Source organism: Pseudomonas sp. TMW 2.1634 (assembly GCF_001703595.1).
Classification (GTDB): Bacteria; Pseudomonadota; Gammaproteobacteria; order Pseudomonadales; family Pseudomonadaceae; genus Aquipseudomonas; species Aquipseudomonas fragi.
In genome coordinates this window covers 3,782,501-3,897,843 of record NZ_CP016849.1, presented here as the reverse complement: position 1 = coordinate 3,897,843, position 115,343 = coordinate 3,782,501, and the positions used below count along the sequence as shown (strand labels likewise).

97 protein-coding genes, 3 rRNA genes and 1 pseudogene (2 of these 101 running past the window's edge) are annotated in these 115,343 nt (G+C 57.6%); 61 read left to right on the top strand and 40 right to left on the bottom strand.

The features are described from left to right. The 6 genes from BFC21_RS18365 to dnaA all read right to left on the bottom strand — a co-directional run. On the bottom strand, positions 1 to 830 hold the 5' portion of the coding sequence (locus BFC21_RS18365; protein WP_011953078.1) for a DDE-type integrase/transposase/recombinase. The gene continues 1,129 nt to the left of window position 1, outside the view; 830 of the gene's 1,959 nt are visible here — the first part of the coding sequence; the start codon lies at positions 828 to 830; the stop codon falls past the left edge of the window. Continuing rightward, the gene (locus BFC21_RS18360; protein ID WP_011953077.1) at positions 811 to 1,449 is read right to left on the bottom strand and encodes a TnsA endonuclease N-terminal domain-containing protein; all 639 of its coding nucleotides are present in this window, start codon (positions 1,447 to 1,449) and stop codon (positions 811 to 813) included. Before BFC21_RS18360 ends, BFC21_RS18365 begins: the two co-directional genes overlap by 20 nt. Positions 1,450 to 2,285: 836 nt before the next feature. Further along, positions 2,286 to 4,703, bottom strand: coding sequence for a DNA topoisomerase (ATP-hydrolyzing) subunit B (gene gyrB / locus BFC21_RS18355; RefSeq protein ID WP_016782862.1), 2,418 nt, complete (start codon positions 4,701 to 4,703; stop codon positions 2,286 to 2,288). 5 nt (positions 4,704 to 4,708) lie between these two features. Then, on the bottom strand, positions 4,709 to 5,812 hold the full coding sequence (gene recF, locus BFC21_RS18350; protein WP_016782863.1) for a DNA replication/repair protein RecF: 1,104 nt from the start codon (positions 5,810 to 5,812) through the stop codon (positions 4,709 to 4,711). Between the two features lie 21 nt (positions 5,813 to 5,833). Further along, positions 5,834 to 6,937, bottom strand: coding sequence for a DNA polymerase III subunit beta (gene dnaN, locus BFC21_RS18345; protein WP_016782864.1), 1,104 nt, complete (start codon positions 6,935 to 6,937; stop codon positions 5,834 to 5,836). A gap of 38 nt (positions 6,938 to 6,975) precedes the next feature. Next, positions 6,976 to 8,484 carry a chromosomal replication initiator protein DnaA gene (dnaA, locus tag BFC21_RS18340; RefSeq protein ID WP_083369697.1) on the bottom strand — a complete coding sequence of 503 codons (1,509 nt, stop codon included), beginning with the start codon at positions 8,482 to 8,484 and terminating at the stop codon, positions 6,976 to 6,978. A 563-nt stretch (positions 8,485 to 9,047) separates the two neighbouring features. On the opposite strand from dnaA, the gene rpmH reads away from it, so the two are divergent. The 22 genes from rpmH to glmS all read left to right on the top strand — a co-directional run bounded on the left by rpmH (position 9,048) and on the right by glmS (position 31,175). Then, positions 9,048 to 9,182, top strand: a complete 135-nt coding sequence (gene rpmH, locus BFC21_RS18335) for a 50S ribosomal protein L34 (protein WP_003213577.1) — start codon at positions 9,048 to 9,050, stop codon at positions 9,180 to 9,182. 16 nt (positions 9,183 to 9,198) lie between these two features. Beyond that, positions 9,199 to 9,600: a ribonuclease P protein component gene (gene rnpA, locus BFC21_RS18330; RefSeq protein ID WP_019828646.1), complete on the top strand. Its 402-nt coding sequence runs from the start codon at positions 9,199 to 9,201 to the stop codon at positions 9,598 to 9,600. Continuing rightward, positions 9,593 to 9,826: a membrane protein insertion efficiency factor YidD gene (gene yidD / locus BFC21_RS18325; protein WP_019828647.1), complete on the top strand. Its 234-nt coding sequence runs from the start codon at positions 9,593 to 9,595 to the stop codon at positions 9,824 to 9,826. Before rnpA ends, yidD begins: the two co-directional genes overlap by 8 nt. A gap of 13 nt (positions 9,827 to 9,839) precedes the next feature. Beyond that, entirely contained in the window at positions 9,840 to 11,522 is a 1,683-nt protein-coding gene (gene yidC / locus BFC21_RS18320) for a membrane protein insertase YidC (protein ID WP_016782866.1), read from the top strand. Between the two features lie 79 nt (positions 11,523 to 11,601). Further along, the gene (gene mnmE, locus BFC21_RS18315; protein WP_086799506.1) at positions 11,602 to 12,969 is read left to right on the top strand and encodes a tRNA uridine-5-carboxymethylaminomethyl(34) synthesis GTPase MnmE; all 1,368 of its coding nucleotides are present in this window, start codon (positions 11,602 to 11,604) and stop codon (positions 12,967 to 12,969) included. A gap of 235 nt (positions 12,970 to 13,204) precedes the next feature. Then, on the top strand, positions 13,205 to 14,821 hold the full coding sequence (locus BFC21_RS18310) for an ATP-binding cassette domain-containing protein (RefSeq protein WP_088378588.1): 1,617 nt from the start codon (positions 13,205 to 13,207) through the stop codon (positions 14,819 to 14,821). 504 nt (positions 14,822 to 15,325) lie between these two features. Beyond that, complete coding sequence (mnmG, locus tag BFC21_RS18305) at positions 15,326 to 17,218, top strand: tRNA uridine-5-carboxymethylaminomethyl(34) synthesis enzyme MnmG (RefSeq protein ID WP_016782869.1); 1,893 nt, start codon at positions 15,326 to 15,328, stop codon at positions 17,216 to 17,218. Then, positions 17,215 to 17,859, top strand: coding sequence for a 16S rRNA (guanine(527)-N(7))-methyltransferase RsmG (gene rsmG, locus BFC21_RS18300; RefSeq protein WP_086799502.1), 645 nt, complete (start codon positions 17,215 to 17,217; stop codon positions 17,857 to 17,859). Before mnmG ends, rsmG begins: the two co-directional genes overlap by 4 nt. A gap of 18 nt (positions 17,860 to 17,877) precedes the next feature. Beyond that, positions 17,878 to 18,669, top strand: a complete 792-nt coding sequence (locus tag BFC21_RS18295) for a ParA family protein (RefSeq protein ID WP_016782871.1) — start codon at positions 17,878 to 17,880, stop codon at positions 18,667 to 18,669. Between the two features lie 9 nt (positions 18,670 to 18,678). After that, entirely contained in the window at positions 18,679 to 19,551 is an 873-nt protein-coding gene (locus tag BFC21_RS18290) for a ParB/RepB/Spo0J family partition protein (protein WP_088378587.1), read from the top strand. A gap of 148 nt (positions 19,552 to 19,699) precedes the next feature. Beyond that, the gene (locus BFC21_RS18285; RefSeq protein ID WP_003437994.1) at positions 19,700 to 20,107 is read left to right on the top strand and encodes a F0F1 ATP synthase subunit I; all 408 of its coding nucleotides are present in this window, start codon (positions 19,700 to 19,702) and stop codon (positions 20,105 to 20,107) included. Between the two features lie 16 nt (positions 20,108 to 20,123). Then, positions 20,124 to 20,993: a F0F1 ATP synthase subunit A gene (gene atpB, locus BFC21_RS18280; protein ID WP_016782873.1), complete on the top strand. Its 870-nt coding sequence runs from the start codon at positions 20,124 to 20,126 to the stop codon at positions 20,991 to 20,993. Positions 20,994 to 21,115: 122 nt separating this feature from the next. Continuing rightward, positions 21,116 to 21,373: a F0F1 ATP synthase subunit C gene (gene atpE / locus BFC21_RS18275; protein WP_002555987.1), complete on the top strand. Its 258-nt coding sequence runs from the start codon at positions 21,116 to 21,118 to the stop codon at positions 21,371 to 21,373. Positions 21,374 to 21,430: 57 nt separating this feature from the next. Further along, positions 21,431 to 21,901 (top strand): F0F1 ATP synthase subunit B, encoded by a 471-nt coding sequence (locus BFC21_RS18270; RefSeq protein ID WP_016782874.1) that lies wholly within the window; start codon positions 21,431 to 21,433, stop codon positions 21,899 to 21,901. A gap of 12 nt (positions 21,902 to 21,913) precedes the next feature. After that, entirely contained in the window at positions 21,914 to 22,450 is a 537-nt protein-coding gene (locus tag BFC21_RS18265; protein ID WP_016782875.1) for a F0F1 ATP synthase subunit delta, read from the top strand. Positions 22,451 to 22,471: 21 nt separating this feature from the next. Next, positions 22,472 to 24,016 (top strand): F0F1 ATP synthase subunit alpha, encoded by a 1,545-nt coding sequence (gene atpA / locus BFC21_RS18260; RefSeq protein ID WP_086799496.1) that lies wholly within the window; start codon positions 22,472 to 22,474, stop codon positions 24,014 to 24,016. A gap of 50 nt (positions 24,017 to 24,066) precedes the next feature. After that, the gene (atpG, locus tag BFC21_RS18255) at positions 24,067 to 24,927 is read left to right on the top strand and encodes a F0F1 ATP synthase subunit gamma (RefSeq protein WP_003438003.1); all 861 of its coding nucleotides are present in this window, start codon (positions 24,067 to 24,069) and stop codon (positions 24,925 to 24,927) included. A gap of 27 nt (positions 24,928 to 24,954) precedes the next feature. Further along, positions 24,955 to 26,334 (top strand): F0F1 ATP synthase subunit beta, encoded by a 1,380-nt coding sequence (gene atpD, locus BFC21_RS18250; RefSeq protein ID WP_019828667.1) that lies wholly within the window; start codon positions 24,955 to 24,957, stop codon positions 26,332 to 26,334. Positions 26,335 to 26,390: 56 nt separating this feature from the next. Continuing rightward, positions 26,391 to 26,810, top strand: coding sequence for a F0F1 ATP synthase subunit epsilon (locus BFC21_RS18245; RefSeq protein WP_029611653.1), 420 nt, complete (start codon positions 26,391 to 26,393; stop codon positions 26,808 to 26,810). A 115-nt stretch (positions 26,811 to 26,925) separates the two neighbouring features. Next, complete coding sequence (gene glmU / locus BFC21_RS18240; RefSeq protein WP_120266421.1) at positions 26,926 to 28,293, top strand: bifunctional UDP-N-acetylglucosamine diphosphorylase/glucosamine-1-phosphate N-acetyltransferase GlmU; 1,368 nt, start codon at positions 26,926 to 26,928, stop codon at positions 28,291 to 28,293. A gap of 269 nt (positions 28,294 to 28,562) precedes the next feature. After that, the gene (locus BFC21_RS18235) at positions 28,563 to 29,330 is read left to right on the top strand and encodes a DeoR/GlpR family DNA-binding transcription regulator (RefSeq protein WP_088378585.1); all 768 of its coding nucleotides are present in this window, start codon (positions 28,563 to 28,565) and stop codon (positions 29,328 to 29,330) included. Positions 29,331 to 29,339: 9 nt separating this feature from the next. Beyond that, the gene (glmS, locus tag BFC21_RS18230; RefSeq protein WP_088378584.1) at positions 29,340 to 31,175 is read left to right on the top strand and encodes a glutamine--fructose-6-phosphate transaminase (isomerizing); all 1,836 of its coding nucleotides are present in this window, start codon (positions 29,340 to 29,342) and stop codon (positions 31,173 to 31,175) included. Positions 31,176 to 31,310: 135 nt separating this feature from the next. On the opposite strand, the gene BFC21_RS18225 is transcribed toward glmS, so the two are convergent. Further along, complete coding sequence (locus BFC21_RS18225) at positions 31,311 to 32,273, bottom strand: bifunctional GNAT family N-acetyltransferase/nucleoside diphosphate kinase regulator (RefSeq protein WP_177342596.1); 963 nt, start codon at positions 32,271 to 32,273, stop codon at positions 31,311 to 31,313. A gap of 247 nt (positions 32,274 to 32,520) precedes the next feature. On the opposite strand from BFC21_RS18225, the gene BFC21_RS18220 reads away from it, so the two are divergent. The 7 genes from BFC21_RS18220 to cfaB all read left to right on the top strand — a co-directional run bounded on the left by BFC21_RS18220 (position 32,521) and on the right by cfaB (position 43,196). Continuing rightward, the gene (locus BFC21_RS18220) at positions 32,521 to 33,435 is read left to right on the top strand and encodes a LysR family transcriptional regulator (protein WP_088378583.1); all 915 of its coding nucleotides are present in this window, start codon (positions 32,521 to 32,523) and stop codon (positions 33,433 to 33,435) included. Positions 33,436 to 33,538: 103 nt separating this feature from the next. Further along, on the top strand, positions 33,539 to 34,873 hold the full coding sequence (locus BFC21_RS18215) for a serine hydrolase (protein ID WP_120266420.1): 1,335 nt from the start codon (positions 33,539 to 33,541) through the stop codon (positions 34,871 to 34,873). A 1,097-nt stretch (positions 34,874 to 35,970) separates the two neighbouring features. Continuing rightward, a complete protein-coding gene (gene hflK / locus BFC21_RS18205; RefSeq protein ID WP_120266418.1) occupies positions 35,971 to 37,905 on the top strand; it encodes a protease modulator HflK in 1,935 nt (644 codons plus the stop codon). A gap of 11 nt (positions 37,906 to 37,916) precedes the next feature. After that, a complete protein-coding gene (hflC, locus tag BFC21_RS18200; RefSeq protein ID WP_088378580.1) occupies positions 37,917 to 38,930 on the top strand; it encodes a protease modulator HflC in 1,014 nt (337 codons plus the stop codon). Continuing rightward, complete coding sequence (gene hflK / locus BFC21_RS18195) at positions 38,927 to 39,985, top strand: protease modulator HflK (protein WP_088378579.1); 1,059 nt, start codon at positions 38,927 to 38,929, stop codon at positions 39,983 to 39,985. The genes hflC and hflK (BFC21_RS18195) overlap by 4 nt, the downstream gene beginning before the upstream one ends. Then, complete coding sequence (locus tag BFC21_RS18190; protein ID WP_086799484.1) at positions 39,982 to 41,892, top strand: cation-translocating P-type ATPase; 1,911 nt, start codon at positions 39,982 to 39,984, stop codon at positions 41,890 to 41,892. Before hflK (BFC21_RS18195) ends, BFC21_RS18190 begins: the two co-directional genes overlap by 4 nt. 119 nt (positions 41,893 to 42,011) lie before the next feature. Continuing rightward, a complete protein-coding gene (gene cfaB, locus BFC21_RS18185) occupies positions 42,012 to 43,196 on the top strand; it encodes a C17 cyclopropane fatty acid synthase CfaB (RefSeq protein WP_088378578.1) in 1,185 nt (394 codons plus the stop codon). Here the strand turns inward: cfaB and BFC21_RS18180 are convergent. Together BFC21_RS18180 and cls are read right to left on the bottom strand one after the other, a co-directional pair. Further along, positions 43,187 to 43,672: a hypothetical protein gene (locus tag BFC21_RS18180; RefSeq protein WP_088378577.1), complete on the bottom strand. Its 486-nt coding sequence runs from the start codon at positions 43,670 to 43,672 to the stop codon at positions 43,187 to 43,189. The two genes, cfaB and BFC21_RS18180, sit on opposite strands and share 10 nt — an antisense overlap. 110 nt (positions 43,673 to 43,782) lie before the next feature. After that, positions 43,783 to 45,222, bottom strand: coding sequence for a cardiolipin synthase (gene cls / locus BFC21_RS18175; protein WP_095005400.1), 1,440 nt, complete (start codon positions 45,220 to 45,222; stop codon positions 43,783 to 43,785). 134 nt (positions 45,223 to 45,356) lie between these two features. On the opposite strand from cls, the gene BFC21_RS18170 reads away from it, so the two are divergent. Further along, positions 45,357 to 45,875, top strand: coding sequence for a DUF3617 domain-containing protein (locus BFC21_RS18170; protein WP_016782904.1), 519 nt, complete (start codon positions 45,357 to 45,359; stop codon positions 45,873 to 45,875). On the opposite strand, the gene BFC21_RS18165 is transcribed toward BFC21_RS18170, so the two are convergent. From BFC21_RS18165 to folE2, 5 genes are read right to left on the bottom strand one after another with little or no spacing between them, the layout of a single operon-like run. Next, positions 45,876 to 46,436: a DapH/DapD/GlmU-related protein gene (locus tag BFC21_RS18165; RefSeq protein WP_016782905.1), complete on the bottom strand. Its 561-nt coding sequence runs from the start codon at positions 46,434 to 46,436 to the stop codon at positions 45,876 to 45,878. It lies immediately after the preceding gene. After that, positions 46,433 to 47,323 carry a metal ABC transporter substrate-binding protein gene (locus tag BFC21_RS18160; RefSeq protein WP_088378575.1) on the bottom strand — a complete coding sequence of 297 codons (891 nt, stop codon included), beginning with the start codon at positions 47,321 to 47,323 and terminating at the stop codon, positions 46,433 to 46,435. The genes BFC21_RS18165 and BFC21_RS18160 overlap by 4 nt, the downstream gene beginning before the upstream one ends. 11 nt (positions 47,324 to 47,334) lie before the next feature. Further along, the gene (locus BFC21_RS18155) at positions 47,335 to 48,201 is read right to left on the bottom strand and encodes a metal ABC transporter permease (RefSeq protein WP_088378574.1); all 867 of its coding nucleotides are present in this window, start codon (positions 48,199 to 48,201) and stop codon (positions 47,335 to 47,337) included. Continuing rightward, complete coding sequence (locus BFC21_RS18150) at positions 48,201 to 48,860, bottom strand: metal ABC transporter ATP-binding protein (RefSeq protein WP_088378573.1); 660 nt, start codon at positions 48,858 to 48,860, stop codon at positions 48,201 to 48,203. Before BFC21_RS18150 ends, BFC21_RS18155 begins: the two co-directional genes overlap by 1 nt. After that, on the bottom strand, positions 48,857 to 49,753 hold the full coding sequence (gene folE2, locus BFC21_RS18145; protein ID WP_088378572.1) for a GTP cyclohydrolase FolE2: 897 nt from the start codon (positions 49,751 to 49,753) through the stop codon (positions 48,857 to 48,859). The genes BFC21_RS18150 and folE2 overlap by 4 nt, the downstream gene beginning before the upstream one ends. Before the next feature lie 127 nt (positions 49,754 to 49,880). Between folE2 and BFC21_RS18140 the strand changes: the two genes are divergently transcribed. The 4 genes from BFC21_RS18140 to BFC21_RS18125 all read left to right on the top strand — a co-directional run bounded on the left by BFC21_RS18140 (position 49,881) and on the right by BFC21_RS18125 (position 54,058). Then, entirely contained in the window at positions 49,881 to 51,092 is a 1,212-nt protein-coding gene (locus tag BFC21_RS18140; RefSeq protein WP_088378571.1) for an N-acetylmuramoyl-L-alanine amidase, read from the top strand. 93 nt (positions 51,093 to 51,185) lie between these two features. Further along, positions 51,186 to 52,394, top strand: coding sequence for a zinc metallochaperone GTPase ZigA (gene zigA, locus BFC21_RS18135; protein WP_088378570.1), 1,209 nt, complete (start codon positions 51,186 to 51,188; stop codon positions 52,392 to 52,394). Then, on the top strand, positions 52,391 to 53,044 hold the full coding sequence (locus BFC21_RS18130; protein ID WP_088378569.1) for a DUF1826 domain-containing protein: 654 nt from the start codon (positions 52,391 to 52,393) through the stop codon (positions 53,042 to 53,044). Before zigA ends, BFC21_RS18130 begins: the two co-directional genes overlap by 4 nt. Before the next feature lie 39 nt (positions 53,045 to 53,083). Then, on the top strand, positions 53,084 to 54,058 hold the full coding sequence (locus BFC21_RS18125) for a GTP-binding protein (RefSeq protein ID WP_088379552.1): 975 nt from the start codon (positions 53,084 to 53,086) through the stop codon (positions 54,056 to 54,058). Positions 54,059 to 54,361: 303 nt separating this feature from the next. Here the strand turns inward: BFC21_RS18125 and BFC21_RS18120 are convergent, their stop codons facing one another. Then, positions 54,362 to 54,763 carry a DUF3301 domain-containing protein gene (locus BFC21_RS18120; protein WP_088378568.1) on the bottom strand — a complete coding sequence of 134 codons (402 nt, stop codon included), beginning with the start codon at positions 54,761 to 54,763 and terminating at the stop codon, positions 54,362 to 54,364. Between the two features lie 113 nt (positions 54,764 to 54,876). Between BFC21_RS18120 and pdxY the strand changes: the two genes are divergently transcribed. After that, positions 54,877 to 55,749, top strand: a complete 873-nt coding sequence (gene pdxY / locus BFC21_RS18115) for a pyridoxal kinase PdxY (RefSeq protein WP_088378567.1) — start codon at positions 54,877 to 54,879, stop codon at positions 55,747 to 55,749. Between the two features lie 110 nt (positions 55,750 to 55,859). Here pdxY and BFC21_RS18110 read toward each other — a convergent pair whose 3' ends face one another. Further along, positions 55,860 to 56,345 carry an acyl-CoA thioesterase gene (locus tag BFC21_RS18110; RefSeq protein WP_029611658.1) on the bottom strand — a complete coding sequence of 162 codons (486 nt, stop codon included), beginning with the start codon at positions 56,343 to 56,345 and terminating at the stop codon, positions 55,860 to 55,862. Positions 56,346 to 56,632: 287 nt separating this feature from the next. Between BFC21_RS18110 and BFC21_RS18105 the strand changes: the two genes are divergently transcribed. Then, on the top strand, positions 56,633 to 58,393 hold the full coding sequence (locus BFC21_RS18105) for a cation:proton antiporter (protein ID WP_016782917.1): 1,761 nt from the start codon (positions 56,633 to 56,635) through the stop codon (positions 58,391 to 58,393). A 49-nt stretch (positions 58,394 to 58,442) separates the two neighbouring features. Here the strand turns inward: BFC21_RS18105 and BFC21_RS18100 are convergent, their stop codons facing one another. The 3 genes from BFC21_RS18100 to uvrD form a co-directional block, all read right to left on the bottom strand. Further along, positions 58,443 to 58,850: an SMI1/KNR4 family protein gene (locus BFC21_RS18100; protein ID WP_088378566.1), complete on the bottom strand. Its 408-nt coding sequence runs from the start codon at positions 58,848 to 58,850 to the stop codon at positions 58,443 to 58,445. Positions 58,851 to 58,983: 133 nt separating this feature from the next. Continuing rightward, positions 58,984 to 59,829: a Tim44 domain-containing protein gene (locus BFC21_RS18095; RefSeq protein WP_088378565.1), complete on the bottom strand. Its 846-nt coding sequence runs from the start codon at positions 59,827 to 59,829 to the stop codon at positions 58,984 to 58,986. 266 nt (positions 59,830 to 60,095) lie between these two features. Further along, the gene (gene uvrD / locus BFC21_RS18090) at positions 60,096 to 62,279 is read right to left on the bottom strand and encodes a DNA helicase II (protein ID WP_088378564.1); all 2,184 of its coding nucleotides are present in this window, start codon (positions 62,277 to 62,279) and stop codon (positions 60,096 to 60,098) included. A 404-nt stretch (positions 62,280 to 62,683) separates the two neighbouring features. Between uvrD and BFC21_RS18085 the strand changes: the two are divergent. From BFC21_RS18085 to BFC21_RS18075, 3 genes and pseudogenes are all read left to right on the top strand, one after another. After that, positions 62,684 to 64,009: pseudogene (locus BFC21_RS18085) on the top strand (putative bifunctional diguanylate cyclase/phosphodiesterase); the annotation flags it as partial. A 157-nt stretch (positions 64,010 to 64,166) separates the two neighbouring features. After that, positions 64,167 to 65,033 (top strand): transcriptional regulator HexR, encoded by an 867-nt coding sequence (gene hexR, locus BFC21_RS18080; RefSeq protein WP_016782922.1) that lies wholly within the window; start codon positions 64,167 to 64,169, stop codon positions 65,031 to 65,033. Positions 65,034 to 65,242: 209 nt separating this feature from the next. After that, the gene (locus BFC21_RS18075; protein WP_029611660.1) at positions 65,243 to 65,455 is read left to right on the top strand and encodes a PA3496 family putative envelope integrity protein; all 213 of its coding nucleotides are present in this window, start codon (positions 65,243 to 65,245) and stop codon (positions 65,453 to 65,455) included. On the opposite strand, the gene BFC21_RS18070 is transcribed toward BFC21_RS18075, so the two are convergent. Next, positions 65,397 to 66,359: a LysR family transcriptional regulator gene (locus BFC21_RS18070; protein ID WP_088378562.1), complete on the bottom strand. Its 963-nt coding sequence runs from the start codon at positions 66,357 to 66,359 to the stop codon at positions 65,397 to 65,399. The two genes, BFC21_RS18075 and BFC21_RS18070, sit on opposite strands and share 59 nt — an antisense overlap. Positions 66,360 to 66,549: 190 nt before the next feature. Here BFC21_RS18070 and BFC21_RS18065 point away from each other — a divergent pair, with 190 nt between their 5' ends. The 4 genes from BFC21_RS18065 (at position 66,550) to BFC21_RS18050 (ending at position 71,592) form a co-directional block, all read left to right on the top strand. Next, complete coding sequence (locus BFC21_RS18065) at positions 66,550 to 67,965, top strand: acetyl-CoA carboxylase biotin carboxylase subunit (protein ID WP_016782925.1); 1,416 nt, start codon at positions 66,550 to 66,552, stop codon at positions 67,963 to 67,965. 11 nt (positions 67,966 to 67,976) lie between these two features. Then, on the top strand, positions 67,977 to 69,785 hold the full coding sequence (oadA, locus tag BFC21_RS18060) for a sodium-extruding oxaloacetate decarboxylase subunit alpha (protein ID WP_088378561.1): 1,809 nt from the start codon (positions 67,977 to 67,979) through the stop codon (positions 69,783 to 69,785). Positions 69,786 to 69,994: 209 nt separating this feature from the next. Continuing rightward, positions 69,995 to 71,320, top strand: a complete 1,326-nt coding sequence (locus BFC21_RS18055; protein ID WP_120266417.1) for a HipA domain-containing protein — start codon at positions 69,995 to 69,997, stop codon at positions 71,318 to 71,320. Next, positions 71,317 to 71,592: a helix-turn-helix domain-containing protein gene (locus BFC21_RS18050; RefSeq protein ID WP_120266416.1), complete on the top strand. Its 276-nt coding sequence runs from the start codon at positions 71,317 to 71,319 to the stop codon at positions 71,590 to 71,592. Before BFC21_RS18055 ends, BFC21_RS18050 begins: the two co-directional genes overlap by 4 nt. A gap of 54 nt (positions 71,593 to 71,646) precedes the next feature. Here BFC21_RS18050 and BFC21_RS18045 read toward each other — a convergent pair whose 3' ends face one another. The 3 genes from BFC21_RS18045 to BFC21_RS18035 are packed head-to-tail and all read right to left on the bottom strand — an operon-like array spanning position 71,647 to position 73,427. Next, positions 71,647 to 72,327, bottom strand: a complete 681-nt coding sequence (locus BFC21_RS18045) for a GNAT family N-acetyltransferase (protein WP_120266415.1) — start codon at positions 72,325 to 72,327, stop codon at positions 71,647 to 71,649. 14 nt (positions 72,328 to 72,341) lie between these two features. Beyond that, positions 72,342 to 72,791, bottom strand: a complete 450-nt coding sequence (locus tag BFC21_RS18040; RefSeq protein WP_016782928.1) for a GNAT family N-acetyltransferase — start codon at positions 72,789 to 72,791, stop codon at positions 72,342 to 72,344. Positions 72,792 to 72,797: 6 nt separating this feature from the next. Further along, the gene (locus BFC21_RS18035) at positions 72,798 to 73,427 is read right to left on the bottom strand and encodes an FMN-binding negative transcriptional regulator (protein ID WP_088378559.1); all 630 of its coding nucleotides are present in this window, start codon (positions 73,425 to 73,427) and stop codon (positions 72,798 to 72,800) included. 89 nt (positions 73,428 to 73,516) lie between these two features. Here BFC21_RS18035 and BFC21_RS18030 point away from each other — a divergent pair, with 89 nt between their 5' ends. Beyond that, positions 73,517 to 75,073, top strand: a complete 1,557-nt coding sequence (locus BFC21_RS18030; protein WP_120266414.1) for a PLP-dependent aminotransferase family protein — start codon at positions 73,517 to 73,519, stop codon at positions 75,071 to 75,073. 102 nt (positions 75,074 to 75,175) lie between these two features. On the opposite strand, the gene BFC21_RS18025 is transcribed toward BFC21_RS18030, so the two are convergent. The 5 genes from BFC21_RS18025 to aspA form a co-directional block, all read right to left on the bottom strand. Continuing rightward, positions 75,176 to 76,207 (bottom strand): histone deacetylase family protein, encoded by a 1,032-nt coding sequence (locus tag BFC21_RS18025; protein WP_095005386.1) that lies wholly within the window; start codon positions 76,205 to 76,207, stop codon positions 75,176 to 75,178. A gap of 236 nt (positions 76,208 to 76,443) precedes the next feature. Then, positions 76,444 to 77,436 (bottom strand): AraC family transcriptional regulator, encoded by a 993-nt coding sequence (locus tag BFC21_RS18020; RefSeq protein WP_120266413.1) that lies wholly within the window; start codon positions 77,434 to 77,436, stop codon positions 76,444 to 76,446. 141 nt (positions 77,437 to 77,577) lie between these two features. Next, positions 77,578 to 78,582, bottom strand: coding sequence for an asparaginase (locus tag BFC21_RS18015; protein ID WP_088378556.1), 1,005 nt, complete (start codon positions 78,580 to 78,582; stop codon positions 77,578 to 77,580). 56 nt (positions 78,583 to 78,638) lie between these two features. After that, positions 78,639 to 80,060 (bottom strand): sodium:alanine symporter family protein, encoded by a 1,422-nt coding sequence (locus BFC21_RS18010; RefSeq protein WP_088378555.1) that lies wholly within the window; start codon positions 80,058 to 80,060, stop codon positions 78,639 to 78,641. Positions 80,061 to 80,471: 411 nt separating this feature from the next. Beyond that, positions 80,472 to 81,896 carry an aspartate ammonia-lyase gene (gene aspA / locus BFC21_RS18005; RefSeq protein ID WP_016782935.1) on the bottom strand — a complete coding sequence of 475 codons (1,425 nt, stop codon included), beginning with the start codon at positions 81,894 to 81,896 and terminating at the stop codon, positions 80,472 to 80,474. 180 nt (positions 81,897 to 82,076) lie between these two features. Here aspA and BFC21_RS18000 point away from each other — a divergent pair, with 180 nt between their 5' ends. The 5 genes from BFC21_RS18000 (at position 82,077) to BFC21_RS17980 (ending at position 85,785) form a co-directional block, all read left to right on the top strand. Next, entirely contained in the window at positions 82,077 to 82,994 is a 918-nt protein-coding gene (locus BFC21_RS18000; RefSeq protein WP_016782936.1) for a LysR substrate-binding domain-containing protein, read from the top strand. A 231-nt stretch (positions 82,995 to 83,225) separates the two neighbouring features. Further along, positions 83,226 to 83,717 carry a 5-(carboxyamino)imidazole ribonucleotide mutase gene (gene purE / locus BFC21_RS17995; protein WP_016782937.1) on the top strand — a complete coding sequence of 164 codons (492 nt, stop codon included), beginning with the start codon at positions 83,226 to 83,228 and terminating at the stop codon, positions 83,715 to 83,717. Between the two features lie 11 nt (positions 83,718 to 83,728). Beyond that, positions 83,729 to 84,814: a 5-(carboxyamino)imidazole ribonucleotide synthase gene (locus BFC21_RS17990; protein WP_120266412.1), complete on the top strand. Its 1,086-nt coding sequence runs from the start codon at positions 83,729 to 83,731 to the stop codon at positions 84,812 to 84,814. Between the two features lie 104 nt (positions 84,815 to 84,918). Further along, positions 84,919 to 85,167, top strand: a complete 249-nt coding sequence (locus BFC21_RS17985; protein ID WP_088378553.1) for a GlsB/YeaQ/YmgE family stress response membrane protein — start codon at positions 84,919 to 84,921, stop codon at positions 85,165 to 85,167. 81 nt (positions 85,168 to 85,248) lie between these two features. Beyond that, positions 85,249 to 85,785: a DUF3299 domain-containing protein gene (locus BFC21_RS17980; RefSeq protein WP_095005380.1), complete on the top strand. Its 537-nt coding sequence runs from the start codon at positions 85,249 to 85,251 to the stop codon at positions 85,783 to 85,785. A 342-nt stretch (positions 85,786 to 86,127) separates the two neighbouring features. Here BFC21_RS17980 and BFC21_RS17975 read toward each other — a convergent pair whose 3' ends face one another. Both BFC21_RS17975 and BFC21_RS17970 read right to left on the bottom strand, forming a co-directional pair. Next, a complete protein-coding gene (locus BFC21_RS17975; RefSeq protein WP_088378551.1) occupies positions 86,128 to 87,027 on the bottom strand; it encodes a D-hexose-6-phosphate mutarotase in 900 nt (299 codons plus the stop codon). 22 nt (positions 87,028 to 87,049) lie between these two features. Next, complete coding sequence (locus BFC21_RS17970; RefSeq protein WP_003438129.1) at positions 87,050 to 87,451, bottom strand: acyl-CoA thioesterase; 402 nt, start codon at positions 87,449 to 87,451, stop codon at positions 87,050 to 87,052. Positions 87,452 to 87,824: 373 nt separating this feature from the next. On the opposite strand from BFC21_RS17970, the gene BFC21_RS17965 reads away from it, so the two are divergent. The 7 genes from BFC21_RS17965 to BFC21_RS17935 all read left to right on the top strand — a co-directional run bounded on the left by BFC21_RS17965 (position 87,825) and on the right by BFC21_RS17935 (position 97,261). Further along, complete coding sequence (locus BFC21_RS17965; protein WP_016782942.1) at positions 87,825 to 89,114, top strand: MFS transporter; 1,290 nt, start codon at positions 87,825 to 87,827, stop codon at positions 89,112 to 89,114. A gap of 167 nt (positions 89,115 to 89,281) precedes the next feature. Further along, positions 89,282 to 90,268, top strand: a complete 987-nt coding sequence (locus BFC21_RS17960; RefSeq protein WP_016782943.1) for a phosphate ABC transporter substrate-binding protein PstS — start codon at positions 89,282 to 89,284, stop codon at positions 90,266 to 90,268. A gap of 217 nt (positions 90,269 to 90,485) precedes the next feature. Continuing rightward, on the top strand, positions 90,486 to 92,771 hold the full coding sequence (locus tag BFC21_RS17955) for an ABC transporter permease subunit (RefSeq protein WP_120266411.1): 2,286 nt from the start codon (positions 90,486 to 90,488) through the stop codon (positions 92,769 to 92,771). Positions 92,772 to 92,786: 15 nt separating this feature from the next. Then, a complete protein-coding gene (gene pstA, locus BFC21_RS17950) occupies positions 92,787 to 94,457 on the top strand; it encodes a phosphate ABC transporter permease PstA (RefSeq protein ID WP_088378549.1) in 1,671 nt (556 codons plus the stop codon). 155 nt (positions 94,458 to 94,612) lie between these two features. After that, on the top strand, positions 94,613 to 95,446 hold the full coding sequence (gene pstB, locus BFC21_RS17945; protein ID WP_088378548.1) for a phosphate ABC transporter ATP-binding protein PstB: 834 nt from the start codon (positions 94,613 to 94,615) through the stop codon (positions 95,444 to 95,446). Between the two features lie 85 nt (positions 95,447 to 95,531). Then, positions 95,532 to 96,293 carry a phosphate signaling complex protein PhoU gene (gene phoU / locus BFC21_RS17940; RefSeq protein WP_088378547.1) on the top strand — a complete coding sequence of 254 codons (762 nt, stop codon included), beginning with the start codon at positions 95,532 to 95,534 and terminating at the stop codon, positions 96,291 to 96,293. A 77-nt stretch (positions 96,294 to 96,370) separates the two neighbouring features. Beyond that, positions 96,371 to 97,261, top strand: a complete 891-nt coding sequence (locus tag BFC21_RS17935) for a response regulator (RefSeq protein WP_088378546.1) — start codon at positions 96,371 to 96,373, stop codon at positions 97,259 to 97,261. A 108-nt stretch (positions 97,262 to 97,369) separates the two neighbouring features. On the opposite strand, the gene BFC21_RS17930 is transcribed toward BFC21_RS17935, so the two are convergent. The 10 genes from BFC21_RS17930 to BFC21_RS17885 form a co-directional block, all read right to left on the bottom strand. Then, the gene (locus tag BFC21_RS17930; RefSeq protein ID WP_120266410.1) at positions 97,370 to 99,331 is read right to left on the bottom strand and encodes a DUF4105 domain-containing protein; all 1,962 of its coding nucleotides are present in this window, start codon (positions 99,329 to 99,331) and stop codon (positions 97,370 to 97,372) included. Then, the gene (locus BFC21_RS17925; RefSeq protein WP_016782951.1) at positions 99,328 to 99,648 is read right to left on the bottom strand and encodes a DUF2388 domain-containing protein; all 321 of its coding nucleotides are present in this window, start codon (positions 99,646 to 99,648) and stop codon (positions 99,328 to 99,330) included. Before BFC21_RS17925 ends, BFC21_RS17930 begins: the two co-directional genes overlap by 4 nt. 26 nt (positions 99,649 to 99,674) lie before the next feature. Next, positions 99,675 to 99,968: a DUF2388 domain-containing protein gene (locus BFC21_RS17920; protein ID WP_088378544.1), complete on the bottom strand. Its 294-nt coding sequence runs from the start codon at positions 99,966 to 99,968 to the stop codon at positions 99,675 to 99,677. Positions 99,969 to 100,173: 205 nt separating this feature from the next. After that, on the bottom strand, positions 100,174 to 100,491 hold the full coding sequence (locus BFC21_RS17915) for a DUF2388 domain-containing protein (RefSeq protein WP_016782953.1): 318 nt from the start codon (positions 100,489 to 100,491) through the stop codon (positions 100,174 to 100,176). A 301-nt stretch (positions 100,492 to 100,792) separates the two neighbouring features. Further along, positions 100,793 to 101,008 carry a DUF1127 domain-containing protein gene (locus BFC21_RS17910; RefSeq protein WP_086799449.1) on the bottom strand — a complete coding sequence of 72 codons (216 nt, stop codon included), beginning with the start codon at positions 101,006 to 101,008 and terminating at the stop codon, positions 100,793 to 100,795. Positions 101,009 to 101,326: 318 nt separating this feature from the next. Then, positions 101,327 to 102,817 carry an acetyl-CoA hydrolase/transferase family protein gene (locus BFC21_RS17905; protein ID WP_088378543.1) on the bottom strand — a complete coding sequence of 497 codons (1,491 nt, stop codon included), beginning with the start codon at positions 102,815 to 102,817 and terminating at the stop codon, positions 101,327 to 101,329. Positions 102,818 to 102,998: 181 nt separating this feature from the next. After that, on the bottom strand, positions 102,999 to 104,435 hold the full coding sequence (locus BFC21_RS17900; protein ID WP_088378542.1) for an NAD(P)(+) transhydrogenase (Re/Si-specific) subunit beta: 1,437 nt from the start codon (positions 104,433 to 104,435) through the stop codon (positions 102,999 to 103,001). Next, positions 104,432 to 104,755 carry an NAD(P) transhydrogenase subunit alpha gene (locus BFC21_RS17895; protein WP_048363709.1) on the bottom strand — a complete coding sequence of 108 codons (324 nt, stop codon included), beginning with the start codon at positions 104,753 to 104,755 and terminating at the stop codon, positions 104,432 to 104,434. The genes BFC21_RS17900 and BFC21_RS17895 overlap by 4 nt, the downstream gene beginning before the upstream one ends. An 11-nt stretch (positions 104,756 to 104,766) precedes the next feature. Further along, positions 104,767 to 105,888 carry a Re/Si-specific NAD(P)(+) transhydrogenase subunit alpha gene (locus BFC21_RS17890; protein ID WP_016782957.1) on the bottom strand — a complete coding sequence of 374 codons (1,122 nt, stop codon included), beginning with the start codon at positions 105,886 to 105,888 and terminating at the stop codon, positions 104,767 to 104,769. 436 nt (positions 105,889 to 106,324) lie between these two features. Further along, positions 106,325 to 107,221 (bottom strand): LysR family transcriptional regulator, encoded by an 897-nt coding sequence (locus BFC21_RS17885; protein ID WP_088378541.1) that lies wholly within the window; start codon positions 107,219 to 107,221, stop codon positions 106,325 to 106,327. A gap of 158 nt (positions 107,222 to 107,379) precedes the next feature. On the opposite strand from BFC21_RS17885, the gene BFC21_RS17880 reads away from it, so the two are divergent. The 5 genes from BFC21_RS17880 to rrf form a co-directional block, all read left to right on the top strand. After that, positions 107,380 to 108,561: an acyl-CoA dehydrogenase gene (locus tag BFC21_RS17880; RefSeq protein ID WP_086799446.1), complete on the top strand. Its 1,182-nt coding sequence runs from the start codon at positions 107,380 to 107,382 to the stop codon at positions 108,559 to 108,561. A 14-nt stretch (positions 108,562 to 108,575) separates the two neighbouring features. Further along, positions 108,576 to 109,796 (top strand): CaiB/BaiF CoA-transferase family protein, encoded by a 1,221-nt coding sequence (locus BFC21_RS17875; protein ID WP_088378540.1) that lies wholly within the window; start codon positions 108,576 to 108,578, stop codon positions 109,794 to 109,796. Positions 109,797 to 110,345: 549 nt separating this feature from the next. Next, positions 110,346 to 111,882: ribosomal RNA gene (locus tag BFC21_RS17865) — 16S ribosomal RNA — on the top strand. A gap of 312 nt (positions 111,883 to 112,194) precedes the next feature. Continuing rightward, positions 112,195 to 115,087 (top strand): 23S ribosomal RNA (locus BFC21_RS17860). 146 nt (positions 115,088 to 115,233) lie between these two features. After that, positions 115,234 to 115,343, top strand: a 5S ribosomal RNA gene (gene rrf / locus BFC21_RS17855); it runs 6 nt beyond the window's last position. Together the 16S, 23S and 5S rRNA genes form the textbook arrangement of a ribosomal RNA operon.

The following is a 115,343-nucleotide window of genomic DNA, read 5'->3' as shown; positions in this document are numbered from 1 at the left end:
GAGGTTTCATCCACAAGCTGGACGTCCAACAAGGTGTGATCAATTTCCCAACGTTCCAAAATCTCATGGACACGTAGGACACCCGCCGCAACACGGTGCTTCTTGTCTGCTGCGTGTTTTCCGAGCCTCTCCTTATCCACAAGGTACGGATCCAGCTTGGCGATGTACCTTCGGACAGTCATTCCGCTTGGGATCTTGAGCTGATCCGAAGGCAAACGACTTTTGTTCCTCTCTTTTATCTGATCCTCGAATTCTGAAACGACCACGCTGACCGCTGGAATCGTATCCTGCAGGTAGGTTTTATTAATCACCCCTTCAAGAATAACTTCGAGCTCTCCCTGTATCGCGGCAGCCCGACCCTTTTTGGCATGCTGAGGGATAAGCTTTACTACGTTCTGGCCAATGTATTTGGCTGCCCAACGTCGAATAGTGGAAACCGAGGGTGCGCACGCATCCCCAATCTTTTTGGCGATATCTCTAAGCTTCTTGATCATGTCTTCGTCACCCGGTAGCTTGTATTTACCGCGCTTAGTTAGGTCGTCCAGATACTTGCGTCGACGCAATGCCTCATCTCCATGTTTTTTGGGGAAGCATGAAATATCTGGAGGGACGTTCCGCACATACGGAACCCTCCCAAGGTATGGCTGATCAGCGGAGATCTCGATCTCGCGCTTCTCGTAGGCCTCATAGAACTCCTTCTCGGATAGCTTCGTGGGCTCACCAAGCTCATCGAAAAAGAGCAGCTTCCGGTCAATAAGCCTCTTCTCAAGCACCATCAGTACGCCACGAACGATGACGACCAATTTCACCCTAAGGGAAAAGGTTTGCATGACGGTGCCCCCCTTGCAGGAAGACCGGGGAGTCAGTGTCAATTGACCTATCAAGGTCAATGCCCACCACCCCAAGGCCTAACAAGCGCCAGGCTTTCCCCTCACCAACCACGTAGAGCAGATCTGCAACGGTCATAGGCGGCCATTCGTTGAAGGTCGCCATTACCTCCTCCAACGCCTGATGCGAAAGCTCTGGACCGCGCCGGTGATACATCAGCCTTCTAAGATTGGTAGCCAGGGGTTCAGCTTCAATTAACTTTTCAGTGATCACCGAAAAGTTACGGGCAGTGGCGTTGAAGTAGCGCTCAGCGGCATCCAGTCGCTGCCTGACGCTGGCAATCTTCAGTCGGTCGTGAGGCTTCACTTCAAACCACCACTCGCGCCCATCCGCGAGGAAAACCTGTACGTCTGGGTAATATTTGAAGTAGCCCTGGAGCGATGGAACACGTTCCTCACTGGGCTGCGGGACGTAGCCGATGACCGCAGGAGACAGCTCAAGAAGCCGAAAAAGAGCGCCTTCGAGCTGGGACTCCCAGGGCACAGGCTTTTTATTTTTGAGCGATGGGAAGTAGCCGCGGTAATGGTTGGACCGCCGCGTGACCACCTTTCGTACTGTCATGAAACACCTCCGAAAATCTCGAAACGAGCGCCGACGCTGCGCCAAAAAATCAAGGCGCAGGGCGGGCGAAGTGAGGCCTTTCGACAGGCAACACTGTGCCGTCGAGTAACCTCGCTAAGGTCGAAAAAATGGGAGAGGATTGACAGTCGCTTCGAAAAAGCAGACATTGCGGGTTCTGAGGACGCAAGTCTGCTTCGCTAAGCGCGGTCAGTCCTCTCGGGATTGATCGCGTTTTTCTACATTTTCAGGTCTCCTTTTCTCTCATTGGTCATGACTCTCATGACTGATCAGAATCTAAAGCAATCGGCTTGCTCTCTTTATTTCTAAACGGCCACTTCGTGATCGCTGGAGCAATTTGGATCAGGTCTGAAGCTCTCGCTTCAAACAGCTGATTTGGCTGAAAATCTTCAGTGCAAAGCGGAAAAGTTGGTCATAGATCTTATTCCAACATCCCTTCGAAATCTACAAAAAATCCAAAATGGCAACTTCCACCAAATTCCATTTCCATACTAAATTGTTCAAATTAATACTTAACACGTACGCTTAATTAACTATTAAGGTGTTCAAATATTAGTTTTAAAGTCCTCTCAATCTCTCTGCTGCTCAGATCCGCCCGCCGACCCTCTCAGCACTTCCAGCGCCCCATCAAATCACTTCCTCAAATCCCCCCATCTGCATCATTTTCCAATGAGCGGAGTAGGGCGCCCCGGCAGGAATTCCAGGCAAAAAAAAGCCCGCGAAGGCGGGCTTGATGGTGACCGACAGGGGCCATGGTTGAAGCCCGGCCGGTCATCTATTTGTGAAAGCGTGCAGCTTTTCTGTGAACCTACACTGGATCAGAAGTCCAGGTTGGACACTGCCAGTGCGTTGCTCTCGATGAATTCACGACGTGGTTCTACAGCGTCGCCCATCAAGGTGTTGAAGATCTGATCGGCGCCGATCGCGTCTTCGATGGTAACTTTCAGCATGCGACGCACGCTTGGGTCCATCGTGGTTTCCCAGAGCTGATCCGGGTTCATTTCACCCAGACCTTTGTAGCGCTGGATGGTGTGACGCTTGGTGCTTTCAGCCATCAACCAGTCCAGGGCTTCCTTGAACTCGGTCACTTGCTTGCGACGTTCGCCACGCTGGATGTACGCGCCTTCGTCCAGCAGGGTGCTCAGTTGAGCGCCCAGGGTCACAACGGTTTTGTAGTCGTTGCTGCCGAAGAAATCGCGGTTGAAGGTGATAAAGGTCGAGTGGCCGTGGGAGATCAGTTCCACCTCAGGCAACCAGACATTACGCTCACGGTCTTCACGCAGGCTGGCTTTGTAAACCAGACCCGATTTTTCAACCAGACGCAGACGCTCTTCAAACTTGGCCATCCAGTCCTGCATGGCCGCGTGGTCGCCCAACTGCTCCAGGCTAACGGCTGGCAGGTAGATGAAGTGCTCGGTCAGCTCCTGTGGGTACAGGCGCGACAAACGCTTGAGGGTCTTCATCACCATGCGGAAGTCGTACACCAGACGCTCCAGCGCCTCACCGGAGATGCCTGGGGCGTCTTCGTTCAGGTGCAGGCTGGCATCTTCAAGAGCCGACTGGGTCATGTACTCTTCCATGGCCTCGTCGTCTTTGATGTACTGCTCTTGCTTGCCCTTTTTAACTTTGTACAACGGCGGCTGAGCGATGTAGATGTAGCCACGCTCGATCAGCTCCGGCAACTGACGGAAGAAGAAGGTCAGCAGCAGGGTACGGATGTGCGAACCGTCGACGTCAGCATCGGTCATGATGATGATGTTGTGATAGCGCAGCTTGTCGATGTTGTACTCTTCGCGGCCGATGCCGCAGCCCAGCGCAGTGATCAAGGTGCCAACTTCTTGCGAAGAGATCATCTTGTCGAATCGAGCTTTCTCGACGTTGAGGATTTTACCTTTCAACGGCAGGATGGCCTGGGTGCGACGGTTGCGTCCCTGCTTGGCGGAGCCGCCAGCAGAGTCACCTTCCACCAGGTACAGTTCGGACAATGCCGGGTCTTTTTCCTGGCAGTCGGCCAGCTTGCCCGGCAAGCCTGCGATATCCAATGCGCCTTTACGACGGGTCATCTCACGGGCTTTACGCGCCGCTTCACGAGCGCGGGCAGCGTCGATCATCTTGCCGACGATCAGCTTGGCTTCGTTCGGGTGTTCCAGCAGGAAGTCGGAGAAGAACTTGCCCATTTCCTGTTCAACAGCGGTCTTCACTTCGGAAGACACCAGCTTGTCTTTGGTCTGGGAGCTGAACTTCGGATCCGGTACTTTCACCGAGATGATTGCAGTCAGGCCTTCACGCGCGTCATCACCAGTGGTGGCAACCTTGTGCTTTTTGGCCAGGCCTTCAGCTTCGATATACGTGTTGAGGTTACGCGTCAGGGCTGAGCGGAAGCCCACCAGGTGCGTACCACCATCGCGCTGTGGAATGTTATTGGTGAAGCACAACAAGTTCTCGTTGAAGCTGTCGTTCCACTGCAGGGCGATTTCTACACCGATGCCGTCTTCACGCTGAACATTGAAGTGGAACACCTGGTTAACAGGGTTCTTGTTGGTGTTCAGGTAATCAACGAATGCACGCAGGCCGCCTTCGTACTTGAACAGCTCTTCCTTGCCGCTGCGCTCGTCCTTGAGGACGATACCTACACCGGAGTTGAGGAAGGACAGTTCACGAATCCGCTTGGCCAGGATGTCCCAGCTGAAGTGGATGTTCTTGAAGGTTTCAGCCGAAGGCTTGAAGTGGATCTGCGTACCCGTGGTTTCGCTTTCACCCACAATAGCCATAGGCGCCTGAGGAACACCGTGGACGTAGGTCTGTTCCCAGATCTTGCCGCTGCGACGTACCGTCAGGACCAGCAGTTCGGACAAGGCGTTTACCACCGAAACACCTACACCGTGCAAGCCGCCGGATACTTTGTAGGAGTTGTCATCGAACTTACCGCCGGCGTGCAGCACGGTCATGATGACCTCGGCTGCAGATACGCCTTCTTCTTTATGCACGTCCACCGGAATACCGCGGCCGTTGTCGCGCACGGTGATGGACTCGTCCGGGTGGATCGTGATGGTGATGTCGTCGCAATGGCCAGCCAGCGCTTCGTCGATGGAGTTGTCGACTACTTCGAACACCATATGGTGCAGACCGCTGCCATCGTCAGTATCACCAATGTACATACCGGGACGTTTGCGTACGGCATCAAGGCCTTTCAGCACTTTAATGCTCGTTGAGTCGTACGTGTTTTCTTCGCTCAATGCCTTCACTCCCGATGGTCGTGGGTCTGGGTGATACAGCCCTGTTCCACGTGGAACAGGGCAACTGGCGTTTCCGTCTGCCAGCCTTCCCTCAATAATTCGTGGTCTACACAGGTAATGAATACCTGGCAGCGTAAGTCTTCCAACAAGCGACACAGTGCATTGCGATGCTGCTCGTCCAGCTCGGACGGCAAGTCATCCACCAGATAAATACATTGGCCTCGCCGGGCCTGGCTGACCAAGTGCCCTTGGGCAATGCGCAGCGCGCAGACCACCAACTTCTGCTGCCCCCGCGACAAGATATCGGCGGCGTTGTTTGCACCCAGCTTAAGCCGCAAATCAGCACGTTGTGGCCCTGCCTGGGTATGACCCATTTGCTGGTCCCGGTGGACAGACGCGGCGAGTACAGCACTCAGCTCACGGTCTTTGTCCCAACCACGGTAATAGCTCAGCGTTAACCCTTCGAGATCAAGCAACTCGCTCAGGGTCTGCTCAAAGACTGGTTTCAAGGCTTTGATATAGGCGCGGCGGTATTCATCAATTTCAGCACTGGCCAGGCACAGTTCCCGGTCCCAGGCCGCTTGCGAAACGGCGTCAAGTGTACCATGCCGCAGCCATGAGTTCCGCTGCCGCAGGGCCTTCTGTAGCCGCTGCCAGGTCGACATGAACCGCGGCTCGACATGAAACACGCCCCAGTCGAGAAACTGCCTGCGGATCTTGGGGGCCCCTTCAAGGAGACGGAAGCTGTCCGGGTTGATCAATTGCAGCGGCAGGATCTCGGCCAGTTGCGCAGCACTGCGCGCATTCTGGCCGTCGATACGGATCTGGAACTCCCCCTGGCGATCCCGCGAGATCCCCAGCGCACTGTGCCCGCCTTCAGCCAGTTCGACCTGACCAAACACTGTACAGCTCTGCTGCTCGTGCTGAATCACGGGGTTGAGCCGCACACTGCGAAACGAACGCGCCAGCCCCAGTAGATGGACAGCTTCCAGCACGCTGGTTTTTCCGCTGCCGTTGGCGCCGTACAGGATATTGATGCGGGGGGAAGGGGAGAAGGTCACCGGGTGCAGGTTACGCACCCCGGTGACTGTGACACGGCTGAGGGACATCTAGCGTGGGCTGTGCATAAGTTACAGGCGCATCGGCATGACAACGTAAGCCGAGTCGTCGTTATCCGACTCCTGGACCAGGGCGCTGCTGTTGGAGTCCGACAGGATCAGACGCACTTGTTCAGTGGTCATGACGCCCAGCACGTCCAGCAGGTAGCTCACGTTGAAGCCGATTTCCAGCGAGCCGCCGTTGTAGTCGACGCCCACTTCTTCTTCCGCTTCTTCCTGCTCCGGGTTGTTGGCCTGGATTTTAAGCTGGCCATTGGCCAGTTGCAGGCGAATACCACGGTACTTCTCGTTGGACAGGATCGCGGTACGGCTGAATGCTTCACGCAGTGCCTGACGGTCACCGATCACCACCTTGTCACCGCCTTTAGGCAGCACGCGCTCGTAGTCCGGGAACTTGCCGTCTACCAGCTTGGAGGTAAAAGTGAATTCGCCAGTGGTGGCACGGATATGGTGTGCGCCCAGAACGATGCTCACTTCGCCGTCCGGCTCGGTCAGCAGGCGCGCCAGCTCAAGGATGCCCTTGCGCGGCACAATCACTTGATGACGGTCGGGCTGGCCGATATCGGCTTTCATCGAGCACATGGCCAGACGGTGACCGTCGGTCGCCACGGCGCGGATGATACCGGCCGATACTTCCAGCAGCATGCCGTTGAGGTAGTAACGAACGTCCTGTTGCGCCATCGCAAAGCTGGTGCGCTCGATCAAGCGACGCAGTTTGCTTTGCTGCAGGCTGCAGGTCAGCGAGCCCGGGCCTTCTTCAACCGTCGGGAAATCGTTGGCTGGCAGGGTAGACAGGGTAAAGCGGCTACGGCCTGCCTTGACGACCAGTTTGTTGTCATCGAGTTTGATATCGATCAGGGCATCGTTGGGCAGGCTTTTGCAGATATCCATCAGCTTGCGCGCAGGCACAGTGATTTCGCCTGGTTCGGCCGGCTCTTCAAGTTGCACACGACCAACCAGCTCGACCTCAAGGTCGGTACCGGTCAGCGACAGTTGCTGGCCTTCGACAACCAACAGCACGTTGGACAATACCGGCAAGGTCTGGCGGCGTTCAACTACGCCGGCGACCAGTTGCAGGGGTTTCAACAGGGCTTCGCGTTGAATGGTGAAATGCATGGTCTAGTCCCTTGCCTTAATAAGCTGCGCTGGTGTCATCAGGTTGTCAGAGTTCGCAGCAGGTTCTTGTAGTCCTCACGGATGTCCGCGTCGGATTCCTTGAGCTCGTTGATCTTGCGGCATGCGTGCAAGACCGTGGTGTGGTCGCGACCGCCAAACACGTCGCCGATTTCCGGCAAGCTGTGGTTGGTCAGTTCTTTGGACAGGGCCATCGCGACCTGGCGTGGTCGGGCAACCGAGCGCGAGCGGCGCTTGGACAGCAAGTCCGAAATCTTGATCTTGTAGTACTCGGCCACCGTGCGCTGGATGTTATCCACAGAGACGAGTTTGTCTTGCAGCGCCAGCAAGTCCTTCAGCGACTCGCGAATCAACTCGATGGTGATGTCGCGGCCCATAAAGTGCGAGTGGGCAATAACGCGCTTGAGCGCGCCTTCGAGCTCACGCACGTTGGAGCGAATACGCTGGGCGATAAAGAAGGCTGCATCGTGGGGCAGGTCAACTTTGGCCTGATCGGCCTTCTTCATCAGGATCGCTACGCGGGTCTCAAGCTCCGGCGGTTCGACGGCAACCGTCAAGCCCCAGCCAAAACGCGACTTGAGACGCTCTTCGAGGCCTTCGATCTCTTTAGGGTAGCGGTCACTGGTCAGAATCACTTGCTGACCACCTTCAAGCAGGGCGTTGAAGGTGTGGAAGAACTCTTCCTGGGACCGTTCCTTGCGCGCAAAGAATTGAATGTCATCGATCAGCAAGGCATCCACCGAACGGTAGAAGCGCTTGAACTCGTTGATGGCATTGAGCTGCAGGGCTTTGACCATATCCGCTACAAAACGCTCGGAATGCAGGTACACGACCTTGGCATTCGGGTTTTTCTTCAGCAGGTGGTTACCCACCGCGTGCATCAAGTGAGTCTTACCCAGACCTACGCCGCCATAAAGGAAGAGCGGGTTGTAACCGTGCTTGGGGTTGTCTGCCACCTGCCACGCCGCAGCGCGAGCCAGTTGGTTGGACTTGCCCTCAACGAAGTTTTCGAAGGTAAAGGTGCGGTTCAGGTAGCTGGTGTGCTTGAGCGCACCTTCAACCTGGACGGTGCGCTGCTCGGCACGCACAGGCGCTTGCTGCGAGCTGGCGCCGGCCATCGGGTCGAAGCTGGCGCGCGAAGGCTCTTCACTGGCGGCCTCGGCCTGCTTTGGAGCAGGGGCGGGCGCCGCTGTAGCCGTTGGCGCAGGAGCGCTCGGCGCCGGGGCCTGTTGGGAGGCCGCTGCAGCCAGAGGCGCATTGGGCGCAGCACGAGGCGCCGAGCTGCGTTTGCTGCCTATTAACAAGGACAACGCTGGCGCCATGCCATTGCTGTGCTCATTAAGCAGTTCAAGCAAACGGCTCAAGTACTTTTCGTTGACCCAGTCGAGAACGAATCGGTTGGGTGCATACACACGCAACTCGTCGCCTTCGGCTTCGACCTGTAGTGGACGGATCCAGGTGTTGAATTGCTGGGCAGGCAGCTCATCGCGCAAAAGCTCCACGCACTGCTGCCAAAGTTCCACTGACACGGATATCCCCTAAGTTGAAAGCCGGTGAGGCAAAAACAGGCGCCATTGTAGCGACCGCGGTCCCACTTATCCACATGTAGCTGTGCGGCATATAGGGGGTTAACCGGGTTTTTGCTGTGAACAAAGCGACAAATGGTATGTGCATAAGGTCTGTGGATAAGCGGGCCTGAGCTCGTTGCACAAGTGGGGGTAAAACTCTGTGCATAACCAGCCTGTGGATAAAGAGCCCTTTCATGCACAGCTTATCCGCGTGCGCAGCACAGGCAAAGCACCGCTTGTGGACAACCTTTCTGATCTCTGAAAACCTTGCTGTACAAGGGCTGTATAGAGTTATCCACAGAGAACGGGCTCTGTAAGAGTAGTAAGTTCTTTAAAAAAGCTTTAAATACTTCGTTTTTTTATTTCTATAGTTGGCAGGCACCCGAGAGGTGCAAAACGGCAAACATCTATTTAGCAGTAAACGTTGGTTGGAAATTGACCTATCGGCTTGCATTCTCTAGAATCGCCGGTCTCTTAAAACGGGGGCCATTCCGGCCCGTTGTGGACGAACCAGGTAGCACGACATGAAACGTACTTTCCAACCAAGCACTATCAAACGCGCCCGCACTCACGGTTTCCGTGCTCGCATGGCTACTAAAAACGGCCGTGCAGTCCTGTCGCGTCGCCGCGCCAAAGGCCGTGCACGTCTGGCAGTTTGATAATCAGACAATGGTGGTGAGTCAGGACTTCAGTCGGGAAAAGCGGTTACTCACTCCCCGACATTTCAAGGCAGTCTTTGACTCCCCCACCGGCAAGGTTCCGGGGAAAAATCTCCTGCTCCTTGCGCGTAGCAACGATCTTGATCACCCCCGCCTGGGGTTAGTGATCGGGAAAAAGAGCGTAAAGCTCTCCGTTGAGCGCAATCGCCTTAAGCGTTTGATGCGTGAATCGTTTCGTCTCCACCAGGATTTACTGGTTGGTTGGGATATCGTTATCGTCGCGCGCAAAGGTTTGGGTGACGTAGAGAACCCCGAATTGATTCAGCATTTCGGCAAACTCTGGAAGCGTCTGGCCCGTAACACGCCAGTTCCAGCGGTTAAAACCGAAACTGTAGGGGTAGGCAGTCCTGATGCGTAAACTGGCACTCGTTCCGATCCAGTTTTATCGCTATGCCATTAGTCCTTTGATGGCCAGCCACTGCCGTTTCTACCCCAGTTGTTCCTGCTACGCGTTGGAAGCCATCGAAAATCATGGCCTTCTGCGCGGCGGCTGGCTGACCTTTCGTCGTTTAGGTCGCTGTCACCCGTGGAATCCCGGTGGTTACGACCCGGTTCCGCCTATCCCTACCTCCCGTTCTTCTTGATGGCCGAGTAATCATGGATATTAAACGCACGATCCTGATCGTCGCTCTCGCAGTCGTGTCCTACGTTATGGTTCTGAAATGGAACCAGGACTACGGCCAAGCTGCCCTGCCGACTCAGAATGTTGCCGCCAGCACCACCGCGCCGGCTTTGCCCGACACGGTTTCAGGTAACAACGCTTCGAACAGTGCCGATGTACCCAGCGCCAATACTGATACCAGCACACCGACTGAAACCCCGGTGGCTGCAAGCAAAGACCTCATCCATGTAAAAACGGATGTTCTGGATATCGCGATTGATCCACAGGGTGGTGACATTGCCCAGCTGCGTCTGCCGCTGTACCCACGTCGCCAGGATCACCCGGATGTTCCTTTCCAGTTGTTCGATAACGGCAACGAACGCACCTATCTGGCACAAAGTGGCCTGACAGGCGTTGATGGCCCGGACGCCCGTCCGTCAGGTCGTCCTGTTTTCAGCACTGAGAAAAAGACCTACGAACTGGCCCCAGGCCAGGATCAACTGGTTGTTGACCTGAAATTCAGCGAAAACGGCATCAACTACATCAAGCGCTTCACGCTCAAGCGTGGTCTGTACGATGTACAAGTCAGCTATCTGATTGATAACGAGAGCGGCAAGCCGTGGAACGGCAACCTGTTCGCGCAATTGAAGCGTGATGCCAGCTCCGATCCTTCTTCCAGCACCGCCACCGGCACTGCGACTTACCTGGGCGCTGCCCTGTGGACAAGTGCAGAGCCGTACAAAAAAGTGTCGATGAAAGATATCGACAAGGCTCAGCTGAAAGAAACCGTACAAGGCGGCTGGGTTGCCTGGTTGCAGCACTACTTTGTGACCGCGTGGATCCCTCAGAAAGGCGATAACAACGTCGTTCAGACCCGCAAAGACAACCAGGGCAACTACATCATCGGTTTCACTGGCCCAACCTTGACCGTTGAGCCGGGCAAAACCGCTGAAACCAGCGCTACCCTGTACGCTGGTCCGAAAAGCCAGGGTGTACTCAAAGAGTTGTCCCCAGGCCTGGAACTGACAGTCGACTACGGCATCCTGTGGTTCATTGCCCAGCCTATTTTCTGGCTGCTGCAACATATCCACAGCCTGGTCGGTAACTGGGGTTGGTCGATCATCTTCCTGACCATGCTGATTAAAGGGATCTTCTTCCCTCTGTCGGCCGCCAGCTACAAGTCGATGGCCCGCATGCGCGCTGTGGCACCAAAACTGGCCGCTCTGAAAGAGCAGTTCGGTGATGACCGCCAGAAAATGTCGCAAGCGATGATGGAGCTGTACAAGAAAGAGAAGATCAATCCACTGGGTGGCTGCTTGCCGATCCTGGTGCAGATGCCGGTCTTCCTGTCCTTGTACTGGGTACTTCTGGAAAGTGTTGAAATGCGCCAGGCGCCGTTCATGCTCTGGATTACCGACCTGTCGATCAAGGACCCGTTCTTCATCCTGCCGATCATCATGGGCGCAACCATGTTCATCCAGCAGCGTCTGAACCCGACTCCGCCGGACCCGATGCAGGCCAAGGTGATGAAGCTGATGCCAATCATCTTCACCTTCTTCTTCCTGTGGTTCCCGGCTGGTCTGGTGCTGTACTGGGTTGTGAACAACTGCCTGTCCATCGCTCAACAGTGGTACATCACGCGTAAAGTCGAAGCGGCTACCAAAAAAGTCGCTGAGTAACTTACTCTGATAAGCACCACTCAAAACGCCCCCTAGTGGGGCGTTTTGCTATCCGTCACTTTTGTTTTGAGGCCTGTTTATGAGTGTTCCGGCTGAGACTATTGCCGCAGTAGCGACCGCCCAAGGCCGAGGTGGTGTGGGGATCGTACGTATTTCCGGGCCGCTCGCCCGTGTTGCGGCCAAAGCGTTCAGTGAACGCGAACTGAAACCGCGCTATGCCCATTACGGCCCTTTTTACGGCGAAAACCGTGAAGTGCTCGATGAAGGCATTGCGCTGTATTTCCCGGGCCCGAACTCCTTTACCGGCGAAGACGTGCTTGAACTGCAGGGCCACGGCGGCCCGATCGTTCTCGACATGCTGCTGCAGCGCTGCATCCAGCTGGGCTGCCGACTGGCACGCCCCGGGGAATTCAGCGAGCGGGCATTTTTGAATGACAAGCTCGACCTGGCCCAGGCCGAGGCGATTGCCGACCTGATCGAGGCAAGTTCTGCACAGGCTGCGCGTAATGCATTGCGCTCCCTGCAGGGGGCTTTCTCTCAACGTGTGCATAACTTGACCGAGCAATTGATCAGTTTGCGCATCTATGTGGAAGCGGCGATTGATTTCCCGGAAGAAGAAATCGACTTTTTGGCCGATGGCCATGTGCTCGGTATGCTCGACAAGGTGCGCGAAGAGTTATCCACAGTTCAGCGCGAAGCCGGGCAGGGGGCCTTGCTGCGCGACGGCATGACCGTGGTGATTGCCGGGCGGCCCAATGCTGGCAAGTCGAGCCTGCTCAATGCCCTGGCCGGTCGTGAAGCGGCAATCGTGACCGAGATCGCCGGTACCACCCGTGATGTGTTGCGCGAACATATCCACATCGATGGCATGCCGTTGCACGTGGTTGACACTGCCGGCCTGCGCGACACCGACGATCATGTGGAAAAAATCGGCGTGCAGCGGGCACTCAAAGCCATTGGCGAGGCTGATCGGGTGTTACTGGTGGTCGATGCCACGGCGCCGGAAGCGGATGACCCGTTTGCCCTGTGGCCAGAGTTTCTGGAACAGCGCCCGGATCCGGCGAAAGTGACCTTGATCCGCAACAAGGCGGATCTGAGCGGTGAGAACATTGCCCTGGAAGTCAGCGAAGATGGCCACGTCACCATCAGCCTGAGTGCCAGATCCACAGAGGGGCTGGACTTGCTGCGCGAACACCTTAAAGCCTGCATGGGCTATGAGCAGACCTCGGAGAGCAGCTTCAGCGCACGCCGACGCCATCTGGAGGCACTGCAGCACGCCAGCCATGCACTTGAGCACGGCAGGGCACAACTGACCCTGGCGGGTGCAGGGGAGCTGCTGGCCGAAGATTTGCGTCAGGCGCAACATTCCCTTGGCGAAATTACCGGGGCGTTCAGCTCGGATGACCTGCTGGGGCGGATTTTCTCGAGCTTTTGTATCGGTAAATAACCCCTCAACCTTGTGGGAGCGGGCTTGCTAGCGATTGGATCGCCGTGGTGTGACAGGTACACCGCGTCACTGCCATCGCGAGCAAGCCCGCGCCTACAAGTCTTGCACTATACTTTTGCGGTACACATTCACACGAGGTATTAGTCCAATGCGCAATTGATGCCGCCGCGATGCTTGCGGCCAGTTCTTCATTCCCCTGCAACAGGGGGTAGATCTGTGCATCTTTGGAGTGCGTATGGCTCTCGTGACCTGTGTGACGCTGGAAAGCGTTTCTTATCATCTGCCTGGTGGCAGTTGCCTGTTTTCTGATCTTGATCTGCACCTCGACCAACGCCGCACCGGCCTGGTGGGTAGAAATGGTGTGGGTAAAAGCATATTGGCGCAGCTGATCGCCGGAGATATTGCCCCCTCAAGAGGCCGCTGCATTCGCAACGGCTCTGTGCATTACTTGGCTCAGCAAATCAGTCCGGATCCCGAACAGACCGTTGCCTGCCTCGCCGGTGTGCAACCCATCCTTGCCGCGCTTGAGCGCATAGAGCAAGGCAGCAGCGCGCAAGCGGACTTTGACTGCGTCGGTGATCGCTGGGCTATCCGCCAGCAATTGCACGATCAACTGGGGCACAACAACCTTTCACACCTGACGCCCTCCACACCCGCCTCAAGCCTGAGCGGTGGCGAAGCCATGCGCGTGGCACTGATGGGCGCCTTTATGGCTGAAGCCGACCTGCTGATCCTGGATGAACCGACTAATCATCTGGATCGACAACACCGCAGGGCCCTTCATGAACAGTTAGAGCGGTGGCCCAACGGCTTGCTGGTCATCAGCCATGATCGCGATTTGCTCGAACGGATGGAGCGCATCCTTGAGCTGTCATCCTTGGGGCTCACCGGCTATGGCGGTGGTTACTCGTTTTATGCACAGGCCAGGGCCCAGCAAGGGGAAGCAGCGCAACATCAACTGGCCGTGGCCAGGCTTGAGCGCAAGCGGCAGGAACAGGTATTGCGTGAGCAAAGGGAAAGCCTTGAGCGCAGACAATCGCGGGGTAACAAGCAGGCCAGCGAGGCCAATCAGGCAAAAATCCTGCTGGGACGTCAAAAGCAGCGTAGCCAGGCCAGCAGCGGCAAACTGCGCATGCAACAGGATGCAGCGCGTGAGCTGCTGGATACTCAAGTCCGCCTGGCCGCGAACCGGGTTGAAGAGCAGCAGGCTATCTTTGTCCACCCACCTCAAGATTGTTTGAGTACACCGGCGCAAATTGCAGAATTGATTAATGCGCGCCTGCCCCAGGGTGCAGAACATTTGCGCGCCATCGATCTAACCCTTGCCCGTGGCCAGCGCGTGGCTTTGCTGGGACCGAACGGTTGCGGCAAATCGACATTGCTCAGGGTGCTGGCCGGGCAACTGCCGGTTGTTTCGGGCCGCGCACATACCTTCGTCAGCACCGCTTATCTGGATCAGAACCTGGGGATATTGGCAGCGGATCGCTCAGTTCTTGATCAATTGCAGTCTCTCAACCGGCAACTGAATGAAGGTCAATTGCGTACCCGGCTGGCGCAATTGGGCCTCAATGCCGATCAGGTCTGCCTGCCATGCGGGGAACTCAGTGGTGGCGAACGATTGAAAGCCGCGATGGCCTGCGTGTTTTATGCCCAGGTGCCACCACCGCTGCTGTTACTCGATGAACCCGCCAATCATCTGGATTTGCCTTCGATTCTGGCACTGCAAAGCATGCTCAATCAGTACCGGGGAACGCTGGTGGTCACTTCTCACGATGAGCTGTTTATCACGGCAATCGGAATGACCCACAAGCTCCAGGCATCACCCACAGGCTGGCTGAAAACAGCTGTGTAAGCCTGCCGGCCTCTACCGTTTATCACTTTAATCACCGACCGATCATCCGACCGCTTGCTGGAATGCGCCTGCAAGCGGTTTTCGGCTGCCTGTTTATGGGCCCTGAAACGTTCAAACAAGGGAATAAGCCCTGTGCATAACTGCCCTTCAGATCAGTGGGTAAGTAGGCCTTAAAACTGAAGACAACCACCCCTGTGGATAAGCACCTGTTTTACCCACAGGCTTAAAGCACTTATCCCAACCCCTCATCGGTGCATAACCACAGACTTTTGATTCTCTGTACAGTAGATAGAATATGGTCTGTAGCAATCTATCCACAGAAAGGTGCCTCAGTAGAAATAAACATAAAAACAAAGCTTTATAAATTTCTTCTCTATTTATTTATCTATCTTGCCCTTATCCACAGCTGGTTAAATTTTGTGCAAAGGGTTCTTTAAGAAGGGCGAAGTCCCTATACTTCGCGGTCTATCCAAAAAACCCCTAGTAACAGGCACGAGGTGCGTGGTGAATTTCCCTTCCCGTTTTGCAGTGATCGTCATCGGCGGCGGTCACGCCGGAACCGAGGCTGCACTTGCTTCAGCACGCATGGGCGTAAAAACCCTGCTGTTGACCCACAACGTGGAAACCCTCGGGCAAATGAGCTGCAATCCTGCAATTGGCGGGATTGGTAAAAGCCATCTGGTTAAAGAAATCGATGCCCTTGGCGGCGCGATGGCGATTGCCACCGATAAAGGCGGCATTCAGTTCCGCGTACTCAATGGCCGTAAAGGCCCGGCAGTGCGGGCAACCCGCGCACAGGCCGACCGCATCCTGTACAAGGCGGCCGTACGCGAAATTCTGGAAAACCAGCCCAACCTGTGGATATTTCAACAGGCCGCTGATGACCTGATCGTTGAACAGGATCAAGTGCGTGGCGTAGTGACCCAAATGGGCCTGCGTTTCATGGCTGATGCCGTGGTTTTGACAACAGGCACCTTCCTCGGTGGACTTATCCACATCGGGATGCAGAATTACTCGGGCGGCCGCGCCGGTGATCCACCTTCGATCGCCTTGGCACACCGTCTGCGTGAACTGCCATTGCGAGTGGGCCGCCTGAAAACCGGTACGCCACCGCGTATCGATGGCCGCTCTGTGGATTTCTCGGTCATGACCGAGCAACCGGGCGATACCCCGATTCCCGTGATGTCGTTCATGGGCAACAAGGAACAGCACCCGGCCCAGGTCAGCTGCTGGATTACCCATACCAACGCACGGACACACGAAATCATCGCGTCCAACCTTGATCGTTCGCCGATGTATTCCGGTGTGATCGAAGGTATAGGCCCGCGTTATTGCCCGTCGATCGAAGACAAGATCCATCGCTTTGCCGACAAGGAAAGCCATCAGGTCTTTATCGAGCCGGAAGGTTTGACCACCCACGAGCTGTACCCGAACGGGATTTCCACCTCCTTGCCGTTCGATGTGCAAATCCAGATCGTGCAATCGATTCGCGGCATGGAAAACGCCCATATCGTGCGTCCGGGCTACGCCATCGAGTACGACTACTTCGACCCGCGTGACCTCAAGTACAGCCTCGAAACCAAAGTTATCGGCGGCTTGTTCTTTGCCGGGCAAATCAATGGCACCACCGGCTACGAAGAGGCCGGTGCGCAAGGTTTGCTGGCTGGCGCCAACGCTGCATTGCTCGCACAGGGCAAGGAAAGCTGGTGCCCGCGTCGTGATGAAGCGTACATCGGGGTGCTGGTCGACGACCTGATTACCCTGGGTACTCAAGAACCGTACCGGATGTTCACTTCCCGCGCCGAATACCGCCTGATCCTGCGCGAAGACAACGCTGACATGCGTTTGACCGAAAAAGGCCGCGAACTGGGCCTGGTCGACGACGCCCGTTGGGCGGCTTTCTGCACCAAACGCGAAAGCATCGCGCAGGAAGAGCAGCGCCTCAAAAGCACTTGGGTTCGCCCGGGTACCGAGCAGGGTGATGCCATTGCAGCCAAGTTCGGCACGCCGCTGACCCATGAATACAATTTGCTCAACCTGCTGACCCGCCCCGAAATCGATTACGCCGGTCTGGTTGAAGTGACCGGGCAGGGCGCAGAAGATCCGCTGGTTGCCGAGCAGGTTGAAATCAAGACCAAGTACGCCGGTTATATCGATCGTCAACAGGACGAAATTGCTCGTCTGCGTGCCAGTGAAAACACCAAGCTGCCTGTGGATATCGATTACACGACCATCTCCGGTCTGTCGAAAGAGATCCAGAGCAAGCTGGGCGCTACCCGTCCCGAGACCCTGGGCCAGGCTTCGCGTATCCCGGGTGTGACCCCCGCGGCGATTTCCCTGTTGATGATTCACCTGAAAAAGCGCGGCGCTGGCCGCACGTTGGAGCAAAACGCTTGAGTTCGCTGGTAACCGCACAACACGCCGAAGAGTTATCCACAGGGGCACGCCAGCTGGGCGTTGCACTGACCGAAAGCCAGCATCAGCAATTGCTGGGTTATCTGGCCCTGTTGATCAAATGGAACAAGGCCTACAACCTCACGGCTGTGCGTAACCCGGACGAAATGGTGTCGCGCCATTTGCTCGACAGTCTGAGCGTGATGCCCTTCATCGAAAACGGCCGTTGGCTGGATGTGGGCAGTGGCGGCGGCATGCCGGGTATTCCCCTGGCGATCCTGTTTCCCGAGTCGCAAGTGACCTGCCTGGACAGCAACGGCAAGAAAACCCGTTTCCTGACCCAGGTAAAACTCGAGCTGAAGCTGGATAACCTGCAAGTTATCCACAGTCGCGTCGAAGAGTTCCAGCCTGAGCAGCCTTTCAACGGAATTGTTTCCAGGGCTTTCAGCAGCATGGAGAATTTCAGCAACTGGACCCGTCACCTGGGCAACAGCGAAACGCGCTGGTTGGCAATGAAGGGCGTCCATCCGGCCGATGAGCTGGTAGCATTGCCGTCTGATTTTCGTCTAGATAGCGAACACGCCTTGACCGTTCCGGGTTGCCAAGGCCAACGCCATCTGCTGATACTGCGCCGCACGGCATGATTGGGAACGCAAGCAAGAATGGCTAAGGTATTCGCAATAGCGAACCAAAAGGGTGGTGTGGGTAAAACCACCACCTGTATCAACCTCGCAGCATCGCTGGTCGCGACCAAGCGCCGCGTACTGCTGATCGACCTCGATCCACAGGGCAACGCCACCATGGGTAGCGGTGTGGATAAACACGGCCTTGAGAATTCGGTCTACGACCTGCTGATCGGCGAATGCGACCTGGCGCAAGCCATGCATGTTTCCGAGCACGGTGGTTACCAGCTTCTGCCGGCCAACCGCGACCTGACGGCAGCCGAAGTCGTGCTGCTCGAAATGCAGATGAAGGAAAGCCGTCTGCGCACGGCCCTGGCACCGGTTCGCGAGAGCTACGATTACATCCTGATCGATTGCCCGCCGTCGCTGTCGATGTTGACTCTGAATGCTCTGGTGGCTGCCGACGGGGTCATTATCCCCATGCAGTGCGAGTACTTCGCACTCGAAGGCTTGAGCGACCTTGTGGATAACATCAAGCGCATCGCCGAGCTGCTCAACCCGAACCTGAAGATCGAAGGCCTGTTGCGGACCATGTATGACCCGCGCCTGAGCCTGATGAACGATGTATCGGCGCAGCTCAAGGAACACTTCGGTGAGCAGCTCTACGACACCGTGATTCCGCGCAACATCCGCCTGGCCGAAGCGCCGAGCTACGGCATGCCGGCGCTGGCGTATGACAAAAATTCCCGTGGCGCGATTGCTTACCTTGCCCTGGCAGGCGAGCTGGTTCGTCGTCAACGTCGTTCTACCCGCACGCCTCAGCCAACTTAAGGAAATCCCATGGCCGTCAAGAAACGAGGTCTCGGACGCGGACTGGATGCACTCCTGAGTGGTCCAACGGTCAGCTCGCTGGAAGAGCAAGCGGTCAAGGTTGATCAAAGCGAACTGCAACACCTGCCCCTGGACCTGATCCAGCGCGGCAAGTACCAGCCTCGTCGCGACATGGATCCGCAGGCGCTCGAAGAACTGGCCAGCTCGATCCGCACCCAGGGCGTGATGCAACCGATCGTGGTGCGTCCGATCGAAGGCAACCGCTTCGAGATCATCGCCGGTGAGCGTCGCTGGCGCGCCAGCCAACAGGCTGGCAAGGACACCATCCCGGCGATGGTCAAAGACGTGCCGGACGAAACCGCCATTGCGATGGCGTTGATCGAGAACATCCAGCGCGAAGACCTCAATCCGATTGAAGAAGCCGTCGCCTTGCAGCGCTTGCAGCAAGAGTTCCAGCTGACTCAACAGCAAGTGGCCGACGCTGTGGGCAAGTCCCGGGTGTCTGTGGCCAACTTGTTGCGATTGATTTCCTTACCGGAAGTGATCAAGACCATGCTGTCCCATGGCGACCTGGAAATGGGCCACGCACGGGCACTGCTCGGTTTGCCTGACGCTCAGCAGGTTGAAGGGGCGCGACACGTTGTCGCACGAGGCCTGACGGTACGTCAGACTGAAGCCCTGGTTCGCCAGTGGTTGAGCGGCAAACAAGAGCCCGCTGAACCGGTAAAAGCCGATCCGGACATTGCCAGGCTCGAACAGCGTCTGGCAGAGCGGCTAGGCTCTGCGGTGCAGATCCGCCACGGAAAGAAGGGAAAAGGCCAGTTAGTGATTGGTTACAATTCTCTGGATGAGCTGCAAGGAGTGCTTGCTCACATCCGCTGAAACATTTCCTCATGTAGCGCGCAGTCGGAAATCACTACCTGACAGTTGAATAGGGGCTTCGTCGCCCCTATACTCTGCGCGCATTTTGTCGGCACAAATTATGCCAAGTTTTCAATCTTTGGTAGCCGACCTTTGAGGAGCAGTTGTGATGGAAACCCGCACGCCAAACCGCTTGCCGTTCCATCGCTTGGCGGTTTTTCCGGTTTTGCTGGCTCAATTTGTCGTTTTATTGCTGGCTGCTCTGGGGCTCTGGCAATGGCATGGAGTCGTCGCCGGATATTCAGGACTCTGCGGAGGCCTGATAGCTTTGCTACCCAATGTGTATTTTGCTCACAGGGCTTTTCGGTTTTCCGGCGCCCGAGCAGCGCAAGCCATCGTCCGGTCGTTTTACGCCGGTGAGGCAGGCAAGTTAATTTTGACGGCAGTGCTGTTCGCGCTGACGTTTGCAGGTGTGAAGCCATTGGCGCCGCTAGCTGTATTCGGCGTCTTCGTGTTGACCCAACTGGTCAGCTGGTTCGCTCCCCTGCTAATGAGAACAACACTTTCGAGACCTTAGGGCGTTTGAGGCAACCATGGCAGAAACAACCGCTTCGGGCTATATCCAGCACCACTTACAGAACCTGACCTTTGGGCAGCTACCTGATGGCGGCTGGGGCTTTGCCCACACCGTTGCAGAAGCTAAATCAATGGGCTTTTGGGCGTTCCACGTCGATACTCTCGGCTGGTCGCTGTTTGTTGGTCTGATCTTCATCCTCGTATTCCGCATGGCGGCCAAGAAGGCAACTTCCGGTCAGCCAGGCGCACTGCAGAACTTCGTAGAAGTCCTGGTGGAATTCGTTGATGGCAGCGTAAAAGACAGTTTCCACGGTCGCAGTGCTGTTATCGCACCGCTGGCGCTGACCATTTTCGTGTGGGTGTTCCTGATGAACGCCATCGACCTGATCCCGGTTGACTGGATTCCTCAGTTGGCGATCCTGATCACGGGCGACGAACACTTCCCGTTCCGTGCCGTACCGACGACAGATCCAAACGCGACAATGGGCATGGCCCTGTCGGTGTTTGCACTGATCATCTTCTACAGCATCAAGATCAAGGGCATCGGCGGCTTCATCGGTGAACTGACCCTGCACCCATTCGGCAGCAAGAACATTTTTGTTCAGGCGCTGCTGATTCCGGTGAACTTCCTGCTCGAATTCGTGACGTTGATTGCCAAGCCTATTTCGTTGGCTCTGCGTCTGTTCGGCAACATGTACGCTGGCGAACTGGTGTTTATCCTGATCGCCGTAATGTTCGGCAGCGGCCTGCTTTGGCTTAGCGGTCTGGGCGTGGTGCTGCAATGGGCGTGGGCTGTATTCCACATCCTGATCATCACCTTGCAAGCGTTCATCTTCATGATGTTGACCATCGTCTACCTGTCGATGGCACACGAAGATAATCACTAAGATCCGCTTCGGCGAATCTGGTGCTCCTCTCACCCTCGGGTGAGAGGGCGTCGCAAAATGATTTTGTTTTACCGCTTTAATCTAAAAACCTAAACCATACGACGTAAAAGTCGGGAGGAAAGATGGAAACTGTAGTTGGTCTAACCGCTATCGCTGTTGCACTGTTGATCGGCCTGGGCGCACTGGGTACCGCAATTGGTTTCGGCCTGTTGGGTGGCAAGTTCCTGGAAGGCGCAGCGCGTCAACCAGAAATGGTCCCAATGCTGCAAGTTAAAATGTTCATCGTTGCCGGTCTGCTCGACGCCGTAACCATGATCGGTGTTGGTATCGCACTGTTCTTCACCTTCGCTAATCCTTTCGTTGGTCAACTCGCTGGCTAATCACTCGAATTGTCGAGTTGATTAGAGTGATGGACAACGAACGAGCGAGGTGTTGGCGTGAACATTAATGCAACCCTGATTGGCCAGTCCGTTGCGTTCTTCATTTTTGTACTGTTTTGCATGAAGTTCGTGTGGCCTCCGGTCATCGCGGCATTGCAAGAACGTCAGAAGAAGATTGCGGCTGGACTGGACGCTGCTAACCGAGCAGCTCGCGACCTGGAGTTGGCCCAAGATAAAGCGGGTCAACAACTGCGCGAAGCTAAGGCTCAAGCAGCTGAAATCATTGAGCAAGCCAAGAAACGCGGTACTCAGATCGTAGACGAAGCCCGTGAACAGGCTCGCGTTGAAGCTGACCGTGTGAAGGCTCAGGCTCAGGCCGAGATCGAACAGGAACTGAACAGCGTTAAAGACGCCCTGCGTGCCCAATTGGGTAGCCTGGCTGTTGAAGGCGCAGAGAAGATCCTGGGTGCCACAATCGATCAAAACGCGCACGCGGAGCTGGTTACTAAACTGGCTGCTGAAATTTAAGCGAGGGCGATCATGGCAGAATTGACCACGTTGGCCCGACCTTACGCTAAGGCAGCCTTCGAGCACGCCCAGGCCCACCAGCAACTGGCCTCTTGGTCAGCCATGCTCGGCCTGGCTGCAGCAGTGTCGCAAGACGACACTATGCAGCGCGTGCTCAAGGCCCCGCGACTGACGAGCGCAGAAAAGGCCGCCACGTTTATTGACGTGTGCGGCGACAAGTTCACTGTAGAAGCACAGAACTTCATCAACGTCGTTGCCGAAAACGACCGTCTCCCGCTATTGCCGGAGATCGCCGCTCTGTTTGACCTGTACAAGGCCGAACAAGAGAAATCGGTAGACGTTGAAGTGACCAGTGCTTTTGCATTGAACCAAGAACAGCAAGACAAACTCGCCAAGGTTCTCAGTGCACGACTCGACCGGGAAGTGCGCCTGCAAGTTGCGGAGGATGCCAGCCTTATAGGTGGTGTCATCATCCGCGCCGGCGACCTGGTTATCGATGGCTCGGTTCGCGGGAAACTCGCAAGCCTTGCCGAAGCATTGAAATCTTGAGTTTGAAGGGGCAGCAGAGCAATGCAGCAACTCAATCCTTCCGAAATAAGTGAAATTATCAAGGGCCGCATCGAAAAACTCGATGTGACCTCCCAAGCCCGTAACGAAGGCACTGTCGTCAGCGTATCTGACGGCATTGTGCGGATTCACGGTCTGGCCGACGTAATGTACGGCGAGATGATCGAGTTTCCGGGCAGCGTCTTCGGTATGGCTCTCAACCTCGAGCAAGACTCTGTAGGTGCCGTAGTACTGGGCGCATACACGACTCTGGCTGAAGGCATGAGCGCCAAGTGCACTGGCCGCATCCTGGAAGTTCCGGTTGGTAAGGAACTGCTGGGTCGCGTTGTCGACGCACTGGGTAACCCAGTTGATGGCAAAGGTCCACTGGGCAACACCGAGACTGATGCAGTCGAGAAAGTTGCTCCAGGCGTGATCTGGCGTAAGTCGGTAGACCAGCCTGTACAGACTGGCTACAAGGCTGTCGATGCCATGATCCCTGTCGGCCGTGGCCAGCGTGAGCTGATCATCGGTGACCGTCAGATCGGTAAAACCGCTCTGGCGATCGACGCGATCATCAACCAGAAGAACAGCGGCATTTTCTGTGTATACGTAGCGATCGGTCAGAAGCAATCGACCATCGCCAACGTGGTTCGCAAGCTGGAAGAAAACGGCGCGCTGGCTAACACCATCGTCGTTGCTGCCAGTGCTTCCGAATCCGCAGCGCTGCAGTTCCTGGCACCGTACTCCGGTTGCACCATGGGCGAATACTTCCGCGACCGCGGTGAAGACGCGCTGATCGTTTATGACGATCTGTCCAAGCAAGCAGTGGCTTACCGCCAGATTTCCCTGCTGCTGCGCCGTCCACCAGGCCGTGAAGCTTACCCAGGCGACGTGTTCTATCTCCACTCCCGTCTTCTGGAGCGCGCATCCCGCGTATCCGAAGAATACGTAGAGAAGTTCACCAACGGCGCAGTGACCGGCAAAACCGGTTCCCTGACCGCACTGCCGATCATCGAAACCCAGGCTGGCGACGTTTCCGCGTTCGTTCCGACCAACGTGATTTCCATCACTGACGGTCAGATCTTCCTGGAATCGGCGATGTTCAACTCCGGGATCCGTCCTGCAGTGAACGCCGGTGTTTCGGTATCCCGTGTGGGTGGTGCCGCTCAGACCAAGATCATCAAGAAGCTGTCCGGTGGTATCCGTACCGCTCTGGCTCAGTACCGTGAACTGGCAGCATTTGCCCAGTTCGCTTCTGACCTGGACGAAGCGACCCGTAAGCAACTTGAGCATGGTCAGCGCGTTACCGAGCTGATGAAGCAGAAGCAATACGCACCAATGTCGATCGCTGACATGGCGCTGTCGCTGTATGCCGCTGAGCGTGGGTTCCTGACTGACGTCGAAATCACCAAGGTCGGTAGCTTTGAACAAGCGCTGATTGCTTACTTCAACCGCGATCACGCCGAGCTTATGGCGAAGATCAACGTTAAAGGTGACTTCAATGACGAAATCGACGCTGGCATCAAAGCCGGTATCGAGAAGTTCAAGGCCACCCAAACCTGGTAAGCCGCAGCGGGAGCCGCAAGGCTCCCGCTTGCTAACCTGATAGGTGTTACATGGCAGGCGCAAAAGAGATTCGCAGTAAGATTGCGAGCATCAAAAGCACGCAAAAGATTACCAGCGCCATGGAAAAAGTGGCGGTCAGCAAAATGCGCAAGGCACAAATGCGCATGGCTGCTAGCCGTCCTTATGCGGAGCGTATCCGCCAGGTTATTGGGCATTTGGCCAACGCCAACCCGGAATACCGCCACCCGTTCATGATCGACCGCGAAGTTAAGCGTGTGGGTTATGTGGTTGTGAGCAGTGACCGTGGTTTGTGCGGTGGTTTGAATACCAACCTGTTCAAGGCTTTGGTCAAGGACATGGCGGTAAACCGTGAAAACGGCGTCGAGATTGATCTGTGCGTGGTCGGCAGCAAGGGTGCGGCATTTTTCCGTAACTTCGGCGGTAACGTCGTCGCTGCTATCAGCCATCTGGGTGAAGAACCGTCGATCAATGATTTGATCGGCAGCGTTAAGGTGATGCTGGATGCTTACCTGGAAGGCCGTATTGACCGCCTGTCCGTGGTATCCAACAAGTTCATCAACACCATGACGCAACAGCCTACTGTGGAGCAATTGATTCCACTGGTGGCGACCCCGGATCAAGAACTCAAGCACCACTGGGACTATCTCTACGAACCGGATGCCAAAGAGCTGCTTGACGGCTTGATGGTGCGTTACGTGGAGTCGCAGGTGTACCAGGCGGTGGTCGAGAACAGTGCAGCTGAACAAGCTGCGCGGATGATCGCAATGAAGAACGCCACTGATAACGCCGGTGACTTGATCAGCGATTTGCAGCTGATCTACAACAAGGCGCGTCAGGCTGCGATCACCCAAGAGATCTCGGAAATCGTCGGCGGCGCTGCCGCGGTTTAACGGTTCAAATATTCAGAGGATCCAGCTATGAGTAGCGGACGTATCGTTCAAATCATCGGCGCCGTGATCGACGTGGAATTTCCACGCGAAAACGTACCGAGCATCTACAACGCGCTGAAAGTACAAAGCGCGGCCGGAACCACTCTGGAAGTTCAGCAACAGCTGGGCGACGGCGTGGTTCGTACCATTGCGATGGGTTCCACCGAGGGCTTGAAGCGCGGTCTGGAAGTCACCGACACTGGCGCAGCCATCTCCGTTCCAGTCGGTAAAGCGACTCTGGGCCGGATCATGGACGTTCTGGGCAACCCGATCGACGAAGCTGGCCCGATTGACACCGAAGAGCGTTGGGGCATTCACCGCCCGGCGCCGTCCTTCGCTGAGCAAGCTGGCGGCAACGACCTGCTGGAAACCGGCATCAAGGTTATCGACCTGATCTGCCCGTTTGCAAAAGGCGGTAAGGTTGGTCTGTTCGGTGGTGCCGGTGTAGGCAAAACCGTAAACATGATGGAACTGATCCGTAACATCGCCATGGAACACAGCGGTTACTCTGTGTTTGCTGGTGTGGGCGAGCGTACCCGTGAGGGTAACGACTTCTACCACGAGATGAAGGATTCCAGCGTACTGGACAAAGTGGCACTGGTTTACGGTCAGATGAACGAGCCGCCGGGTAACCGTCTGCGCGTAGCACTGACCGGCCTGACCATGGCCGAGAAGTTCCGTGACGAAGGTAACGACGTACTGTTGTTCGTTGACAACATCTACCGTTACACCTTGGCCGGTACTGAAGTATCCGCACTGCTGGGCCGTATGCCTTCTGCAGTAGGTTACCAGCCGACTCTGGCTGAAGAGATGGGTACTCTGCAAGAGCGCATCACTTCGACCAAGAACGGTTCGATCACTTCGATCCAAGCGGTATACGTACCTGCGGATGACTTGACTGACCCGTCGCCTGCGACCACGTTTGCCCACTTGGACGCCACCGTCGTTCTGTCCCGTGACATCGCTTCCCTGGGTATCTACCCGGCAGTAGATCCACTGGATTCGACTTCGCGCCAGCTGGACCCGAACGTAATCGGCCAGGAACACTACGACACCGCTCGCGGCGTTCAGTACGTGTTGCAGCGTTACAAAGAACTGAAGGACATCATTGCGATCTTGGGTATGGACGAGCTGTCGGAAACCGACAAGCAGTTGGTATCCCGCGCTCGTAAGATCCAGCGTTTCTTGTCTCAGCCGTTCTTCGTGGCTGAAGTCTTCACTGGCGCTTCGGGTAAATACGTTTCCCTGAAAGACACCATTGCTGGCTTCAAAGGCATCCTCAACGGTGACTACGACCACCTGCCAGAACAAGCGTTCTACATGGTCGGCGGCATCGAAGAAGCGATCGAGAAAGCCAAGAAACTGTAATTCCAGCGCCCGGCAACGGGCGCTAATCAGGTTGAGGCAATCAGATGGCTAATATGATGACAGTCCATTGCGATATCGTCAGTGCGGAAGGAGAAATCTTTTCCGGTCAGGTCGAGATGGTGATTGCGCACGGCAGCCTGGGTGATCTTGGTATCGCTCTGGGTCACGCTCCGCTGATCACTGAACTCAAGCCAGGTCCGATCCGCCTGATCAAGCTGGGCGGGGAATCGGAGGTGTTTTACATCTCCGGTGGTTACCTCGAGGTTCAGCCGAACATGGTCAAGGTTCTTGCCGACACCGTGCAACGTGCTGCCGACCTGGATGAAGCCTCTGCTCAGGAAGCCGTAAAGGCTGCCGAGAAGGCACTGAACGAAAAAGGCGCAGATTTCGATTACGGATCTGCTGCTGCACGTCTGGCCGAAGCCGCAGCTCAGCTGCGCACCGTCCAGCAAATCCGCAAGAAGTTCGGCGGCTAAGCCTCCTGTCTTATTGTGTGATTGATTAAAAAGGGTAGCCTCGGCTACCCTTTTTCTTTTTCCGCGAAATACTTTTTGGTCGCAACCGCTGACCACCCAGGATTGGTAGCCAGTCATGTCTCTCGATATCGTTATTCTCGCCGCAGGTCAGGGCACCCGCATGCGTTCCGCCCTGCCCAAGGTTCTGCACCCCGTAGCCGGCAATTCCATGCTGGGTCATGTTATCCACAGCGCCCGCCAGCTCAAGCCGACCGGCATCCATGTTGTTATCGGCCACGGTGCCGAGCTGGTGCGTGAACGCCTGGCAGCCGATGACCTGAATTTTGTCCTGCAAGACAAGCAACTGGGTACCGGCCACGCGGTGGCTCAGGCGTTGCCGTTTTTGACCGCGCAAAATGTGTTGATCCTGTACGGCGATGTACCGCTGATCGAAGTCGAGACGCTGCAGCGTTTGCTCAAGCAAGTGGGCCCCGAGCAACTGGGCCTGCTGACCGTCAACCTGGCCGACCCGACTGGCTATGGCCGTATCGTGCGTGATGCCAGCGGCAAGGTCAGCGCCATTGTTGAGCACAAGGATGCGACCGAAGCCGAGCGTGCCATCACCGAAGGCAACACCGGAATCCTGGCCTTGCCGACCCAGCGTCTGGCTGACTGGATGAGCCGTCTGTCGAACAACAACGCACAGGGTGAGTACTACCTGACTGACGTAATTGCGATGGCGGTGAACGATGGTCTGGTGGTGGCCACCGAACATGCATTGGACCCGATGGAAGTGCAGGGCGCCAACGACCGTAAACAGCTCAGTGAGCTGGAGCGTCATTATCAGTTGCGCGAAGCCCGTCGTCTGATGGCATTGGGTGTGACTTTGCGTGACCCGGCCCGTTTCGATGTGCGTGGTGAAGTGACCGTTGGTCGTGATGTGCTGATCGATATCAACGTGATTCTTGAAGGTCGCGTGGTGATTGAAGACGACGTGGTCATCGGCCCGAACTGCGTGATCAAGGACAGCACCCTGCGCAAGGGGGTGGTGGTCAAAGCCAATAGCCATCTCGACGGTGCCGTGATGGGTGAGCATAGCGATGCCGGCCCGTTCGCCCGTCTGCGCCCGGGTAGCGTGCTGGATGCCCGTGCCCATGTGGGTAACTTTGTCGAATTGAAAAACGCCCACCTGGGTGAAGACGCCAAGTGCGGCCACCTGACTTACCTGGGTGATGCCGAAGTCGGCCCGCGCACCAATATCGGTGCGGGCACCATCACCTGCAACTACGATGGCGCCAACAAGTGGAAGACCGTGTTGGGCGCCGATGTATTTATCGGTTCCAACAACTCGCTGGTTGCACCTGTGGATATCTCCAACGGTGCCACCACTGCAGCGGGTTCGACCATCAACCAGGACGTCGCCCAGGAGCAACTGGCCGTTGGTCGTGCGCGCCAGCGCAATATTGATGGCTGGAAGCGTCCGGTCAAACAACCAAAGCCTTGATTTAAACTTATCCACAGCTATGGGGTGACGATTTAGCGTTATTAACAAGTCATCCTATAACTGTTTTAAATCAATAGGTTACCTAAAGCCTTGTCCGCACCCTGTGGATAAGGCTTTATTTTTTGTGAGGATAAACAAGCGTTTTGGCCAATAAATACAGGCCTAAATCGACTTATTCACAGAAAATAACCCGCAACATTTTCTTGACGAAGGTTTCGAGATACGGTTTCATTGCTTTCGTTATCTTTCGAAACGAAACTTAAGCCGTTATGTCTAAACGTAATACGCCACAACGCAGACACAACATCCTGGCCATGCTTGCCGAGCAGGGCGAAGTCAGTGTGGATGAACTGGCCAAGCGCTTCGAAACCTCCGAGGTTACGATTCGCAAGGATCTGGCTGCACTCGAAAGTAACGGGCTGTTATTACGTCGTTATGGCGGTGCCATCACCATGCCGCAAGAACTGGTCAGTGATGTACCGCAGCCTGTTTCTCTTTATAAGCAAGCCATTGCCCGCGCGGCTGTGGGGCTGATTAAAGAGCACGCCCGCATCATTATCGACAGCGGCAGCACCACCGCCTCGATGATTCCGCAATTAGGCCTGCAACCGGGCCTGGTGGTGATGACCAACTCCCTGCACGTCGCCAATGCACTCAGCGAACTGGAACATGAGCCTGTATTGCTGATGACCGGGGGCACCTGGGATCCGCATTCCGAGTCCTTTCAGGGACAGGTTGCCGAGCAGGTGTTGCGCTCCTACGACTTCGATCAACTGTTCATCGGTGCTGACGGCATAGACCTGCAGCGCGGCACGACAACTTTTAACGAGTTGTTGGGTCTGAGCCGGGTCATGGCTGACGTTGCGCGTGAAGTGATCGTGATGGTCGAGTCGGACAAGATTGGTCGAAAAATACCCAACCTGGAACTGCCCTGGAGCAGCGTCCATACCCTTATTACCGATGATCGCCTGCCCCTTGAGGCGCGCGAACAAATTCAGGCCCGGGGCATAACACTGTTATGCGCGGCTCTAAGCTAGGAGAACTTTATGTGTGGGATCGTTGGCGCAGTCGCTGAACGTAATATCACGGCCATTCTGCTGGAAGGCCTGAAACGTCTTGAATACCGTGGTTACGACAGCGCAGGTGTGGCTGTTTTCACCAACAATGGCACCCTGGAGCGCATGCGCCGTAACGGCAAAGTGGCCGAACTGGAGCAGGCCCTGGCCGGTGAACCCCTGGCCGGCCGCCTGGGTATTGCCCACACCCGTTGGGCAACTCACGGTGCGCCTTGCGAGCGTAACGCTCACCCGCATTTCTCCGGTTCCGATCTGGCGGTTGTGCACAACGGCATCATCGAAAACCATGAAGCCCTGCGTGAACAGCTCAAAGGCCTGGGCTACGCATTCACCTCGGATACTGATACCGAAGTGATTGCTCACCTGCTCAACCACAAACTCAAAGACCACAACGACCTGACTGCGGCGCTCAAGGCCACCGTCAAGGAGTTGCACGGTGCCTATGGTTTGGCCGTGATCAGCGCCAAACAACCGGACCGTCTGGTTGCAGCCCGCAGCGGCAGCCCGCTGGTGATTGGCCTGGGCCTGGGGGAAAACTTCCTGGCGTCCGACCAATTGGCACTGCGCCAGGTCACTGACCGTTTCATGTACCTGGAAGAAGGCGACATCGCTGAAATCCGTCGTGACAGCGTGCAGATCTGGGATGTGAACGGTCAGAGCGTTCAGCGCGAAGCCGTGCAATACAGCGATGGCGCAGAGGCGGCCGACAAGGGCGAATACCGCCATTACATGCTCAAGGAAATCCACGAGCAGCCTGCAGTCGTGCAGCGCACCCTGGAAAACCGTCTGGGCCAGGACCATGTATTGGTTCAGGCTTTCGGTCCACAGGCGAAAGAATTGTTCGCTAAAGTCCGCAATGTTCAGATCGTCGCCTGTGGTACCAGCTACCACGCAGGCATGGTTGCCCGTTACTGGCTCGAAAGCCTGGCCGGTATTCCGTGCCAGGTCGAAGTGGCCAGCGAGTTCCGCTACCGCAAAGTGGTGGTGCAACCGGACACCCTGTTTGTTTCGATCTCGCAATCGGGCGAAACCGCCGACACCCTGGCCGCACTGCGCAATGCCAAAGAATTGGGCTTCCTGGGTAGCCTGGCGATTTGTAACGTAGGCATCAGCTCGCTGGTGCGTGAGTCGGATCTGACGCTGCTGACCCAAGCCGGTCGCGAAATCGGTGTCGCTTCCACCAAGGCATTCACCACCCAGTTGGTAGGCCTGTTGCTGTTGACCCTGTCCCTGGGTCAAGTGCGCGGCACCCTGGAAGAGGGTGTCGAAGCACAGCTGGTTGAAGAGCTGCGCCGTTTGCCAGCGCGTCTGGGTGAAGCCCTGGCGATGGATTCGGTGGTCGAAAAAGTAGCTGAATTGTTTGCCGACAAGCACCACACCCTGTTCTTGGGTCGCGGCGCTCAGTTCCCGGTAGCAATGGAAGGCGCGCTCAAGCTCAAAGAAATTTCGTACATCCACGCCGAAGCGTATCCGGCGGGCGAGCTGAAGCATGGCCCTCTGGCGCTTGTGGATAACGACATGCCGGTGGTGACGGTGGCACCGAACAACGAGCTGTTGGAAAAACTTAAATCCAACCTGCAAGAAGTGCGTGCCCGTGGTGGCGAGCTGATCGTGTTTGCTGACGAACAAGCCGGCATGAGCAACGGCGAAGGTACCCATGTGATCAACATGCCGCATATCCACGATGTGCTGGCGCCGATCCTCTACACCATCCCGCTGCAATTGCTGTCGTACTACGTTGCCGTACTTAAAGGCACCGACGTGGACCAGCCGCGTAACCTGGCTAAATCCGTGACTGTGGAATAAATCGCAGCTGCGACACTACTCAGTGGTTTTAGAGAGTTAAAACTGTCGCGAATAAAGGGAGCCACTTACTGGCTCCCTTTTTCGACAGATCCCCTTCTTCCAGGTTGCTTGACCAACACTGAGCAAAAGACTCAATTACAGGTGGAAATGGCCCGCAGCCTCCGGCTGGTAAAGCACTTTCCTGATCTCAATCCGGCGGGTCCGATCAGAAATTCGCCAGTCAATGGCGTCCCCCTCCTGATAGCCCAGGATGGCCGCACCAATGTCGGAATACACGGAGTGCTTCCCTGCGTTGCTGTCCGCGTCTTGCGGGTAGACCAAGGCCACTTCGATCTCTTCGTCGTCCAGTTGCACCAAAGCCCTGGAGTTCATCGTGACGACATTGCCCGCCACCTGCTGCGGCTTGACGACAATGGCACGTTCAAGCTCATGTTCGAGTTCAACAACCGTCGGTCCTTGTTCCAGAGCGATTAAACTCTCGAGCCTGGCCTTGTCGATTTCAGTGATGTAGATCTTGCTGCTGTCGCTAACGGAACCTTCGCGCAAGAACTGGAGATAGCGCCCTGCCGTCATGGAAAACGACTTCAATGTCGGCGTTTCGCTCTCAAGCACAAAGCCGCTGCGCACAAAGGCTTTTAGCGAGCGTGCGTTGTCCGGGTGGATCTTGGCGATGAGTTTCTTGGCCCGCATGTCGAGGAAGGCCAGTTTCATGCCTTCGCGGATCGTGCGTGCGCCAAGGTTGCGTCCCCATTTGTCGCTGTCTCCGATGACCAGGACTATCTCGCAATTTGAGCCGGTCTTTATTAAACGGACAAAGCCCACCGGAGCGTCATGCCGGTCATAAGCCATGAAGAATCGACCGCCCTGGTTGAACAGATGGGTCAGGATTGGCAATTGGGTTCGATCGATGGCTTGCTCGATGGAACGGGAGACATGACGTGAATCGCTCAGATAACAGGTGACGCGCTCATCCTCCAACCAGTCCATCAACGTCAACGCATGCGCCCGAGTAATTTCAGGGCACAGCGAAATGAAAGGCTTGTTCATCTTCACCACACTTATTTTCAAGGGATGAAAGCCCTTCATGGCTACGGCCATGACGGTTCTTTCGGCAACCGGCTATTTTAAGATATATCGCGCGTAAAGCCGAATAGCCTTGGGCGTTCGAGGAAACCATCGTTTTGCCCCCTTGATCCGCCCCGAATTTTCGCCCCAGGCGGCTCCATCAACTTGTCTTGTGATTACTGGGAGCAACAGTTCTAATTCTTTAAATTCAGCACCCACTCGACCCGCGCTGCGGGTCGAGTGGTAGTTGGGCTGTGGATAAAATCAGCAAGGAGCTGGAATGCTGTACACCAATGCGTTGAAACAATTGGATATGCAGGATATTTCGATTGTTTTGTTGATGATCGAAAACCGCAGTGCCAAGCGCGTTGCAGAAATATTGAATCTCAGCCAGTCGAGCATCAGTTACAGCCTGAAAAAACTTCGGCATTGTTTTGACGACAAACTGTTCGAGAACACTGAGGGCGCCATGCAGCCCACGGCACGGGTGCTGGCGCTCAAGCCCTATCTGCAAAATATCCTGCAGTGCATCAACCAGTGTGCCAAGGAAGGAGCAGGGCAGGGCACCGCGCTGCGTCAGTGGAATATCACGGCCCCGGAATATTTTGAAATTCTCATGTTGCCCGCATTGTTGCAGCAGGTGCGCTCAACCGGACGTAACTGGTCGTTGAGTGTGAGCCGCCTGGGCAAGGATTTGCCCATCAATGAGTTACTGGCTTCTGACACCGACGTTTGCTTTGGCTTCGGCCCGGGCTATCACCAACGGCATCCGTTGCTGGGCTATCGCAGCCTTACTGAAGATTCTTTTGTGTGCCTGTCCAGCGTGGCAAAACATCGGCCCAAATCTTTTTTGGAAATTGATGAGTTTTGTGACGCACCACACATATTTCCAACGCCGTGGCTGTCGGAAAAAAACATGGTCGATGGCTGGTTGGAAAAACAGTCGCGATCCAGAAATATTTTTACCCGGGCCAATTCTTATCACGCCGGGGTGAATATTTTATTGGCGGTACCGGCACTGATCGTGATCCCGGAAAAAATAGTGGCGACCCTGAATGTGCCGCCAACCGTCAAAATACTCCAGCCGCCGCCCGGGTTTCCGACCTTTACTCTGGACATGATCTGGAGCCGTGAACGAACGGTCCACAGCGACTTTCATGAGCTGGAAGCGCTGATCGAAAAAATAAAAACATGAATAAAACCCGGCTGCCCAACCTGTGGGCGCCGGGGTGGGCTATACATTCCCACTGCTTCTATCGCAAGGTGGTGTGCGGCCTTGAACTGAAAAGGAAAATTCGATGTTTAAACACTTTCTAAAACCGGCGCGTGTCAGCGCGGTTTTTTTACTGTCTTGCCTGGCCGCTTCCATCGCCTGTGCCACCGATAAAACCAGCTACCCGGATGCCGCCGCCAGCGACCCGGCGAAGATGGGCTGGATGGTCGGCGCGCCGCCACCGCCGGATCGCATCGTGCGGTTTGCCGACGGCAGTTATTTCCAGTTTCCGGCCATGCGCTGGAGTGTTTCCAACTTCCGTCAATTGATGCCCACCACCAATGTCTCCCGTGGGCTGGGCGCGCCGGTACCGCTGGCCAAAGCCTTGCGCACGGATATCGACGCATTGACCTTCCTGCCGCTGGGCAGCAAGGAGCCGATGACCTGGGAGCAGTCACTGGCGGCGAATTACACCGACGGCATAGTCGTGTTGCACCGCGGAAAAATTATTTATGAGCGTTACTTTGGTGTGTTGACCCCCGAAGGCCAGCACGGCGCCATGTCCATGACCAAATCGGTAGTGGGCACGATGGGCGCAATGCTGGTGGCTGATGGCACCCTCGATGCCAATAAAAAAATCGTCGACTATGTGCCCGAGCTGGCCAAGTCGGCGTTTGGCAACGCCACCCTGCGCCAGGTGCTGGACATGACCACAGGGCTTAAATACAGCGAGGATTATGCCGACCCCAATGCGGAAGTCTGGAAGCATGCCCAGGCCGGTAACCCGCTGCCAAAGCCCAAGGACTACACCGGCCCGCAAAGTTATATGGAATATTTGCAAACGGTTGAGCCAGAAGGTGAGCACGGCGAGGCATTCGCCTATAAAACCGTCAACACGGATGTGTTGGGCTGGGTGATTGCACGGGTGACAGGGCGCAACGTTGCGCAACTGCTCTCGGAGAAAATCTGGCAGCGTATCGGCGCTGAACAATCGGCATATTTCACCGTCGATTCCATCGGCACACCGTTTGCCGGCGGCGGTTTGAATACCGGGCTGCGGGATATGGCGCGGTTTGGCGAAATGATCCGCAACAATGGCCAGTATCTTGGCCAGCAAATCGTACCCAAGGCGGTGGTCGACGACATTCGTGGCGGTGGTGATAAAGCGGCCTTTGCCAAGGCCGGTTACGACTTGCTCAAGGGCGCCAGCTATCGAGACATGTGGTGGGTGACGCACAACTCTGATGGTGCCTTTATGGCGCGTGGTGTTTACGGCCAGCGCACTTATATCGATCCAAAAGCCGAGATGGTTATTGTGCGTTACGCCTCCAACCCGATTGCCAGCAACTCGGCAAACGACCCGGTAACGATCCCGGCATTCGAGGCCTTGGCCAAACAGCTGATCAGCCACCCGGACTGATTACCGCAAAAAATCTGTGGCTTGCATCCCCACCCGCCTTTGTGGGAGCGGGCTTGCCCGCGATGGCATCCCTGCGGTTTAACAGACAGACCGCAGTGTTTGCATCGCAGGCAAGCCAGCTCCCACAGGCAGAGCGGTGCGCGCACAATCTGCAACTCCCCCCCAACCTTTGTGGGAGCGGGCTTGCCCGCGATGGCGGTTTAACAGACAGACCGCAGTGTTCGCATCGCAGGCAAGCCAGCTCCCACAGGCAGAGCGGTGCGCGCACAATCTGCAATTCCCCCCCCAACCTTTGTGGGAGCGGGCTTGCCCGCGATGACATCCCTGCGGTTTAACAGACAGACCGCAGTGTTTGCATCGCAGGCAAGCCAGCTCCTACAGGCAGAGCGGTGCGCGCGCAATCTGCAATTCCCCCCCAGCCTTTGTGGGAGCTGGCTTGCCTGCGATGGCATCCCTGCGGTTTAACAGACAGACCGCAGTGTTGGCATCGCAGGCAAGCCAGCTCCCACAGGCAGAGCGGTGCGCGCGCAATCGGCAATTTCCCCGCCAACCTTTGTGGGAGCGGGCTTGCCCGCGATGGCATCCCTGCGGTTTAACAGACAGACCGCAGTGTTCGCATCGCAGGCAAGCCAGCTCCCACAGGCAGAGCGGTGCGCGCGCAATCTGCAATTCCCCCCCCAACCTTTGTGGGAGCGGGCTTGCCCGCGATGGCATCCCTGCGGTTTAGCAAACAGACCGCAGTGTTTGCATCGCAGGCAAGCCAGCTCCCACAGGCAGAGCGGTGCGCGCGCAATCTGCAATTCCCCCCCAACCTTTGTGGGAGCGGGCTTGCCCGCGATGGCATCCCTGCGGTTTAACAGACAAACCGCAGTGTTTGCATCGCAGGCAAGCCAGCTCCCACAGGCAGAGCGGTGCGCGCGCAATCTGCAATTCCCTCCCAGCCTCTTGTGGGAGCGGGCTTGCCCGCGATGGCAAAAAGCCCAACACCCACAGGGCTAACGCGCAGTTTCAAGCCAAGATGAAGAATCCGTAAGCTGGACAAAAGTTTGATCATTTGTGAGATATCGTTACTAGATATTTCATAAGTGAGTGTTTCCATGCGCGTCGATTTAGATGCCGAGGAGGTGAGGCTTGAGTCCTTGCCCCGTTTTCAAAGCGCCGCTGTTCAGGCCCGTCAGCTCTATCAGTTGGGGGTGGCACTGGCGCTTCTGGCGTTGCTGGCGTGGGCGCTGGCCTTTTTTATTGGTCTGTTTTCATCGGAGTCACTGTGGCCGGTGCTGCTGGGCAATAACGCAGCCGCCATGCTGGTGCTGGCCGCAGGTGCCCAATCGGCTTTTTGGGTGGCGGACTGGCGCAATGGCGCACTCAACCCCCCACCACCAGGGGGCTCGTCCGCGCCCAACGAACAAGTGCGCGGCATTGAGCGTTTTAACCAGCGGATCGATGCCGGGGCCAGGCGTTTGCTGCTTACCATCGGCGCGCCTGTCTTGTGGCTGACAGGTGTGAGTGGCGCCGCCTGGTGGAGCGTACAACACACCTGGAACCTGGCCCTGCCGGGTTTGGCACTGGGGACTTGGGGTAGCGTCGCGGCAGGCATCGCGGTTCTGCTCGCGTTTGCGCTGCTGGTGTTTGAACGTTACCTGGCCCAGCAGCCACCCGGCCAATGGCCGGAAGCCCGCTTGCTGGCACCGCTGGTGCGCGTGCCCATCCTGACTTTGCTGCTGAGCGCCGTGTGCCTGATTTTCAGTAGCGACGATGCGGTGTGGCCGGCGCGCCTGGCTGTGTTGACGGGGTTGCTGCCAGCAGCCGTGGCCATTGAGCTGATTCTGCGGGCGCTGGCAGCATTGTTCAGCCCGCGCCGCGACAGGCTGGAACCGCGCATGATCGGGCAAAGCTTTGTTGCCGGCATGTTGCGTTGGCCGCCACAGCCATTGCTGGCGCTGCAGAGCGAATTGCATAACCGGTTTGGCATCGACCTGCGGCAAATATGGGCCTTTACCTATATGCGCAAAGCCTTCTTGCCGGTACTGGCGGTGGTTGCTGCTGTCGGTTGGGTATTGAGCGGCGTGAATGAAATCCCGCTGCAAGGTCGTGGGATTTATGAGCGTTTTGGCGAGCCGGTTGCCGTGTTGGGCCCCGGTTTGCACGCGGGTTTGCCTTGGCCTCTGGGGCGGGTGCTGGCGGTGGAAAACGGTGTGGTGCATGAGCTGGCCACTAGCACGGAATCGACTGTCGATCCGTTGTTAACGCCTGCCGATGCTGTGCCACCGCTGACGGCCAATCGCCTGTGGGATGCCACCCATGTGAACGACAAGTCCCAGGTAATTGCCAGCGGCAGTGGCGACAAGCAGGGCTTTCAGATCGTCAATATGGATGTGCGTTTTGTCTACCGCATTGGCCTGGGCGACCGCGCCGCGATTGCCGCCACGTATCACAGCGCCGATGTACCGACGCTGATTCGCAGCACCGCGAGTCGCATTCTGGTTCATGACTTTGCCTCACGCACGCTCGATGGCGTGCTGGGCGAGCAGCGCAGTGCCTTGGCCGATGATATCGGCCGCGCGGTACAGGCCGATCTTGATGCGCTGGACAGCGGTGTCGAAATTCTTGCCACGGTAGTGGAAGCCATTCACCCGCCAGCGGGTGCAGCCAATGCCTATCACGGTGTACAGGCTGCGCAGATCAGTGCCCAGGCGCTGATTGCCCGCGAGCGGGGAGCGGCCAGCGAACAAACCAATGTGGCGCAATTGCAGGCCAGCGTTGCACTGGACCAGGCCCATGCGCTGGCGCGTGAAGTCAACGCCACCGCACAAACGGCCGACCTGCGCTTTGGCGCCGAGCAAAAAGCCTACGCCAGTGCCGGTCATGCGTTCCTGTTGGAACAGTACCTGAGCCAGTTAAACCTGGGGCTGAACAACGCCAAACTGCTGATCCTCGACCATCGCCTTGGGGGCAGCAGTGCGCCGACCCTCGACCTGCGTTCTTTCACGCTGCCGGCCGATCCTGTCGCGCCGCGTAAAGCTGCTCAGTAAGGAGCTTTCTCTTGTCTCAATCCCACGATCACAGCGGCCATCATCACGGCTGTTCACACCACGGCCATCACCACCCGGGCGATGCCCATGAGCCAGGCCCCTTCCCGTGGCGACGCATGGGCTGGGCGGCGTTGCTGGTGCTGTTTGCCGTTGCGGCGGCGAGCCTGGTGCAAGTGCGCTCCGGCGAAGCGACGGTGATTACCCGCTTCGGCAACCCGGCCCGGGTGCTGCTGGAGCCAGGCCTGGGCTGGCGCTGGCCGGCACCGTTCGAAGTCAGCGTGCCGGTGGACCTGCGTTTGCGCACCACTTCCAGCGGCTTGCAAGACGTGGGCACCCGCGATGGTCTGCGGATTATTGTGCAGGCTTACGTAGCCTGGCAGGTGCAGCCCGATGCCGACAATGTGCAGCGCTTTATGCGCGCCGTGCAAAATCAGCCCGATGAAGCGGCTCGTCAGATTCGTACCTTTGTAGGCTCGGCACTGGAAACCACCGCTGCCAGTTTCGACCTTTCAAGCCTGGTAAATACCGATGCCAGCCAGGTCAGAATTGCCGACTTCGAAGCGCAACTGCGTCAGCAGATCGAACAGCAATTGCTCAGCACCTATGGTGTGCGTGTGTTGCAGGTGGGGGTTGAGCGCCTGACGTTGCCCTCGGTCACGCTCACGGCCACCGTTGACCGCATGCGCGCCGAGCGCGAAACCATCGCCACTGAACGCACTGCCGTAGGCAAACGCGAAGCGGCGCAAATCCGCTCCGCTGCCGAGCGCGATGCGCGCATCCTGCAGGCCGATGCCAGCATCAAGGCGGCTGATATCGAAGCCCAGTCCCGGGTCGAAGCTGCGCAAATCTACGGCCGCGCCTATGCCAGTTCGCCTGCGCTGTACAACGAGCTGCGCTCCCTGGATACCCTGGGCAGCATGGTCAATCCGGGCACAAAAATTATTTTGCGCACCGATGCGGCGCCGTTCCGGGTGTTGGTTGACGGCCCACCGACGCTGGACGCCAAGGCCGGGTCGCAACCATGAGCCAGGCCCATGACGAGATAAAAGGTGTCAGCTGCCCCTGGCAACAGGCCGGGCGGTTGGCATTTTTGGGCCTGTACGCGGTGACGGTGTTCGCGGCGGTTGCTTGGGGTGTTTCCAACGTGCGTCAGATCGATCCGCAAAACCGCGCCGTGGTGTTGCGCATGGGCGCGCTGGATCGCATTCAAAACTCCGGTTTGTTGTGGGCCTGGCCAAGGCCTTTCGAGCAAGTGGTGATCGTTCCTGCCGCAGACCGTGTGAGCGAGCGCCGGATTGAAAACCTGCTGCGCTCGGATGTTGCGTTGCAGGCCGATCGCAAGGCGTCGTTTGCCACACCGGTCAGTGATGCCCTGGCCGGCTCCGGGTATTTGTTGACCGGCGATGCCGGGGTGGTGCAACTGGATGTGCGGGTGTTCTACAACGTCACCGAGCCTTATGCCTTTGTGCTGCAAGGCGAGCATGTACTGCCTGCGCTGGACCGGCTGGTAACCCGCAGTGCCGTGGCCCTGACGGCCGCCCGCGATCTGGACACTATCCTGGTGGCGCGCCCGGAGCTGATCGGCACTGACAGCCAGGCCGCCGAACGCCGTGAGCGTTTGCGTGGGGATCTGGTACAGGGTATCAACCAGCAACTTGCAGCCCTGAGTGCCACCGGGCAGGGCATTGGTGTGCAAGTGGTACGGGTGGACGTGCAATCGAGTTTGCCCGGCCCGGCCGTGAATGCCTTCAATGCGGTACTGACGGCCAGCCAGCATGCCGAGCAAGCGGTGGCCACGGCGCGCAACGAGGCAGCCAAGGTCACTCAGTCAGCCACGCAACAGGCCGACCGCGCCGTCGAGCAGGCGCAAGCCCAGGCCAGTGAACGTCTGGCCAAGGCGCAGGCGGATACAGCCACCATCAGCAATCTGGCCAAGGTGCAGCAGGCTGGCAACGACCCGGGCTTGATGCTGCGTTTGTACCGCGAACGCATGCCACGGATTCTGGGGCAGGCCGGATCGGTCACCAGTGTTGATCCCAACGATGATTCCCGCCTGATTATTCAGGGAGCTGAACAATGAACGCGTCTGCCACTCAACCCGTCGCGAGCCTGCTGACAGGTACTGAACAACGTCGCGCTGCGCGCCAGCTGACCCTGGCCATGCTGGCGCTGGGCCTGTTGGCCTTGGGGCTGGCGTGGCGCTGGCTGATGCCTGCGCAGGTCGGTGTCAGTCAGTTGCTGCTGGGCGTGGCTTCATTATTGGTGGCCGTGCCGGTGATGCGTTCGGCCTGGTACAGCCTGCGTTATCCCAGTTTGCATGGCATCACTGATCAGTTGATTGCCTTGGCCATGCTCGGTGCCTGGGCTACCGGCGATTTGCTGACGGCGGCATTGCTGCCGATCATCATGATTTTTGGCCATGTGCTGGAAGAGCGCAGTGTGATTGGCTCCCAGGAAGCGATCCATGCCCTGGGCAAACTGACCCGCAGCCAGGCGCGTTTGTTTCAGGCTGACGGCAGCTTGCGGGAAGTCGACAACGCCACCCTCAAGAGCGGTGATCAGGTCGAGGTGCGTGCCGGTGACCGGGTACCCGCCGATGGCCTGGTACTGGCAGGGCAGGCCAGCCTCGACACGGCCTCGATTACCGGTGAGTCAGTACCGCTGGAAGTCAGCAGCGGCATGCCGATCTTTGGCGGTGCCATTAACCTGGATGGTCTGCTGCGGGTGCAAGTGACCCGAACCGGCGAGGAATCGACACTGGGTAAAGTCATCGCCCTGATGCAAAGCGCCGAGCGTGCCAAACCGCCGATCACCCGTTTGCTCGAACGCTATGCGGGCAGCTATATGGTGCTGGTGTTGATGATCGCGGCTGTCACCTGGTTTATCACCAACGATGCCCAGGCCATGCTCGCGGTGCTGGTGGCGGCCTGCCCGTGTGCGTTGGTGTTGTCGGCACCGGCTACGGCGATTGCCGGGATTGCCGTGGCTGCGCGTCACGGGATCCTGATCCGCAGTTCGGCGTTTCTGGAAGAGCTGGCCGACCTCACGTCACTGGTTGTGGATAAAACCGGCACCCTGACCTATGGCACCTTGCATCTGCAAGCAATTGAAACCGATGCGACAGACCCGCAGCCGCTGTTGCAACTGGCTGCCAGTTTGGGCGCGGCCAGTAGCCACCCGGTAAGCCGGGCCCTGGCCGGGCTGGTGAGCCACGAGCAGATGCTGCCCCTCACTGATGTGCGCGAGCGTCAGGGGTTAGGGGTTGTGGCTGGCACCGGGCAGGGCGAAGCGGCATTGGGTCGCCCCGAGTTGTTTCGCCAATTGCAGATCACCACCACCGCCGTACCTGAGCACGACGGGCCCATCGCCGGGCTGTCGCTCAATGGCCAGTTTCTGGGCTGGATGTTGTTGGCTGACAGCATCAAACCCGAAGCCCGGCAGGCGTTGAGTGAGCTGCGCGAACTGGGGCTCGGGCGCCAGGTGCTGCTGACCGGTGACCGCCAGAGTGTGGCTGAGCATTTGGCGCACGCGGTGGGCATCCACGAAGTCCAGGCGCAGGCGCTGCCCGAAGACAAGCTCGACCGAGTACTGAGTGAAATCGGCAACGGTTTCCGGCCGATGGTGGTGGGCGATGGCATCAACGATTCGCTGGCGCTCAAGGCCGGAGTGGTTGGTGTTGCGATGGGGGCAGGCGGTGCGGATATCGCGCTGGCGTCGTCGGATATCGTATTGATCGGCAGTGATTTGCGTCGGCTGGGTACCTGCGTGCGCCTGAGCCGTGAGTGCCGTCACACCTTGCAGGTCAACGTGATCATCGGCCTGGGCTGGACCCTGGCCATTGTCGCGGCTGCGGCTTTTGGCTGGCTGGGTGTTGCCGGGGCGATGATCGCCGCGGTGCTGCATAACCTCAGCACATTGTTGGTGCTGGGCAATGCCGGGCGCCTGCTACGTTTTCATGAACCCCTGCAGGCGTTGAAGCCTGCGTGAAAGTGTTTCGGATAAACGGTCGCGCCCGCTCTAGCGTCGACCTCCTGTCCGTGAAACTGACAGTTTTGGTTATTCGGCTAACCTATAGTTTTGATATCTGAAATGAAGGAGGAACACAGATGCTCGCGCAACTTCCACCGGCCTTACAGAAACTTCAACTTCCATTACGGCTAAGGCTCTGGGACGGACACGAGTTCAATTTCGGCCCGACGCCCAGCGTCACGATCGTGGTCAAGGACCCGACCCTGGTAGCTCAATTCACCCACCCCAGCCTCGACTTGCTGGGCAGCGCTTTCGTTGAGGGCCGGCTGGAGCTGGAGGGCTCCATCAGCGAAGCGATCCGCGTATGCGATGAGTTAAGCCAGGCGCTGGTGGACGATGATGACTACGCTCCGCCACCCCGGGTTTACCACGACAAGGCGACCGACGCCGAATCCATCTCTTATCACTACGACCTGTCCAACGACTTCTACCAGTTGTGGCTTGACCGCGACATGGCCTATTCCTGTGGATATTTTGAAACCGGGGAAGAGAGCCTGGACGAAGCCCAGCAAGCCAAGTTCCGCCTGCTGTGCCGCAAGTTGCGGCTCAAGCCCGGCGAATACTTGCTGGATGTTGGCTGTGGCTGGGGTGGGCTGGCACGTTTTGCCGCGCGGGAATATGGCGTCAAGGTGTTCGGCATTACCCTGAGCAAGGAGCAGCTCAAACTCGCTCGCGAGCGGGTCAACGCTGAAGGCCTGCAAGACAAGGTCGACCTGCAACTGCTCGATTATCGCGACCTGCCGCAGGATGGCCGGTTCGACAAGATCGTCAGCGTCGGGATGTTCGAACACGTCGGGCACGCCAACCTGCGTGAGTATTGCGAAATCTTGTCCAGGGCGGTGCGCGAGGGCGGGTTGGTCATGAACCACGGCATCACCTCCAAGCACACCGATGGTCGTCAGGTCGGGCGTGGCGCGGGGGATTTTATCGACCGTTATGTGTTCCCCAACGGCGAGTTGCCCCATCTTTCGATGATGACTGCCGAGATCAGCGAGGCCGGGCTGGAAGTGGTCGATGTTGAAAGCTTGCGTCTGCATTACGCGCGCACGCTGGAGCATTGGAGCCAGCGCCTGGAGCAAAAACTGGATGCCGCTGCCAAGCAAGTCCCGGAGCAAGCGCTGCGGATTTGGCGTTTGTACCTGGCAGGCTGTGCGTACGCCTTTGCCCACGGCTGGATCAACATTGACCAGATTCTGGCGACCAAACCCCATGCCGATGGCTCGCTGGAGCTGCCACCGACCCGGGCGGACATTTATCGCTGAGTGTGGTTTTCCCAGGTGATGGGTTGCGGGTCTTGTACCCGGTTTTGGTCCAGGACAAAGCGCCCATCCTGCAGGCCGATGTTTTGGTCAACCTTGGCCAGGGCTTTTTGTTCAAACGTCAGTGAGCTTTTGTTGAACACAAGATCGTGGCGGGCAACATTGCCGCCCCAGTCCGGTGAGGGGAGGGAGATGTAACTGATGCGGTACTGGTCGTCAGTGAACGCTCCCTCCACCACATACACCCCGTAGTGGTTCTCTCCCGGGGAGATGATTTTGTAGAGACCATTGTCGTAGTAATACAGCACCGCTTCTTCAAAGGGTTTTTCGCTGTACATCTTCTTGTAGTGCAGCCGGTGGATAAATGTCGGCTGGCCTACTTCCACGTTGATTAGCGGCGGGGAGGGCGGTGTGACCTTGGCTTGAGCTGAAGCAAGCGTGCTGATGCTCAAGAGCATGCCCAGTAACGAGAATCGCATTGTTTTTATTCCTTACACTGAACGGCCCGGTTTATTCCGGGCCGTTCAGTTTATGGAAACCTGCTTGGTGCTTTTGCCTGCTCCGAGAAATTCAGACCCTTCCTACAGGCTTATAGAACAGGCGAAACCAGCCGCGCTACTCGCATGCCCAGTTGCTGCAGACGGTGCGTGGACTTGATATCCGCTTCGGTGATTTCACGCGCCAGGGCGAAGTCATCGAGCAACATATGCTCGACCTCACGGGCAAACGTTTCATCGACGGTCAGCAACATCACCTCAAAGTTGAGACGGAATGAACGGTTGTCCATGTTGGCGCTACCGATGGCGCTGATTTCGTCGTCTATCAACACTACTTTTTGATGCACAAAACCGGGCTGGTAACGGAAGATCCGCACGCCTGCGCGAACGGCTTCAAAGGCATAGAGGCTGGACGCTGCGTAAACAATCTTGTGGTCCGGCCGGGACGGAATCAGGATGCGCACATCCACACCGCGCAGGACGGCCAGCCTGAGCGCGGAAAACACCGCTTCGTCAGGCACAAAGTAGGGGCTGGTAATCCACACCCTTTGATTGGCGGCATGGATGGCCTCAACAAAAAACAGCGAGCAGGTTTCGTAGGGGTCTGCCGGGCCGCTGGCCAGGAACTGGCAAAGCACGCCACCGTCGGGGTAGCTCTGCGGCAGAAGCAAAGGCGGCAGTTTGCGGGCGGCCCAGAACCAGTCTTCGGCAAAGGACTCCTGCAGGCAGGCGACCACAGGCCCGGTGACCTCCACATGGGTATCGCGCCACGGCGACAGCGGCGGCTTGGCGCCAAGGTACTCGTCCCCTACGTTGTGCCCGCCGACAAAGCCGCGCACACCATCCACTACCACCACTTTGCGATGGTTACGGAAGTTGACCTGGAAACGGCTGATCCAGCCACCACGGGTGGCAAAGGCATAGGTCTGCACACCGCCCGCGCGCAAAGTTTCGGCATAACTGTTGGGCAGGGCATGGCTGCCGATGCTGTCATAGAGCACATGCACCGCAACTCCTTGCGCGGCTTTTTCAAGGAGCAGCGCTTGTAGCCTCATGCCCAGGCCATCGTCCTTGATAATAAAAAACTGCACCAGGACCACTTCTTTCGCTTCGCGGATGGCAGCGAAGATCGCGTCGAAAGTGGCCGTGCCATTGATCAGCAACCGTACCGAGTTGTTTGCCAGGCAAGGCATGCGCCCCAGCCTGGGCATCGCGCGCAGTGAGGCGTACGCCTTGGAGTTACGTGCCGCGAGAGCTTCTTCGACCCACGGGCGCCAGCTCAGATGGGTGATGGCTTCACGCATTTCCTGGTTGGCATCGCGTCGGGCGCGAATGTAATCGTCAAAAGTGCTACGGCCAAAAATCAGATACGGGATCAGCGTGAAGTAAGGAATAAAGAACAGCGACATGGCCCAGGCAATCGAGCCCTGCGCAGTCCTGACCGTCAGCACCGCATGCACGGCGGCAATCAGGCCTAAGCTGTGGATTAATAGAATCAGATAACCAAGTACGTGCGGGCCTAGATAATCCATGCGTCTCCTTACTCCAAAATGTCTAATGCCAGTACTAACAGACCAGGATCTGTTATGAATGTCCTATTTGTTTGTGGGCGCAACACTTGCCCTTTTTTGACGTCTAACGCTGACAATCGCGTAGGAGTTGCTTGATGAATGTTCGTCTGCTTGGGCTGTTCATGGCTTGTGGTTTGTCGATTCCTGTGGCTCAGGCCCAAATGCTGCAACCGGGGCTTTGGGAGCTCAGCTCCAGCAATATGCAGGTTGATGGCCAACAGTTGCCTGAACTGCAGGTAATGTTAGGCCAATTACAGAATATGCTGACCCCGGAGCAAAAAGCCCAACTGGAAAGCCAGGGGCTGACCATGGCGGGTAAAGGGGTGCGAGTGTGCTTGACGCCCGAACAAGTGAAGTCAGACAACATTCCGCTGACAGACCCCAAGTCAGGGTGCAATCAGCAGATCACTGAGCGTAGTGGAAATCAGTGGAAGTTTCGCTTTAGTTGTCCAAAAGCCCAGGGCGCAGGTGTGGCAACGTTTGCCAGTGATCGTGAATTCACCACCCAAGTAAATGGCACCTTTAACGCGACCGGGATCCAGCAGAAGGGCAGCATGGATACCCGTGCTGTGTGGTTGGGGCAAAACTGTGGAACAGTTAAACCGCGCACCTGATCAAAACTCGTTTTGCAGCGCTTTATAGCCGCGCACCAAATCCACATTGGTGCGCGCTACATCTTCTGAAAACTCCGATGCGCTGACACTGACCGGCGCAAACTGGCTCAGGTCAGTGTTGGGTCCGATGCGGGTCGTGGACGGCACATAGAAGTTGTCCGGCAGGTCGCGGCCATCGACCACCGAGTTATGCCGCACCACGCAGCCATCCCCCAGCTCGCAATTGAACAGCACACTGTTGAAGCCGATAAACACTCGATCGCCCACACGGCATGGCCCGTGAACGATGGAGCGGTGTGCAATCGAAGTGCTTTCACCGATAGTGACCGCGGCGCCGGACTTTGAGTGAATCACTACCCCGTCCTGAATATTTGAATTGGCGCCGATGCTGATCGGTTGCATGCCGCCGTCCTGGTCGACTTCATCGGCACGGATCACGGCATAGGGCCCGACAAACACATTCTCACCAATCACCACCTTGCCGCAGATGATTGCGGTGCGGTCTACATAGGCGGACTCGGCAATCACGGGTAAATCACCAGACGGGTTTTTTCTGATCATGGTTTGCTCAACGCAGCGTTCAGGGTGTCGAGGTTGTATTCGAAGAGTCCCAGGAAGGTGCTGGCCGGGCCTTTACTCGCCAGGGCATCGGAGTACAGGGTGCCGCCAATCTGTGCGCCACTTTCATCGGCAATTTGCTGCAACAGGCGCGAGTCCTTGATGTTTTCCATAAACACGGCTTTTACTTTGTCGTCGCGGATCTGGCGAATCAGCGCAGCGACTTCAGCGGCAGAGGGTTCCCGTTCAGTCGACAGACCTTGAGGTGCCATAAAGTCGATGCCATAAGCCTGGCCTAAATAACCAAAGGCATCGTGGGACGTCACGATACGGCGGTTGCCAGCGGGCAGGTCGCCGAGTTTGGTTTTGGCCTGGGCTTGCAGATGATCCAGCGCCTTGAGGTAGGCCTGGCTGTTACGGGTGAAGTCGGCCTGGTCAGCAGGGTCAGCCTCGATCAAGGCCCGGGTGATGTTGTTTACATACAACTTGGCATTCGCCAAATCGTGCCAGGCGTGGGGGTCGGGGATGATCGCGCCATCTTCCTCCATTGAGTGTGCAGTCACCCCTTCACTGGCGGTGACCAGGGTTGCCCTGGTTTCGGTACTGGTTACCAGACGATCAAGCCAGGGCTCAAAGCCCAATCCATTTTTAATAATCAGCCTGGCATTGAGCAACGCCTTGGCGTCGTCGGGTGAAGGTTCGTAGGTGTGAGCGTCTTCATCTGGGCCGACCAGGGCCATGACTTGAATATGTTCACCGCCTATTTTCCGGGTGATGTCCCCCAGAATACTGAAGCTGGTGACGACCGGGATTTTCGGGTTTTCGGCGGCGAACGACAGTGAAGAACCCATTACCAGAAACACACTGAACAACACGGGTAGAGCGCGCATCGTGTAGCACCTCATTGGGATGACAGCAAAGGCGGTCGGCGCAGCAAGCCGTGTACCGGACCGAAAATGACAGACAGCGCATAGCCACAACCCGCCATCAACACAATGGCCGGGCCGCTGGGCAGTGAGTAATAGAACGACAGCAGCAGGCCCAGCCAAACTGAAACGCAGCCAATCACCGCCGAGATCAGGATCAGCACAGGTAGCCGACGGCTCCAGAACCGTGAGGCAATGGCGGGCAGCATCATCAGGCCCACGACCATTAATGCGCCGATGGCCTGAAAGCCGATCACCAGGTTCAAAACCACCAGGGTCAGGAACAGCCCGTGAGCCAGTGGCCCCAGTCGGCTGACACTGCGCAGGAACAGCGGGTCCAGGGTATCCAGCAACAATGGGCGGTAGATGGCTGCCATCAGCAGCATGCTGAAGGTGGTTACCCAGAACATGCCCGTGAGTGTCTGGCTGTCGACAGCCAAAGCCGAACCGAATAGCAAGTGGAGAAGGTCCAGACGTTTACCGGCGATGCCCAGAATCAATATGCCGCTGGCCAATGAGATCGGATAAAGCGCCGCGAGGCTGGCATCTTCACGCAAACCGGTGCGCCGGGTGATCCACGCTGACAGCCCGGCCATGCTCAAGCCCGCCCCCAATCCGCCCAAGGTTAAAGCGGGCAAGCTCAAACCGGCGAACCAAAAGCCCAGAGCCGCACCCGGCAAAATGCCGTGTGCGACGGCATCACCAATCAGGCTCATTCGCCGCAAGATCAAAAAAACACCCAGTGGTGCCGTGCTACACGCCAGAAGCAAACCGCCGAACAAGGCGCGGCGCATAAACACAAATTCCTGAAAGGGTTGCCATAGCTGGCTGACGATAACCATCAGGCGACCTGCGGTGGTTTTATTAGTTGGGTACTCGCCGCCAGAACGCTGCCGCTGCTTTTGATCAACAGCGTTTGGGGCATGTGTTTGCGCACTGCGGCCAGGTCATGACACACCACCAGCAAAGTTCGGCCCTCGGCCTGCCAGGTGTTGATGTGCTGCCAGAGCAGTTCCTGCCCCAGTTCATCCAATGCTGCATGAGGCTCATCGAGTAACAACAATGGGGCATCGGCCAGGCACAAGCGCGCCAATAAAGCGCGTTGCAATTCACCACCCGACAAGGCCATCAGTGGGCGATCTTCCAGGCCGCTCAAATGCCAGTTCGCCAATACCGTATTCAACCGAGCACTTCGTTGCTGCGCTGTTTGCTTCCTGCCCCAGAAACCTGCGGCCACCAACGCTTGCAAACTGATAGGGAATTGCCGATCCATAAACTGCTGTTGCGGCATATACGCCACGTTGCCACGCCGTGGAACATCCAGCAGGACTTTGCCGGCAAGTGGTTTTTGCAGCCCTGCAATGACTTTAAGCAAGCTGCTTTTGCCGCAACCGTTGGCTCCGATAACGGCAGTCAAACTGCCCTTGGCCATCGCGACATCAAGTGCTGGCGTGAGCGGCTGACCGGGCGCACCCCAGGTCAGGTTTTGGCAACGGATCATGGGGCCTCCCAGTTCCAAAAACTTTCAGCGACGGCGTCATGACTGTGCAAACTTTCCGCGTGGGTTACTTTCAGTTTGAAGGCGTTTACGCCCGTTGTTTTCTGCAGTGCCGTATTCAGCCGTCGCGCCGCATCTTCGCAGAACATCAGGTTTTGGCCGTTGGCCAAGGCGAAAGCCTGTTCGTCTGCGCGCTTGACTGCGGTTTGTACAGCCGTGCCAAGTGAGCTTTCAGCGTTGTCGATAATGTTTTTCAGGGGTAGGCACGGGTACTGATGATCCAGAATGATCGACAAATCTGCCGAACTGCGCTGGCTGTGGGGTGTGGCCACAATGCCCTTAGGGCTGCCAAGCCATGCCAAAACATCGGCGTGTTGCAGGGCCTGGTTGGCAAAGTCATCGATAAATTGTTGCTGAATTAATTGCCTGGCCAGTGCTGCTGAGCAGGGGCAAGTGGACGAGTAGCTCACGAGGATTTTTAGTTCCACGTGGAACATTCCGTTTTTCAGACTCGCTTCGAGGGTGACCGGATAGCTTTTCCAGCCCGCCAATGGGCTGACCAACGCCGGGCGTTTGAGCAGTAAATCACTGTGAATCCGCACATAGGCTTTATCAGATAGACCTTGGTGGCTATCGAGAAAACGCAGCAGAAGTCGTCTTAGCAGGGCAGGTGTGAGGTTTTCTGTTTCCAGCATATCCAGCGCCAGATACAGGCGTGACATATGAATCCCCCGAGCAGTGGCATCTTTCAGGTTCACCCCGGCGTCGATTTTTGCGCTTAGACGTTGGCCGTCAATCAGCACGGGAGAAGCAATGCCACACATGCCCACCCACTCAAGCGCAATCGCTTGTTGGGATGACTGCGCGGCAACATCCGGCAAGGTCAGCGCATTCATATGAGAGATCCGTTACAGAGTATTTCGACATGTTATATTATAACGATTAAGTCGACGATGCTTTTTTTGCTGGGGCAAACACACAGCAATGTTGAGTACGGATGCTCCCTTATCTGCGGTACAGGCCATGCACAGACGTCAATTGCTCCACTGGCTGCTTGCCAGTTCCGTCTTCACATTACCGCTGGGCGTTTCAGCCGCCCAAATCCAGCACGCGAGGCTATGGCGCACCGGCAAGACCTCGCGTCTGGTTCTGGACCTGAGTGGGCCGGTGCAGTACAAAACCTTCTCTTTGACGGCTCCCGAGCGACTGATTATTGATGTGAGCGGTGCCAGCCTGAGGGGTGATTTCAGCGAGTTGGTACTGGCCAATACAGGTCTGCGTGCCATTCGCTCCGGGCATTTTGGCCAGGGCATTACGCGCATCGTGCTGGATCTGGATGAGCCGGTGCAGCTCAGTAGTTTTCTGCTGCCGCCCAAGGACGGGCAAGGTCACAGGCTGGTGCTTGATCTGACCAAAAGCGCGGCCCCACAACTGAACGCTGCAGCGGCGACGCCCAGCCAGGTACACCCCAAACGCGACATTATTGTGGTGATTGACCCCGGCCACGGGGGCAAGGATCCGGGCGCGACCAGTGCCAAAGGCCATCGCGAAAAAGATGTTGTGTTGTCTATCGCCCAGCTACTGGCCAGGCGGCTCAAGCGTGAGAAAGGCTTTGATGCGCGACTGGTGCGCAATGATGATTTCTTTGTACCCCTGCGCAAGCGGGTAGAAGTGGCCCACAAGCACAATGCAGACCTGTTTATTTCGGTGCATGCAGACGCTGCGCCGCGTCTTACGGCGTCTGGAGCGTCGGTGTACGCGCTCTCGGAGGGTGGGGCTACATCGGCCACAGCACGCTACCTGGCACAGCGTGAAAACGGCGTGGACTTGATGGGTGCCACTCGACTTTTGAACCTCAAAGACAAAGATCCGATGCTCGCTGGCGTGATCCTGGATATGTCCATGAATGCCACCATCGCGGCCAGTTTGCAGTTGGGTAATACCATTCTGGGCAGCCTTTCGGGCATCACCTCACTGCATCAAAAACGCGTGGAGCAGGCCGGTTTTGCCGTGCTCAAGTCGCCGGATATTCCGTCGATTCTGGTAGAAACCGGCTTTATGTCCAACCCCCGCGACAGCGAGCGCTTGATCACGGCGCGTCATCAACAGGCGGTTGCCGACGGTTTATTTAACGGATTAATCGCTTATTTTCAGAAAAATCCGCCCACCAACAGCCATATGGCGTGGGTTAACGAACAGAAAAACAGCACGTTCGTCACTTCAGGGTTGTCTTAAATGCATTGTTATAATGTATCATTTGTCGATCCGGTATCGGATTGACTGCCAAGCGGGCGTTTTGACCTGCAGCCCTGATGAGGAAATATCCAGATGTCGAATCGTCTTCCTGTAACTGTTCTCTCAGGCTTTTTAGGTGCAGGTAAAAGCACGCTGCTTAATTATATTTTGCGCAACCGCGACAACTTGCGCGTGGCCGTGATCGTTAACGACATGAGCGAAATAAATATTGATGGCGGTGAAGTTCAGCGCGATGTGACCTTGAACCGGGCTGAAGAAAAACTGGTCGAAATGAGCAACGGCTGCATCTGTTGCACCCTGCGTGAAGACTTGCTTGAAGAGGTCAGCGCACTGGCCAGGGAGGGTCGATTTGATTATTTATTGATCGAATCGACTGGTATTTCAGAACCGCTGCCTGTGGCAGAAACTTTTACGTTTCGCGATGAATCAGGACAAAGCCTGGCCGATATTGCCCGCCTGGATACGATGGTTACGGTGGTCGACGGGCTTAATTTTCTTCAGGACTATCAAGCCGCAGAGAGCCTGGATTCACGGGGTGAAACCCTTGGGGAATCCGACGAACGGTCAGTTACTGATTTATTGATCGAGCAAGTCGAGTTCGCGGACGTCATTTTAATCAGCAAAATTGACCTGATAAGTTCCGACGAACGGCAAGAATTAATTGCCATTCTGCAACGGCTGAACGCTCAGGCCGAAATAATTCCGATGGTCATGGGGGCAGTTGCGCTCAATAAAATTCTCGATACCGGGCGTTTTGATTTTGAGCGGGCAGCGCAAGCACCTGGCTGGTTGCAAGAATTGCGCGGCGAGCATGTGCCTGAGACCGAAGAATATGGCATCGCTTCCAGTGCCTATCGCGCGCGACGACCTTTTCACCCTCAACGTTTTTTTGATTTTATCGAGCGCCCCTGGACCAACGGCAAGCTGCTGCGCTCCAAGGGTTTTTTCTGGCTGGCCAGTAAATTTCAGGAGGCGGGCAGCTGGTCCCAGGCGGGCGGGTTGATGCGCTATGGGTTTGCCGGGCGCTGGTGGCGCTTTGTGCCCCGCGACCAATGGCCGCAGGAGCCGCAAGCCACAGCTGAAATTCTGCACAAATGGCTGCCTGAGACTGCCGATTGCCGCCAGGAGTTGGTGTTTATCGGTCAGCACATCGATTTTTCTTTGCTGGCGGATGAACTCGATGCCTGTTTGCTGACCGATGCCGAAATGGCCTTGGGCGAAGCGGGCTGGAAGCTGCTGAACGATCCCTTTGGCGATTGGCATGAAGAGGTGGCGGCATGACCAATGCGCTTGCCTGTACCGCTGAGCCCCTGATCCAGCAGGTGCGCGGGGAAACGCCTGAGGTCATGACCCGAATTCTGGATGAAAACGTCAACCTGGCCATCTGGCAGCGTCAATTGCCTGTGCATATCGTCGATTTCGGTGCCTTGTTGCTCTCGCTCGACGAGCCTCTGGCTGACGCCATTGTTATCGAAATGAGCGATGAAACGACGCCACCTAACCTTCGGGGCCTGGCTTGCAGATTCAATGACCTGGAAGGCTACACAGGCTTTATTGCCGATGTTTCCTGGCTGGTGAGCGCCTATGCGTGTCTATTGGGCGCCAAACGCATTGGGCTGCGTCTCAGGGCCTTGGACAAGGCCATGTGCCCACGCTTTCATGTGGATCACGTTCCTGTACGACTTATTACCACTTATGCGGGAGTGGGCAGTCAGTGGCTGGAGGAAGGCATGATGGAGCGTCGTCAGCTCGGGCAATCACACGCTGAGCCCACCCGGGCGGCCTTGATTCAGCAAATCAGTGCCGGGCAAGTTGCCCTGCTCAAAGGCGAGAAGTGGCAGGGTAACGAGGGAGCGGGCTTGATCCACCGTTCACCTGCACTGGCGGCGGGTGAACGACGGCTGATTTTGACCCTCGATTGGCTGGCCTGAGGCATATTGCTTGCTTTGACCCTACAGAAGCTGGCGATCATGTTGCAGAACATTCCCACCCATGTGATTGCCGGGCCGCTTGGCGCCGGCAAAACCAGTCTGATTCAGCACCTGATGGCGCACAAACCGCCACACGAACGCTGGGCGGTGCTGGTCAATGAGTTCGGTCAGATCGGCCTGGATGCGGCCCTGATGAGCCAGGGAAGCGATGACATTGCTATCACCGAAGTGGCGGGGGGCTGTGTGTGCTGCGTCAATGGCGCGCCTTTTCAGATCGGTTTGAGTCGCCTTTTGCGCAAGTCCAGGCCCGACCGCCTGTTTATCGAGCCTTCTGGTCTGGGTCATCCCGCACAGATTTTAAAGCAGCTCGGCGAAGCGCCCTGGCTGGGGGTTTTGGCGCTCCAGCCATGCGTCATGGTGCTCGATGCGCAAGCGATGGCCCAGGGCAAACCGCTCCCCAAAACCCAGCAAGAAGCCCTGAAAAGTGCCGGTTTACTGGTCATGAATAAATCTAATAGTGTCCCAAGTGAGCAACGTGAGCAGATTGCATGCAGCCTGCCAAAGTGCCCTGTTTTGTGGGTCGAGCATGGCCGCATCCCTTTAAATACGCTGCCTGTAGCCCATATGAATATCTCTCATGCTGTGGATAACTCATTGATTTATAAGGATTTTAATCATATTGGCAGTGTGTTTTCCGACCCGCGAACGCCGATGGTGATGACTCAACATCAGCCTGAAGGATGGAGCGCAGGTTGGCGCTGGCACCCCTCCCGCCAATTTGACCTGGACTTGCTGCAACAATGGCTCGAAAGCCTGGATTGGCAGCGGGCGAAGCTGGTTATTCATGGTTCGGCGGGCTGGTTTTCGAACAATTCTGTGGATAACTCGATCGCGCAGTGGAAATCGAGTGAGTGGCGCAAGGATTCACGTCTCGAATTGATTTTTGCTCAGCCCCAGGATCTGGATGCTCTTCAATCGGGACTGGAAAACTGTTTGCTCAAGGAGGTTTTTTAGGTGGCGGGCCTGTGCTGCGAGGCTTAAAACCCGGGGTTTTAGTGGGTTCTGTGCTGGTAAAATTGTCCTACAATTGGAAGTGTGCGCATGGGATTGTCACCGTCTAAATTCTGTAGAGGTGTCTATCTCAAGGGTTTTGGCGAGGTTTTGCGGAAAGTTATCCACAGGTGCCCGGCTTGCAGGCGCTGAAAGGCGGGCTCAGTGGCGCAACGTTGTTCACTTAAGCGATTTCTGCCTCTGTGGGAGCGAGCAAGCCCGCTCCCACACTTGAACGGCGTTGCTTTTAAGTGAACAGCATTGGGCTTAGTGGCGGGTCTTGCTGTGTTCCTGGCGCCACTGGCTGAGTTCGATCACCTGAGCGCTGGGAATGACGCTTGGCTCGGCTTCGGTCTGGAACGGGTAGGGCGGCAGTTCGATTTTTACGCTGTGGGCGCCGAACTGGGTGATGGTTCCGGTATGACGCTGATCACCGGTCACCGTGAATTCAAAGTTATACACACGGGCCAGGCGTTTATTGCCATTGGCGTCGGGGATCAGGGCGATTTTTTTTAGCGCCACGTTTTCATCGAGCAGCTCGATATCGAGGTTTTTGCAGTGTTGCTTGACCCGCTCCAGCGCCCGCTCGCGCAACCCGTGGTTGTGCCACAGCCAGGCAGCGCCTGCAGCCAGCAGCATGAGGACAAACATATTTCCCAGGGTCAGCATTACATGTGCTCCAACAGATTGTGCTCAGCTTAACTGCGTCTTCAACCTGTCGTACAGGCCGCGTTTGGTCGCATACTGCGTGGCTTGAATCCACCCGTAGTCTGGAATCCGGCATGAAACGTACACCTCATTTACTCGCCATCCAATCCCACGTGGTTTTCGGCCATGCCGGCAACAGCGCAGCGGTTTTTCCTATGCAGCGCGTCGGGGTGAATGTATGGCCTCTGAACACGGTGCAGTTCTCCAACCACACTCAGTATGGCCAGTGGACGGGGGAAGTGTTGGCTCCCGAGCAAATTCCTTCGCTGGTCGACGGAATCGCCGCCATCGGCGAGCTGGGCAACTGTGATGCGGTTTTGTCCGGTTACCTGGGCAGTGCGGCGCAGGGCCGGGCCATTTTGAGCGGCGTGGCCCGTATCAAGGCCGTCAACCCCCATGCGCTGTACCTGTGTGACCCGGTCATGGGCCACCCGGAGAAAGGCTGCATCGTGCCTCAGGAGGTCAGTGACTTCCTGCTGGAAGAAGCGGCGGCGATGGCTGATTTCCTGTGCCCCAACCAGCTGGAGCTGGACAGTTTTTGCGGGCGTCATCCGCAATCGTTGTTCGACTGCCTGGCAATGGCCCGCAGCCTGCTGGCCCGCGGCCCGAAAGCGGTGTTGGTGAAGCATTTGTCGTATCCGGGCAAACCGGCTGAAAGCTTCGAGATGCTGCTGGTTACGGCAGAGGGTAACTGGCACTTGCGCCGGCCGCTGCTGGCCTTCCCGCGTCAGCCTGTGGGCGTGGGGGATCTGACTTCAGGGCTGTTTCTGGCGCGGGTACTGCTGGGGGACAGCCTGGTGGCTGCGTTTGAGTTCACCGCGGCGGCGGTGCATGAGGTGTTGCTGGAAACCCAGGCCTGCACCAGCTATGAATTGCAACTGGTACGCGCCCAGGACCGCATTGCCCATCCGCGTGTGCGGTTTGAGGCTGTGCCGATCAGTTTGTAAGCAAACTGAACAAAACCTGTGGGAGCGGGCTTGCTCGCGATTCAGGCAACTCGGTTTATCTGTAAGACCGAGTTGATGCAATCGCGAGCAAGCCCGCTCCCACAAGTTACTTACAGTGTTTCGTCTTTCAGTTCGCGGTAACGCTGCTCCAGTTCCTGACGGATCTGGCGGCGTTGCTTGCCCTGGATAAAGCGGCGCTTGTCTTCGCTGTTCAATGGCTGCAACGGCGGAACAGCGGCCGGTTTACGGTCGTCGTCCACGGCGACCATCGTGAAGAAACAGCTGTTGGTGTGGCGCACCGAGCGCTCACGGATATTTTCGGTAACGACCTTGATGCCAACTTCCATCGAGGTGTTGCCGGTGTAGTTGACCGAGGCGAGGAAGGTCACCAGCTCACCGACATGAATCGGCTCGCGGAAAATGACCTGGTCCACCGACAAGGTGACCACATAACGCCCCGCATAGCGGCTGGCGCAGGCATAGGCGACTTCATCGAGGTACTTGAGCAGGGTTCCGCCGTGAACATTGCCAGAAAAATTGGCCATGTCCGGGGTCATCAAGACCGTCATCGACAGTTGGGCGTTTCCGGGTTCCATAGCAGCAGGCTCGCGGTTGTGTTGCAGCAGTGAAATGGGTATCTCTGTGGATACTTGTCGATTTTTGAAACAGTTATTAACGGGACGTTGCCGTTTTGACAGCCGTCACGCTTATCTCTATCTGTTTCCATATATTGCACCGCCTTTCTGGCGCAAGTCGCGGTGTTAACCTGCAAAAGTCCGTTAGTCGGATACTTCCTACATTTAAAACAGTCGATGCGTGCGGCCTGACAGGCTGTGTCTGTCGTCATGTTGCCTGGTGAATATCAAACAAGGAGTGCCACGCCATGCATGCCATCAGTTTTATTCAGGATCTGGCAGTCATCATGCTGGTTGCGGGTGTGGTGACGATTCTTTTCCACCGTTTCAAACAGCCGGTGGTGCTGGGTTATATCGTTGCCGGTTTTATCATTGGCCCGCACACCCCGCCGTTTGGCCTGATCCACGATGAAGAAACGATCAAGACCCTGGCTGAGCTGGGGGTGATCTTCTTGATGTTTTGCCTGGGGCTGGAATTCAGCCTGCGCAAGTTGTTCAAGGTCGGGGCCACGGCCTTTATCGCAGCGTTTATGGAAATTACGCTGATGATCTGGATCGGCTATGAAATTGGCCGATGGTTCGACTGGAACACGATGGATTCGCTGTTTTTGGGCGCGATCCTGGCCATTTCCTCGACCACCATCATCGTCAAGGCGCTCAACGACCTGAAGATGAAAAACGAGCGCTTCGCCCAGCTGATTTTTGGCGTGTTGATCGTTGAAGATATTTTGGGCATCGGGATTATTGCGCTGTTGTCGAGCATCGCGGTCAGCGGCAGCGTCAGCCCCGAAGAAGTGTTTTCGACGGTCGGTAAATTATCGCTGTTCATGATTGTGGCCCTGGTGATCGGCATTCTGCTGGTGCCGCGGGTACTGGCGTATGTGGCCCGATTCGAAAGCAATGAGATGCTGCTGATTACCGTGCTGGGGCTGTGTTTTGGCTTCTGCCTGCTGGTGGTCAAGCTGGAATACAGCATGGTGCTCGGGGCGTTTTTGATCGGTGCGATCATGGCCGAGTCGCGTCAGTTGCTGAAAATTGAACGGCTGATCGAGCCGGTGCGCGACTTGTTCAGTGCGATTTTCTTTGTGGCCATCGGGCTGATGCTCGACCCGGCCATTCTGCTGGAATATGCGCTGCCCATCGTGGTGATCACCGTTGCCGTGGTACTGGGCAAGATGCTGTCCTGCGGACTGGGGGCGTTTATCGCAGGCAATGACGGACGCACCTCGCTGCGGGTCGGGATGGGGCTGTCCCAGATTGGGGAGTTTTCTTTCATTATCGCGGCGCTGGGTATGACATTGCAGGTCACCAGCAGCTTCCTGTACCCCGTAGCGGTGGCCGTATCCGTATTGACCACCCTGATGACCCCTTACCTGATACGCGCCGCAGACCCGCTCTCGCTAAAGCTGGCGCAGGTGGTGCCGGGGCGCCTGTCACGGGTGTTGGGGCTCTATGGCGAATGGCTGCGCAGTATTCAGCCACAGGGCGAGGGAGCGTTGCTGGCGGCCATGATCCGCAAGATCCTGCTGCAGGTTGGGGTCAATCTGGCTTTGGTTATCGCTATTTTCTTTGCCGGCGGTTATTTCGCACCGCGCATCGGGCGTTATTTGCAGGGCTGGATCCTGGAGCCGAGCTGGCAAAAGGGGATGATCTGGGGGGCTGCCTTGCTGCTGTCGCTGCCGTTCTTGATTGCGGCGTATCGCAAGCTCAAGGCGCTGTCGATGCTCCTGGCGGAGATGGGGGTCAAGCCGGAAATGGCCGGGCGCCATACGCAGCGGGTGCGTCGGGTGATCTCGGAAGTGATCCCGATTTTATCGTTGCTGGTGATTTTTTTGCTGCTGTCGGCCTTGTCGGCGAGCATCTTGCCTACCAACGAGTTGCTCATGGTGATTGCCGTGGTGGCAGCGGGCGTGGCGGCGCTGTTGTGGCGCTGGTTTATCCGGATTCATACGCGCATGCAGGTTGCACTGCTGGAGACGCTGGATAACCACAAGGAGGGGGGGCACTGACAGCCCGCTGACCAATGGCTGGAAAGCGGGCCGGGCTTACTGGCAGATATCAGCTTTCCAGCCAGACGTCGCGCGCCCAGTGCCAGACCGATTCCCAGGTTTCTTCGGTAACGAGTTCTTCTTCGCCGGACCACAGCACCACGGTGCCGTCTTCTTCCACGCAGTAGTAGTCGTCGCCGTCCTGGCAAATCGGGATCAGGCTGCGGTCTACGCCGGCATCCCAGGCGTTTGCCGCCACTTCCGGCAGGTAGGTGTGCGATTGCGGGTCGGTCACGGTGACCGGCTCCAGGCTGCCATACACCACGTCACTGACGGTCAGCAGAAATTCTCTGAAGACAAATGGAATATCGACGAACAGCTGCTCTTCGATTTCCACCACCTGGTCTTCTTCAGGCAGTTCCAGGGGAACCGGTACAGGCTCGTTTTTTTCGCGTAGCTCTTCAATAATTTCTTCCACGACCTCATCCTCATGCTCTATGGCGCGGTTTATATGACGCGCTTTATACAGTAGCTCGTTATAAGTGCAATCGTGAAATGCAAAGCCCCGGACAAGTCCGGGGCTTTGGTTAACGCATGTTTCGCTCGCGGGATCAGCCGTTCTGGCGGATACCTGCCACCAGCCAAGGCTGGTTGTCGCCTTGCTGGCGCTCCATGTTCCAGCTTTCGCTGAAGGCTTCGCCCTGGTCAAAGCGCGAGTTTTTCGACACGCCGCTGAAGGTCAGGGTGGCGATGGTCTTGTCTGCACGATCATCCAGGCCGTCCAGTTGCACGGTCAGGTTGTCGATGTAGGTGGACTGGAAGCCATCACCCAGCTCAGCGCGTTCACGCTTGAGGAAGTCGAGCATTTGCGGCGTCACGAACTCGGCGATTTTATCCATTTCGTTGGCATCCCAGTGCTGTTGCAGGGACTGGAAATGGTTACGCGCAGCTTCCAGGAAGTTCTGCTCGTTGAACCAGGCCGGTGCGTTGATCACCGGACGGGCTGCAGGGGCAGCCGAGCCGCCGAAGATCGAACCTGCTGGCTTGGCGTCGAACGCTTCGCGTTGCATGGGGGCGTGGCCAGCAGGGGCCATCATGTCAGCCTGCTTGCGACGACGGGCCGCGATAAAGCGGAAGATCAGGAAGGCGATAACCGCCATGATCAGGATGTCGAAGAACTGCATGCCCTGGAAGCCGCCGCCCATGAACATGGACGCCAACAGACCACCGGCAGCGAGGCCGGCCAGAGGGCCAAGCCAGCGCGAAGCACCGCCGGCTTTTGCGGCGGCGCCTGCAGCACCGGCAGCCGCAGGGGCTGCAGCTGGAGCGGCTTGACGCGTTTGGTGGCTAGGCGCTGCACCCGCGCTTTTGCCGCCGCCGAAGCGCTTGGCGTTCGCGTCGATGCTCATCGTCAAGCCGATGCACAACGCCAGGGCGATGCTAAGAAAACGTTTCATAAGGGGTTCCCATTTGTGGATATCACGCGCGCCATGTTGCACAGGTGAGCTGTGACTGGCTAGCGGTGAAGTGTTTCGGGCTTTTGCTTATTTATCTGTAAGAGACAGATTTTTTTACTGTAGGACGCATTGATGTGGGAGCGGGCTTGCTCGAGATTCCCTGCACTCGGTGCATTTGATACACCGAGGTGCTGCCATCGCGAGCAAGCCCGCTCCCACCGTTATCTATCAATCCAGACTATTCCCGCAAAGCTGTCGGATTGCTGTCAGACCGCTTCAAGTTTGGCGTAGCCCATCATCAGCCATTTGCTGCCTTCACTGAAGTTGACCTGGACCCGTGCCTGGGCTCCGGCGCCCTCGAAGTTGAGAATGACGCCTTCGCCGAAGACCGCATGCTTGACCATCTGGCCGAGCTTGAATTCGGTTTCCGGGATTTCCGAGCCGCCAAACAGGGTGCTGGCACTCTGTTTTTGACCGCCGCCGAAAGGGCGACTGACACTGTTGGACAGTCGAACTTCCTGGATCAGGCCTTTCGGTACTTCACGAACGAAGCGTGAAACCTTGTTGTAGGTTTCGCTGCCGTAAAGGCGTCGGGTTTCGGCGTAGGTCATCACCAGGTTTTGCATGGCGCGGGTAATGCCCACATAGGCCAGGCGCCGTTCCTCTTCAAGGCGGCCGGGTTCTTCCAGGCTCATCTTGTGCGGGAACAACCCTTCTTCCATGCCCACCAGGAACACATACGGGAACTCCAGGCCTTTGGCGCTGTGCAGCGTCATCAGCTGGATACCGTCTTCGTGCTCTTCGGCCTGGGTATCGCCTGCCTCCAGCGAGGCATGGCCGAGGAAGGCGGCCAATGGCGACAGCTCTTCGTCTTCGTCATTGTTTTCGAAGTTGCGTGCTGCGCTGACCAGTTCCTCAAGGTTTTCTACCCGGGCCTGGCCTTTTTCGCCTTTTTCCGCTTGATGGTAGGCAATCAGCCCGCTCTGTTCGATCACGGTCTGGGTCATCAGATGCAAAGGCATCTCCATGACTTTTGCCGCGAGGTTGTCGATCAGTTCCATAAAGCCGGCAATAGCGCCTGAAGCGCGGCCGGGGAGGGCTTTATTGGCGATCAGCTGGCGCATCGCTTCCCACATCGACACATCGCTGTGGCGTGCGTGTTCACGGATGGCCTCGACGGTTTTTTCGCCAATGCCGCGGGCTGGTACGTTAATCACCCGCTCCAGCGCCGCATCGTTGCCGCGGCCTTCGAGCAGGCGCATATAAGCCATCGCATTCTTAATTTCCGCGCGTTCGAAGAAGCGCTGGCCACCATAGATGCGGTAGGGGATGCGTTCGCGCAGCAAGGCTTCTTCAAGCACCCGCGATTGGGCGTTGGAGCGATACAAAATGGCGATATCGCTGTGGGCAATGCCGGTTTTCAGTGCGCTCTCGATGGTCTCGACCACGTAGCGCGCTTCGTCGTGTTCGTTGAACGCGGCGTACAGATTGATGGCTTCGCCTTCGCCGCCGTCAGTCCACAGCTCTTTGCCCATGCGCCCGGTGTTATTGGCAATCAGGGCGTTGGCCGCTTTGAGGATGCCGGCCGTGGAGCGATAGTTCTGCTCCAGGCGGATGGTCTCGGCGTCCGGGAAGTCGGTTGAGTACTGGTAGATGTTTTCGATTTTCGCGCCGCGCCAGCCGTAGATCGACTGGTCGTCATCGCCCACCACCATCAGGCTGTCGCCGCCCTGGGCCAGCAATCGTAGCCAGGCATATTGAACGGCGTTGGTGTCCTGGAATTCGTCTACCAGGATGTGCCGGAAGCGTTTCTGGTAGTGCGCCAGCAAGCCCGGGTTGTCGCGCCACAGGTCCAGGGCACGCAGCAGCAGTTCGGAAAAATCGATCACACCGGCGCGCTGGCACGCGACCTCATAGGCCTCGTAAATATTGCGCATGGTGGCCAGGAACAAGTCGCCGCTGGCCTGGATATGTTTGGGGCGCAGGCCTTCGTCTTTCTGGCCGTTGATAAACCACTGTGCCTGACGCACCGGCCAGCGCTGTTCATCCAGCCCCAGTTCACGGATCACACGCTTGACCAAGCGTTGCTGGTCGTCGCTGTCGAGGATCTGGAACGTCTGGCTCAGGCCGGCTTCTTGCCAGTGAGCCCGCAGCAGGCGGTGAGCCAGGCCGTGGAAGGTGCCCACCCACATACCGGCGGGGTTGATCCCCATCAGTTGCTCGATGCGATGGCGCATCTCGGCGGCAGCCTTGTTGGTGAAGGTCACCGACAGCACGGAGTGTGGGGACGCGTTTTCGACCTGGATCAACCAGGCGATACGGTGCACCAGCACACGGGTTTTGCCGGAACCTGCGCCGGCCAGAACCAACTGACGCCCGACACTGGCCGTGACGGCCTGACGTTGGGCATCGTTGAGAGAATTTAACAAGAGAGAGAGATCATCGCGCATCGGGGCATTTTAGGGGCTGTTGGCCTTTGATTGCTAGCCGCGTGGCGGTCTTGGGCCGAGCGGTCGAAAAGGCTGGCAGTAAAAGCGCCCGGTGTGTTTCATCCAATTTAATGGCACCCGTGCGTTTGGTCGTGGGTATTGCTTGTGTATGCTCGGATGACTTTTTGGCTCATCTACTGATAAGAAACTTGCCGATGGTTCAGAGTTTAAATTCGCCGGGTGTTTTTTTCGGCATGGGTATCGGCCTTTTTTTGCTGGCGGGTGGTTTGGGTTGGCAGTTCAACCGGATCAAACAACGGCGCAAGGCGAGGCGCTTGCAGCAACAAGGCCTGTTCGCCGACTTGCAGCAGGCCAATGACCGTAGCGAGCAACTGCACACCGAACTGGCCCGCGAAGTGGAGCAGCGGCGTGTGGTGGAGGCGCGGGTGCGCCACCTTAGCCAGTTTGATGAGTTGACCGGCCTGGCCAATCGTTCCCTGTTCAAGGAGCGCCTGGAGGAGGCCAGCCAGCGCGTGCGCCAGGGTTCGTGCAATCTGACCTTGCTGCACATCAACCTCGATCGTTTCAAGCTGCTCAATGACAACTTTGGCCATGAACTGGCCGATCATGTGTTGCAAAAAATGGCTGAGCGCATCACCAAGGCCTTGCCTGAGGCCGACACCCTTGCGCGCCTATCGGGTGATGAATTTGCCGTGTTGTTTGATGCCTATAACAGCCTGACCAGCCTGGCGCGGGTAGCCACCCGGCTTCTGGAAAAACTCAGTCGGCCGCTGATGGTGGACGGCCATGAGTTGGTGATCAGTGTATCCATTGGCATCAGTTTGTTACCGGGTAGCGCACGGGACATTGCGAGCCTGGTGCATCAGGCCAACAAGGCCATGCAGCAGGCCAAGCACCTGGGCGGTGGCACCTTTCAGTTCTACAGTCACAGCCTGCAACGCAGCACCCTGGAGCGCCTGCAGCTGGAGAACCAGTTGCGCAAGGCCATTGCCGAGCGCCAGCTCGATGTGTTCTATCAACCCAAGCTGTGCCTGGCCAGCGGCCGCCTGCACGCCGCCGAAGCGCTGGTGCGCTGGGATCACCCGCAATTGGGCAGCGTGCCGCCGAGCGACTTTATCGCCCTGGCCGAGGAGACCGGCCTGATCAGCGCCATTGGCGAATTTGTGTTGCGTGAAGCCTGCCGCCAGGCCTGCGAATGGCAACATGAAGGGCTGGCGCCGATACGGGTGTCGGTGAACCTGTCGGGGCATCAACTGCGCCAGGGCAAGCTGGTCAGCCTCGTGCGCCAGGTGCTCGAAGACACAGGGCTGGCACCGCATTGCCTTGAGCTGGAACTGACAGAAAGCCAGTTGCTCGACAATGTTGAATACATCATCGCCACCTTTGAACAATTGCATGGGTTGGGGGTGAAGTTGGCGATTGATGATTTTGGCACCGGTTATTCATCGCTCAGTTACCTCAAGCGGTTTGCGGTGGATTACGTCAAGATCGACAAAACCTTTATTCACGGGGTGGGGCGCTGTAGCGAAGACGAGGCCATCACCCTGGCGATTATCGACATGGCCCACAGCCTGGCCCTCAAGGTCGTGGCAGAGGGCGTTGAAAACGAGGCGCAACTGGCCTTTCTCAAGGCTCGCCAGTGCGATGAAGTGCAGGGTTACTTGATCAGCCGTCCAGTCAGTGCACAGCAATTGGGCGACTTGTTGCGCGCAGGTGCCGCTATCTTGTAGTGCGAAAAAGGGCTACACACGCCTGATCCTGCTTGATTAAAGGGTGATAACAGCAACCGATAGAGCGTATTGGGTGGGCAGAAAACGAATTCTTGTAGTATAACTACAAGATTGCTACATCCCCGGCGCCCGCCGCTTACAGACCGAGTCCTGCCCTTTGAACCTGCTGCAACATATTGCCCAGTCACGCCACCTGTTACGTAAATCGGAACTCAAGGTCGCCGATCACGTGCTGCTTGATCCTGCGGCTGTAATGCACAGTTCCATGGCCGACCTTGCCCACAGCGTCGGTATCAGCGAGCCCACCATCGTGCGTTTTTGCCGTGCGATAGGCTGCTCGGGGTTCCAGGACTTGAAGCTCAAGCTGGCGCAAAGCCTGGCGGCAGGGGCCAGTTTTGGTCAGTTCGCGATCCATGAAGACGATTCGGTTGCGGACTACAGCCTGAAGATTTTCGACACGACGCTGCACACCCTGATGGACGTGCGCGAGAAGCTCGACCCGGTCGCCTTGCAGCGTGCGGTAACGGCCATGTCGCAAGCACAGCGGGTTGAGTTCTACGGTTTTGGTGCGTCGGGTGCAGTAGCGGCAGATGCCCAGCACAAGTTTTTCCGTTTGTTGCTGACCGCTGCGGCGTATTCCGACCCGCATATGCAAGCGATGTCGGCGGTGACCTTGAAGCCTACCGACGTGGCAATCTGCATTTCCCAGTCGGGCCGCTCCAAAGACTTGCTGATCACCGCCAACCTGGTGCGTGAAAGCGGCGCGACCTTGATCACCTTGTGCCCGAGTCAGACGCCGTTGGCAGAACTGGCGACCGTCAACCTGGCGATCGATGTGCATGAAGACACCGAAATCTACACCCCGCTGACTTCGCGTATTGCCCACCTGGTGGTGATTGACGTGCTGGCGATGGGTGTTGCGATGGCGCGCGGCCCGAGCCTGGTCAACCACCTCAAGAGCGTCAAGCGCAGCCTGCGCAGCTTGCGTTTGTCGCCCAAGTCGCTGAAAAGCCACGAAGATTAAAAGCGCCCAACATCTTCTGTGGGAGCGGGCTTGCTAGCGACAGGGAATGCCGCCGTGTGACAGACACACCGCAGCGCCTGAATCGCGAGCAAGCCCGCTCCCACACAGAGCTCACATTCAGCGTTCATCCCCCTGTCATCTCCCCTTCGTAAAGCCGTCACAAACAAAGTCCATCGTTAAACTCCCGTACACGCCTTGGGAGACTCGAAATGGCTCAGCCTTACGAAGAACGCAATAGCGCCGTCAAAACCCGCCGTCAGCAAGAAGACCAGCGCCGCATGGCCTTCCGTCGTGCGATTGAAGACCATACGAGCCAGCGCCAACTGCGCCTGGAAACCTCAGACTACCCCGACCTGGGATCGATCAACTATTGGCAGGCTGCGTCGGCAAGTGGCCGTCGAAGCGCTCAACCAGCGCGCTGATCTGCAGGCGCTCACTGCGAATAAACCCCAGAAATGCATGCGCCACCGGTGACAGGCGCTTGGCCTTGGCCTGCACCACGCACCAGCTGCGGTACAGCGGCAATTCTTCGACCGGCAGCTCACGCAGCAGGCCGGTCGCCAGCTCCAGGCTGACGGCGTGGCGGGTCAACAGCGCCACGCCCAACCCGGCCACCGCACATTCGCGCTGAGACTCGTTGGACGACACCTCCAGCGTCTGATTGAAGTGCACGCGCTTCTCCTTAAAGTACTCCTCGCACGCCATGCGCGTGCCCGAACCCTGTTCGCGCATCAGCAGGGTATACGGCTCAAGATCCTGCAACCGCAGCGGCCCTTGCATGCACAGCGGGTGTTCGGCAGGTGCAACGGCCACAATCGGGTTATTCAAAAACGGCAAAAACTCCAGGCCCATGTCCTGGGGCACCATCGACATGATCACCAGATCGTCGCGGTTATCGGATAGCCGACGAACGGCCTGCGCCCGGTTGACCACGGTCAGTTGCAAATTAACTTCCGGGTGCTGGCGCTTGAAGGCCGCAAACAGATGCGGCACAAAATATTTCGCACTCGACTCCACTGCCAGTTTTAGCTGCCCCTGCAATGACCCGAGCATGTCGGAAAGCTGCATGTCGAGGTTTTCCAGGCGGCCGAAAATATCCCGGCTGGCCAACTGAAGCGCTTCAGCGGCTTCGGTCATGTACAGTTTTTTGCCGACATATTCGAACAAAGGCTGGCCAATCAGATCTTCAAGCTGACGAATTTGTAGACTTACGGCGGGTTGCGTCAGCGACATTTCTTCTGCCGCGCGGCTGTAAGAGCGCAAATCACAGACTTCGTTAAACACCTGCAATTGGCGAAAAGTGATACGCATCAATGACTTACGCATTTTTATAAAATTATCCGAAGCGGCAAGTGCTCTGACTATAAGTTGTTACTTATGCATGACCCAAGAATTATTGATTTTTGTTTATCGCTGCGCAGGTCTAGTGTGACAACACAACGGTTCAGACACATTTGGACACGTCCCGACCTGGTCTAGCAGGTCGTTTGTTCCATGGGCTTTAGGAAGATTCCAAGTGATAAAAAAGATCCTGATCGCCAACCGCGGAGAAATCGCCGTCCGCATCGTGCGTGCCTGCGCCGAGATGGGGATTCGCTCTGTAGCGGTCTATTCCGAAGCTGATCGGCATGCCTTGCACGTCAAGCGCGCTGACGAAGCACACAATATCGGCGAAGACCCGCTGGCCGGTTATTTGAATCCGCGCAAGCTGGTTAACCTGGCTGTTGAAACCGGTTGTGATGCCTTGCATCCCGGTTACGGTTTTCTGTCAGAAAATGCTGAATTGGCTGATATCTGCGCCGAGCGCGGGATCAAGTTCATCGGCCCTGCCGCTGAAGTCATTCGCCGCATGGGCGACAAGACTGAAGCGCGCCGCAGCATGATCAAGGCCGGTGTTCCGGTTACGCCGGGCACTGAAGGCAACGTTGCCGACATCCACGAAGCCTTGATTGAAGGCGAGCGCATTGGTTACCCGGTGATGCTCAAGGCTACTTCGGGTGGCGGCGGTCGCGGGATTCGTCGTTGCAACAGCCGTGAAGAGCTGGAGCAAGCCTTCCCGCGGGTGATCTCGGAAGCCACCAAGGCTTTTGGCTCGGCCGAAGTGTTCCTGGAAAAATGCATCGTCAACCCCAAGCACATCGAAGCGCAGATCCTCGGTGACAGCTTTGGCAATGTGGTGCATCTGTTCGAGCGCGACTGCTCGATCCAGCGTCGCAACCAGAAGCTGATCGAAATCGCCCCGAGCCCCCAGCTGACCCCGGAACAGCGCGCCTATATCGGCGACCTGTCGGTGCGTGCAGCCAAGGCCGTGGGTTACGAGAACGCCGGCACCGTGGAGTTCCTGCTCGCCGAAGGCGAGGTGTACTTCATGGAGATGAACACCCGGGTGCAGGTGGAACACACCATCACCGAAGAAATCACCGGCATCGACATTGTCCGTGAGCAAATCCGTATCGCCTCCGGCCTGCCGCTGTCGATCAAGCAGGAAGACGTGCAGCACCGCGGCTTTGCCCTGCAGTTCCGGATCAATGCCGAAGACCCGAAAAACAACTTCCTGCCAAGTTTCGGCAAGATCACCCGTTACTACGCGCCCGGCGGCCCTGGTGTGCGTACCGATACGGCGATCTACACCGGCTATACCATCCCGCCGTATTACGACTCCATGTGTCTGAAACTGGTGGTGTGGGCCCTGACCTGGGAAGAAGCGATGGACCGTGGTTTGCGCGCCCTCGACGACATGCGTCTGCAAGGGGTCAAAACCACCGCCGCGTATTACCAGGAAATCCTGCGTAACCCGGAATTCCGTAGTGGCCAGTTCAACACCAGCTTTGTAGAAAGCCACCCTGAGCTGACCAACTACTCGATCAAGCGCAAACCCGAAGAGCTGGCCCTGGCCATCGCTGCCGCCATCGCCGCCCACGCAGGCCTGTGAGGAAAAGAATAATGAGCAAGAAGATTTTCGTAACCGACACCATCCTGCGTGACGCCCACCAGTCGCTGCTGGCCACCCGCATGCGCACCGAAGACATGCTGCCGATCTGCGACAAGCTCGACAAGGTCGGCTACTGGTCGCTGGAAGTCTGGGGCGGCGCCACCTTTGACGCCTGCGTGCGCTTCCTCAAGGAAGACCCGTGGGAGCGTCTGCGCCAACTGCGTGCCGCCTTGCCCAACACCCGCCTGCAAATGTTGCTGCGCGGCCAGAACCTGCTGGGCTATCGCCATTACAGCGATGACGTGGTCAAGGCGTTCGTGGCCAAGGCGGCGGTTAACGGTATCGACGTGTTCCGCATCTTTGACGCCATGAACGACGTGCGTAACCTGCGCGTGGCCATCGAGGCCGTCAAGGCCGCTGGCAAGCATGCCCAGGGCACCATCGCCTACACCACCAGCCCGGTACACACCACCGAGGCGTTTGTGGCCCAGGCCAAGCAAATGGAAGCGATGGGCTGCGACTCGGTCGCCATCAAGGACATGGCCGGCCTGCTGACCCCGTTCGCCACGGGCGAGCTGGTCAAGGCGCTGAAAGCCGAAATCACCCTGCCGATCTTTATTCACTCCCACGACACCGCGGGTCTGGCAGCCATGTGCCAGCTCAAGGCGATCGAAAACGGTGCCGACCATATCGACACTGCGATCTCCAGCTTCGCGTGGGGCACCAGCCACCCGGGCACCGAATCGATGGTTGCCGCCCTCAAGGGCAGCGAATACGACACCGGCCTCGACTTGTCGCTGTTGCAGAAAATCGGTATGTACTTCTACGCTGTGCGTAAGAAGTATCACCAGTTTGAAAGCGAATTCACCGCCGTCGACACCCGCGTGCAAGTCAACCAGGTGCCGGGCGGGATGATTTCCAACCTCGCTAACCAGCTCAAAGAGCAGGGCGCGCTGAACCGCATGAGCGAAGTGCTGGCTGAGATCCCGCGTGTGCGTGAAGACCTCGGTTACCCGCCGCTGGTAACGCCGACCTCGCAAATTGTCGGTACCCAGGCGTTCTTTAACGTGCTGGCCGGCGAGCGTTACAAAACCATCACCAACGAAGTAAAGCTCTACCTGCAAGGCGGCTACGGCAAGGCGCCGGGGGTGGTCAACGAGCAACTGCGTCGTCAGGCCATTGGCAACGAAGAATTGATCGACGTACGCCCGGCAGACCTGCTCAAGCCGGAAATGGTCAAGTTGCGTGCTGAAATTGGTGCCCTGGCCAAGTCGGAAGAAGACGTACTGACCTTCGCCATGTTCCCGGACATCGGTCGTAAATTCCTTGAGGAGCGTGCTGCCGGCACCCTGACTCCAGAAGTGCTGCTGCCTATACCTGAAGCGGGCGGTGTGACCAAGGCGAGCGGTGAAGGCGTGCCGACCGAGTTCGTGATCGACGTGCACGGCGAGAGCTATCGCGTTGACATCACCGGTGTGGGCGTCAAGGCAGAAGGCAAGCGTCACTTCTACCTGTCCATCGATGGCATGCCGGAAGAGGTGGTGTTCGAACCGCTCAACGAATTTGTTGGCGGCACCTCAAGCAAGCGCAAGCAGGCCAGCGAGCCAGGCCATGTGAGCACGGCCATGCCGGGCAATATCGTTGATGTGCTGGTCGCTGTAGGTGATGTGGTCAAGGCGGGTCAATCGGTACTGATCACTGAAGCCATGAAAATGGAAACTGAAGTCCAGGCCGGCATCGCAGGCAAAATCGTCACCATCCACGTTATCAAGGGCGACCGTGTTAACCCGGGCGAAATTCTGATCGAAATCGAAGCCTGATAGTGCCTTTGATGTAAACGCTTTAAACCTCGGGGGAGCATGTGCTCCCCTTTTTTTTGCCTGCAATTTAATGCAGCTGGTGAGGTTTCATTGATCCTGAATCTGCATTTAAATACATTTTATCGAATGGAAAAATAATTAAACTGCACTATATTGCACTTGTATAATCATTTTATGTCTCTGAAGTGCATTAAAATGCAGGTGCAAGCATGTTTCAGCTAACCCTTCAGCTCTACAGCGCCGGCCAATGGCAGGACGCAATGACGCTGGTTTTCCCTGAGCCGGATAAAGGCCTGGATGGCCCCTGCCGCTTGGGGTACAAGCAGGATTACCTTGTGCAAAACCTGGAGGCCATCGAAAGCCCCTTTCTCTGCTCGGTGAGTGCTCGCTTGCCGCTTGGGTGGGATGCACAAGTCTTGAAAAAGGCCCCGGCTTTTCTGCACGACATAGCGCCAGCAGGCGCGGCAAGAAAAATCCTGATTAAGCAAATAGGGCGGGAAAAGCCTGAGGGCCTGAGCATTGATTTATTTTTGCTCGGCCACAGCACGCCTGCGCCAATAGGTCACCTGCGTATAAAAGAGTCGTTTCAGCGGCTGGATATGTTTACCCCGCTGGGCTTCTCCCGTCAGGACGTGATTGAGCGCGACAACAGCTTCCTTGAATACGCTCACGAGCAGGGCGCTGCAATTGGCGGTGCCACAGGGGCGGGTGGCGAGGCGCCCAAGTTGTTGATGGCTGAGGGCGCAGACGGTCTGTTGTACCCCGATGCCACTTTGGCAGACGCGGGTGTCAGGCAGCACTGGTTTATCAAGTTTGCGCGTAACCAGGCTCTGGAGCTGGACGGCACCATCCTGCGCAGCGAATTCATGTACTACAAGGCCCTGCAAAAGTTGGGTATCGAGACTGTTCCTGTCCAGGGGCTGGCGCTGGAGGAAGGGCGCAAGCCAAGCCTGTGGATGCAGCGCTTTGATCGCAAGGTCACAGCACAAGGCGTCGAGAGGCTTGCTGTGGAATCTGTATATTCCCTCGCTCAAGTCACTCAGCCTGGCAGCGACATGACGCACCTTGAGGTGCTTGAGCTGTTGGTTGCGCTGTGGAAGCAGGCGGGCCAGCAAGACCAGATTGCAGATTTGGTGGCCGAATACCTGCGCCGCGACCTGCTCAATAAAATCCTCGGCAATAGCGATAATCATGGTCGCAACACTGCGCTCATCCGTGGCGTTGATTCATTTCGCCTCGCGCCAATCTATGACTTGGCCCCGATGGTGATGGATAGCGAAGGCATTACGCGCACGACCAAGTGGTCGCGGGATGTAGAGCGTGCAGGGCAAGTTGATTGGCGTGCCGCCTGTGAGTCGATAGGCGGGCTAATTGAGCCGCAAGCGGCTTTTGAGCGCCTGCGTGCCGATGCCGAGCAGTTACGGGCACTGCCTGATTTGCTTCGCGCCGAAGGTTTGCCGGAGCTGACAATGAATCATCCGCAAATTGCCCTCAAAAACCTCGACCAACGCCTGCGCCAGTGGGGTTTGAAATGACGCTCAGCATTGATGTACGCCAGTTGATGATTGAAAGCATCGAGGCTGCGCTGGCCCAGGGCAGCATCACCCTGGGCGAGGCGGTAAAGCGATTTCGCGTAAACGTGACCGGATTGCAGCAAACGCAGTTTGCCCGCATGTGCAAAATCTCGGTGCGCACCCTGATTCAAATCGAGCACGACGAAGGCAACCCCACGCTTAAATCCATGAACGCAGTCTTCAAGCCCTTCGGCCTGCAAATGGGCGTGGTTCGCTTGCCGCGAAAATTCTAAGCCCTTCAGGCACAAAAACGCCCAACAGTCCTTGTCGGGCGTGCTGATCAAATTTTATACAGCTTTGCCCCGGCATTCCTCCAGGGTCTTTATTTGGCCGCTTTCTGGTTGGTTATCCAGTGCCAGCCATTTGTCAAAGCCTGCCGCTATCGCTGGCCATTCCGTACTGATGATACTGTACCATGTGGTATCACGATTCTTGCCTTTGACTACCATATGCTGGCGGAATACGCCTTCGTATGTGTACCCCAATCGTACTGCTGTACGCTTTGAGCGGGCGTTGTCGTTGTTGCACTTCCACTCCAGGCGACGGTTGCCCAGTGCGAAGGCTTCCCTGGCCAGCAGGTAGACGGCCTCGGTGCTTTTGGGCGAGCGCTGCATGGGGGCACCAAAGGCAACGTGGCCGATCTCGATGCGCCCGTGTTCCGGAACGATGCACATCAGGCTAAGCAGGCCTTGTGCCTCATCGCTCGACTTGTCGATAACAGCATAAAAATGTGGGTCGCGGCTGGCAGCATGGTTGTGCAGCCAGGCATCAAATGCCGGGCGCTCATTGAAGGGGCCGTAGGGCAAATAGTCCCAAAGCTTGGGGTCGGCCTTTGGCCCTTGTAAGGCTAGCCATAGTTCATCGCCATGACGTGCGGGGTCGAGCTTTTCCAGACGAATGAATCGCCCCTCAAGGGTGCGGGTATCCGGTGTTCTGGCCGCCAGCCAGTGTTCTAGAGAGTCGGGCATTGCGCGTTCCTTATTTATGACAAGGTTTTGCGAAACTGAATAAAGCCGGGGCGCTCGCCAATGCGCTCATACAACTGAATGGCCGTGGCGTTGGTTTCCTGGGTCAGCCAATGAACTTTGCAGCAATCCTTGTCGCGGGCGGCGGCATATACGTGCTCGATCAGCTGGCGCCCAACACCCTTGCCGCGCACTTCGGGGCTGACAAACAGGTCTTGAAGATAGCAGGCGTTTTTGATGCTCCAGTTGGTGCGGTGATAAACGCACTGCACCATGCCCACTGCTTTATCACCTTGCCAGGCCAGGGCCAGGGTGGTCGGTTCTGCCGGATCGAGGAACCGCGACCAGGTGGACTGGGTGATGTCATCGGACAGTTCGGTCTTGTAAAAGCGCAGGTAGGCCTGCCACAGCGGTAGCCACTGTTCGCGATCGGCGGCGGTGGCGGGTTTGATCTGGATTTGAGTCATTTTCAGTTATTCCTTAACCATTAAATGAGCGAGTGCGTGGTCTTGCGGGTTGCTGTTGGCCAGCAGGCCCTGGCGCACGCCGGCCTGGTCGGCGGCGTCACGGTTCTGGCTGAGTTTGCGTTTGCCTTCAAGGCGGGTGATGGGCAGGCGAAAACCCACAATGGCCTTGAGCATGCTGTCGATATAGTCGTCTGGTGCATCGCTGACCGCCCAGGGGGCGGGGCGCCCGGCTTCGTGTTGGCTGCTCAGGCGGCTGACCAGTGCCAGCAAGCGCTCGGCATCGTCGAATACCTCGGCCGTGCCATAGGCATGTACGGCCAGGTAATTCCAAGTGGGCACGGCTTTGCCGTGCTCTGCCTTGCTGGGGTAGAAGGACGGGCTGATATAGGCCTGCTCGCCGGCGAAGATCACCAGGCTCTCGGTGCCTTGCGCCAGTGCCGTGCCGTGCGGATTGGCGCGGGCAAGGTGCCCGTACAGCGTGCCGTACGCGCCTTCGTCCGGGGCCAACAGCAAAGGCACATGGCTGGCGAGCAAGCCCTGGCGGGTGTGTGTGACCAGTACGGGCAGGGGGCAGGCCTGCATCTGCTGGTGCAGGATTTTAATGTCGTCAACGGCGAAGGCGCGGGGTACGTACATGGAAATTATCCTTGGCGAATGGCTTCATCCTAGGCAGGCTATTGGTTGGTTGTAAGAGCCATTAATGGTCATTTTCATAGGTCCAATCCATGAGTGATTCAGCGCTGTCCATTGCCTTCAACCCTGCCGGCATCGAGCTTGATCCGAAAAAAGGCCTGAGCCGCCAGCTGTATCAGGCATTGCGCCTGCGCGTGCTGGATGGCCGCTTGAGTGGCGGCTCGCGCTTGCCTGCCAGCCGTGACATGGCGAGCGCCCTGGGGATTTCCCGTAATAGCGTGGTGCGGGCCTATGACCAGTTGTATGCCGAAGGCTTTATTGAGGGGAGAGTTGGGGACGGCACCTATGTCGCAAAATTGCCCGCAAAAGCCCTGCCCCTGAAAAAGTTGTCCACCAACTTATCCACAGGGTTTTCAACAAGCTTATCCCCAGGGTTATCCACAAAAACAGGCCAAATACCTGTAATTACATCCAGTAAAGTTATCCACAGCACAGCGCTGAGCAGGGTCGCCGAGCACGCGCTTGACCTGCCTCCAAGCGGCGTTCCGCGTGCTTTTCGAGTGGGAGTTCCGGCGTTCGACTTATTCCCTTTCGAGGTATGGAGCAAGCTGCAGGCGGCTTTTTGGCGTAAGCCAGACTTGCAACAGCTGTGTTATGGCGACCCAGCTGGCGATGAGCGACTGCGTGGGTTGATCGCGGCCTATTTGCGGACTTCGCGGGGTTTATCGTGCTCGGCTGAACAAATTTTGATCACCAGTGGCGCGCAGCAGGGAATTAGCCTTTGTGCACAGCTGCTGGTGGAGCCCGGCGAGGGGGTGGCTGTGGAAAACCCCGGCTATCGCGCAGCGGCCTATGCCTTTGCGATTGCCGGGGCGAATGTGCAGGGCGTGGCGGTGGATCAGGACGGTATGGACTGTTCAGCGCTGGCGCACTTGAACAACTGTCGGCTGGCCTATGTAACGCCCTCTCATCAATACCCCAGTGGAGTCACCCTGAGCCTGGCCCGGCGCCTGGAGCTGCTGGCCTGGGCCGAGCGCACGCAAGGCTGGATTGTCGAGGACGACTACGATGGCGAGTACCGCTACAGCGGCGCGCCGCTGGCCCCGTTGGCGGCTTTGGACCGCAGCGGGCGGGTGATTTATGTGGGTACCTTCGGCAAGGTGGCGTTTCCGGCGTTGCGCCTGGGGTACCTGGTACTGCCCAAGGGGCTGACCGAGCCGTTTGCCCGGCGCCGTTCGCTGGATATGCGTCATTCGGAGGTCAGCACCCAGGCGGTAATGGCCGAGTTTATGGCGGCGGGGCATTTTCAGCGGCATATCCGGCGGATGCGTCGTGCGGCGTTGAGCCGCCGCGATGTGTTGCTGGCCAACTGGCCACGGGATGTCGCGGGGGTTGGGGCGATGCCGGCGATTGCGGCGGGGTTGCATGTGGCTGTGCCGGTTGCGGGGTTGGCCCGTGAGCAGGAACTGCTGGCGCAGGCCCGGGCGGTGGACGTGGAAATCAACGGGCTGAGCAGCTATTGGCAGCAAGACTCGGTCGAGCCTGTGGATAACCGCGCGGGGCTGGTGCTGGGATTCGCGGCGGTGCCCGAAGTGGACATCAAGGCGGCGCTGGCGCGGCTGGTCAAGGTATGGAATGGCAGGCATTGAACTTGTGGGAGCGGGCTTGCTCGCGATGGTATCAGCGCATCAATCCAGGTAAACCACGCCGCCTGAATCGCGAGCAAGCCAGCTCCTACAGGGCGGGCTTGCTCATTTCGCGCGTTCAAACCCCTCCAGCACATTCACCGCATTCACACCGATTTCCTCAACCGCATAGCCACCTTCCATCACGAACAGTGTCGGTTTGCCCAGCTGCGCAATACGCTCGCCCATGCGCAGGTAGTCCGGGCTGTCGAGCTTGAACTGGGAGATCGGGTCGTTCATGAACGTATCCACGCCCAGTGACACCACAATCACATCAGCGTCGTAACGCTCAATCTCGGCGCAGGCCAGTTCCAGCGCTGCGCTCCAGCGGTCCCAGGCCGAGCCTGCGGGCAGTGGGTAATTAAAATTGAAGCCTTCACCCGGCCCTTCACCCAGCTCGTCTTCATAGCCCAAAAAGAACGGAAACTCGGCCTCTGGATGGCCGTGGATCGAGGTAAACAGGACGTCATTACGGTCATAGAAAATCGACTGCGTGCCATTGCCGTGATGGTAGTCCACGTCGAGGATCGCCACCTTGCTGCGGCCCTGGTCGAGAAAGGCCTGGGCGGCAATGGCGGCGTTGTTCAGGTAGCAGTAACCACCCATCAGGTCGCTGGCGGCGTGATGACCCGGCGGGCGGCAAAGCGCGAAAGCGCTGTGGGCGCCGTTTTGAATTTCAGCTTGAGCCGTCAGGGCTACTTGCGCAGCACTGTAGGCCGCTTGCCAAGTGCCTGCAGTAATGGGGGCGCCGCCGTCGAAGCTGTAATAACCCAGCTGGCCGTGCAGGCTGGTGGGCAGTACGGCGCGCAGGGTGCGGGCGGGCCAGGTGTAAGGCAGCAAGTCGCCGTCGCGGCCGTGTTCGGCCCAGCGAGCCCACGCACCCTGGAAAAAATCCAGATAAGCACTGCTGTGAATTCGCTCGACAGGCCCGCGGCCAAAATCTTGAGGCGCCCGCACCGGGCCGAGTTGGCGCGACTGCACACGTTGCAGAATATGGTCGGCGCGTGAGGGCATTTCAAAGCAGGGCATCAGTTGCCCGTCCATCAACTCACAACGGCCATGATGCAGGTGGTGATCGTCCGAATAGACCGTCAGCATTTTCTTGTTCTCCCAAGGCTTGAGCGCTGGCCTACAGTCTTGCGTCGCAAGGTGTTTGAGAGAACGGCAGGAGCGGCCAAAAGAAGATGGATATGGCCAAAATAGCTGACCGCAATTGGCCCCCTGTGGAGCGGGCTTGCTCGCGATGGCTTCACGGTGATTTGCCTGAAAAATCGCGCTGCCCTCCTCGCAGGCCAGTCAGCTCCCACAATAACCCTGGCAGTATTCCCACGCCCTTAAGCGCGAAACTGGCTGGGTGCGACCCCGCTCCAGCGTACAAATGCATGGCGAAAGCTGGCGGTTTCACTGAAGCCCAGGGCCTCGGCAATCTGGTAGATGGGCCATTCGGTGTCGTTGAGCAGCAGCTTGGCCCGCTCAAAGCGCAGGTCGTCGAGCAGTGCCTGGTAACTGCAGCCCACATCGTGCAAATGCCGGCGCAGGGTGCGTGGCGAGCAGTTCATTTGTTCGGCCAGGCCTTCAAGCCCGGGGGCGGCATGCAGTTGTGCAGCCAGTAACTGACGAATACGCTCCAGCCAGGTTTGCCGCCCGGTGAATTCCAGATTCTGTTTGCGACAGCGCTCGGCCATCGCCTGATGGGTGACGGTGTCGGCCAGTGGCAAAGGCTGCTCTAGCCAGCGTTTGGCAAAGGCAAAACCATTGCCGTGGGCCTCGAACTGGCGTGGGCAATCGAAACTTAGCCCGTAGCGGGCGTGGTAGTCCGGTGCGCTGTGGGCAAAGCGTGCCCCTGATAGTGGCAACCGTTGGCCCAGCAGGTCTTCACAAATGACCTTGAGCGAGGCCAGGCACAGCTCGGTATTGAACACCGCCATTTGCGGGTTCTCGGCATAACCGTTGGCGCAGAACCAGACCTGTTCGCCTTCGACCTCCAGGCTCAGCTCAAAAAGTGTTCCCAGCAGCGCCGGGTAGCGTAAAGCCAGACGCAATGCGTCACCTAAGGTGGCACTGGTGAGTAAGGCGTAACCGAGCATGCCGTAGGACGACACATGCATGCGTCGCCCCAGTTCCAGGCCGATTTCGCGGCGCAGGGCGACGGCATTGGCGCATACGCGCATTTCCTGGTTGGTGGTGATGCGCGTGTCTGCACGGCTCAAGTCCGCTGCGCGGATGCCGCTGCCGGCCAGCAGCGCTTCGCTGGGCAGGCCTTCGGCGTTGAAGGTGCTGAGCACCAGCGAGACGGCGTTGAGCGTGGTGAGATGAGAGTGGAGCATGCCCGTTTCCTGCCTGAGAGGTGCAGGAAGCGAGCAAGTTGTGTGCCGGGGGATGCCCACGGCAGCCACAAACCCCGTAGCAGCTGCCGAAGGAACGAGGCTGCTGCTACGAAATTCCAGTAGCCGCCGCTGGAGTGGCCTTTACGCCAGCTCCCCGCACACATCCAGCTCGACCAGCCCGCGCACTTCAGCCAGGGGCAGGTCGGCGCCCAGCAACGCATGCAGCTTGCCGAACACGGCCTCGCGGGTCATGCCGCCGCCCGAGAGCACGCCCGCCCCACGCAAGCGGCTGCCAGCTTCGTACACGTCCAGTTCCACACCGCCTTCATGGCATTGGGTGATAGCCACAACCACGATGCCGTTTTCCTGTGCCCGTTGCAGGCTGGCGAGAAAGTCCGGGTTGTCACTGGGGCCGGTGCCGCTGCCGAAGCACTCCAGTACCAGGGCCTCGATCCCGCTGCTGAGCAGGGCGTCGAGCTGGGCCGCGCCAATGCCCGGCACCAGCGGCAACACGCCCACGCTGGCCTCATGCTTGGGGTGGCTGTAGGCCAGTTCGGCCGGGAGGGCAGCGGCCCTGGCTCCGCCGCCATTGCGTGTCAGTGTCACAAATGGATTTCGGCCAAAGCTGCGCACTTTGGCGCAGCGTGTGGGTGCCATCAGCTTGCCGTGAAAGTACAGCTGCACACCATGCGGCTGGCCCTGGCCCAACGCCTGCAAGGCACCACTGACGTTCTCCCAGGCATCGCTGTCGGGTACGCCCGCTGGCAGCATGGAGCCGGTAAACAGCACCGGCGCCGGCAAGCCCAGCAGTTGAAAGCACATGGCCGCAGCGCTGTAGGCCAGCGTGTCTGTGCCATGCAGGACCAGGACGGCATCGCAGCCATCCTTGTCCACGGCTTCGATGATCGCGTCCCGCAGGCGCAGCCAGTAGGCCGGGGTCATGTTGGCGCTGTCGATCAGCGGGCTCATTTCGCGAAAGGACCACTGTGGCACTGGCAACTGCGGTTGACTGGCCAGATGCTCGCTCATGCGCGCTTCAAAACCCGAGGCTGGCGCCAGGCCGCTGGCGCTGGCCTGCATGCCGATGGTGCCGCCGGTGTAGAGCACCCTGACGCGTTGGGCGGTGTGATGAGTGGCTGCGGTCATTGTTGAGTCCCCATAAGCAAAAACGCGGCGGTTCTGGAGAACCGCCGCGTCAAGTATCAGCGTTGTGTGTCTTCGGCCTTGGTGGCCGGCTTTGGCGGCCAGGCCTTCAGATCGAGATCCAGGTCCGGGAATTTACTGGAATCGAACACGGGTGTCTTGATCCCCGCACGGCGCTGGTCATCGTAATCCTTGAGCACGCGCATGCAGATCTTGAACAGCATCGCCAGGGCAACCAGGTTGACGAAGGCCAGCATGGTCATGGCAATGTCGGCGAAGGCGAAGACCGTTTGCAGGTTCTCGATCGAGCCCCAAAAGATCAGCACCAGTACCAGGGCGCGGTAACCCATCAGCGCCTTGCGGCTTTCGCCAACCAAAAAGCGCAGGTTGTTCTCGCCCAGATAGTAGTTGTAGAGCATCGAGGTGAACACGAACAGGGCCAGGGCCACGCTGATAAACACACGGCCCCATTCGCCCACTACGGCTGCCAGGGAGTTCTGGGTCAGGGCAATGCCGTCGCCTTCAAAGCCCGGGGTGTAGAAGCCCGACAACAGAATCAGCAAGGCCGTACAGGTGCAGATCACGAAGGTGTCGAGGAATACGCTGAACGCCTGCACCACGCCTTGGGCGATCGGGTGTTCAACGTCGGCCACGGCGGCCACGTTCGGGGCGCTGCCCAGGCCGGCTTCGTTGGCGAACACGCCACGTTTGACGCCCATCACGATTGCACTGCCGATCAGGCCACCGAACACCGGGTCCAGGCCGAAGGCGCTCTTAACGATATGGCCCAGCATGGCGGGCACATGGTCGAATTGCAGCACGATCACATACAGGGTCACTGCGATGTAGGCCAGGGTCTTGACCGGTACCAGCAGGTCAGCCACCGAAGCGATACGCTTGATGCCGCCGATAAACACCAGGCCCAGCAGGATGGCGATGGCCAGGCCCGAGTAGTTGACCTTGAAGCCGAAGGCGTCTTGCAACGAGTGGGTCACGGCGTGGGCCTGCAGGCCCATGAAGGCAAAACCGAAGGTGATCAGCAGCAGGACGGCCATCAGTTTGCCCATCCAGGCTTTGCCCAGGCCGTACTTCATATAGAAGGAGGGGCCGCCGCGCAGTTGACCTTCCGAGTCACGACGCTTGTACAACTGGCCCAGGGAGCATTCGATCAGGCTGCTGGACATGCCGACCAGCGCGGTCACCCACATCCAGAACACGGCACCGGGGCCGCCCAGGGTCACGGCAATACCGACGCCGGCAATGTTGCCCGCGCCCACACGGCCGGCCAGGCTCAGCATCAATGCCTGAAACGAGCTCAACTCACCGGCGCTGCTGCGCAGGCTGTCCTTGAATACCGAAAACATGTGCAGGAAGTAACGAAACTGAACGAAACGCGAGCGGATCGTGAAGTAGCCACCGAGCCCGACCATGAGCACGATTAGCACTTTCCCTGAGAGGAAGTCATTGATGACTTCAAGCATGGATTATTCCTCGCTGTTTTTATCTGATGGCAACACGGGCGGGTCGAAATATCGCGTTACACCTGCTTGAGCAAGGCATAAACGTAGGCGATCAAGGCGACCCTGGCCATGTTGCTGCTTGGTTTACGATGCTGTTTCCGTGCTGACGATGGCCGCTGGTGCTGGGGCCGGGCACAGGAAGAGGGCCGGCACTATACCTAGGAGTGTGGGAAGCGTCTGCATAAGTGACTGAATTTTCATGTGTGAGTTGTCAGATATGACCTCTAAATATGCCTGATTTGGCTTCATTTCTTGTGGGAGCAGGCATCGATTAACAGGCAAAAAAAAGGGCCTGCAGACGTGTCTGCAAGCCCTCAAAAGGTGAGAGGTGTCTAGTCCCTCGACCTGGTGAGCGTTGAGCGTGTTACAGCATCAGGCCTTGAGAGGCACCAGACGCGGAGCAATCATGTTTTCCGGGCGCAGGATGTCGTCGAGCATGGCGTCGTCGAGCAAGCCTTCTTCGCGCACCAGTTCCAGCACGCCGCGGCCGCTTTCAAGAGCGATACGGGCGATGCGGGTGGCGTTTTCATAGCCGATGTACGGGTTAAGTGCAGTCACCAGACCAATCGAGTGCTCGACCAGTTCACGGCAGCGCGCTTCGTTGGCCGTGATGCCGGTGATGCAGTGCTCGCGCAGCATGTCCATAGCGCGTTGCAGCAGGCGGATCGAGTCGAAGATCTTGAATGCGATCAGCGGCTCCATCACGTTCAGTTGCAGCTGGCCACCTTCGGCCGCGATGGTCAGGGCCAGGTCGTTACCGATGATCTGGAACGCCACCTGGTTAACGGCTTCCGGGATAACCGGGTTGACCTTGCCTGGCATGATCGAGCTGCCCGGCTGACGCGCTGGCAGGTTGATTTCGTTGATGCCGGTACGTGGGCCGCTGGACAGCAGGCGCAAGTCGTTGCAGATCTTCGACAGCTTGACCGCGGTACGCTTGAGCATGCCGGAGAACAGTACGAAGGCGCCCATGTCGGAGGTGGCTTCGATCAGGTCGGCAGCCGGTACCAGCGGGTGACCGCTGATGGTCGCCAGGCGGTTCACGGCCAGCATTTGGTAGCGCGGGTCGGCGTTGATGCCGGTACCGATGGCGGTGCCACCCAGGTTCACTTCAGTCAGCAGCTCTGGCGCCAGGGTTTTCAGGCGGGCCAGGTCTTCACTCAATGTCGTGGCGAACGCGCGGAACTCTTGACCCAGGGTCATCGGCACGGCGTCTTGCAGCTGGGTACGGCCCATTTTCAGGACGTGGCTGAACTCGACGCCTTTGGCCGCGAACGACTGGATCAGGCTGTCGAGGCTGGCCAGCAGTGCGTCGTGACCCAGCAACAGGCCCAGACGGATGGCCGTCGGGTAGGCGTCGTTGGTCGACTGCGCCATGTTGACGTCGTTGTTCGGGTGCAGGTATTGGTATTCGCCCTTCTGATGGCCCATAGCCTCCAGCGCGATATTGGCGATGACTTCGTTGGCATTCATGTTGGTTGAAGTGCCAGCGCCGCCTTGAATCATGTCCACCACGAACTCTTCGTGGAAATCGCCGCGGATCAGACGTGCACAGGCTTCGCTGATGGCAGCGTGCTTGGCATCGCTGAGATGACCCAACTCGCGGTTGGCGTCAGCAGCGGCCTGTTTCACCATGGCCAGGCCCACAACCAGCTTCGGGTAATGCGAAATCGGAACGCCCGAGAGACGGAAGTTGTTCACCGCTCGCAGGGTCTGGATGCCGTAATACGCTTGAGCGGGTACTTCGAGTACGCCAAGCAGGTCTTTTTCGGTACGGAAAGATGCAGCGGAGGACATGATAGAAATCATCTCGATATGAACCCGGTCTGGGCCGGAACGCTGCGAATCCTAGGCCTGCAGTCTATTTTGGGCCAATGCCTTTAAACACTATCCTATGCATAAACGGCATAATAGCGACGTGACGCGGCAGGCGCGTCGAGCGTGTGACCCATTTTGGTGCGCGTCCGGGAGGACTCGATGAATCTCGAAAGTAAATGGTTAGAGGACTTCAGTGCCCTGGCTGCGACTCGCAGTTTTTCCCAGGCTGCAGAGCGTCGCTTCGTCACTCAGCCGGCCTTCAGTCGGCGTATTCGCAGCCTGGAAGCGGCGCTGGGGCTGACCTTGGTGAATCGTTCCCGCACCCCGGTGGAGTTGACTGCGGCCGGTCAGCTGTTTTTGGTCACGGCGCGCACCGTGGTCGAGCAGCTGGGTGAGGTGTTGCGTCACCTGCATCACCTCGAAGGCGGGCAGGGCGAGGTCATGCAAGTGGCTGCGGCGCACTCCCTGGCACTGGGATTTTTCCCGCGCTGGATCGCCCAATTGCGCAATGAAGGGCTGAACATCGCCACACGGCTGGTTGCGACTAACGTCGGAGACGCCGTGCATGCTTTGCGCGAAGGCGGCTGCGATTTGATGCTGGCTTTTTACGATCCTGATGCGGCCTTGCAGATGGATCCGGAAATTTTCCCGTCCCTGCACCTGGGTAATACCGAAATGCTCCCGGTGTGCGCGGCCGATGCCGATGGCAAGCCGTTGTTCGACCTGGAAGGCGATGCCAGTGTGCCGTTGCTGGCCTATAGCGCCGGGGCGTTTTTGGGCCGCTCGGTGAATTTGCTGCTGCGCCAGCGTAGCCTGCGTTTTACTACTATTTATGAGACCGCGATGGCCGACAGCCTTAAAAGTATGGCGCTCGAAGGATTGGGCATCGCCTGGGTGCCACACTTGAGCGTGCGTGCCGAGCTGGCGCGGGGCGAGCTGGTGGTGTGCGGTGGCCCGCAATGGCATGTGCCGCTGGAGATTCGCCTGTACCGCTGTGCCCTGGTGCGCAAGGCCAACGTGCGGTTGTTGTGGCGCAAGCTGGAGAACCCGACCGGCCAGGCACCAGTGCCCACCTGAACCGATTTTTTACCCTGACCTAAGAGTCAATAAAACCGGGCGTCCGGGCGGTTTTTACCGGTCAAGACAGATGGTCGCCAAAGGTGCTTTCAAGGCACATGTTTGGGGTATACTGCGCGGCCTTCGGCTGGCTTGACCGGCCTTAATTCCTATAACAAGCCACGTCGGATCCTCCACGTGGCTTGTTGTTTTTTGACGCGCCTGCGGGCGCCCAAGAGAAGAGGCGCGACGATGAGTGCACTGGTAGGCGTGATCATGGGCTCCAAGTCCGATTGGTCCACCCTCAGCCACACCGCCGATATGCTGGAAAAACTCGGCATTCCCTACGAAGTGAAAGTGGTCTCTGCCCACCGCACTCCGGATCTGCTGTTCCAGTATGCCGAAGAGGCCGAAGGCCGCGGGATCGAGGTCATCATCGCCGGTGCCGGTGGCGCAGCCCACCTGCCAGGCATGTGTGCCGCCAAGACCCATTTGCCAGTACTGGGCGTGCCAGTGCAATCGGCCATGCTGTCGGGTGTCGACTCGCTGCTGTCGATCGTGCAGATGCCTGCGGGCATTCCGGTTGCCACCCTGGCCATCGGCAAGGCGGGCGCGATCAACGCGGCGCTGCTGTCGGCGAGCATCCTGGGCGCCAAGCACCCGCAGTTCCATACCGTTTTGAAAGCATTCCGTGCTGAACAGACAGACAGCGTGCTGGACAATCCAGACCCGCGCGTAGCCTGAGGTTTCTGACGATGAAAATCGGTGTAATCGGTGGCGGCCAACTGGGCCGCATGCTGGCCCTGGCGGGTACTCCGCTGGGCATGAACTTCGCTTTCCTGGACCCGGCACCCGATGCCTGCGCCGCCTCGTTGGGCGAGCACTTGCGTGCGGACTACAGCGACCCGGACCATTTGCGCCAGTTGGCTGACGAAGTCGACCTGGTGACGTTCGAGTTCGAAAGCGTTCCGGCTGAAACCGTGGCTTTCCTGTCGCAATTCGTCCCGGTGTACCCAAGCGCCGAAGCCTTGCGCATTGCGCGTGACCGCTGGTTCGAAAAAAGCATGTTCAAGGACCTGGGCATTCCGACGCCGGCATTTGCCGACATCCAGTCCCAGGCAGACCTGGACGCAGCAGTGGCCAGCATCGGCCTGCCTGCCGTGCTCAAGACCCGCACCCTGGGCTATGACGGCAAGGGCCAGAAAGTGCTGCGCACCGCTGCTGATGTAGTGGATACGTTTGCCGAGCTGGGCAGTGTGGCGTGCCTGCTGGAAGGTTTTGTACCGTTCACTGGCGAAGTGTCGTTGATTGCCGTGCGCGGTCGCGATGGCGAAACGCAGTTCTACCCGTTGGTACACAACACCCACGACAGCGGCATTCTCAAGCTGTCGGTTGCCAGCACCAATCACCCGCTGCAGGCCCTGGCTGAAGATTACTCCAGCCGTGTGCTCAAGCAGCTGGATTATGTCGGCGTGATGGCGTTCGAGTTCTTTGAAGTCGACGGTAGCCTCAAGGCCAACGAAATCGCCCCGCGTGTGCATAACTCCGGGCACTGGACCACTGAAGGCGCCGAGTGCAGCCAGTTCGAAAACCACTTGCGCGCCATTGCCGGCCTGCCGCTGGGTTCGACGGCCAAGGTGGGCGAAAGCGCCATGCTCAACTTTATCGGCACGGTGCCGCCGGTTGAGAAGGTGATTGCGATTGCCGACTGCCATCTGCATCACTACGGCAAGGCTTTCAAGGTCGGCCGCAAGGTCGGGCACGCCAACCTGCGCTGCGCCGACATGGCGACGCTGCAAGCGCAAATCCTCAAGGTTGAAGCCCTGATCGACGAAGCGTAAATCGCTTTGCACGGAACCATTGGGTTACCGCTACCCTCTGATGGCGTGATGCCAAAGTGCTGACTAGGCTTTGGTAAAACGCCATCAATCAAGAGGAAGCGTCCATGGGCATCATCGGAACCATTTTTATCGGCTTGATCGTTGGCCTGCTGGCTCGTTTCCTGAAACCGGGTGACGACAGCATGGGCTGGATCATGACCATCCTGCTGGGTATCGGCGGTTCGCTCGCGGCGACCTATGGTGGCCAGGCGCTGGGTATCTACAAGGCGGGCGAGGGTGCCGGCTTTATCGGTGCGGTGGTGGGGGCAGTCATCCTGCTGATCATTTACGGCATGGTCTCGAAAAAGTCCTGATTTAACGCGTTGGCTCTCTCTGCGCCAGCCGCAGAGAGGGCTAAACTGCGCGCGTTCAATCCTTCTTTTATCGAGCCTTGCATGCGCCGTCTTTTACTGACTTTTCTTTTGTTGGGCTCAGGCCTGGCACACGCGGCAGAACTGCCCGAAACCGACTGGCTTGAACTGATGCCCAAGTCGGATCAGATAGCCCTTGAGCAAATGCCCGAAATTGACCATGACTCGCCCGAGGCCAATGGTACGTTTACCGACAAGGGTGGCTTGAAGCAGAGCAAGGGTCTGCCGGCGGTGATGTATTCGAGCAAGACCGTTGCCGGCATGAACGGCAAGAATATCCGTTTGGGTGGCTACCCCGTGCCTCTGGAAACAGACGCCAAGGGGCGCAGCACGCTATTTTTCCTGGTGCCGTACCCGGGCGCCTGCATTCATGTACCGCCTCCGCCGCCCAATCAGTTGGTGTTGGTGCGCTACCCCAAAGGCCTGAAGCTGGACGACATCTACACGCCGCTGTGGGTGATGGGCACGCTGAAAGTCGAGAAGGTCAGCAATGACCTGGCCGATGCGGCCTATGCACTGGATGCCAGCAAGGTGCGGGTGGTGGTTGAGGAAGATCTGTAGCGCGCTGAGCGATGTGGGAGCGGGCTTGCTCGCGATGGCAGCAGCGCGGTTTGCCTGATAGACCGCAGCGACTGAATCGCGAGCAAGCCCGCTCCCACAGGTTTGTACTGCTCAGATAACTTGGCGTTTGCCCTGGTCCTTGTGGGGGCAGGTTTGTGCTGCTTTGATAACGTGATGTTTGCCCTGGTCTTTGTGGGGGCAGGTTTGTGCTGCTTTGATAACGTGATGTTTGCCCTGGTCCTTGTGGGAGCGGGCTTGCTCGCGATGGCAGCAGCGCGGTTCACCTGACAGACCGCAGCGCCAGCATCGCAGGCAAGCCTGCTTGCAGAGGTTTAGTGCGTATCAGGCGCTCAGGCGTTTGCTTGCAATACTCACACCCAACGTATGGCTGGCGCCCGGCGCCAGGGTGATGATGTCGTCCATCACGTTGGCGGTTTCGATGCACAGCATGCGCTGCCAGCCATCTGCGGCCATATCGCCGAGCGTGGCGGTCTTGTCGATCCAAGGATTCCAGATCACTGCCGAGCGCGACCCACGGCTGGTCAACTCAAGGGTGCGTGACCAGTCCGGGTCGACAATACTCAACTGCTGCGGGGTATCGAGGTAGATACGGTCGGTTTCGCCACTGAAGGTCAACTCGCCCGCTTGCTCAACCCGTTTCCAGTCTTCGAGGGTGTCGATATAGGTCAGGCCCTCGACGCCTTTGACCTGGACCTTGCGCACATCACTGACCGCAAAGTAGCTGTGCAGCGCCTGGCTGATGCTCACCGGAATGTCACTGCGGTTGTGGCTGGTAAGGCTGATATGCAACTGGCTGTCGAGGCGGATGCTCAGGGTCAGTGCTACGTCGTGGGGCCAGCCGGGCAGGCCGCCTTCGATGTGGGGCAAGCCCAGCTCGATATGCAGCGCTTCACCGGCGTCATCGATTTCCAGCACTTCCCATTCGCGTGTACGCACCAGGCCGTGGGCGGTGGCGGGCTCATCGCTGTGGCGCATGGCCTGCACGCTCTGCGGGTTCATCGCCAGGTTGCCGAACCAGGGCCAGCACACCGGTACGCCGGTGCGGATGCCGTGGCCTTGCTTGAACTGGGCTTTTTCGTTGAGCCAGATGATCGGCGGCTCGTCGCCCACCTGATAACTGAGAACCTGCGCGCCCTGTTTGGCGACCAGCAATTGTGCCTGGCCATGCTGGAAGTGCCAGCACTCCAGTTCATCCAGGGTGACTGACTCAATGTGGTGCATGGCAGGTTCTCTATTGATAGGTTTAACGGCGTGGCGGAACGGAGCGGGTGCGGCCGCTGCCATCAATGGCGACAAACACAAAGACCGCTTCGGTCACTTTGCGCCATTCGCTGGACAACGGGTCGTCACTCCACACTTCAACCATCATCTGGATCGAGCTGCGGCCGATCTCCAGTGCCTGGGTATAGAACGACAATTGTGCGCCCACCGCCACCGGTACCAGAAACGCCATACGATCAATCGCCACAGTGGCTACGCGGCCACCAGCAACCTTGCTGGCCATTGCGGTACCGGCCAGGTCCATTTGGGAGACCAGCCAGCCGCCAAAAATATCGCCGAAACCATTGGTCTCGCGCGGCAGGGCAGTGATTTGCAAGGCCAGGTCGCCTTGCGGGATTGGATCTTCTTGTTCGAGCTCTAGCATGCCTAAGGGCCTCTGACCCGTGATTCATCATAAGTACTGCGGGTGAAAAAGCGTCTTTAGAAAAACGATTCAGCCCGAACATACTACGTTCGTCACGTTCTTCATAAGCCGCACCAAGGGAAAACTCTGCGAAATCGGCTGAAGTGTCCAGCGGGCGTTTTCGCACAGCCACCTCAGAAGTTACCAAGTGTTTCTTACAGCGTGAGTATATCGGGCGACAGCCTGGCCGACGACCTCCGGATTCTGCTTTTTGGGTGCGCTGCACGTCTAGCTCTGTGCTTTTGCAAACAATTTGTTATCTTTCAAAACCTGCCCAGCCCTTGCCGGCGAAGTTGCAGCTTTTTGCCGCGCCTAATAAGAGAAGCAATACCCCATGATCACAGAGCCTTCCAGTGCTGCACCGCCTTCGCGGCCGTTAACCCGTAATGACTATAAAACCTTGTCGCTGTCTGCCTTGGGTGGTGCGCTGGAGTTTTACGATTTCATTATTTTTGTGTTTTTCGCCACCGTGGTCGGGAAACTGTTCTTCCCGGCAGACATGCCCGAGTGGCTACGCCTGATGCAAACCTTCGGCATTTTTGCCGCGGGTTACCTGGCGCGTCCTTTGGGCGGCATTGTCATGGCGCACTTTGGCGACCTGCTGGGGCGCAAAAAGATGTTCACCCTGAGCATCTTCATGATGGCCGTACCGACCTTGATCATGGGCTTGCTGCCTACCTATGCGCAGATTGGCATGTGGGCACCGATTCTGTTGCTGCTGATGCGCGTGATCCAGGGCGCGGCCATTGGCGGTGAGGTGCCCGGGGCCTGGGTGTTCGTGGCCGAGCATGTGCCGCCACGGCATGTGGGCTACGCCTGCGGCACCCTGACTTGCGGGCTGACGGCGGGTATTTTGCTGGGTTCGTTGATGGCCACGGCGATCAACACGATCTACACACCGGCTGAAGTGTCTGACTTTGCCTGGCGGATTCCGTTCCTGATGGGCGGCGTGTTCGGCCTGTTCTCGGTGTACCTGCGTCGCTGGTTGCACGAGACACCGGTCTTTGCCGAGTTGCAGCTGCGCAAGGCGCTGGCGGCGGAAGTCCCGCTCAAGACCGTGCTGCGCGATCATCGCGGGGCGATTGTGGTCTCCATGCTGCTGACCTGGCTGCTGTCTGCCGGGATCATCGTGGTCATTCTGATGACGCCCACGGTGCTGCAAACCATTTATGGTTTTTCAGCGACCACCTCGTTGCAGGCCAACAGCCTGGCGATCGTCTTTTTGAGCCTGGGTTGCATCGCCTCGGGCGCACTGGCTGACCGCTTTGGGGCGGGCAAGGTGTTTGTGATCGGTTGCGCCGGGTTGTTGATTACATCGTGGACCTTCTACCACAGCCTGCTGCAACACCCGGACTGGCTGTTCCCGCTGTACGCCTTGAGCGGCCTGTTTGTAGGCACCATCGGCGCTGTGCCTTATGTAATGGTCAAAGCCTTCCCGCCAGTGGTGCGTTTCAGCGGTCTGTCTTTTTCCTACAACCTGGCCTACGCCATTTTTGGCGGCCTGACCCCGATGGCCGTGACCCTGTTGCTCAAGGAAAGCCCGATGGGCCCGGCGTATTACGTGGCAATCATTTGCACGATGGGCCTGGTGGTCGGCGCTTATCTGTGGAAAAAGGGCCGCTGATCCAGGCCTGATCCGCTGCAGCACCTCATCCGCCTCTCCCCTGAAGGCCATCATTTGTAACGAATGATGGCCTTTCATCTAATTGTCACAATCGGTTCATAGAGTAGTCACATGGCCTGCAGATACTGGCCCCCGATTCATCTAACCCCGTTTGCTAGGAGTAAGGCATGAAACTGAAGCGTGTGATGGCGGCCCTGACTTTTGTCGCCGCAGGCGTTGCAACTGCCAATGCGGTTGCCGCTGGTGTTGACCCGGCTATTCAGCCCTATGTGAAGACCACTGGTGTGTCGGGCAACCTGTCCAGCGTTGGTTCTGACACCCTGGCGAACCTGATGACCTTGTGGGCCGAGGCGTACAAAAAAGAATATCCAAACGTAAACATCCAGATTCAAGCTGCCGGTTCTTCGACCGCGCCGCCTGCGATTACTGAAGGCACCGCTAACCTGGGCCCGATGAGCCGCAAAATGAAAGACAACGAACTGGCTGCCTTCGAGCAGAAGTACGGCTACAAGCCTACCGCTATCCCGGTAGCCGTGGATGCCCTGGCCGTGTTCGTACACAAGGACAACCCGATCAAGCACCTGACCATGGAACAGGTTGATGCGATCTTCTCCTCGACCCGTCTGTGCGGCGCCAAGGCCGACGTTAAAACCTGGGGCGACTTGGGTGTGACCGGCGACCTGGCCAACAAGCCGGTGCAACTGTTCGGTCGTAACTCGGTATCCGGCACTTACGGCTACTTCAAGGAAGAAGCCCTGTGCAAAGGCGACTACAAGCCTAACGTGAACGAACAGCCAGGTTCGGCTTCGGTTGTGCAGTCGATCAGCAGCTCGTTGAACGGCGTCGGTTACTCGGGCATCGGTTACAAAACCGCCAGCGTGAAGACCGTGCCTTTGGCTAAAAAAGGCAGCACCGAGTTCATCGAAGACACCGAAGAAAACGCACTGAACGGCAAATACCCGCTGTCGCGTTTCCTCTACGTGTACGTGAACAAGGCGCCGAACAAGCCGCTGAACCCGCTGGAAGCCGAGTTCATCAAGCTGGTGCTGTCCAAGCAAGGTCAGGAAGTGGTCGTGAAGGATGGCTACATCCCGCTGCCAGCCAAGGTCGCTGCCAAAGCATTGGCTGACCTGGGTCTGAAAGAAGGCGCATAAGTAGACGCCATGTGGGAGCGGGCTTGCTCGCGATTCAGGCAACGCGGTACATCAGGCCTGTTGAGTTGATGCCATCGCGAGCAAGCCCGCTCCCACAGGGTTGCCACGCAGCCGCTTCACCAAATTTTCCATTCCGCTGCCAGCACCGTCGGGCGGCGGATTTTTTGCGTCACTGCTTTGTCATCTTTCTGTCATACAGGACCGCTAGGGTGTGCGCATGAATGATCTGGCCAATTCCCCAATGACTACGACATCCGCTCCCAAGCGCATTGATTTCAATACGCCTGAACTGCAGCGCAAGCGCCGTATCCGCGCGCTTAAAGACCACCTGACCCGCTGGTATGTATTTATCGGCGGTCTTGCCGTGCTCGGCGCAATCACCCTGATCTTCTTCTTCCTGGGCTATGTGGTTTACCCACTCTTCCAGGGCGCCGACCTGAACGCCAAGCAGGCGATCACGCCCGTATGGATGCAGGACGCCGGCAAGCCGCTGATGATCTCCGTCGAGGAGCAGAACCAGGTCGGCATGCGGGTTTCCGACAAGGGCATGGTGTTGTTCTTCAACGTGAAGAACGGTGAAGAGTTGTCGCGGGTCAACCTGCCGTTGCCGGCCGGTACGCAAGTGACTTCGCTGGGCGAAGACCAGCCGGGTAACCCGGTGGTGGTACTGGGCCTGTCCAACGGTCAGGCGCTGGTGTTCCGTCACAGCTATAAAGTCAGCTACCCCGATGGCAAGAAGACCATCACCCCGGCGATTGAGTACCCGTATGGCGAAACGCCGATCGCGCTCGACCCGCAGGGCGGCGCGCTGGATCACGTCAACCTCAGCGTCAACGACTCTACGCTGGTTCTGGCCGGCTCCTCGGGCGCACAACTGAACGTGCTGTCGCTGGCCCGCGAAGTCAACATGATGACCGACGAGGTCACCAACACCGAGACCCGTATCGACCTGCCGCAGATGACCAAACAGGTCAAGGCGTTGTATATCGACCCGCGTCAGCAGTGGCTGTATGTAATCAACGATCGCGCCCAGGCCGATGTGTTCAGCCTGCGCGACAAGAGCCTCAACGGTCGCTACAAGCTGGTTGATGACGCAACCACCGAGATCACCGCCAGCACCCAACTGGTGGGCGGTATCTCGCTGATTTTTGGCGATTCCAAAGGTGGCCTGAGCCAGTGGTTCATGGCCCGCGACCCGGATGGCGAGCAGCGCTTCAAGCATATCCGCAGCTTCCAGATGGGCACTTCGCCGATAGTTGAAATCACCGCCGAGCAACGTCGCAAGGGCTTCCTGGCCCTGGATGCGGCCGGTGAGATCGGTGTGTTCCACAGCACCGCGCATCGCACCCTGCTGGTCGAGAAGGTTGCCGAAGGCCCGGGCATCATGGCTCTGTCGCCGCGTGCCAACCGCATCATCGTGGAAGAGGGCGGCAAGCTGCTGCCACTGACCTTGAAAAACCCGCACCCGGAAGTGTCCTGGAGCGCGCTGTGGAGCAAGGTCTGGTACGAGAACTACGACGAGCCTAAATACGTCTGGCAATCGACCGCCGCCAACACTGACTTCGAACCGAAGATGAGCTTGGCACCATTGACCTTCGGTACCTTGAAGGCTGCTTTCTACGCGATGTTGCTGGCAGCACCGCTGGCGGTTGCCGCAGCGATCTACACTGCTTACTTCATGGCTCCGAGCCTGCGCCGCAAGGTCAAGCCGGTGATCGAGCTGATGGAAGCGATGCCGACGGTGATCCTCGGTTTCTTCGCCGGCCTGTTCCTGGCGCCGTATGTGGAAGGCCACTTGCCGGGCATCTTCAGCCTGTTGGTGCTGATGCCCATTGGCATACTGGTCGCAGGCTTCACCTGGAGTCGCCTGCCCGAGTCGATCCGCCTGCGCGTCCCTGACGGCTGGGAAAGCCTGATCCTGATCCCGGTGATCCTGTTTGTGTGCGGCCTGTCGTTGTACATGAGCCCGTTCATGGAAGCCTGGTTCTTCGGTGGCGACATGCGCCTGTGGATCTCCCACGACCTGGGCATCACCTACGATCAGCGCAACGCCCTGGTGGTCGGCCTGGCGATGGGCTTTGCAGTGATCCCCAATATCTACTCGATTGCTGAAGACGCCGTGTTCAGCGTGCCTCGCGGCCTGACCCTGGGTTCGCTGGCGCTGGGTGCCACGCCGTGGCAAACCATGACTCGCGTGGTCATCCTGACCGCCAGCCCGGGTATCTTCTCGGCACTGATGATCGGCATGGGCCGTGCGGTCGGCGAAACGATGATTGTGTTGATGGCCACCGGTAACACCCCGGTCATGGAAATGAACCTGTTCGAAGGCCTGCGCACCCTGGCGGCGAACGTGGCGGTGGAAATGCCGGAGTCGGAAGTGGGCGGCAGTCATTACCGTGTGCTGTTCCTTTCGGCGCTGGTGCTGCTGCTGTTCACCTTCATCATGAACACGCTTGCCGAGCTGATCCGTCAGCGTCTGCGCAAGAAATATTCGTCGCTTTAAGGAAGGTAGAAGTCTGTGAAACAGAATTCCCTCAAAGGCTGGTTCAAGAGCGGCGCGCCAGGCGTCTGGATCAGCGGTGGTGCAGTGTCTATCGCCGTCATCATGACCATCGGCCTGTTGTCGGTGATCGCCGTGCGTGGCCTGGGTCACTTCTGGCCGGCCGACCTGATCCACGCCGAATACAACGTGCCGGGTGATGCCAATCACCTGGTCATCGGCGAAGTGGTGCAAAAGGAAGAAGTGCCCCGCGAGCGTCTGAAAAGCGCGGGCCTGCCGGTGCCGGATCAAGGCCCGGAGTTCATGACCCGCGAGCTGATCAAGGTCGGCAACCGTGACCTGAACGGCAATGACTTTACCTGGGTGGTCGGCGAGTGGCTGACCAACCAGAGCACGCCACCCGAGTTGATGGCCATTGAACGCCGCGAGTGGGGCAACTTCTACGGCTACCTGGTCAACGTCAAGGAAAACGGCCAGGTGGTGGCAGAAGGTGCCGCGGCCTGGCCGGAGCTGCAAGCGCGGGTCAAGCGCGTGAATGACCTGGCCTCGCAACTGAGCCAGCTTGAGAAGAAAGACATCGGTGCGATCAACTACGGGCTGGAGCGTATCCGCCTGCACGGTCGCAAGCTGGAACTGGAAGGCAAGCTGACGCCGCAGGCACAGGCCGACATGGAAGCCGAGCGCGCCGAGCTGAATGCACGCTACAAGGCCATCGAAGACCGCCTGGGCGAGTTGCATGCACAGTTTAACCGCGACAGCCTCACGGCCCGTGATGCCAATGGTAAAGAGCTGGAAATCGGCATCGGCAAAGTGGTCAAGGTCTACCAGCCGAACGCGATGAACAGCTGGCAGAAGCTGGCCATGTACTTCAGCAATATCTGGGAATTCCTGAGCCAGGACCCTCGTGAGGCCAACACCGAAGGCGGTATCTTCCCGGCTATTTTCGGCACGGTGATGATGACCCTGATCATGGCCGTGATCGTGACGCCGTTTGGCGTGCTGGCGGCGGTTTACCTGCGTGAATACGCCAAGCAAAACACCCTGACCCGGGTGATCCGGATCGCGGTGAACAACCTGGCCGGTGTACCGGCCATTGTGTACGGCGTGTTTGGCCTGGGCTTCTTTGTGTATGTGCTGGGCGGCTCGGTTGACCGTCTGTTCTTCGCCGAAGCCTTGCCGGCGCCGACCTTTGGTACGCCGGGCCTGATGTGGGCGTCGCTGACCCTGGCGCTGCTGGCCGTGCCGGTGGTGATCGTGGCCACCGAAGAAGGGCTGGCGCGGATCCCGCGTACAGTGCGCGAAGGCTCGCTGGCGCTGGGGGCAACCAAATCGGAAACCCTGTGGAAAATCGTCTTGCCGATGGCCAGCCCGGCCATGATGACCGGCATGATCCTCGCCGTGGCCCGTGCTGCGGGTGAAGTGGCACCGCTGATGCTGGTGGGCGTGGTCAAGCTGGCGCCGTCGCTGCCGCTGGACGGCAACTACCCGTACCTGCACCTTGACCAGAAGATCATGCACCTGGGCTTCCATATTTATGACGTCGGCTTCCAGAGCCCCAACGTCGAAGCGGCCCGACCGCTGGTATACGCCACGGCGCTGCTGCTGGTACTGGTAATCGCGACCCTGAACCTGTCGGCCGTGTGGATTCGTAACCACCTGCGCGAGAAGTACAAGGCGCTGGATAGCTGATAGACACAAGACCTGTGGGAGCGGGCTTGCCCGCGATGGTATCGGTAAGGTTTCAACGTGAAACCGAGGTGCCTGAATCGCGAGCAAGCCCGCTCCCACAGAAGAAACCCGGTGACTGAAAAACCGAAACGAATTTTTAGCGTATGGAGCAACCCATGCAGCATGAATCCTCAACCCACGGCATCAACATGTCCGCCTTGGGTCGCACCAAACAGAGCTTGAACCTGGCCAACGAAGAAGTGGCCATTGAAGTACCCGGCCTGAATCTTTTCTACGGTGAAAAACAGGCCCTGTACGACGTCAGCCTGAATATCCCGAAACAACGGGTAACGGCGTTTATCGGTCCGTCCGGCTGTGGCAAGTCCACGCTGCTGCGCACCTTCAACCGCATGAACGACCTGGTGGACGGCTGCCGCGTCGAAGGCGAGATCAACCTGTACGGCAACAACATCTACCGCAAGGGCGAGGATGTGGCCGAGCTGCGTCGTCGCGTCGGCATGGTGTTCCAGAAGCCCAACCCGTTTCCAAAAACCATCTACGAAAACGTGGTGTATGGCCTGCGCATTCAGGGCATCAACAAAAAACGCGTGCTGGACGAAGCGGTTGAATGGGCCCTTAAGGGCGCGGCGTTGTGGGACGAAGTCAAAGACCGCCTGCACGACTCGGCACTGGGCCTGTCTGGCGGCCAGCAACAGCGTCTGGTGATTGCGCGTACCATCGCGGTCGAGCCCGAAGTGTTGCTGCTCGATGAACCGTGCTCGGCACTCGACCCGATCTCGACGCTGAAAGTCGAAGAGCTGATCTACGAACTCAAGTCCAAGTTCACCATCGTCATCGTGACCCACAACATGCAACAGGCGGCCCGGGTTTCGGATTACACGGCGTTCATGTACATGGGCAAGATGGTCGAGTACGGCGACACTGACACGCTGTTCACCAACCCGGCCAAAAAGCAGACCGAAGACTACATCACCGGGCGCTATGGCTAGTCTGAGCGGCATTGCCCGTTCGATGTCACGATAATTCGGCTGGCCGCTTACAGCGCGCAGCTCACAGCTTTTGCGGAGCAGAACCATGATTTCAAAGGATGGCCTCACCCATCACATTTCCGCGCAGTTCAACGCGGAACTCGAAGACGTGCGCAGCCACCTGCTGGCGATGGGCGGCCTGGTCGAGAAACAAGTCAACGATGCAGTCACCGCACTGATCGAGGCCGACTCGGGGCTGGCGCAACAGGTGCGCGAGATCGATGAGCAGATCAACCAGATGGAGCGCAATATCGACGAGGAATGCCTGCGCATTCTGGCCCGTCGTCAGCCTGCGGCGTCTGACTTGCGTTTGATCATCAGTATTTCCAAATCGGTGATCGACCTTGAGCGCATCGGTGACGAAGCGACCAAGATCGCCCGCCGGGCCATCCAGTTGTGCGAAGAGGGTGAGGCGCCGCGCGGCTACGTTGAAGTTCGCCATATCGGCGACCAGGTACGCAACATGGTGCGTGATGCGCTGGATGCGTTTGCCCGCTTCGACGCCGACCTGGCCCTGTCGGTGGCGCAATACGACAAGACCATCGACCGCGAGTACAAGACCGCGCTGCGCGAACTGGCCACTTACATGATGGAAGACCCGCGCTCGATCACGCGCGTGTTGAGCATCATCTGGGTACTGCGCTCGCTGGAGCGTATTGGCGACCACGCGCGCAATATCTCGGAACTGGTGATTTATCTGGTGCGCGGTACAGACGTGCGGCACATGGGCCTCAAGCGCATGCGCGAAGAAGTTCAGGGCACGGGTGGCGATAACGCTAATGTTGCGCCGCCGCCTGACGATAAATAGGACAGCCCGATCTAAAAAGCGCCCGGCTCGATGCCGGGCGTTTTGGTTTTCGGGCGTTCATTTCCAAGGAGCAGTCGATGAGCAAGGTGAGTGTGCTGGTGGTAGATGACGCGTCGTTTATTCGTGATCTGGTTAAAAATTGCCTGCGTAACTACTTCCCGGGCATCAGGATCGAAGACGCGGTCAACGGCCGTAAAGCCCAGGCCTTGCTGTCGCGTGAAGCCTTCGATCTGGTGCTGTGCGACTGGGAAATGCCGGAGATGTCCGGTCTTGAGCTGTTGACCTGGTGCCGTGAGCAAGACCGGCTGAAAACGCTGCCGTTTATCATGGTCACCAGTCGCGGTGACAAAGAGAACGTGATCCAGGCCATCCAGGCCGGGGTTTCGGATTTCGTCAGCAAGCCCTTCACCAATGAGCAGTTGCTGTCGAAGGTGAAGAAGGCGTTCACCAAGGCGGGATTGTTGAGCGCCGTGATGGCCAGCACCCCGGCGCGGGCAAGCTCGGCGTTTGGCAATGATTCACTGAATGCGTTGACTGGCGGCAAGGCCCAGGTCGTGACGGCCACGGCGGCAGCTCCCGCGCCTGTTGCCCCGACTCCGCGCCCGGCCCCTGTGGCGGCGCCCGCACTGACCAGCCGTGGCCAGGGGCAACTGCGTTTGCCCAGCGGCACCCAGGCGTGTGTGATCAAGGCATTGAGCCTCAAGGAGGCGCTGCTGGTGGTGCGTCGTGGCGAAGTGCTGCCTCAGGTGCTCGACAGCGCTGTGCTGGACCTTGAGCAGGGCGAGAATGCCGAGGTGGCGCGATTGAACGGTTACCTGCATGCCATCGTGGCGTTTGAGCCAAAACCGGACAGTGCCTGGCTGCAACTGACCTTCCGCTTTGTCGACCAGGATGCCGACAAAATGAACTACCTGTCGCGGCTGATCGCCCACGGCACGGCGCAAAAGCATTTTGTGCCGGGTGCGTGAGCTGCCCTTGTGGGAGCGGGCTTGCTCGCGATGGCATCGATGCGGTTTGACCGAGCGACCGCGCCGTCTGCATCGCGAGCAAGCCCGCTCCCACAGGTCATGTGTGTTTCAAGGCAACTGCAATCCGCCCGAGGCCTTGTGAATGGCCCGCAAACGTTCGCCGATCTGTTTGACGTTGGCTTCGGTAGCGGCAATCTCGGCCGCTCGCGCCGGTTCCAGCAGGCTGCGCACTTCCTTGTCCAGGTCGGTGGTCAGGCGCAGTAGCTGCTGCTGGCGCTGGCTGCTTTCGGACTCGAGCATTTCCCATTCCTTGGTTTGCGGCAGGCCATAGCCGCCGCTACCAAGCAATTCAGCCGGGCGGCTCAGGAAGCCGCTGCTGGCGAGAATCTCTTGCAGGGTCTGGTTGGCCTTGTCCATGCTGCCATCCTTGAGCCCGCGCGCCCCCAGGTACTTTTGTTTGACCTCGTCCTGGGCCAGCAGCAGTTGCCGGCGAAAGCTGGCCTGCTCCAGCAGCAACAAGGCCGCGCTGGCGCGCAGGTCGGCCTGCTCGATCCACGGGCGGCGTTCGTCTGCATCCAGGGCCAGCCAGTCTTCGACCGTGGTCTGCTTGATTGGCAGGCGGGTCTTGAGCACGTCGAACATCGCCTGGTAACGGTCGCGGTAGGAATCAAAGCGATAGCCCAGGCGCAGCGCTTCCTTGGGGTCGTCCAGCACGCTGGTATCGGCCAGCCCGCGAGCCTTGAGCACGTCCAGCAGGCCGTTGGGCATGATGCTGTCCAGGCCCTTGAGCCGGGCGTTGTCGCTGCCGCTGCGCAGCAGTTTCAGGGTTTCGACGGCGCAGTTATTGGAGATGAAGTAGTAGTTGCCGTCATAGCTCCAGTGCATTTCGGCGGCATGCTCGACCACTTCTTCGATTTCCGCTCGGCTGAGCTTGAGCGGCACCGACGCCAGGCTGCGCAGTTCGGTCTTGGTGTATTCGTCGATCACCTGGGCCAGCGGCAATACAAACAGGCGCGATGGGTAAGCACCCGTCAGGCCGTCCCAGCTTGAGAGCTGTACGTCATTAACGAACGCCCGGTAGGACAACACCAGGTGCTCCTGCAGGTCGAGCCGGCAGTCTGGCCCGCGTGGGCGACCGGGCGCACAGATCACCAGGCGCAGCATGCTGTGCCCCCAGCGGCTGGCCCATTCCTGGTTGGCCTCGGCCAGCAGGTAGTCGACGGCGTACACCCGCTCCGGGTCCACGGTCCCCAGCGGCTGCTTGGCGAAATCGTTGCCGGCATTGAGAAAGGCAAAGCCCTTGGGGCATTCATCCTTGGCGGCAGGCGCCCAGCCGAAATGTTGCTGGTAGTAGCGATACAGCGCCGGGCGGCGGCAGGCGTAGGCCGGATCGAGGAGGAAGTACTCCATATTGACCGCGACAAATTCCTTGGGGCTGCTGACTTCGTACAGATCCGGGCTGCGCACGATCTGATGGTTGTCTTGCTCGCGTTCGCCCCGGCGGCCCACATATTGCTGCCAGCCAGCGAGGTCGAGCAGGCGCGGGTCATCGCTGAGGGTAAAGCGGCGCTCGGTTTGCCCGCGGCACTGATCGGGCAGGCCAATCAGCCCTGCGTTGCTGCTTTGCCGGGCGCAGCGACGGATGAGTGTGCGTTCGGCGGCGGGCCAGAGGCGGGCGCGGTCGTAAATGTGCGTCAGCTCGTGCAGCACGGTGGCGAGCATTTCCCGGCGCACAGTGCCGTGGGGGCGGTGGGTCTGTTGGGTGGCCGCCGAGCCGTCGGTGAGTGCGGCCAGCAGCTTGCGGTTGAGGTCCAGCTCGGAGGTCAGCGACGCCTGGCCGTAGGCGTTGGCGGGCATGTCATCGGTCCAGCCCACCAGAACCTGCCGGTCCAGTTGTTCGATAAAACGCGGTGGCAGGCTCTGCATGGCTTCATCAAGCAGGGCTTGGCTGGCCTGTTGTTCAGCCGGGCTCAGGCCCTCGGTCTTGAGTTGCAGATGCAGCGCAGCCTGGGCGCTGCTGGCGAGCAGCAGCAGGCCACAGGTGGCAAGCCAGCGCGTGAGTGGCTTCACAGTGCGAGGATGGCTTCAGCGAGGTCATGATCACTGGCGTTGCGCGCTTCAGGCACTCGATCGCGCAGGGTGCTGAAAGCGGCTTCCAGCTGCACACCGCGAATGTCGCCCTGGCTGGCGACGAAAGTGGCGGCGTCGTCATGGGCTTCGCGCACGACTTTGGAGTCACGGATCGAGGTGGTGGTGTCGGACGTAAAGTCGATGGTGCGGCCAAAAGCACGCACGATGATGTTACTGGTTTGCACGACGGTTTGTGCCTGAGCCACATCGGCCAGCAGCAACAGGCCAAGGGTGGCGACAATCAGGGGGCTACGCATGAAACTTCTCCAGATAAAGCGGGTATTTATTGGACGAGAATTGACTGCGCCAGTTCAAGGTCGCTGGCATTCAATTTTGGCGAGTGTTGGCGCAAATAACCCAGGACAGACTCCAGCTGTACGCCCCTCGTCTGGCCATCACTGGCAATAAAGACGGCGGCATCATCCCGGGCGGCACGTATGAGTTTGTGATCGAACGGCGCAGACGTCACTTTACTGGTGACGTAACCACTGAGCACCACATTTTGGGTGGTCAGGTCGAAGGCGTTGGCTGATTGAGTCCAGCAGAGTGCAAGCAGGGCTAATAAGGAAAAACGCATGGGTCTCGAGGCTGTTTGAATGAGCGCCAAGGCTAGCGTAATGGCTGGGGCAGGGCCAGCGTGGGGGCGTTGCTGAAAAATTTCTTCATGCAGGCACCGTACTTGTGGGAGCGGGCTTGCTCGCGATTGTATCGGCGCGGTTTACCTGAGAAACCAGGGCGCCTGAATCGCGAGCAAGCCCGCTCCCACAGAGTGCTGACCGCGATCAGATCGTCAGGATGGCCTGGGCCAGTTGTGCATCAGTTGCCTGCAGCTGTGGTGCTTGCTGGCGGATGGCCTCGAAGGCGCTTTCCAGTTTCACGCCACGGATGGCGCCTTCGCTGGCCACGAAGCTGGCCGCGTCGTCGCGGGCGGCACGCACGATCTTGTTGTCGCGGAACGAGCCGGTGGCATCCGATGTGAGGTCGGTGGTGGCTTTAAGGGTGCCCACGATGCCATCGGTGGTCGCGATGAAGCTCGTGGCGTTGGCGCTGGCAGCAACGGCCAGCAGAGCCGCTGCACTAAGAAGGCGAAGTGTGGACATGGTAAGACTCCTGAACATGAACATATGAAAATAGACGGTTATGGGCCGAATAGTAGGCTCAGGGTGGCATCAGTCATAGGAAGTTTTACTTGCTAGCGTAAGTAAGATGCTCTGGATCAGGTATTTGCCTAACTGTACTTGTGCATTTAAAGATAATTTAAAACTGTACCTGTCGCTTTGCAAGTGGGTAAAACCCGCTGCCATAAACGACAAAACCCGTCAGCGGTTATCCGCGACGGGTTCTGTTTTTTCAATTCGGGTTGCTGGCGGTGGACCGGTGGTCAGGGCCAGCGAGCGCTAATCAGCGCCAGAACGGCTTGCTCAGCTCTTCGTAACGCTGTGCTTCGCTAATCCCGGCATCAGCCAGAAGACGCGAGTCCAGGCGAGCCAGTTGATGGCGGCTGGAGATGCGGCGCTGCCACAACATCAGGTTGGCCAGTACGCGCAAAGGCATGGAAGCCTGGGTGTTTACAGTGTTGCTTTCGCTGAACAGTTCGGAACTGAGTGTACGTTCCATGGTGACATCCTTCCGCTTGTGGCGGCATTGGCTAGTGGTTTAACTGATGCCAATGATCCTCCTCTTTGTCGAGGGTCTCTAGATACAGTTCATCTGTATTGCAATGGGCCAGTTAACTGTTTATGCCCGCTGTACGGGCACAAATGCGCACAACTGTACCTGTCTGCACTTAAATAGTGCGAAATGGGTCAAATCGGTAGGGGGAGTGGGTCTTGCAGGCGGGAAATGACCAGTACAGTAGTACAGTTTTTTAAAATACAGTCATAAAAAAGCCGCTGACGAAACAGTGTTTACGTCAGCGGCTGTCTAGCGTGCGGCTTACGGCAGCATTTTCCCGGTTTCTTCCAGGTTAATATGCCAGCTCAACGCTTCGCGCAGGATGTGCGGCGTGTGGCCGCCAATCGCACAGGCCCTGTCGTAATAGTCATTGAGGGCTTCACGGAAGTCCGGGTGCACACAGTTGTCGATGATCACGCGTGCGCGCTCACGCGGGGCCAGGCCGCGCAGGTCGGCCAGGCCTTGCTCGGTCACGAGGATGTCAACGTCGTGCTCGGTGTGGTCAACGTGGCTGACCATTGGCACGACGCTGGAAATCGCGCCCGCCTTGGCAATGGACTTGGTGACGAAAATCGCCAGGTGTGCGTTGCGGGCGAAGTCGCCCGAGCCGCCGATGCCGTTCATCATCCGCGTGCCACACACGTGGGTGGAGTTGACGTTGCCGTAGATGTCGAACTCCAGGGCGGTGTTGATCCCGATGATGCCCAGGCGACGAACCACTTCAGGGTGGTTGGAGATCTCTTGCGGGCGCAACACCAGTTTGTCCTTGTAGCGCTCCAGGTTGCCGAACACGTCCGAATTGCGGCGTTCCGACAACGTGATGGAGCTGCCCGACGCGAAGCTCATCTTGCCTGCGTCGATCAGGTCGAAGGTCGAATCCTGCAGTACTTCGGAGTACATGGTCAGGTCTTCGAACGGCGAGTCGATCAGGCCGCACATCACCGCGTTGGCGATGTTGCCGATACCGGCTTGCAGCGGGCCGAGCTTGTTGGTCATGCGGCCTGCTTCAACTTCGGCTTTAAGGAAGTTGATCAGGTGGAAAGCAATACCGTCGGTTTCGCTGTCCGGCTCGGACACGGTGGACGGCGAGTCCGGCTTGTTGGTGATCACGATGGCGACGATTTTTTCCGCCGGGATCGGGATCGCGGTGCTGCCGATACGGTCATCGACTTTCACCAGCGGAATCGGCGTACGCGTCGGACGGTAGGTCGGGATATAGATGTCGTGCAGACCTTCCAGGTTCGGGTTGTGCGCCAGGTTGATCTCGACGATCACTTGCTTGGCGAAAATCGCGAAGCTGGCGGAGTTGCCCACGGAGGTCGTCGGAACGATATGACCTTGCTCGGTAATGGCCACTGCTTCAATAACTGCAATGTCCGGCAGCTTGAGCTGGTTGTTGCGCAGTTGCTCAACGGTTTCGGACAAATGCTGGTCGATAAACATCACTTCGCCGGCGTTGATCGCCTTGCGCAGGGTGCTGTCTACCTGGAACGGCATGCGACGAGCCAGTACGCCGGCTTCGGTCAGTTGCTTGTCCAGATCGTTGCCCAGGCTGGCGCCGGTCATCAGGGTGATTTTCAGCGGCGACTTCTTGGCCCGCTCGGCCAGGGCCTGGGGCACGGCTTTGGCTTCACCGGCACGGGTAAAACCGCTCATGCCGACGGTCATGCCGTCTTGGATAAGGGCGGCGGCTTCTTCGGCGCTCATGACCTTATCGTGCAGGGAGTTCAGGCGAATACGTTCACGGTACATGGATTGTTATCTCGGGCAACGGAAGCAAGAGGCGCAGTCTATTCATTTTCAGAGCCTTTCGTCCCGCTACCATGGTCGAATGCCAGCGGCCGATTTAGAGCCTTTGGTCGGGTTCCTTGGAAAAAGAAAAACCCCGGCCAATACAGCGCCGGGGTTCTCGTTATTGCTGTGGGGCAGGATGTTACTCGACCGCTTTAACCATATCTTCAATAACTTTCTTGGCGTCGCCGAAGACCATCATGGTTTTATCCAGATAAAACAATTCGTTATCCAGGCCGGCATAGCCGCTGGCCATTGAGCGCTTGTTCACGATGACAGTCTTGGCTTTATAGGCTTCGAGGATTGGCATGCCGGCAATCGGCGATTTTGGATCGTTCTTGGCCGCCGGGTTGACCACGTCGTTGGCGCCCAGTACGAGCACCACGTCGGCCTGGCCGAACTCGGAGTTGATGTCTTCCATCTCGAACACCTGGTCGTAAGGCACTTCGGCCTCGGCGAGCAGTACGTTCATATGGCCTGGCATGCGGCCAGCCACCGGGTGGATCGCATACTTCACGGTCACGCCGCGGTGAGTCAGTTTTTCAGTCAGCTCTTTAAGTGCGTGCTGCGCCCGTGCCACGGCCAGGCCGTAACCCGGAACGATGATCACGGTGTCGGCGTTGGTCAGCAGGAAGGTGGCGTCGTCCGCCGAACCGGATTTCACCGGGCGAGCTTCTTGCGCACCTGCCGGGCCACCCGCGTCTACCGCACCGCCAAAGCCGCCGAGGATCACGTTGAAGAACGAACGGTTCATCGCCTTGCACATGATGTACGACAGGATCGCACCCGAAGAACCTACCAGCGAACCGGCAATGATCAGCATCGAGTTGTTCAGCGAGAATCCGATACCGGCTGCCGCCCAGCCCGAATAGCTATTAAGCATCGACACCACCACTGGCATGTCGGCGCCGCCAATCGGGATGATGATCAGCACACCCAGCACGAACGCCAGAGCCAGCATCAGCGCAAAGGCATTGAGGTTGCCGGTGAGCATAAAGGTGATGCCCAGGGCCAGCGTGGCCAGGCCCAGCACCAGGTTCAGCTTGTGCTGGCCGCCGAACTGTACCGGTGCGCCCTGGAACAGACGGAACTTGTACTTGCCCGAGAGTTTGCCGAAGGCGATCACCGAACCGGAGAAGGTGATTGCACCAATGGCCGCGCCCAGGAACAGTTCCAGACGGTTGCCCGCAGGGATGGCGTCGCCCAGGTGTTTGACGATGCCCAGCGATTGCGGCTCAACGACGGCGGCAATGGCAATGAACACGGCTGCGAGGCCGATCATGCTGTGCATGAACGCGACCAGCTCAGGCATTTTGGTCATTTCGACGCGCTTGGCCATGATCGAGCCAGCTGTGCCGCCCACCAACAGACCGACAATGACATAGCCGATACCGGCGGTGGCCATCTCGGCGCCCAGTTTGTAGATCAGGCCCACCGTGGTGACGATTGCCAGCCCCATGCCCAGCATGCCGAACAGGTTGCCGCGACGCGAAGTGGTGGGGTGCGACAGGCCTTTGAGGGCCTGAATAAAGCAGATCGATGCAACCAGATACAACACAGTTACCAGGTTCATGCTCATGGCTTGCGCACCTCATCTTTGGCTTTGGGTGCTTTCTTCTTGAACATTTCCAGCATGCGCCGGGTGACCAAAAAACCACCGAATACGTTTACGGCGGCCAGCGCGACCGCCAGGGTGCCCATAGTTTTACCCAGTGGGGTCACCGTCAGTGCGGCAGCGAGCATGGCGCCCACAATCACGATCGCAGAAATGGCGTTGGTGACGGCCATCAACGGGGTGTGCAGTGCCGGGGTTACGTTCCAGACCACGTGATAGCCCACATAAATGGCCAGCACGAAGATGATCAGGTTGTAGATACCGGGGGAGATGAGTTCTTCCATTGTTTTTATCCTCAGCCGTTTTTGCGCACGACTTGACCGTCGCGGCACATCAGGCACGCGGCGACGATGTCGTCTTCAAGGTTGATCTGGAACTGCCCTTCGGGGGTGAAGACCAGCTTGAGGAAGTCCAGCAGGTTGCGGGCGTAGAGTGCCGAAGCGTCTGCGGCAACCATTGCAGGCAGATTGGTGTGGCCAACGATGGTGACACCATGCTCGACCACGACCTGGTCGGCAACGGTCAGCGGGCAGTTGCCGCCCTGGGCTGCAGCCAGGTCGATGACCACCGAGCCCGGTTTCATCTGCGCGACGGTTTCTGCGCTGAGCAGAACGGGCGCTTTACGACCGGGAATCAGGGCTGTGGTGATCACGATATCCGCCTGCTTGGCGCGCTCATGAACGGCCAGGGCCTGGCGCTGCATCCAGCTGGCAGGCATCGGGCGTGCATAGCCGCCTACGCCAACGGCGCATTCGCGTTCTTCGTCGGTTTCGTAAGGCACGTCGACAAACTTGGCACCCAGCGATTCGATCTGCTCTTTAACCGCAGGGCGCACATCGGACGCCTCGATTACCGCACCCAGACGCTTGGCAGTGGCAATGGCCTGCAAACCGGCAACACCGGCACCCAGAATCAGTACCCGAGCGGCCTTAACGGTCCCGGCGGCGGTCATCAGCATCGGCATAAAGCGCGGATAGTGGTGGGCAGCAATCAGGACGGCTTTATAGCCGGCAATGTTGGCCTGGGATGACAGCACATCAAGACTTTGCGCACGAGAAGTGCGGGGGGCGGCTTCAAGAGAGAAGGCGGTGATCCCACGCTCGGCCAGTTTGGCAATGGTTTCATTGCTGAACGGGTTGAGCATGCCAATGAGCACGGTGCCGGTTTTGATCAGGGCCAGTTCGCTGTCGCTGGGGGCGACAACCTTGAGAATCAGCTCTGCGCCGAAAGCATCTGTAGCGTTGCCAATAGTTGCGCCGGCGGCTTCATAAGCACTGTCGATAACGCTGGCATTAACGCCGGCGCCGCTTTGGACAGTCACTTTATGGCCTTGGCCGATCAGCTTCTTGATGGTTTCCGGGGTTGCAGCAACCCGCGTTTCACCCGTATGGGTCTCGAGAGGAACACCAATGTGCACGTCATATCTCCTGCGTGATCTTTTATAAGAAAGCCAGCGCACTACGGATGGTGCGACTGGGGCGGCCGATCAGCACGATCCCACCAAAGTATGGGTGGGGCGGGGCATTCTGCTGGCAATTTTTTTGCCCTTCAAGGACTTATGGAGGATGACGAGATACAAACTACAAGTCATGCAGTGACCGAATGTCGCAATGCTTGGCTGTATCCCTTTAAATACGTGGCTTTCAGGGGATTTGCAGGTTTTTTGAGTTTTTTTCAGATTTCTTTTGGTTATCGCTGCATAACTTTGAGAAATACCCTGTAGGCCGCGTGGTTACTGGCCTGCAGGTTTGTCCAGCTAGACCAAAGTACAGGGTATTTAAAAGCGACATTTACTTATATATGTAGTGCTTTTTTGTAGTGAGCTACATAGTTTGTACGGACGATGCGGCCCTTTAAATCAGGCTGTAGCCCTCGGCCTGCTTGATCAGCCAGTCGCGGAAGGCCTGCAGTGAGGCAGACTCAATTTTGCGTTCGGGGATCATCAGGTAGTAAGCCTTGGTACTGGGCAGGCTGCGGTCATTGGCGATCACCAGGCGCTTTTCGGCCAATTCACGCTGAATCAGAAAGGGCGGGATCAGCGCAACGCCCATTTCATGCATGGCGGCCTGGGCCAGCATCGAAAACAGCTCGTAGCGTGGGCCGGTCATGTCGCGGGGCACGCTCATGTCCTGGGCGTTGAACCATTGGCGCCAGGCGTAGGGGCGAGTGGTTTGCTGCAGCAGGGGCAGTTCGGCAAGGGTGTGCGGGGAGAGGCTCTTGTGCGAACCCAGTAGTGCAGGGCTGCACACGGGAACCGGGTTTTCGCCCATCAGGCGGTAGGACGACGTGCCGGACCAGTCAGCATCACCGAAGTAGATGGCTGCATCGAAGTCGGTATCTGCGAACAGGAAAGGCCGTGTGCGGTTGGTCAGGTTGACCGTGACGTCCGGGTGCAGTTGCTGGAAGTCCTTGAGGCGGGGCAGTAGCCATTGCGTGCCGAAGGTGGGCACTACGGCCAGCTCGATCACATTGGCGCCTTGTTGGCCCATGACGGACAACGTGTCCCGTTCGACAGCATCCAGTTGGGTCGCGATGCGCCGGCTGTAGGAGATGCCAGCTTCGGTCAGCTTTACCCCGCGCTTGGAGCGTCGGAACAGTTCTACACTCAAAAACTCTTCCAGGCTGGCGATCTGTCGGCAAATGGCCCCTTGAGTGAGGGAAAGCTCTTGTGCGGCCTTGGTAAAGCTTTCGTGGCGCGCAGCCGCTTCGAAGCTGATCAGGGCGGTTGTGCTGGGGATCTTGCGGCGCATGTACGGCTTCCTCACTAAATACAGTCAGAAATGGCTTTTTTGCGGTTCACGGAGTGAGAAATTATCACAGCATGGTGCCGAATCCTCGTTTGTCCTTCTATATAGAAGGGGTCTAGGATCGGCTCACGACATTTGATCTATTACGCGAGGGTTCTCTCATGGCGGGTAAGGCAAGCTTCAACTGGATTGATCCACTGTTGCTGGATCAACAGCTCACTGAAGAAGAGCGCATGGTGCGCGACAGTGCCGAGCAATTTGCTCAGGACAAGCTGGCGCCGCGAGTGCTTGAGGCTTTCCGCAATGAGAAGACCGACCCTGCGATTTTTCGTGAGATGGGTGAGACCGGTTTGCTGGGTGCGATGATTCCTGAGCAGTACGGTGGCAGTGGCCTCAATTACGTCAGCTACGGGCTGATTGCCCGCGAAGTGGAGCGGGTGGACTCGGGCTACCGCTCGATGATGAGTGTGCAGTCTTCCCTGGTCATGGTGCCGATCAATGAGTTCGGTACCGAAGCGCAGAAACAGAAGTACCTGCCCAAGCTGGCGTCGGGCGAGTGGATTGGCTGCTTCGGTCTTACCGAGCCTAACCACGGCTCCGACCCTGGCGCGATGATTACCCGTGCGCGGACGGTGGATGGCGGCTACAGCCTGACGGGCAGCAAAATGTGGATCACCAACAGCCCCATCGCCGATGTGTTTGTGGTCTGGGCGAAGGACGATGAGGGTGATATTCGTGGCTTTGTTCTGGAAAAAGGCTGGAAGGGTCTGACTACGCCCGCGATTCACGGCAAGGTTGGCTTGCGTGCGTCCATTACCGGCGAAATCGTCATGGACAACGTATTTGTGCCGCAAGAGAACATCTTCCCGGATGTGCGCGGCTTGAAAGGCCCTTTTACCTGCCTTAACTCTGCGCGCTATGGCATCTCCTGGGGGGCATTGGGTGCGGCCGAGTTCTGCTGGCATACCGCGCGCCAGTACACCCTGGATCGTCACCAGTTTGGTCGGCCTTTGGCGGCGACCCAGTTGATCCAGAAAAAACTCGCAGATATGCAGACCGAAATTACATTGGCCCTGCAGGGTTGCCTGCGTCTGGGGCGGATGAAAGATGAAGGCACTGCGGCGGTTGAAATCACTTCGATCATGAAGCGCAACTCGTGCGGCAAGTCGCTGGATATCGCACGCATGGCGCGCGACATGCTGGGTGGTAACGGGATCTCCGATGAATTCGGCGTGGCGCGTCATCTGGTCAACCTGGAAGTGGTGAACACCTATGAAGGCACGCATGACGTGCATGCCTTGATCCTTGGGCGTGCGCAAACCGGCCTGCAGGCGTTCTATTAACAGGAGCTCGGCTCATGGGTGCTTTATCGCATTTGCGGGTGCTGGATTTGTCTCGTGTGCTGGCGGGGCCGTGGGCGGGGCAGATACTGGCTGACCTGGGTGCCGAAGTGATCAAGGTTGAGCGCCCGGGCAATGGTGATGACACCCGGGCCTGGGGGCCGCCCTTCCTTAAGGATGCTTATGGTGAGAGCACGGGGGAGGCGGCTTACTATTTGTCGGCCAACCGCAACAAACAATCGGTCACTATCGATTTCACCAAGCCACAAGGCCAGCAACTGGTTCGAGCGCTGGCCGCCAAGTCCGACATCCTGATCGAGAACTTCAAGGTGGGTGGTCTGGAGGCGTATGGCCTGGACTATGCGTCGCTCAAGGCGTTGAACCCTGATCTGATCTATTGCTCGATAACGGGGTTCGGTCAAACCGGCCCCTATGCCAAGCGGGCGGGCTATGACTTTATGGTTCAAGGCCTGGGTGGGCTGATGAGCCTTACCGGGCGGCCTGAAGGTGAGGAGGGTGCGGGGCCGGTGAAGGTGGGCGTGGCGCTGACCGACATACTGACCGGGCTCTACTCGACGGTCGCGATTCTGGCAGCACTTGCTCATCGTCAGCATGACGGCGGTGGTCAGCATATTGATATGGCGTTGCTGGACGTGCAGGTTGCTTGTCTGGCAAATCAGGCGATGAACTACCTGACCACGGGTGTGGCTCCGCAACGCTTGGGTAATGCACATCCGAATATCGTGCCTTATCAGGATTTTCCGACGGCAGATGGTGACTTTATCCTGACTGTGGGAAATGACAGCCAGTTCCGCAAGTTTGCTGAAGTGGCTGGAAGGCCCGAATGGGCGGACGATCCGCGCTTTGCTACCAACACGCTGCGTGTTGCAAATCGCTCAGTGTTGGTGCCGCTTCTGCGGCAGGCAACGGTGTTCAAGACGACCGCCGAGTGGGTGGCTCAGCTGGAGGCGGTTGGTGTGCCCTGTGGGCCGATCAATGACTTGGCGCAGGTGTTTGCTGATCCGCAGGTTCAGGCTCGAGGCTTGGCGATGCAGTTGCCCCATGCCCTGGCGGGGTTGGTGCCGCAAGTGGCGAGCCCTATCCGGTTGTCCGAAACCCCGGTGGAGTACCGTAATGCCCCTCCTTTGCTGGGTGAGCATACCCGGCAGGTGTTGGAGCAGGTGCTGGGGTTGCACGCGGATGCAGTAGAGGCTTTGCGGCAGTCGGGTGTGCTGTAGCTATATAGAGGGGGCGTCAGCCCCCTCTATATAGCTGTGTTAAAGGCGTTTTCGAGTTAAGTGATAGAGCAGCTCAATTAGTCCTTGACTCAGGTTTGTAACTGTCTATAATTCGCCCCACTTCCGGCGCAGTCGAAACGGAAAACTCCTTGAGTTTCAATGAGTTGGATGAGTTTTCGGCGGTGCCAGCTTCAAGTCACCGAAGCAGGAAATGAGGTGTTGACAGCAGCGTGTAACGCTGTAGAATTCGCCTCCCGCTAACGAGAGATCGAAAGCGCAAGTGGTTGATGTTACAGAGGAAACTTTGAAAACATCTTAAAATAACCGCTTGACAGCAACAGAGGCTGCTGTAGAATGCGCGCCTCGGTACAGCGAAAGCTGACCAACCGCTCTTTAACAACTGAATCAAGCAATTCGTGTGGGTGCTTGTGGAGTCAGACTGATAGTCAACAAGATTATCAGCATCACAAGTTACTCCGCGAGAAATCAAAGATGTAACCAACGATTGCTGAGCCAAGTTTAGGGTTTCTTAAAAACCCAAAGATGTTTGAACTGAAGAGTTTGATCATGGCTCAGATTGAACGCTGGCGGCAGGCCTAACACATGCAAGTCGAGCGGTAGAGAGAAGCTTGCTTCTCTTGAGAGCGGCGGACGGGTGAGTAATACCTAGGAATCTGCCTGATAGTGGGGGATAACGTTCGGAAACGGACGCTAATACCGCATACGTCCTACGGGAGAAAGCAGGGGACCTTCGGGCCTTGCGCTATCAGATGAGCCTAGGTCGGATTAGCTAGTTGGTGAGGTAATGGCTCACCAAGGCTACGATCCGTAACTGGTCTGAGAGGATGATCAGTCACACTGGAACTGAGACACGGTCCAGACTCCTACGGGAGGCAGCAGTGGGGAATATTGGACAATGGGCGAAAGCCTGATCCAGCCATGCCGCGTGTGTGAAGAAGGTCTTCGGATTGTAAAGCACTTTAAGTTGGGAGGAAGGGCGCTAACCTAATACGTTGGTGTCTTGACGTTACCGACAGAATAAGCACCGGCTAACTCTGTGCCAGCAGCCGCGGTAATACAGAGGGTGCAAGCGTTAATCGGAATTACTGGGCGTAAAGCGCGCGTAGGTGGTTTGTTAAGTTGAATGTGAAATCCCCGGGCTCAACCTGGGAACTGCATCCAAAACTGGCAAGCTAGAGTATGGTAGAGGGTAGTGGAATTTCCTGTGTAGCGGTGAAATGCGTAGATATAGGAAGGAACACCAGTGGCGAAGGCGACTACCTGGACTGATACTGACACTGAGGTGCGAAAGCGTGGGGAGCAAACAGGATTAGATACCCTGGTAGTCCACGCCGTAAACGATGTCAACTAGCCGTTGGGAGTCTTGAACTCTTAGTGGCGCAGCTAACGCATTAAGTTGACCGCCTGGGGAGTACGGCCGCAAGGTTAAAACTCAAATGAATTGACGGGGGCCCGCACAAGCGGTGGAGCATGTGGTTTAATTCGAAGCAACGCGAAGAACCTTACCAGGCCTTGACATCCAATGAACTTTCCAGAGATGGATTGGTGCCTTCGGGAACATTGAGACAGGTGCTGCATGGCTGTCGTCAGCTCGTGTCGTGAGATGTTGGGTTAAGTCCCGTAACGAGCGCAACCCTTGTCCTTAGTTACCAGCACGTAATGGTGGGCACTCTAAGGAGACTGCCGGTGACAAACCGGAGGAAGGTGGGGATGACGTCAAGTCATCATGGCCCTTACGGCCTGGGCTACACACGTGCTACAATGGTCGGTACAAAGGGTTGCCAAGCCGCGAGGTGGAGCTAATCCCATAAAACCGATCGTAGTCCGGATCGCAGTCTGCAACTCGACTGCGTGAAGTCGGAATCGCTAGTAATCGTGAATCAGAATGTCACGGTGAATACGTTCCCGGGCCTTGTACACACCGCCCGTCACACCATGGGAGTGGGTTGCACCAGAAGTAGCTAGTCTAACCTTCGGGAGGACGGTTACCACGGTGTGATTCATGACTGGGGTGAAGTCGTAACAAGGTAGCCGTAGGGGAACCTGCGGCTGGATCACCTCCTTAATCGACGACATCAGCTGCTCCATAAGTTCCCACACGAATTGCTTGATTCATTGTAGAAGACGAGAACTGCAGAGTTGATCTGTGGTTTGTCTGTCGTAAAGCTTAGAAATGAGCATTCCATCAGATGGTGGTGAATGTTGATTTCTGATCTTTTGATTAGATCGTTCTTTAAAAATTTGGGTATGTAATAGAAAGTTAGACTGGATAGCACTTTCACTGGTGTTTATTCAGGCTAAGGTAAAATTTGTGATTGAAAGCAAATTTTCGGCGAATGTCGTCTTCATAGTATAACCAGATTGCTTGGGGTTATATGGTCAAGTGAAGAAGCGCATACGGTGGATGCCTTGGCAGTCAGAGGCGATGAAAGACGTGGTAGCCTGCGAAAAGCTTCGGGGAGTCGGCAAACAGACTTTGATCCGGAGATGTCTGAATGGGGGAACCCACCTAACATAAGTTAGGTATCTTAAGCTGAATACATAGGCTTAAGAAGCGAACCAGGGGAACTGAAACATCTAAGTACCCTGAGGAAAAGAAATCAACCGAGATTCCCTTAGTAGTGGCGAGCGAACGGGGACCAGCCCTTAAGCTGTATTGATGTTAGCGGAACGCTCTGGAAAGTGCGGCCATAGTGGGTGATAGCCCTGTACGCGAAAACATCTTTGCAGTGAAATCGAGTAGGACGGAGCACGAGAAACTTTGTCTGAATATGGGGGGACCATCCTCCAAGGCTAAATACTACTGACTGACCGATAGTGAACTAGTACCGTGAGGGAAAGGCGAAAAGAACCCCGGAGAGGGGAGTGAAATAGATCCTGAAACCGTATGCGTACAAGCAGTGGGAGCCCACTTTTTGGGTGACTGCGTACCTTTTGTATAATGGGTCAGCGACTTATTTTCAGTGGCAAGCTTAACCGAATAGGGGAGGCGTAGCGAAAGCGAGTCTTAATAGGGCGTCTAGTCGCTGGGAATAGACCCGAAACCGGGCGATCTATCCATGGGCAGGTTGAAGGTTGGGTAACACTAACTGGAGGACCGAACCGACTACCGTTGAAAAGTTAGCGGATGACCTGTGGATCGGAGTGAAAGGCTAATCAAGCTCGGAGATAGCTGGTTCTCCTCGAAAGCTATTTAGGTAGCGCCTCATGTATCACTGTAGGGGGTAGAGCACTGTTTCGGCTAGGGGGTCATCCCGACTTACCAAACCGATGCAAACTCCGAATACCTACAAGTGCCGAGCATGGGAGACACACGGCGGGTGCTAACGTCCGTCGTGAAAAGGGAAACAACCCAGACCGTCAGCTAAGGTCCCAAAGTTATGGTTAAGTGGGAAACGATGTGGGAAGGCTTAGACAGCTAGGAGGTTGGCTTAGAAGCAGCCACCCTTTAAAGAAAGCGTAATAGCTCACTAGTCGAGTCGGCCTGCGCGGAAGATTTAACGGGGCTCAAACCATACACCGAAGCTACGGGTATCATCTTAGGATGATGCGGTAGAGGAGCGTTCTGTAAGCCTGTGAAGGTGAGTTGAGAAGCTTGCTGGAGGTATCAGAAGTGCGAATGCTGACATGAGTAACGATAATGGGTGTGAAAAACACCCACGCCGAAAGACCAAGGTTTCCTGCGCAACGTTAATCGACGCAGGGTTAGTCGGTCCCTAAGGCGAGGCTGAAAAGCGTAGTCGATGGAAAACAGGTTAATATTCCTGTACTTCTGGTTATTGCGATGGAGGGACGGAGAAGGCTAGGCCAGCTTGGCGTTGGTTGTCCAAGTTTAAGGTGGTAGGCTGGAATCTTAGGTAAATCCGGGATTCTAAGGCCGAGAGCTGATGACGAGTGTTCTTTTAGAACACGAAGTGGTTGATGCCATGCTTCCAAGAAAAGCTTCTAAGCTTCAGGTAACCAGGAACCGTACCCCAAACCGACACAGGTGGTTGGGTAGAGAATACCAAGGCGCTTGAGAGAACTCGGGTGAAGGAACTAGGCAAAATGGCACCGTAACTTCGGGAGAAGGTGCGCCGATGGAGGTGAAGCATTTACTGCGTAAGCCCCTGTCGGTCGAAGATACCAGGCCGCTGCGACTGTTTATTAAAAACACAGCACTCTGCAAACACGAAAGTGGACGTATAGGGTGTGACGCCTGCCCGGTGCCGGAAGGTTAATTGATGGGGTTAGCTAACGCGAAGCTCTTGATCGAAGCCCCGGTAAACGGCGGCCGTAACTATAACGGTCCTAAGGTAGCGAAATTCCTTGTCGGGTAAGTTCCGACCTGCACGAATGGCGTAACGATGGCGGCGCTGTCTCCACCCGAGACTCAGTGAAATTGAAATCGCTGTGAAGATGCAGTGTATCCGCGGCTAGACGGAAAGACCCCGTGAACCTTTACTATAGCTTTGCACTGGACTTTGAATTTGCTTGTGTAGGATAGGTGGGAGGCTTTGAAGCGTGAACGCCAGTTTGCGTGGAGCCAACCTTGAAATACCACCCTGGCAACTTTGAGGTTCTAACTCAGGTCCGTTATCCGGATCGAGGACAGTGTATGGTGGGTAGTTTGACTGGGGCGGTCTCCTCCTAAAGAGTAACGGAGGAGTACGAAGGTGCGCTCAGACCGGTCGGAAATCGGTCGTAGAGTATAAAGGCAAAAGCGCGCTTGACTGCGAGACAGACACGTCGAGCAGGTACGAAAGTAGGTCTTAGTGATCCGGTGGTTCTGTATGGAAGGGCCATCGCTCAACGGATAAAAGGTACTCCGGGGATAACAGGCTGATACCGCCCAAGAGTTCATATCGACGGCGGTGTTTGGCACCTCGATGTCGGCTCATCACATCCTGGGGCTGAAGCCGGTCCCAAGGGTATGGCTGTTCGCCATTTAAAGTGGTACGCGAGCTGGGTTTAGAACGTCGTGAGACAGTTCGGTCCCTATCTGCCGTGGACGTTTGAGATTTGAGAGGGGCTGCTCCTAGTACGAGAGGACCGGAGTGGACGAACCTCTGGTGTTCCGGTTGTCACGCCAGTGGCATTGCCGGGTAGCTATGTTCGGGAAAGATAACCGCTGAAAGCATCTAAGCGGGAAACTTGCCTCAAGATGAGATCTCACTGGAACCTTGAGTTCCCTAAAGGGCCGTCGAAGACTACGACGTTGATAGGTTGGGTGTGTAAGCGCTGTGAGGCGTTGAGCTAACCAATACTAATTGCCCGTGAGGCTTGACCATATAACACCCAAGCAATTTGCTTAGAAGCGAATTGCGGTGTGTGAAGACGATACAAACCGAAAGTTTGCGGTTCACAAAACACCAACTATTACATACCCATTCGCTGGAGCGTGCGCCGTAAGGCAAACGACCTGGCTACCGAATTTCTTGACGACCATAGAGCATTGGAACCACCTGATCCCATCCCGAACTCAGTAGTGAAACGATGCATCGCCGATGGTAGTGTGGGGTTTCCCCATGTGAGAGTAGGTCATCG

Excerpts from the sequence above, each read along its gene's own strand:
- BFC21_RS17955 (WP_120266411.1), top strand. The coding sequence starts at position 90,486 with ATGAATGATCTGGCCAATTCCCCAATGACTACGACATCCGCTCCCAAG.
- atpD (WP_019828667.1), top strand. The coding sequence starts at position 24,955 with ATGAGTAGCGGACGTATCGTTCAAATCATCGGCGCCGTGATCGACGTG.
- BFC21_RS18110 (WP_029611658.1), bottom strand. The coding sequence starts at position 56,345 with ATGGAACCCGGAAACGCCCAACTGTCGATGACGGTCTTGATGACCCCG.
- BFC21_RS18165 (WP_016782905.1), bottom strand. The coding sequence starts at position 46,436 with ATGATCAGAAAAAACCCGTCTGGTGATTTACCCGTGATTGCCGAGTCC.
- atpG (WP_003438003.1), top strand. The coding sequence starts at position 24,067 with ATGGCAGGCGCAAAAGAGATTCGCAGTAAGATTGCGAGCATCAAAAGC.
- BFC21_RS18225 (WP_177342596.1), bottom strand. The coding sequence starts at position 32,273 with ATGGCCGTAGCCATGAAGGGCTTTCATCCCTTGAAAATAAGTGTGGTG.
- BFC21_RS17965 (WP_016782942.1), top strand. The coding sequence starts at position 87,825 with ATGATCACAGAGCCTTCCAGTGCTGCACCGCCTTCGCGGCCGTTAACC.
- BFC21_RS18155 (WP_088378574.1), bottom strand. The coding sequence starts at position 48,201 with ATGGTTATCGTCAGCCAGCTATGGCAACCCTTTCAGGAATTTGTGTTT.
- BFC21_RS17970 (WP_003438129.1), bottom strand. The coding sequence starts at position 87,451 with ATGCTAGAGCTCGAACAAGAAGATCCAATCCCGCAAGGCGACCTGGCC.
- BFC21_RS18285 (WP_003437994.1), top strand. The coding sequence starts at position 19,700 with ATGGAAACCCGCACGCCAAACCGCTTGCCGTTCCATCGCTTGGCGGTT.
- BFC21_RS17885 (WP_088378541.1), bottom strand. The coding sequence starts at position 107,221 with ATGCGCCGCAAGATCCCCAGCACAACCGCCCTGATCAGCTTCGAAGCG.
- BFC21_RS17980 (WP_095005380.1), top strand. The coding sequence starts at position 85,249 with ATGCGCCGTCTTTTACTGACTTTTCTTTTGTTGGGCTCAGGCCTGGCA.
- BFC21_RS18125 (WP_088379552.1), top strand. The coding sequence starts at position 53,084 with ATGTTGCAGAACATTCCCACCCATGTGATTGCCGGGCCGCTTGGCGCC.
- purE (WP_016782937.1), top strand. The coding sequence starts at position 83,226 with ATGAGTGCACTGGTAGGCGTGATCATGGGCTCCAAGTCCGATTGGTCC.
- cls (WP_095005400.1), bottom strand. The coding sequence starts at position 45,222 with ATGGATTATCTAGGCCCGCACGTACTTGGTTATCTGATTCTATTAATC.
- BFC21_RS18265 (WP_016782875.1), top strand. The coding sequence starts at position 21,914 with ATGGCAGAATTGACCACGTTGGCCCGACCTTACGCTAAGGCAGCCTTC.
- zigA (WP_088378570.1), top strand. The coding sequence starts at position 51,186 with ATGTCGAATCGTCTTCCTGTAACTGTTCTCTCAGGCTTTTTAGGTGCA.
- BFC21_RS18055 (WP_120266417.1), top strand. The coding sequence starts at position 69,995 with ATGTTTCAGCTAACCCTTCAGCTCTACAGCGCCGGCCAATGGCAGGAC.
- BFC21_RS18150 (WP_088378573.1), bottom strand. The coding sequence starts at position 48,860 with ATGATCCGTTGCCAAAACCTGACCTGGGGTGCGCCCGGTCAGCCGCTC.
- BFC21_RS18235 (WP_088378585.1), top strand. The coding sequence starts at position 28,563 with ATGTCTAAACGTAATACGCCACAACGCAGACACAACATCCTGGCCATG.
- BFC21_RS18215 (WP_120266420.1), top strand. The coding sequence starts at position 33,539 with ATGTTTAAACACTTTCTAAAACCGGCGCGTGTCAGCGCGGTTTTTTTA.
- BFC21_RS18020 (WP_120266413.1), bottom strand. The coding sequence starts at position 77,436 with ATGCTCCACTCTCATCTCACCACGCTCAACGCCGTCTCGCTGGTGCTC.
- BFC21_RS17935 (WP_088378546.1), top strand. The coding sequence starts at position 96,371 with ATGAGCAAGGTGAGTGTGCTGGTGGTAGATGACGCGTCGTTTATTCGT.
- cfaB (WP_088378578.1), top strand. The coding sequence starts at position 42,012 with ATGCTCGCGCAACTTCCACCGGCCTTACAGAAACTTCAACTTCCATTA.
- BFC21_RS17985 (WP_088378553.1), top strand. The coding sequence starts at position 84,919 with ATGGGCATCATCGGAACCATTTTTATCGGCTTGATCGTTGGCCTGCTG.
- atpB (WP_016782873.1), top strand. The coding sequence starts at position 20,124 with ATGGCAGAAACAACCGCTTCGGGCTATATCCAGCACCACTTACAGAAC.
- BFC21_RS17975 (WP_088378551.1), bottom strand. The coding sequence starts at position 87,027 with ATGCACCACATTGAGTCAGTCACCCTGGATGAACTGGAGTGCTGGCAC.
- BFC21_RS18045 (WP_120266415.1), bottom strand. The coding sequence starts at position 72,327 with ATGCCCGACTCTCTAGAACACTGGCTGGCGGCCAGAACACCGGATACC.
- atpE (WP_002555987.1), top strand. The coding sequence starts at position 21,116 with ATGGAAACTGTAGTTGGTCTAACCGCTATCGCTGTTGCACTGTTGATC.
- BFC21_RS17925 (WP_016782951.1), bottom strand. The coding sequence starts at position 99,648 with ATGCGTAGCCCCCTGATTGTCGCCACCCTTGGCCTGTTGCTGCTGGCC.
- atpA (WP_086799496.1), top strand. The coding sequence starts at position 22,472 with ATGCAGCAACTCAATCCTTCCGAAATAAGTGAAATTATCAAGGGCCGC.
- BFC21_RS18010 (WP_088378555.1), bottom strand. The coding sequence starts at position 80,060 with ATGCTTGAAGTCATCAATGACTTCCTCTCAGGGAAAGTGCTAATCGTG.
- BFC21_RS17900 (WP_088378542.1), bottom strand. The coding sequence starts at position 104,435 with ATGAGCATGAACCTGGTAACTGTGTTGTATCTGGTTGCATCGATCTGC.
- mnmE (WP_086799506.1), top strand. The coding sequence starts at position 11,602 with ATGAGTGTTCCGGCTGAGACTATTGCCGCAGTAGCGACCGCCCAAGGC.
- BFC21_RS18030 (WP_120266414.1), top strand. The coding sequence starts at position 73,517 with ATGAGTGATTCAGCGCTGTCCATTGCCTTCAACCCTGCCGGCATCGAG.
- BFC21_RS17895 (WP_048363709.1), bottom strand. The coding sequence starts at position 104,755 with ATGGAAGAACTCATCTCCCCCGGTATCTACAACCTGATCATCTTCGTG.
- BFC21_RS17875 (WP_088378540.1), top strand. The coding sequence starts at position 108,576 with ATGGGTGCTTTATCGCATTTGCGGGTGCTGGATTTGTCTCGTGTGCTG.
- aspA (WP_016782935.1), bottom strand. The coding sequence starts at position 81,896 with ATGTCCTCCGCTGCATCTTTCCGTACCGAAAAAGACCTGCTTGGCGTA.
- folE2 (WP_088378572.1), bottom strand. The coding sequence starts at position 49,753 with ATGAATGCGCTGACCTTGCCGGATGTTGCCGCGCAGTCATCCCAACAA.
- BFC21_RS18015 (WP_088378556.1), bottom strand. The coding sequence starts at position 78,582 with ATGACCGCAGCCACTCATCACACCGCCCAACGCGTCAGGGTGCTCTAC.
- uvrD (WP_088378564.1), bottom strand. The coding sequence starts at position 62,279 with ATGCGCGATGATCTCTCTCTCTTGTTAAATTCTCTCAACGATGCCCAA.
- BFC21_RS18310 (WP_088378588.1), top strand. The coding sequence starts at position 13,205 with ATGGCTCTCGTGACCTGTGTGACGCTGGAAAGCGTTTCTTATCATCTG.
- hflK (WP_120266418.1), top strand. The coding sequence starts at position 35,971 with ATGCGCGTCGATTTAGATGCCGAGGAGGTGAGGCTTGAGTCCTTGCCC.
- recF (WP_016782863.1), bottom strand. The coding sequence starts at position 5,812 with ATGTCCCTCAGCCGTGTCACAGTCACCGGGGTGCGTAACCTGCACCCG.
- yidC (WP_016782866.1), top strand. The coding sequence starts at position 9,840 with ATGGATATTAAACGCACGATCCTGATCGTCGCTCTCGCAGTCGTGTCC.
- BFC21_RS18050 (WP_120266416.1), top strand. The coding sequence starts at position 71,317 with ATGACGCTCAGCATTGATGTACGCCAGTTGATGATTGAAAGCATCGAG.
- BFC21_RS17905 (WP_088378543.1), bottom strand. The coding sequence starts at position 102,817 with ATGTACCGTGAACGTATTCGCCTGAACTCCCTGCACGATAAGGTCATG.
- BFC21_RS18000 (WP_016782936.1), top strand. The coding sequence starts at position 82,077 with ATGAATCTCGAAAGTAAATGGTTAGAGGACTTCAGTGCCCTGGCTGCG.
- BFC21_RS17880 (WP_086799446.1), top strand. The coding sequence starts at position 107,380 with ATGGCGGGTAAGGCAAGCTTCAACTGGATTGATCCACTGTTGCTGGAT.
- BFC21_RS18070 (WP_088378562.1), bottom strand. The coding sequence starts at position 66,359 with ATGCGTAAGTCATTGATGCGTATCACTTTTCGCCAATTGCAGGTGTTT.
- pstB (WP_088378548.1), top strand. The coding sequence starts at position 94,613 with ATGCAGCATGAATCCTCAACCCACGGCATCAACATGTCCGCCTTGGGT.
- pdxY (WP_088378567.1), top strand. The coding sequence starts at position 54,877 with ATGAAACGTACACCTCATTTACTCGCCATCCAATCCCACGTGGTTTTC.
- glmS (WP_088378584.1), top strand. The coding sequence starts at position 29,340 with ATGTGTGGGATCGTTGGCGCAGTCGCTGAACGTAATATCACGGCCATT.
- oadA (WP_088378561.1), top strand. The coding sequence starts at position 67,977 with ATGAGCAAGAAGATTTTCGTAACCGACACCATCCTGCGTGACGCCCAC.
- BFC21_RS17990 (WP_120266412.1), top strand. The coding sequence starts at position 83,729 with ATGAAAATCGGTGTAATCGGTGGCGGCCAACTGGGCCGCATGCTGGCC.
- BFC21_RS18095 (WP_088378565.1), bottom strand. The coding sequence starts at position 59,829 with ATGAAACGTTTTCTTAGCATCGCCCTGGCGTTGTGCATCGGCTTGACG.
- BFC21_RS17910 (WP_086799449.1), bottom strand. The coding sequence starts at position 101,008 with ATGGAACGTACACTCAGTTCCGAACTGTTCAGCGAAAGCAACACTGTA.
- BFC21_RS18035 (WP_088378559.1), bottom strand. The coding sequence starts at position 73,427 with ATGTACGTACCCCGCGCCTTCGCCGTTGACGACATTAAAATCCTGCAC.
- phoU (WP_088378547.1), top strand. The coding sequence starts at position 95,532 with ATGATTTCAAAGGATGGCCTCACCCATCACATTTCCGCGCAGTTCAAC.
- BFC21_RS17960 (WP_016782943.1), top strand. The coding sequence starts at position 89,282 with ATGAAACTGAAGCGTGTGATGGCGGCCCTGACTTTTGTCGCCGCAGGC.
- BFC21_RS18220 (WP_088378583.1), top strand. The coding sequence starts at position 32,521 with ATGCTGTACACCAATGCGTTGAAACAATTGGATATGCAGGATATTTCG.
- dnaN (WP_016782864.1), bottom strand. The coding sequence starts at position 6,937 with ATGCATTTCACCATTCAACGCGAAGCCCTGTTGAAACCCCTGCAACTG.
- BFC21_RS18190 (WP_086799484.1), top strand. The coding sequence starts at position 39,982 with ATGAACGCGTCTGCCACTCAACCCGTCGCGAGCCTGCTGACAGGTACT.
- BFC21_RS18360 (WP_011953077.1), bottom strand. The coding sequence starts at position 1,449 with ATGACAGTACGAAAGGTGGTCACGCGGCGGTCCAACCATTACCGCGGC.
- BFC21_RS18295 (WP_016782871.1), top strand. The coding sequence starts at position 17,878 with ATGGCTAAGGTATTCGCAATAGCGAACCAAAAGGGTGGTGTGGGTAAA.
- BFC21_RS18245 (WP_029611653.1), top strand. The coding sequence starts at position 26,391 with ATGACAGTCCATTGCGATATCGTCAGTGCGGAAGGAGAAATCTTTTCC.
- BFC21_RS18130 (WP_088378569.1), top strand. The coding sequence starts at position 52,391 with ATGACCAATGCGCTTGCCTGTACCGCTGAGCCCCTGATCCAGCAGGTG.
- BFC21_RS17915 (WP_016782953.1), bottom strand. The coding sequence starts at position 100,491 with ATGTCCACACTTCGCCTTCTTAGTGCAGCGGCTCTGCTGGCCGTTGCT.
- BFC21_RS18180 (WP_088378577.1), bottom strand. The coding sequence starts at position 43,672 with ATGCGATTCTCGTTACTGGGCATGCTCTTGAGCATCAGCACGCTTGCT.
- BFC21_RS18025 (WP_095005386.1), bottom strand. The coding sequence starts at position 76,207 with ATGCTGACGGTCTATTCGGACGATCACCACCTGCATCATGGCCGTTGT.
- yidD (WP_019828647.1), top strand. The coding sequence starts at position 9,593 with ATGCGTAAACTGGCACTCGTTCCGATCCAGTTTTATCGCTATGCCATT.
- BFC21_RS18105 (WP_016782917.1), top strand. The coding sequence starts at position 56,633 with ATGCATGCCATCAGTTTTATTCAGGATCTGGCAGTCATCATGCTGGTT.
- glmU (WP_120266421.1), top strand. The coding sequence starts at position 26,926 with ATGTCTCTCGATATCGTTATTCTCGCCGCAGGTCAGGGCACCCGCATG.
- rpmH (WP_003213577.1), top strand. The coding sequence starts at position 9,048 with ATGAAACGTACTTTCCAACCAAGCACTATCAAACGCGCCCGCACTCAC.
- BFC21_RS18160 (WP_088378575.1), bottom strand. The coding sequence starts at position 47,323 with ATGCGCGCTCTACCCGTGTTGTTCAGTGTGTTTCTGGTAATGGGTTCT.
- BFC21_RS18170 (WP_016782904.1), top strand. The coding sequence starts at position 45,357 with ATGAATGTTCGTCTGCTTGGGCTGTTCATGGCTTGTGGTTTGTCGATT.
- BFC21_RS18120 (WP_088378568.1), bottom strand. The coding sequence starts at position 54,763 with ATGCTGACCCTGGGAAATATGTTTGTCCTCATGCTGCTGGCTGCAGGC.
- BFC21_RS18290 (WP_088378587.1), top strand. The coding sequence starts at position 18,679 with ATGGCCGTCAAGAAACGAGGTCTCGGACGCGGACTGGATGCACTCCTG.
- BFC21_RS17920 (WP_088378544.1), bottom strand. The coding sequence starts at position 99,968 with ATGCGTTTTTCCTTATTAGCCCTGCTTGCACTCTGCTGGACTCAATCA.
- hflK (WP_088378579.1), top strand. The coding sequence starts at position 38,927 with ATGAGCCAGGCCCATGACGAGATAAAAGGTGTCAGCTGCCCCTGGCAA.
- BFC21_RS18140 (WP_088378571.1), top strand. The coding sequence starts at position 49,881 with ATGCACAGACGTCAATTGCTCCACTGGCTGCTTGCCAGTTCCGTCTTC.
- BFC21_RS18075 (WP_029611660.1), top strand. The coding sequence starts at position 65,243 with ATGGCTCAGCCTTACGAAGAACGCAATAGCGCCGTCAAAACCCGCCGT.
- BFC21_RS18040 (WP_016782928.1), bottom strand. The coding sequence starts at position 72,791 with ATGACTCAAATCCAGATCAAACCCGCCACCGCCGCCGATCGCGAACAG.